Genomic DNA, 114100 nt, shown 5'->3' with positions numbered 1-114100 from the left:
TAAGCATGTCGTCACCCATTCGCGGGTCGTGATTACCGCCGCAGGTTACCTCAACCGGCCGCGTTGGCCGGAGCTGCCGGGTCGGGAGACGTTCGCGGGAACCAGCATTCACTCCGCGCGGTGGGATGCATCCCTAGACCTCGCGGGCAAGCGGGTGGCGATCATCGGCGCCGGCTGCACAGCGGTGCAAATCATCGATGCCTGTGTGGACGAAGTCAAGCACCTCACCGTGTTTCAGCGCCAGCCACACTGGGTGGCGCCGCGCAAGCGGCTGACCGACGACGTCCCCGAGTACCGTCGTTACCTCGGCCGTCACGTCCCGCATTACGCCAACTGGAACAGGCTGAAGTCCTACTGGGGCACGGCGGACAACAACTATCCCGTCATCCTGCGTGACCCGGAGTGGGCGCAAACGCATCTGTCCATCTCGCCCGCGAACGACGTGCTGTTGCGTATGTGTATGGAATACATCGACACCACGTTTGGTGCGGGATCCGAACTGGCGAAGAAGGTGACCCCGGATTTCGCGCCCTACGGCAAGCGGATCATCCGTGATCCGGGCGGCTACTACGCCGCGCTGACCCGTGAGCACGTCGATGTGGAAGCCAGTGAGCCGGCCGCGGTCAACGCCAAAGGCATTGTCACGCAGGACGGTAGGCAAGTCGATCTCGATGTGATCATCTACGCCACCGGATATCACCTTGATTTCCTGTCTACCATCGATATTCGTGGCCGTGGCGGGCGCAAGCTCACCGACGAGTGGGGTGACAGCCCCCGGGCCTACCGCGGCGGCACCGTGCCGGGCTTTCCCAACCTGTTCATCAACTCAGCCCCGAACTACAGTCCCGGTCACGGCGCCGGCGCCAATTTCTCGATGGAAGTGCTGTCGAACTACATCATCGAATGCCTGCAGCTGATGGCGCTGCGCGGCGCGACGACGATCGAGGTCACGCGGCAGGCTTACGACGACTATGTGGCCGCCATCGACGAGGCAATGGCGAACACGGTGTGGTGTCACACCCCGAACGCGCACACCTATTACCGCTCCGGTTCGGGGCGGGTGGTGGTGGCCACTCCGTACCGGCTGGTGGACCTGTGGCACGAACACCGAGCGCCGATCGAAGAGCACTTCGAGCTGCGATGACCCAATTACTCTCCGGTCGAACCGCTTTGGTCACCGGCAGCAGCCGGGGGATCGGCCGGGCGATCGCGCAGCGATTGGCCGCCGAAGGCGCCACGGTGGCGGTGACGGCGCGGGGTCACACACCCTCGCGGTCCACCCGGGCGGGGTTGGATGCGGTGCTGCCGGGCACGATCGATGAGACGATCGCCCTGATCGAGAACGCCGGGGGATCGGCATTCGGGCTGGCCGTCGACCTCGAAGACGAGGGCGCCCGCGCCGGTCTCATCGCCCGGGTGCTCGACCGCACCGGCCGGATCGACATCCTGGTCAACAACGCGGGCTTCGCCGACTACTCGGTGATCGAAAAGATGAGCATGGAGACGTTCGACCGTACCGTGGAGCACTACCTGCGCACGCCTTTTGTGCTGACGAAAGCCGCAGTGCCCCATATGCGCAAGCAAGACGCGGGCTGGATCGTCAACATCGGGTCGGTGACCGGGCTGGCACCGGTAAGGCCGTACCGCGACTACAACAAGACTTCGGGCGACGTGGTCTACGGGTCCGTGAAGGCCGCGCTGCACCGCTTCACCCAGGGTGTCGCGGCCGAACTGCTCGACGCCAACATTGCGGTCAATTGTGTGTGCCCATCGACTGCGGTGCGGACACCCGGTGCGGCCCAGTTGATTCCCGACTCTTTCCCGACCGAATCCGTGGAATACCTGGCCGAAACCGTGCTGGCAATGTGTCACCGTCCCGCGGCTGAGCGCACCGGCTTGGTCGCATTCAGCCTGCACTATCCATGGTCACAGCGGTTGCGAGTTCGCACGCTCGACGGCACAGGCGAGTTACCCGCGCTGGAGCCGCCGACCACGGCCAACCCGAACATCCTGCCTGCCGGGATCTAGCAGGATTCAGCTCAGCACCGGGCCGGTGATCGCACAGAAGCTGTGGCACACCGGATTCCGAACGATGACCTCCGGGCACTCGGGATCGAACCACCGGTCCACAACGGCCCAGTGGATCGGATGCATCAAGTACGGGCCCATCAGCCCTTCGACGTCGGTGAATTCCTGCTCGAACACGTGGGTCCAGTCCTGCATCCCGACCGCTTGCTCGACACGGCTCAGCTGCCAGGCAGTGATCGTCTTGATATACCGCGGCATCAAGCGCAGCTCGTCTTCGAAGCGCGCGATGGTGTCGGCGTCGATGCCGGGCAGCACACACAGCAACAGCGCGCGATAGATGGTGCCGGTTGCGCCGGTGCAGGAAGCCGCGCCTGAATAGGCGGCGCCATTGATGGCGGTGATCGCGGGATCGTCGAGCAGTGCCGCGAAAACGGGCTCGGCGGAATGCCATTGGCTCTCCGCGCCGAAGCGCAGGTGCACCAGGACGTCGCCGCCGTTGCGGGCACCCGGCAGCGTCGGCTCGACGAGTTGGCATTGCGCCCCGGTGTTTGCGGCGACGGCGCGCACAGCGCTCAGCACGCGGTCGCGATGCTGCTCGACGACGTCGAGCAGCCGGGTCACGCTATACATCGCAGAGTCGGTCGACGTCTGTGGCCGCCGCGGCCACACTGCGTCCTCGCGTTTCGACGAGATCGCCGATGCCTTCCCACCATGGCCCGAGGGTGGGGTCCGGCCGGCCCTGCCACGTCATCTCCCACCAGGCCTGCAGGCTGGGCAGTGACCAGGTGACGGTCACGGTATTGGCTTGATCGTCGAACCAGATCGGCGGGCTGATCAGGATGTCGCACAGCGTCATACCGCGATCGCGTGCGGCCGGCGCGTACTCGTTGAGGTAGGTGTCCACAAATTCCCTGGCGCAACCGGGGCGCGTGATGACACGGTCGATGACGAATATCTCACCGTTGGCCATAGGCAAAGGGTATGGCGCTGGGTCGCGTTGGACACGGATAAGTCCCGTCCACTGGGAGGCGCCGTGCACGAGCGGGGTTCACGCGTACTGCAAAGCGGGCCGCGGCGCCGCACGTAGCGGACGCAAGGGCTGTAGGGTCGGGGCGACGCGGTGCGGTCCGCCCTCGGCGTGCCGCCAGATGCCCATCGCGGTCATCCGGACCGGCGCGATCAGTCGCTGGTCGAACATCATTCGATTCATCGGCCCGCACACCGACACCGCCGCGGCGGCTTCACCGGGTCCGCCGATCGGCGCTGCGACACAACCGAATCCGAGCAGCGACTCCTCCCGCTCGAAGGCGACGCCGTGCGCGCGCACCCGGGACAACTCGACCGCCAGCTGCGAGCCGGTGGCGATCGAGTACTTGGTTTTGCGGACCCCGAGGTCTACCGGCGCGTCCTCGTCACGATAGGCCAGGATCGCCTTCCCGACGGCGGTGCAATGCGCGGGTTGACGGCTGCCCACCCGGGTGGGTATCGGCGCCAGCGGCGAGTCGCCGACCTTGTCGAGGTAGACCACGTCCGGCCCGTCCAGCACCGCGAGATGCACGACAAGTCCTGTGGCGCGGTGCAATTCGCCCAGCAGGGGACCGGCGGCGCGCACCAGGCGATCCTGATGCACGGCCAGCGAACCCAGCTCGACCAGCCGCATGCCCAGCTCGTAGTCGCGGCCGCTGCGACGCAGCCAGCGCAGCTGCACCAGACGCTCGAGCATCCGGTGCGCCGACGACCGCGGCAGCCCGGTGCGCCGGACGATCTGGGCCAGCGTCAGCCGGCCGGGGCCGTCGAACGCGTCCAGCACCAGCGAGATGCGGTCGATGACGGCGGTGGGGGTTTCGGCGGGCGCTGACACGGAGCCTCCTGGGCAGACATATCTGGCTGTCATATTCCTAATAGGAATATATTTCTACCACGCCGCTGTGGTCGCTGTCACACCCGACATGCGAAACGCCGCCGGACACGATCGTGTCGGCGGCGTTTCCGGTGGATGAGTGCTGGTCAGCCCCTTGCCGCCGACCGGCCGGCGCGGCGGCCGTAGAAGCTGCCATCGCCCAGCGAGACGCCGCTGGCGTACCCCCATGCGGCCAGGCCGGCGGTGCAGCGCCCGGCGGCGAACAGCCCCGGAATGGGCGCCCCGCTGACGTGCAGCACCTCGGCGTCCAGCGTGGTGGCCAGCCCGCCCAGGGTGAAGCCGCCGGTGTTCTCCCGCAGGTCGATGGCGCCGACGGGGGAGCCGATCGGCTTGATCCACTCCGGCTTCTTGTGCAGCAGCGGATCCTCGCCGCGCGCGGCGCCCTCGTTGTACGCGTCCACCGTCGCCTGCAGCGAGCCGGGCGGCAGCCCCATGTCGCGTTCCAGGTCGGCGACGGTGTCGGTCACCCAGGTCGCCGGGCGCAGCATGAACTTCGGCGACCACGAGGCCCTCGCCTCTTCCTGCGCGTCGCCGTCGATGATCAGGTAGGCGACGTTGTCCTGCTGGTAGAGGGTGAGCTGCCCGATCCGGCCCGGGTAGGTGTCCTCGGCGACGTAGCGCTGGCCGCGGCCGTTGACCAGGATGCCGCGCACCAGCTGCTGCGGGTCGATGAAGATCGCGACCTCGGTGGCGTCCATGTGCGCCAGGTCGGCGCCCAGCGCCTGCGCCATCCGAATCGCCTGCCCGTCGTGCTGCTCGATGGAGGCGGCGGGCCGCCCGGCAATCCGCGGCGCATACCGCTGCACCATCGCGTCGTTGTAGGCGAAGCTTCCCGTGGCCAGCACCACCCCGGACCGCGCCCGGATGTTCATCTCGGTGCCGTACTTTCGGGCTCGCATGCCGACCACCCGGCCGTCGGATTCGGTGATCAGCCGTGACACCCGCACGTCGTACCGCGCTCGGGCGCCGGCCGCGGTCGCGGTTTCCACCAGCGGCTTCATCAGCATGTAGCCGGCGCTTGCTTCACCCTGCTTCTTGTTCTGCATCTGCGGGACGTGCCCGCGCGGCGCGGGGGAGGCAATGGTGTTGAACGGGAACGAGTTTTCGCCGCCGCTGTACATCAGCCCCTGGTCGCCCATCGGTTCCCAGCCGGGCTCGGAGAAGAATTCCGCCTTGAACGGCACGCCGCACCCGACCAGCCAGTCGAAGTGCGCGACGCTGCCGGCGCAGTAATCGGCGATGCGGTTCTCGTCGGCGCCGGGTCCCATCGCGACGTTGAGAAATGCGGCCATGTTGTCGACGGAATCTTCGAAGCCGCAAGCCTTTTGATGGGTGTGCCACCACCGAGGTAGATGAACCCGCCCGCCATCGACGCCGCGCCGCCCCAGGAGCCGGTGCGCTCCAGCACCAGCACGTCGGCGCCCGGGCGGGGGGGCGGGCCCCCCCCCCCCCCCCCCGCGGCCCCCCGAGCCGCGCGGGAGACCGGGGGCCCCGGCGAGCCCCCAAATGTTAAACGCCCCCCCCCCCCCCGGCCCGGCGCCCCCCGAGGCCCCGGTGCGCCCCACCCCCAGCCGGGCGGCGCGGGCGGGGGCCGGTTCCCCCCCCGCGGCCGCGCCGGCGACACCGTAGCCGGCGATGACGACGTCGGCCTCGTCATCCCACGAAGTGATCGACGACGCCGCGACCGGCGTCACGTCCGATTCGGGCGTCACAGCCGCATGGCCGCGGGCATTTCGCCCACCCACTGGTGGCCCCAGTAGCTGTCGGCGGTGATTTCCTCTGCGGTGTAATAGGTTTCGTCGACCCGCATCCCGTCGGTGCCGAATTCGATGTCCCAGTCACCGGGCGCGCGGACGTAGAACGAGACCATCTTGTCGTTGGTGTGCCGCCCGAGGGTGGAGGACAGCTGGAAGCCCTCGGCGTTGACCCGGTCCAGCGCCTGCCCGACGGCGTCCAGGGTGTCGACCTCCACCATGATGTGGACCAGGCGCGGGTCGCGCTGGTGGGCGGCCGGCACGATCGCCAGGCTGTGGTGTCGCTCGTTGATGCCCAGGAACCGAACCCGCACGGGCCCAAACTCTTTGGGCAGCGGTACCCGGAACGCGCCGCGGGCGCGGAAGCCCAGGACCTCGGTGTAGAAGTCGAACAGCCCGCCCGGATCGGTGGCCGGCACCACCACGTGGCCCATGCCCTGGTCGCCGGTGACGAACCTCGCGCCGAACGGCGTGACCACCGGGCTGTGGTCGAGCACCGCGCCGTGAAACACCTCCAACGTGGTGCCGGCGGGATCCTCGAACGTGATCACCTCCTCGACGCGGCGCGCCTCCGCCTCGTCGGGGGACAGCTGTTTGTATGCCACGCCGGCGCCGTCCAGCGTGGCCCGCACGCGCTGCAACGCCGGGTGATCGCGCACCTCCCAGCCGACGGTGAGCACCCGGTCGGTCTCACCGGGCACCACGATCAGCCGGGCCGCCCGCTCATCCATCCGCAGGTACAGCGCCGCCGGATCGGGGCCCGTCCCCTCCGCGAAACCCAGCACCCCGAAGGCGAACCGCCTCCAACGGTCGATGTCGTTGGTCGAAATGGTGATGTAGCCCAGGCTTTTCAGGTCGCTCACGGACGGGCCTCCTGCTCAGATCAGGGCCCGCAGCGGGCCCTCGGGCGGGTCGATGCCGATCGAACTCAGCGCGGACGCGTGATAGGTGGTGCCGGGGACATGGATGGCATGCATCTGTCCGACGTGCACGTCACGCCAATACCGTTGCAGCGGCTTGTCCATTCGCGCCGCGTTGCCACCCGAGCGGGCGAAGATCTCGTCGACCGCGGACACCGCGCGCCACACCGCGCGCACCTGCGTGCGCCGCCCGGCCGCCCGGTCGGCGAACGACACCTCCTTGCCGGCCGCGACCATGTCGTAGATGCGGTCGGCGTTCGCCAGCAGCTCCTGGCGCGCCGCGTTGATGTCGGCGGCCGCCTCGCCGATCGCGTGCATGACGTAGGGGTCGTCCTTGATCGCGGTCCCGGTGGCGCCGACACGCTCGCGCTGATAGTCCAGATGCGCGGCCAGCGCCCCTTCGGCGATGCCGATGGTCGCCGCGGAGATGCCGAGCGGGAACATCGTCGACCACGGCATCAGGTACAGCGGCTCGGTCATGCCGGCCTCCCGCTGCGCGGTCCCGTCCATCACCTTGGTGGCGTCCATGGTCCGGTAGCTCGGCACGAACGCGTCGGAGACGATGACGTCCTTGGAGCCGGTTCCCCGCAGGCCCACCACATTCCACGAGTCGTCGACGATCTCGTAGTCCTTGCGCGGCAGGATCATGTGCAGCATCTGCGGCGGCATCAGCGGGATGCCCTTCTCGTCGCCGAGCATGGCGCCCAGGATGATCCAGTCGCAGTGGTCGGTGCCCGAGCTGAACTGCCAGCGGCCGTTGAAGATGTAGCCGCCGTCGACCGGCTTGGCCACGCCCTGCGGCGCGTACGGCGAGGCCATCCAGGTGTCGACGTCGTCGGCCCAGATCTCGGCGGCGACCCGCGGGTCCGCGTAGGCCAGCTGGTAAGGGTGCACGCCCACCACGCCGACGATCCAGCCGGCCGCCGGGTCCAGCGCCGCGGTGGCCATCGTCGTCTCGGCGAACTCGCGGGGGTGGACCTCGAAGCCCTGGTATTGCTTGGTCTGCAGCAGCCGGATCAGGCCGGCGCCCTTCATCAGCTTGACGGTGTCGTCGGTGAGCCGCCCGATCCGTTCGGCTTCGGCGGCTTGGTCGCGCAACTGGTCGGCCATCGCCACTACCCGGTCGAGTACCCGGTCACTCATATCGTTGTCCTTACGTGTGTGGGCTTACTAATGGTCTACCGCAGAACCGGGCCGTCCCAAAGGAAATCCCGATGAGCGGACACCGGCGATCAGAATTCGACGTGAACATCGACGCCGGCCGCCCTCGCCTGGCAGGCGAGAATCAGGCCGTCGTCGAGGTCCGCGGCGCTCAGGACGTCGCACGGTTCCACCAGGGTTTGTCCCTGCGGCCGGCGCAGACGATGCCTCCGGCCGTCCAGCTCGACGTTGACCTGTGCGACTTCCGGCATCGCCGATAGTCAGCGATCGGGGCGGGGTGGTGAGCGCACCCGCCCGGTGGCCGGGAAAACTCACCCGAACCGTCCGGTGACCGGGAGGGGCGGCGGCCCGCGCCGCGCAAGGCCCTACGGTGACTGCTTGTGAACGATGCCGGCCAACAGTCCGTGGATGTCTCCCTGGATGTCTTAGTGGTCGGCGCGGGGTTCGCCGGCCTGTATGCCCTGCACAAGCTGCGCGGCCAGGGCCTGACGGTGCGGGTACTCGAAGCCGCCCCCGAGCTGGGCGGCACCTGGTACCACAACCGGTATCCGGGTGCCCGCTGCGACGTCGAGAGCGTCGACTACTGCTACTCGTTCTCCGACGAACTGCAGCTGGAGTGGGACTGGACCGAACGGTATGCCACCCAGGCCGAGATCCTGGCGTATCTGAACTGGGTGGCCGACAAGCTCGACCTGCGCCGCGACATCGCGCTGCGCACCCGCGTGGTTTCGGCGACACTCGACGAGGCGACGCTGCGCTGGACGGTTACCGCCGATGCGGGACAACGCCTTTCGGCGCGCTTCTGCCTGATGGCGACCGGCCCGCTGTCGGCCGCGCTGACGCCGGACTTCGCCGGACTGGACACCTTCGCCGGCGAGATCTACCACACCGCGCACTGGCCGCACGAGCCCGTCGACTTCACCGGCAAACGGGTGGCGGTTATCGGCACCGGATCGTCGGGCATTCAATCGATTCCGGTGATCGCCGAGCGCGCCGCCCGGCTCTACGTCTTCCAGCGCAGCGCGAATTACAGTGTCCCGGCCGGCAACAGGCCGCTGTCCGCCGAGGAACTCGACGAGATCAAGGCCAATTACCCGCAGCGGCGGGCGCTGTCGTGGCGCAGCGGTGGCGGCTCGCCGCACATCACCGCCCCGAAGCCGACGATGCAGTTCACCGCCGAGGAGCGCCGGGCGGCGTTCGAAAAGCGTTGGCAGCTCGGCGGCGTGCTGTTCTCCAAGACGTTCCCGGACCAGATCACCGACCTGGAGGCCAACGAAGAGGCCCGCAGGTTCTATGAGGAAAAGGTGCGGGCGGTCATCGACGATCCGGCCGTAGCCGAATTGCTGATTCCCACCGACCACCCGATCGGCACCAAGCGAATCTGCACCGACAGCAACTACTTTCAGACCTTCAACCGCCCTAACGTGTCGCTCATCAGTGTCCGTAACACACCGATCACATCGATCGATGCCGCGGGCATCAACACAGACGAGGCGCACTACGATGTCGATATGATTGTGCTGGCAACGGGTTTCGATGCGATGACCGGGGCGCTGGGCAAGATCGACATCGTCGGGCGTCGGGGCACCCTGCTGCGGGACGACTGGGCGCACGGGCCCCGCACGTATCTTGGCCTGGGTACGGACGGCTTCCCCAACCTGTTCCTGATTTCGGGCCCGGGGGCGCCCGCGGTGCTGGCCAACATGGTGCTGCACGCCGAGGCGCAGGTGAACTGGATCGCCGAGGCCATCGCCTTTCTCGACCAGCACGGCTACGCCGCGCTGGAAGCCACCGTGGACAGCGTGGACGGCTGGGGCGCCGAATGTGCCCGCCGCGCCGAGACGACGCTGTTCACCAAGGCGAACTCCTGGTACATGGGCGCCAACGTGCCGGGCAAGCCGCGCGGCTTCATGCTGTTCACCGGCGGCTTCGCCGCGTACAACGACATCTGCGCCGAGGTGGCCGACGCCGGCTACCGGGGCTTTGATCTCATCGAACGATGACGGGATTGCTGGGCAAGGTCGTCGTGGTCACCGGCGCCGCGAAGGGCACCGGGCGGGTGCACTGCGCGCGCTTCGCCGACGAGGGCGCCGACGTGATCGCGCTCGACGCCGACACCGCGGCCGACGAATTGCGTGTCACCGCAAGGGGAGTCGAGGACCGGGGCCGACGGTGCGTGACCGGCCTGGCCGACGTCAGCGACCTCGAGGCGATGACGGCCGCCATCGATGCCGGGGTCGCCGCGCTGGGCCGCCTCGACGTCGTGGTGGCCAACGCCGGGGTGCACCTGCCGGGCGCGCCGTCCTGGGAACTCGACCCCCGGGTGTGGCAGCGCACGCTCGACATCAACCTCACCGGCGTCTGGCACACGGTCCGCGCGAGCGTGCCGCACATGGTTGATCGGGAGGGCGATCGGGGTGGCTCCGTCGCCATCATCAGTTCCACGAGCGGGCTTCGCGGCCTGCCCGACACCGCGCACTACACCGCCAGCAAGCACGCGGTGGTCGGACTGGCGCGCACCCTGGCCAACGAGCTCGGCCCGCACGGCATCCGGGTCAACACCGTGCATCCCGGCCCGGTGGCCACGCCAATGGTGCTGAACGAGACCACCTTTCGGCGACTGCGGCCGGACCTGGACAACCCGACCGCCGCCGATGCGGCCGAGGTGCTGCAGGCACGCAACCTGCTCCCGGTGCCGTGGGTCGAGCCCGTCGACATCGCCAACGCGGTGCTGTTCCTGGCCTCGGATGCGGCCCGCTACATCACCGGCACCCAGCTCGTCGTCGACGCCGGCCTGACGCAGAAGACGACGTGACCATGACGGCCGACGGGCGCCTGACAGGCAAGGTCGCATTGGTCACCGGCGCGGCGCGGGGGATCGGCCGCGCGCAGGCGGTGCGGTTCGCGCAGGAGGGCGCCGACGTCGTCGCGCTCGACGTGTGTGGCCCGGTCGACACGGTGATCATCCCGCACAGCACGCCGGCCGACCTCGAAAAGACGGCCGCACTGGTTGCCGAGGCCGGTGCGCGGGTGCACACCGAAATCGTCGACGTGCGTGACCTCTCCGGTATGCAGGATGCCGCCGATCGCGGCGCCCAGCGGTTCGGTGGCCTGGATGTGGTCTGCGCGACCGCCGGAATCACCTCGCGCGGCATGGCGGTCGAGCTGGACGAAAACGCCTGGCGCACCATGCTCGACGTCAACCTCACCGGGGTGTGGCACACCTGCCGCGCGACCGCGCCGCACCTGATCGCGCGCGGGGCCGGGTCGATGATCCTGACGAGCTCCATCGCCGGCCTGCGCGGGCTGGTCGGCGTCGCGCACTACACCGCCGCCAAGCACGGCGTTATCGGCATGATGCGCAGCATGGCCAATGAGCTTGCGCCGCATAATGTTCGGGTCAACTGCATCAGCCCGACCAACGTCGACACGCCGATGATTCACAACGACGTGGTCAGCACCGCGTTCCGGCCCGACCTGGACCGCCCGCCCACGCGCGCGGAATTCGCCGAGGCGGCCCGCTCGATGAACATGCTCGCGGTGCCGTGGGTGGACGCGGTGGACGTGGCCAACGCCGCGCTGTTCCTGGCCTCCGACGAGGCGCGCTACATCACCGCGATCGTCCTGCCCGTCGACGCGGGGGCCACCCAGCGATGAGGAGATGAACACCATGACCGCCATCGAGGAGCTGCTGGCCCGCCTGCGCCGGCTCGAGGACGAGCGTGACATCGCCCGGCTGATCGCCTCGTACGGCCCCGCGGTCGACGCCGGCGACGCCGACGCCGCCGCGGCCCTGTGGGCGACCGACGGGGTGTACGACGTCGACGGCTGGCGCATGGAAAGCCGCGCCGACGTCCACGCGATGATCGCCTCGCAGGCCCACCAGAAGCTGGTGGCCAAGGGCTGCTCGCACTTCCTCGGGCCGTGTGTCGTCACGGTCGACGGCGACGAGGCGGTGGCGGTCTGCGAATCCCTGGTGTTGGTCCGCGACGGCGACGGCTATCGCGTATGGCGGGCCACCGCGCACCACTTCGCGCTGCGCCGCATCGACGACCGATGGCAGATCGCCACCCGCTCCAGCCGGGTGCTTGACGGCAACCCCGATGCGCTCGCCCTGTTGACGAAAGGCCTTGCGGGACAGAGCTGATCGGACCCGCTAGCCGCGCGACAGGAACGCCAGCACGGTGCTTTCGAACGCGTCCTTGGCCTCGATCATCGCCCAGTGCCCGGAGTTGGGGAAGATGTGCAGCTCCGCGTTGGGGATGGTGCGCATCGGGATCAGCGCCATGTCCGGTGGGCTCACCCTGTCGTCGCGGCCCCACGTCAGCAGGGTGGGCGCGGTGAGCTTGTGCATGGTCGCCCACGGCAGCGGCCGGTCGGAGGCGCTCAGCGCGGCGTTCATCCCGGCGAACGCCGCCTTGCCGTACATGCGCCGGGCCGCGGCCAGGGTGTCGGGGTCGGTGGCCAGCGCCCAGCGTTCCTCGATCAGCTGTTCGGTGACCAGTGCCTGGTCGTAGACCATCGACTTGAGCCAGTCGACCAGCCGTTGCCGCGTAGGGTCCTCGACGAACTCCTGCAGCAGCCGGATGCCTTCGCTGGGACTGGGACTGAAGATGTTGGTGCCGATGCCGCCGATGGTCACCAACCGGTCGACGCGGTGCGGATTGTGGGTGGCGAAGTTGATGCCGACGCCGCCGCCCATCGAGTTGCCGACGATGTGCACCTTGTCGACGCCCAGCGCGTCCAGGAACGGCGACACCGTGCCGAACGCGGTGACCATCGGATGCCCGCCGAAGTCGTCGCTGACCCCGAACCCGGGGAATTCCAGGATCAGGCACCGGAAGTGGGCGGCGAAGGCGGGCAGCACGCCACGGAAGTTCCGCCATCCGGTGACGCCGGGCCCAGACCCGTGCAGGAACAGCAGCACCGGGGCCGAATCCGGGCCGCCGGTGTCGTAGTAGCGCAACGCGCCCTTTTCCAGGCCGATTTCATGAAGGTCGTCCGCCGCGATGGTCGCCGGTTCAGAGGTGTTCGCCACGGATGTCACCCTGCCATGCCATCGCACACACGGCGGACGGGGTTCCGCTGACCGGGCGGATCAGAGCGGGCCGCCCGCGGGCTCGCCGCAATTCAGCAGCTCTTTGAGCGCGGCCGGGAACGCGTCGGCGAGGTCCCACAGGTCCGGCGCCAGGTCGGGGCAGGAGATGATGCCGACGCCGAGGCGGCCGTTGAGCGACATCACGGTGATGTTGAGCGCGGCGCCGGCGATGATTGGGCCGAGCGGATACATGGCGTCCAGCCGGCACCCCAGGAAGTAGAGCTGGTCCTGCGGGCCGGCCACGTTGGACATGACCAGGTTGTGCGGCGGCTTGTCGGGTAACGGGATGCGTGGCAACAGCTTCCTGGCGGCGCCGAACACGGCCTGCCCGGCCACCTGCGTCCAGTCGTGCAGCAGCGTCGGGCCCAGCGCCGCGGAGTGGTCCTTGGCCGCGGCGTTCCCGGCGGCGATGCGTGCCAGCCGTTCCACCGGGTCGTCGATCTGGGTTTCGAGCCGGCACAGCATCCAGGTCATCTGGTTGCGGCCCGCCCGAGTCGATTTGTCGCGGACGGACACCGGCACGCTGGCGACCAGGGGCAGCTCCGACAGCGCGTCGCGGTCCTGGAAGTACTGTCGCAGCGCCCCCGCGCACAGTGCGGTCACGACATCGTTGACCGTCACCCCGAACCGGCGTTTGACGGTCTTGACGTCCTCGAGGTCCACACTGGTCAGGGCGACGTTGCGGCGCCGGGTGAACGTGCCGTTGAACGGCGTCGGGGGCGCCGCGAACGGCGCGGCCATCGTCTGCCCGCCCCCGCGGGCACGCAGCACCGTCCCCGCCAGGGTCAGCACCGTTGACGGCACCACCTTGGCCAGGCGCCACGGCCGCATTGCCGCGCCGATCAGCCCGCTGGCGGCGATCTGCAGCGGATTCGCCGTGCCGATGCGCTCGGCCGGTTCCGGCGGCGCGGCGTCCGGCACGGCGCTGCACAACTGCGCGAGCAGGTTGGCTCCGCCCACACCGTCGACCACCGCGTGGTGGATCTTGACGACGACGGACAGCGCGTCGGTGCCGTGCAGGCCTTCGATCACCCACATCTCCCACAGCGGGCGATCCCGATCGAGCGCCAGCCCGGCGATGTGGCCGCAAATGTCCGCTAATTCCTTCGGCCCCCCGGGCGAGGGCAGGGCGACGCGGTGCAGGTGGCGTGCCAGATCGAACCGATCGTCGTCCACCCACACCGGATGGTCGAAGTTCAGTTGGTTGTCGGCCAGCTTGAGGCGGAATTCGGGCACGGCGTCCAACCGCACCGACAGCGCCTCACAGAAGCGGTCGAAGGTGTAGCCGCCCGGCATCGTCGTGGGGTCCAGCTCCAGTACGCAGCAAACGTTCAAAGGCTGCGTCGGGGATTCCAGGTATAAGAAGAACGCGTCTAACCCACTGAGTCGTTGCATGCTTGCTCGTCTCTTTTGCGCGGCCATGACCGCTGGTCACGTGACCGGCGGTCATCCCGGAGCTCCCGAGGGGGCGCACGATGGGGGCGGCCGCAACTTATTTAGTGTGACTTTTATCTGTAGCCGTTGCGGGGCTTTCGGCAAACATCTCGGCTGTACATTTAACGAAATCGCCACTCAGCCGACGCCCGGTGCGGCCGGCGGGTCGCCGGTTATGCGCTGGTCGAGCGGCGGCCGGCCAGCAGGCGGTCGACGGAGTAGCGGTTGTGGCCGCGGAAAGCAATCACACCGACGAGAAAGAGCGCGTGCACAAGCTGCTCGCCGATCACGGTGAAGTGCTCGATCGACGTCGCGCCCAGCACGAGGACGATCATCAGCAGAGCGCCGGCGACGGCGGCCCCGCGGGTCAGCGCCCCCGCCAGCAGCAGCGCCCCGGTGATCAGCTCAGCGAAGGGCAGCGCGTAGCTGCACGCCGAGACCGCGATGGTAGGCAGCATCGACGTGCTGAACTCACCCATCATCTGCGCGTGAAACGCGGCCAGCTTCGGCAGCCGGACCAGGCCGTGCCCGAACAGGCTGGCCCCGATGGTCAGCCGAGCCAGCAGATACGCCAGCGCGCGGTCGGTGTCGGACGCGGACATGGGCGGCCCTTTCCCCGGGTGTCCCGGTGCGGCGTGGGAGGCTAACGCGGACAACCGGTTTGGTGTGCTCGTCGGGACACGGTCATTGCGCTCCGGAGGGCTCGCGGGCCATCGCGGAGTCTGGTGCTGCCCAGTCGGTCGAGACCTTGCGGTGCTTGATCAGCCAGGCGTCACCCTCGGGCACCAGGAGGTCGCGGTAGCGGCCGCAGTGGTCGAGCCCGATGTGGGTGACCACGGTGAAGTAGGAGTCGACCCGGGCCTGGCCGGGCGCCAGCTCGGTGAACAGCACGTTCGCGACGTTATGGCGCACAATCGGTTTGACGCCCGCCGAGACGGCCACCTTCCCGGTGACACCGCCCAGGAAGGCCGCGATCTGCGAACGCCCGCGCAGCGGTGCGAAACCGCGGATCTCGAGGATGCCATGGGCGCAGAACGTCTCCGCGAGCCGGTCGAGCCGGCCGGCGTCACCGGACCAGTTGTAGCGCGCCAAGGTATCCCGGATTCGCTCGCGGGCGACCAGCTCCCACATTTCCACCGTCACGACTCCTCGCCGCCGCCGACACTCGGCCCACCAGCGTAGGCGCACCCGGTGAGGCTGCGGAAACCAGGCGGGACAGCGATCGTCAGCGTCATCGGCTTCTGATCGGTGCCGTTGTGCGGCAGGGCAATTGGGCCACGCCGTCGCTGCGTGGTCGGTGACGACCAACCGCCAGGTCACGGCTGTGGCGAAGGCTACTCGCCGGCCCACGTTTCGAGAACGCACCGGTTGGGCAATAAAGGTGGCGAGCGCACGACACGGGCGTTCGTGCGCCAGACGGAGGGAGAACGCATGTCGGACAAGAGTGGTCCTGAAGAAGCCATCGAGGGCATCGTCGAGGGTGTCAAGGGCAAGGTCAAGGAAGTCGCCGGCGCGGTCGCCGGGCGCGACGACCTGATGCGGGAGGGCAAGGCTCAGCAGGACAAGGCCGACGCGCAACGAGAGGCGGCCCAGAAAGAGGCCGAGGCCGAAAGCGCACGTAAGGCCGCCGAAGTCAACGAGGCTCGCCAGAAAGCCGAACAGTAAAGGCAGCCGATGATGGCCCGGTCACAGGCGTGGCCGGGCCATCGCACTGTCGCGGCCCGGGCGGGAATGAAAACCCGCGAGCGGGTGCAGAACAACGCATGAAGCTCAACGACGCCTTAACGGTGGCTGTGCCGTTGTGGTTCAACTCACTTCGGCGGTGATCCGGTGAACCATTTACGGGTCGGCCATCGTCGGCATGGGCATGACTGCAACAACGTATTCCAGCTCCCCGCATCGGGCCGCGGGCCGAGGATGCGGCGCTCCACGGATCGCCGGCACCGCGGTGGCTTTCACGCCGCACCGCTACGACCGGGACGAGGTCGCACGCGAACTCACCGGGTTCACCGATCCGGGATTTCTGCGCTTCGCCCAGACCGCCGGCGTCGACCAGCGCAGCCTCGCGCTGCCGCTGTCGCGTTACCCGAGGCTGAGCGGCTTCACCGAAGCCAACGATGCGTATCTCGAGGTGGCCGTCGATCTGGGTGAGCGGGCGGTCACTTCGGCCCTGGCTGCTGCCGGCGTGGCACCGCACGAGGTCGACACGATCGTGATGGTCTCCAGCACCGGAATCGCCGTGCCCACCATCGACGCGCGGTTGATGACCCGAATCGGCTTGCGGCCCGACGTCAAACGGGTGCCGCTGTTCGGGCTCGGCTGCGTGGCCGGTGCCGCCGGAATGGCGCGCGTCCACGACTACCTGCACGGCTACCCCGGGCACGTCGCCGTGCTGCTGTCGGTCGAATTGTGCTCGCTGACGCTGCAGCGCGACGACACCTCGATCCCCGCGCTCATCGGGGTGTCCCTGTTCGGCGACGGCGCCGCCGCCGTCGTCGCCACCGGGGCGGAACGAATCCCGTTGACCGACAGCGCAACAGGGCCGCGCGTCCTGGCGACGCGCAGCCGCGTCATCCCGGAGACGGTCGACGTGATGGGCTGGAACGTCGGTTCGAGCGGATTTCAGCTCGTCATGTCCCGTGACGTCCCCAAGATGGCCGACGATTACCTGCGCGGCGAGGTCGACGAGTTCCTGGCCGATCACGGGCTGTCCGTCGCCGACATCTCGGCCTGGGTCTGTCATCCCGGCGGTCCAAAAGTCCTCGAGTCGATCGAGAACGCGATCGGCTTACCCGTCGAAGCCCTGGCGCACAGCCGAAACTCCATGCGGGAGAACGGAAACATGTCCTCGGTGTCCGTGCTGGACGTGCTGCGCCGCACGGTTGACGCGCCGCCGGGCGACGACGCCTTCGGGGTGATGCTCGCGATGGGACCGGGTTTCTGCTTCGAGCTGCTATTGCTGCAGTGGTGACGGGGACCACGCCGTGTACTACTACCTGTTCATTCTCGCCGTCGGCGCCGAGCGCATGGTCGAGCTCGCGGTCGCCCAGCGAAACGCCAGATGGTCAATGACGCACGGCGGCAAGGAGTTCGGCCGCGATCACTACCCGGCGATGGTCAGCGTGCACGCCCTGCTGCTGGTCTCGTGCGTCGTCGAGACCTGGAGCCTGGGCCGGCCGTTCATCGGGTGGCTGGGCTGGCCGATGCTGGCCGTGGTCGCGCTCAGCACGGTCGTGCGCTGGCGCTGCGTCAGCGTGCTCGGCAAGCGCTGGAACCCGAGGCTCATCGTGATCCCGGACGCGCCGCTGGTTCAGCGCGGCCCGTATCGCTGGGTGCGCCACCCCAACTACACGGCGGTGGCGGCCGAGGTGGCCGCGCTGCCGCTGGTGCACTCCGCGTGGCTCACCGCGATCGTGTTCAGCCTGGCCAATGCGCTGGTGCTCTTTGTGCGCATCCGCGCGGAGAACGCGGCGCTGGGATACGTCTGATCAGGGGGCGATGGGCCGATTGGTCCATTGGCGGTCGGGCCGGCGCGTCGAGCGGAACCATCCGCCGGCCGCGCCGGTGCCGCCGTCGGTCGGGATGACGTGTCCGGTGACGAAACCCGAGAGGTCGGAGGCCAGGAACAGGATGACCCTGGCCTGGTCATCGGGCAGGCCCATCCGCCCGACCGGAACCCACCGCGGCCACTGCGCCTGTTCCTCCGCCGAAAGCCATTGCGAATAGGGCACTTGCAGGGATTCGGTGACGTCGGGCGCGATGGCGTTCACCCGCACCCCGTCGTTGCCCACCTGGACCGCGAGGCTACGGGTGAACGCGTTGACGGCGGCTTTGAAGGCGGCGTACACCGGATCCTCCGGGTAGCCGCGCAGCGCCTCGATCGACGAGACGTTCACGATCGCACCGGCGTGCCGTTCGACCATGGCCGGCAGGAACGCGTGGGTCAGCAGGAAGACGTGGTGCAGGTTGATCCGGTAGAGCTCATCCCACAGTCGCGGGTCGGTGCCGGCGAAGTTTCCGGGGTGCCGCAGCCAGTGGCCGACGTTGTTGACCAGCACGTCGACCCGGCCGAACCGATCGAGAACCGTCGCGGCCAGGCGCGCGACCTGATCGCGGTCACGCACGTCGGTGACGACCACCAGAGCCGACCCCCCGGCCTCGATGATCGAGGACGCCGTCGCGTCGGCGAGGTCGGCGTCGATGTCGGCGATGATCACGTCGGCGCCGTGTTCGGCGAACAACCGCGCGGTGGCCGCGCCGATTCCTCCCGCGCCGCCGGTAACGACTGCCACCCGGCCGGGTAGCAGGGGGCCAGGTTGCCTAGCGTGTGTCACCGCTCATATCTTCGGGCATTCTTGGGGTTGAGCAACAGCCGGTTCGGTCTGACGACGCCCGCGCGGCAACCGCAAGAGAGATGAATCGGTGATACCCGTCTCTGCCGTCAGCAAACGTGATGTACACGACATTTCCCACGCGTTAATTTCCCGTTAGCCCTCGCCGGCCGCGGGTATTCGCCCTCCACTTAGGAGGTTGAAGCCCAATGGTGAGTACAGCCGAACCGACACATATATTGCCGAGCGTGGCGACGACGAGGCGCGTTCATCATCGCCATAGCCCGCAGTCAGTTGCCGTGGGGCTTGCCAGCCGTTTGATCGTCAAGAACGCCGTCCGCGCGTGGGCCATGACGCCGAATCTGCATTGGCCGCTCGAATACGTCGACACCGTCGCGGGATTGTTCCCGCGTGTGGGGTATGCGGCGAAAACCGAATCGGTGCGGTTGGACAACTGTGCCGCCGAATGGGTGCGCGCGCCCGGCGTATCGGGGGAGCGCGCGATCCTGTATCTACACGGCGGCGCGTTCCTTACCTGCGGGCTCAACACACACCGTTCCATGGTGACCCGCTTGTCGAAGGCGGCCGATGCCGCCATCCTCGCCGTCGCGTACCGGAAGCTGCCCGCACACCAGATCACCGACGCCATCGACGACGGGATCAGTGGCCTGCGCTGGCTGCAGGATCACGGCTACGACGGCGACCGGGTTGTCGTGGCCGGCGACTCCGCCGGGGGATACCTGGCGTTCATGACCACGCTCCTGGCGATCCAGGACGACATCATGGAGCCGGCCGGGGTTGCGGCCGTGTCCCCGTTTACCGATGCGGACCCGGTGCGAAAGCTCAAGCACCGCAACGCCCGCAAGTGCTCGATGTTCACCCGCCGGGCCTTCTCGCGGTTCGCCCAATTCCTCAGCAACGCACAGGTTGTGGAGGGCGAGGGCGACGCCACGGTCGCGTCCCCGGTGGACGCCGATCTGTCGTCGTTGCCGCCGGTCACCATTCACGCCAGCTCGGACGAGTTGCTGCTCGCCGACGCCGAACTGATGGCGAAGCGCTTGGAAGCCAGCGGGATCCACTGCGATCTGCATCTGTGGGACGGGCAGGTCCACGACTTCCCTTTGGCCGCAGACGTTTTGCCCGAGGGCAGGCGCGCAATCAAGTACCTTGGGGACTTCGTCAAGGACGTCACCGCTGTTCGCGCGAAGGTTTCGAGCGTGCGCAGCCTGCGCAATGCCGCGGTGGCCGGTTGAAGGCGCCGAAAGTAACTGCGCTGCAAGCTGGTTCGCTGACCCGCCGCTCCGGCGGCCGTACACCCTGTCCCGGTGCCCGGCCTCGCCCGTGGCCCTGCGACACGGTGGCCGGCGAAGAACCCAGCGCATAAGTTGCGCCGCTGCCGTTACAGTTGGTCCTGATGACCCCACCAGCCCCGCCTGCGCTCACCGTGCGGTACGACGGAGCCGAGCGCACCTTCGCGCCGGGCAACGACGTAGTGATCGGGCGTGACCTGCGCGCCGACCTGCGGGTCGCCCACCCGCTGATCTCCCGTAACCACTTGATCGTTCGATATGACCAGGGCCGATGGGTCGCCATCGACAACGGCAGCCTGAACGGGCTGTATGTGCACAACCGCCGCGTCCCGGTCGCCGACATCCAGGACGGCCTGCGCGTCAACATGGGCAACCCCGACGGCCCCGCGCTCACTTTCGAGGTCGGCCGCCACCAGGGCTCGGCCGGCCGGCCGCCGCTGACGACGTCGATACCGATCGTCAGCAACCCCAGCGAACCGCTGGCGCGCGCGCCGCAGAGCCAGCCGTTCGGCACGCCGTGGCCGGGCCAGCCCCAGCAGCCGGCGTCGGCCTCGTTCCGGCACCCGGTCCATCCGCCCACCGCCGCACAGCCGAGCCAGCCGGCCGGCGGACCCGCGCCGAGCTATCCGTCCGGCCCGCAGCCCCGGCACCCGACCAGCGGTCTGCCGAGCGCCCCGCCCACCGGCTCCCAGCACGCCCCGCAGATCTACCGGTCGCCGTCGGCGCATGCGGCGCCGCCGACCACCGCCGAGCCGGCGGCTCCCCAGACCGGCCGCATCGGCGGCGACTCGTCCGTCATCGCGACCTCGATGATGAAGATCCTGCGGCCGGGCAAGACCGGGCTGGACGTGCCCGGCGCGGTCAAGATCGGCCGGGCCAACGACAACGACATTGTCATCCCCGAGGTGCTGGCATCGCGCCACCACGCCACCCTGGTCCCGACGCCGACCGGAACCGAGATCCACGACAACCGCAGCATCAACGGCACCTTCGTCAACGGCGCCCGGGTCGATTCGGCCGTGCTGCACGACGGCGACGTCGTCACGATCGGCAACATCGACCTGGTCTTCCACGGCGGTCACCTGGCCCGCCGCGACCAAGCCGCCACCGCGACGCGCGGCGGCGGCCTCGACGTGCGCGGGGTCACGTGGACGATCGAGAACAACAAGACGCTGCTGGACAACATCTCGCTGACCGCGCTGCCGGGCACCCTGACCGCCATCATCGGGCCGTCCGGCGCCGGTAAGTCGACCTTCGCCCGGCTGGTCGCCGGCTACACCCACCCGACGACGGGAACCGTGTCGTTCGAGGGCCACAACGTGCACGCCGAGTACGCCTCGCTGCGCAGCAGGATCGGGATGGTGCCCCAGGACGACGTCGTGCACGGGCAGCTGACCGTGCAACAGGCGCTGATGTACGCCGCGGAACTGCGGCTGCCGCCGGACACCACCAAGGACGACCGCGCCCAGGTGGTGGCCCGGGTGCTCGAAGAGCTCGAGATGACCCAGCACCTGCACACCCGGGTCGACAAGCTGTCCGGCGGTCAGCGCAAGCGCGCGTCCGTGGCGCTGGAGCTGCTGACCGGGCCGTCGCTGCTGATCCTCGACGAGCCGACCTCCGGCCTGGATCCCGCGCTGGACCGCCAGGTGATGACCATGCTGCGGCAGCTGGCCGACGCTGGCCGCGTGGTGCTGGTGGTCACGCACTCGCTGACCTACCTGGACGTCTGCGACCAGGTGCTGCTGCTCGCGCCCGGCGGCAAGACGGCGTTCTGCGGTCCGCCCAGCCAGATCGGCCCGGCGATGGGCACCACCAACTGGGCCGACATCTTCAGCACCGTCGCCAACGACCCGGACGGGTCTCGCGCGCGCTACCTGGCCCGCACCGGCCCGCCGCCGGCCCCGCCGCCCGCGGAGAAGCCCGCCGAGCTGGGCGATCCCTCGCACACCAGCCTGTTCCGGCAGTTCTCCACGATCGCCCGGCGCCAGATGCGGCTGATCGTCTCGGACCGCGGCTACTTCGTCTTCCTCGCGCTGCTGCCGTTCATCATGGGGTCGCTGTCGATGTCGGTGCCCGGCGATGTCGGCTTCGGCATCCCGAACCCGATGGGCGCCGCGCCCAACGAGCCCGGCCAGATCCTGGTGCTGCTCAACGTCGGCGCGGTGTTCATGGGCACCGCCCTGACCATCCGCGACCTCATCGGCGAGCGGGCGATCTTCCTGCGTGAACAGGCGGTGGGCTTGTCCACGTCGGCGTACCTGCTGGCCAAGGTCTGCGTGTACACGGTCTTCGCGATCGTCCAGTCGGCGATCGTCACGATCATCGCGGTGTTGGGCAAGGGCGCCCCGACCCAGGGCGCGGTGGCGCTGGGCAAGCCGGCTCTGGAGCTGTTCGCCGATGTCGCGCTCACGTGCGTCGCGTCCGCGATGCTCGGACTGGCGCTGTCGGCCGTCGCCAAGTCCAACGAGCAGATCATGCCGTTGCTGGTGGTGGCGGTCATGTCGCAGTTGGTGTTCTCCGGCGGGATGATCCCGGTCACCGCGCGCGTCGGCCTCGACCAGATGTCATGGGCCACACCGGCGCGGTGGGGATTCGCGGCCTCGGCCTCCACCGCCGACCTGACCAAGCTGGTGCCCGGCCCACTGACGCCCAAGGATTCGCACTGGCGACACACCCCGGCGACGTGGTGGTTCGACGTCGGCATGCTGTTCGTCATCAGCGCCGTCTACCTGGGTTTCGTGCGCTGGAAGATCCGCCTTCGGGGCGGCTGAGCGCTGTACTGTCAGGCGCCCTTGCGCACCAACTGCTCGGCCGCGGCCCGCATACGGTCAGACAGCTGCAGCAAATCGTGCTCACCCACGCCCAGCGGCAGCGTGTATGCCAGTTGCCGCAATTCGACGGCGTAGTTGCGCAAATCTTCGCGAAGGCGCATCTCAACAGTGGGCATGGACTTCTCCCTCGGGCTGGGCAGGAGCCTGGTCCGCGTCGACCAGCCGATCTGAAAATTTTCGCAGGCCTTCCGCGCAACCGCGAGGGCGCCGACGCGTATTAACGGGAGTTTGACAGCGAATTTACAGTTCGGGCGCCGCCGATATCGGCGCTCGCACCTGCCGCGATACCGAAATTCCCTGCGCCGTCTCGCCGTGGCGTTACGCTGACGACGCTCGGTGAAAAGCAATGCGGAAAGGCACAGGCGCCGGAATGGATTTCGAACTCGACGCTGGGCAGCGCGCCTGGCTTACCGAGGTTCGCGAATTTCTGCACCACAACGTCACCCCGGAATTGCGTGCCGAGCTCGCCGAGCACGACCTGGAATTCCCCGACGGTGAGGTCGCCCGATTTCGCCGCAAGATCGGGGCCAAGGGCTGGTTCGGGCTGAACTGGCCGCGCGCATATGGGGGACTGGGGCTCGGCGCCATTCACCTGCATCTGCTGATGAGCGAATTCGAATACTGGGGTGTGCCCGGCCCCGACCTGACGGTGACCTCGGTGGCGCCGATGATCATGCGGCACGGCACCGAGCGCAACAAGACCGATTGGCTGCCCCCGATCGCCCGGGGCGAAATGATCTGCGCGGTCGGCTATTCCGAGCCGGATGCGGGAACCGACCTGGCCAGCCTGCGGACCAGCGCCACGCTGGACGGCGAGGAATGGGTGATCAACGGCACCAAGATCTGGAACAGCGGCGCCCAGCGCGCGACGCACGAATGGCTCTGTGTCCGTACCGATCCCGGCGGCGCCCGGCATCGCGGGATTTCGGTCATCATCGTGCCGATCGGCAGCCCGGGCGTCGACATCCGCCCGCTGTACGCGTGGTCCGGCTATCGGACCAATGAGGTGCACTTCCACGACGTGCGGGTGCCGGTCACCAATCTGATCGGCGAGGTCAACCGCGGTTGGACCTACATCACCGGTGCGCTCGATCTCGAACGCGGTGCGCTGACCAACGCCGGAGACCTGCGCCGCGCCGTGGAGGAGTTGCATGAGCTGGCGCGGCGGCCGCGAAGCGACGGGTCCGTGCCCGCCGACGATGCGTCGCTTCGCCGCCGGCTGGTGCAGGCCGAGGCCGACGTCGCGGTGGCCGTGCTGATGGGCTACGAGGCGGCGTCGATCCTCGACAGCGGCGACAACGGTGCCATCTCCACCGTCGAAGTGAGCGTCGAGAAGGTGTTCACCAGTGAGCTGCGCCAGCGCATCGCCGACCTGGCGCTCGACCTCCTCGGCCCCGATGGCCTGCTGGCGCATCGCAGCGAACGGGCCCCGCTGGCGGGCAAATTCGAGCGGCTCTACCGGGCCGCCCCGCTGATGCGCTTCGGCGGGGGTACCAACGAGGTGCTGCGCGACATCATCGCCCAGCGCGGGCACGCGATGCCCTCCTACGGACGCTGACCCCGAGTTCCGCAATCGATGAAGACGATCCCCACCCCCGAACAGCGCGAGTTCGCCTCGGCGTTGCGCGCCTTGCTGGCCGCGGAGAACCCGATCGCCGCGGTGCGCGCCCTCGGCGAACCCGGCGCGGACCGCGGCACGCCGGCGCTGTGGAAGGCGCTGGCCGAGGCGGGCGTCTTCGGCTTGGCCATCGGCGAGGAGTACGGCGGGGCCGGCGGCTCGCTCGACGACCTCGCAGTCTTCTACACCGAGGCCGGCCGCGCGCTGTGCCCGACGACGGTGCACAGCAGCGTGCAGGCCGCGCTCGCCATCGACCAGCTCGCCTCCCCGGGCGTCAAGGCCCGCTGGCTGCCGCCGCTCGCGTCCGGCAGCGTCCGGGCCACCACCGCGTTGTGGAACCCGCGCGACGCCGCCGTTGTCGCCCCGCCGCTACACGCCGAACAAGTCGGAGAACGGTGGCGGCTCAACGGAACCGCGGACTACGTCCTCGATGCCGACGTCGCCGATCTCATCGTGATCTCGGCCGCCGCGGCCGGGCGCACCCTGCTCTTCGTCGTCGACGCCCGCGGGGTCGGCGCGGAACCGATCGACATGGCCGGTGGGCTCCGGGCCTGCACGGTGCGCTTCGACGGCGTCACCGCCGATGCGGCGCCCGACGAGGTCACCGCGCCGGCACTGCGCCGGTTGGCCAACACCGCCGTGGCGCTGGGATCGCTCGACCTGGTGGGCGTCGGCCAGGCCGTGCTGGACCGCACCGTCGACTACACCAAGCTGCGTCACCAATTCGGCCGGCCCATCGCGTCGTTCCAGGCCGCCCAGCATCTGGTCGCCAACATGCACATCGCGCTCGCGGCGGCGCGACTGGCCGCGCACGCGGCGGTGTTCTGGCTGGGCCGCGGCCGGGTCGCTACCAGGGAGACGGCCGTCGCGCGCATGCACGCGGCCGCCGCCGCGCGGCTGATCACGCTGGACGCCCACCAATTGCACGGCGGCATGGGCTATGTCACCGAGACCGACCTGCACCTGTGGAGCGAACGCGCCCGGCTCGGCTCGACATTCGGCGGTGGGGCCGACGTCGCCGCCTCCTGGCTGGAGCAGAGCATGCACAACGAGACCGACGAAGGGGAGCGCCGTTGAGCGAGGACAGCTTGATCGATGCGGAATCGGCATCGCGCGTGGGCTCGGTCGCCGCGTCGGCGACCGGTGAGGTGAACCGGCGCGATTGGCAACGCTGGGCGGCGGCGGTGGGTGATCACAACCCGTTGTATTTCGACCCGGATTACGCCAGGGCCAATGGATATCGCGACATCATCTGCCCTCCGTTATTTATTCAGTACGCGATCCTCGGCGTCGCGCCGCTCGAGTCGCTGCGCCCCGACGGATCGTCCGGCGCGGTCTCCGGCGGCCTGTCCTTTCCCCGGGCCCCCAAGCGGATGGCCGGCGGCGAGAGCTTCACGTTTCACCTGCCCGCCTATCACCGCGACGAGATCGAGATGGTCCGCATCGTCGAGTCAATCGTCGAAAAGCAGGGCCGCTCCGGCAAATTCGTTCTCGTCACCTGGCGCACGGTGTACCGCAACCAGCATCGCGACCTGCTGGCCGAAGCGTCGACATCGATGATCGCCCGTCCCTAGGAGCGCGACATGACTGCCTCGCAGGTGTTCTACGAAGACGTCACGGTGGGCGAGGACATTCCCACGCTGACCGTCACCGTCGACGAAACCCAGATGTTCTTCTTCAGCGCCGCCACCTACAACGGCCACCGCATCCACTACGACAAGGAGTGGGCCCGCGACACCGAAGGCTACGCCAACGTCCTGGTGCACGGCCCGCTGCAGGCGGCGCTGCTGGCCCGCGCCCTGGGCGACTGGATCGGCGGGCGCGGGCGACTGGTGTCGTTCTCGGTGCAGAACCGGGCCGTCGCGTACCCCGGCGAATCGCTCAGCTTCGGTGCCGAGGTCACCGGTAAACGGCTGAGTGACACGGGAACCGGGCTGGTCGACCTCGTCATCTCCGGGCGCCGCGACGACACGATCCTGATGCCGGGAATGGCCACGGTCGAGCTGCCGATGCGGGGAGCCCAGCCGTGACCGGGCTGCGCGGCGAGGCGGCCATCGTCGGGATCGCGGAGTTGCCCGCCGAACGGCGGCGCACCCGTGCACCGCTGTTCACCCTCGACCAATACGCGGTGCTGGCAAAGATGGCGATCGAGGACGCCGGAGTCGATCCCGCGTGCGTCAACGGCCTGCTGACCCACGGCATCGCCGAGTCGGCGATGTTCGCGCCGGCCACCCTGTGCGAATACCTGGGTCTGGCCCTGGATTTCGGTGAGCGCGTGGATCTCGGCGGAGCCACCGCCGCCGGAATGATCTGGCGCGCCGCGGCCGCGGTCGAACTCGGCATCTGCGAGGCCGCACTCGCCGTCGTACCCGGATCGGCGGCGCTGCCCCAATCCGAGCGCCGGCCCACGCCCGAGCCGAATTGGTATGGGGCGTCGTCGAACAACTACGGCTCGCCGCAGGCCGAATTCGAGATCCCCTACGGCAACGTAGGCCAGAACGCGCCGTACGCGCAGATCGCCCAGCGTTACGCCGCGGAATTCGGTTACGACCCCGCCGCGGTCGCCAAGATCGCCGTCGACCAACGCACCAACGCGTGCGCGCACCCGGGCGCGGTCTTTCACGGCACCCCGATCACGGTGAACGACGTGCTGGACAGCCCGATGATCGCCGACCCGATCCACATGCTGGAGACGGTGATGCGCGTGCACGGGGGAGTGGGCGTGCTCATCGCCAACGCCGACATCGCGCGCCGCGGCCGCCACCGCCCGGTGTGGATCACGGGCTTCGGCGAGCACATCGCCTTCAAGACCCCGACCTATGCCGAGGACCTGCTGTCCACACCCATCGCGCGCGCGGCCGACCGGGCCTTCGCGATGGCCGGGCTGAGCCGGTCCGAGGTGGACGTCGCGTCGATCTACGACTGCTACACCATCACGGTGCTGATGAGCCTGGAGGATGCCGGATTCTGCGCGAAAGGCAAAGGCATGTCCTGGATTACCGAGCACGACCTGACCTTTCGCGGTGACTTCCCGCTCAACACCGCCGGCGGCCAACTGTCCTTCGGCCAGGCCGGCATGGCCGGCGGCATGCATCATGTGGTCGACGGTGCACGCCAGGTCATGGGCCGGGCCGGCGACGCACAGGTCACCGACTGCCACACCGCGTTCGTGACCGGCAACGGCGGCATCATGAGCGAACAGGTCGCGCTGCTGCTGCGGGGCGACTAGCCATGGCCCACCCCATTCCGGAGCCCACACCCGTCTCGCGGCCGTTCTGGGACGGCCTGGCGCAGCACCGGATCCTGGTGCAGTATTCGCCGTCGGCGCAGCGCTACGTGTTCTATCCGCGCACGCTGGCCCCGGGCACCCTGGCCGACGACCTGGAATGGCGCGAGATCGACGGCGCCGGAACGCTGTACACCTTCACCATCGCCCGCCGGCCCACCGGCCCGCCCTGGCAGGACGCGTTGCCGCAGCTGCTCGCGGTGGTGCAGTGGGACGCCGGGCCGAAATTCAGCACGGAGCTGGTCGACGCCGACCCGGGCGACATCCGGATCGGCATGCGGGTGCAGCCGGTGTTCTACGATCTGCCTGAAGAGGGCATCACCCTCCTGAAATATCGGCCCGCATGACCTCGACGACGAGGTCGGAGGTGCACATGGAAGACCCGCTCAACGGCGTAGTGCAAGCGATGCTCGACCAGTTGAACGCCGGATTCCCGCGCGTCGAGCGCCTGACCGGACCGCAGGCGCGCGCCGCGGTGGCGCAGCGGCGCATGCCGGTCGACAACCTCGACGACGTCCGCAGCGCCACCGACCGCATCGTCCCGGGGCCCGGCGGCTCGGTCCCAGTGCGTGTCTACGAGCCGCACGGCGAGCCGTCGGGGGAGCGCGCCGCGATCGTGTTCTACCACGGGGGCGGATTCGTCTTCTGCGACATCGAGTCTCACGACGGGTTCTGCAGGGCCCTGGCTCGCGGCAGCCGGGCCGTCGTGATCTCGGTCGACTACCGGCTGGCCCCCGAGCATCCCGCCCCAGCCGCGGCGCTCGACGCGTTCGCGGTGTTCGGCTGGGCGGTCGAGCACGCCGCCGAACTGGGCATCGACCCCGCGCGCACCGCGGTCGCCGGTGACAGCGCCGGCGGCAACCTGGCCGCGGTCACCGCCATCGCATGCCGCGACCGCGGCGCCACCCCACCCGCCGCGCAGCTGCTGATGTACCCGGCGATCGACCCGAGCTTCGACACCGACAGCTATCACCGCTATGCCACGGGGCACTTCAACACCCGCGCCGCGATGCAGTGGTACTGGCACCAATACCTGGGCGCGCAAACGGTTTTCGACCCTCCCTATCTGGTGGCCCCGGCCCGCGCCGACACCCATGCGGGCCTGCCGCCCGCGGTGATCGTGACGGCCGGGCTCGACCCCCTGCACAGCGAGGGCTGCGACTATGCCCGCCGGTTGCGCGGCGCGGGAGTGCGCGTCGTGCACCGGGACTTTCCCGGGCTGTTCCACGGCTTCATGACCATGCAAACGTTTCCGCCGGCGGCATCGGCGCAACATCTGGTGTGCGCCGACCTGCGCGAGCTGCTGCATCCGGCCGCCCGGGGCGTGGCGTCGTGACCCAGGCCGGCGACGTCATCGTCATCGGCGCGGGGTTCGCCGGGCTCTACGCCGTGCACCGGGCCGCCTCGTCGGGCCTGTCGGTGATCGCCCTCGAGGCCGCGCCCGACGTGGGCGGCACCTGGTATTGGAACCGTTACCCGGGCGCGCGCTGCGACGTCGAAAGTGTGGATTACTCCTACTCTTTCGACGAGGAGCTGCAACGGAGCTGGCAGTGGACCGAACGCTTTGCGGCCCAGCCCGAAATCTTGGCCTACCTGCGGCACGTCGCCGACCGTTTCGATCTGCGCCGCCACTACCGATTCGGCGTCGACGCCATCGGCGCCACCTTCGAGCGGGGACGCTGGCAGGTGGACACCGCGGCGGGGGACACCTACGCCGCACCGTTCCTGCTGTGCGCGACCGGCTGCCTGTCGGCGGTGAACCGGCCCAATATCCCGGGCGCCGAAACCTTCTCGGGCGAGGTGTATTACACGGCCGCGTGGCCACGCGAGGATCCGGAGCTGCGCGGCAAGCGGGTGGGCCTGATCGGCACGGGATCGTCCGGCATCCAGGTGGCGCCGATCCTCGCCGCCAACGCCGATCACCTGGTGGTATTCCAGCGATCCGCGAACTACACCATCCCGATGCCCAACCGGCCGTGGTCGGCCGAGGAGCAGCGGGAAATCCAGGAGCGGTATCCCGAACGCCGACGGGTCTCCGCGTACGCCGCCGCGGGCACCCCGCACGGCACCTACCACAAGAACGCCCTCGACACCGACGCGCACGAGCGGTCGGAGGCGCTGTGGAAGCGCTGGCGCGAAGGCGGCGTCCTGTTCGCCAAGACGTTCCCCGATCAGACCAGCGACCTGGCCGCCAACGACGTCGCCCGGACGTTCGCCGAGGAGCGGATCCGGGAGATCGTCGCCGATCCCGTTGTCGCAACGGATCTCATCCCGGTCGATCACCCGATCGGAACCAAACGGATCTGCACCGACGACGGCTACTACGCCACCTTCAACCGCGACAACGTCCGACTGGTGAACCTGCGCCGCGAGCCGATCGAGGCGATCACCCCCGCCGGCGTGCGAACCGGCGAAGCGACATATCCCTGCGACGTGCTGGTGTTCGCAACCGGTTTCGACGCGATGACCGGGGCGCTGACCCGAATCGACCCGAAAGGCCCTGGCGGACAACGACTGCGCGACATCTGGGCGGACGGCCCGGTGACCTTCCTCGGCCTGATGGTGCCGGGGCTGCCGAACCTGTTCACCATCAGCGGGCCGGGCAGCCCCTCGGTGCTGGCAAACATGGTGCTGCACGCCGAGGTTCAGGTCGACTGGGTCATCGATCTGGTGCGGACGGCGCGGAGCCAAGGGGTGAGCGAGGTCGAGCCGCGCCGCGACGCGGCGCTCGCCTGGACCCGGCACGTGGGCCAGGCGGCCGACCGGACGTTGTTCCCCAAGGCGGCATCCTCGTGGTACCTGGGCGCCAACATCGAGGGCAAGAAGCGGGTCTTCATGCCATACATCGGCGGCTTCGGCACCTACCGGCGCCACTGCGACCAGGTGGCCCACCACGACTACGCGGGGTTGGTGCTGACCACCCGATGACGACGCCAAGGGGGAAGTGAACCCGTGCCGGAGACGGTTCAGCAGCTGCTGCGGCAGCGGCGCGACGACGACACCCCGGCGCTCGCCCACGGCGACCGGACGTGGACCTGGCGCGAGCACCTCGCCGAGGCGGAGGCGGAGGCCGCGGCGCTGATCAAGCTCGCGGACCCGGCGCGGCCGCTGCATGTCGGTGCGGTGCTGGGCAATTCGCCGTCCATGTTGCGTGCCATGGCCGCGGCCGCGCTCGGCGGCTACGTGTTGTGTGGCATCAACACCACGCGGCGCGGAGCCGGATTGCTCGCCGACATCCGGCGATCCGACTGCCAGATGCTGCTCGTCGACCCTGAGCATTGCGAGCTGCTGGATGGGTTGGACCTCAACGGTATTCAGGTGCTCGATGTGACCGGCGCACGCTACGCCCAAGCCGTCGCCACGGCGCCACCGCTGGTCCCCGTCCGCGAGGTCGCGGCCGCCGACACGCTGATGATGATCTTCACCTCGGGCACCAGCGGTGACCCGAAGGTGGTGCGATTCGCCCACGGCATGGCGATCATGTGCGGCGCCAGCCTGATCTATCAATACGACGTCACCGCCGACGACGTCTGCTACCTGGCGATGCCGCTCTTCCATTCGAACGGTGTCGCCGCCGGGTGGGCCGTCGCGGTCGGCTGCGGGGCGACCATGGTGCCGGCCCGGTTCTCGCCATCGCGCTTCCTCGACGATGTCCGCCGCTACCGGGTGACGTACCTGAACTACGTCGGCAAGCCGCTGGCGTTGATCCTGTCCACCCCCGAACGTCCCGACGATGCCGAGAACACCCTGCGAGTGGCGTTCGGCAACGAGGCCACCGATCGCGATATCGCGGAATTCGCAAGGCGTTTCGGGTGCCGGGTCGTCGACAGCTTCGGCTCCAGCGAATTCGCGGTCATCGTGGTGCGAGAAGACGGCACCCCGCCCGGCTCCATCGGCAAGCCGTACCCGGGCGTGAGCATCTACAACTCGACGACACTGCGGGAGTGCGAGGCGGCGCGGTTCGACGCGCACGGGGCGCTGACCAATTTCGATGACGCCGTCGGTGAACTGGTCAACACCCAGGGCGCGGGCCCGTTCGCCGGCTACTACAACGATCCGGGCGCCACCGCCGAGCGGATGCGGCACGGAATGTACTGGTCGGGCGATCTCGCCTACCGCGACGCGGACGGCTGGATCTATCTCGCCGGGCGGACCGCCGATTGGATGCGGGTGGACGGGGAGAATCTGGCGGCCGGCCCGATCGAGCGGATCCTGGCGCGGTTGCCCGAGATCAGCCAGGTCGCCGTCTATGCGGTCCCCGACGACCGGGTGGGCGACCAGGTGATGGCCGCGGTGGTGCTGCGGCCCGGGGCAAGCCTGAACCCGGATGATTTCGAGAAATTCCTTGCCGCCCAGGCCGACCTGTCCCCTAAGGCGTGGCCGCGCCACGTCCGCATCAACGATCAGTTGCCCGCGACCGCGACGAACAAGATCCTCAAGCGGGCGCTCAGCGCCGCGGGCGTCACCGCGCAGGACGGGGTGTTGTGGACGCGGCCCGCGCGCGGCACCAGCTATGCGCCGCGCGTGTGACCGCCACGGGCGGGCGGTCTCAGCCCGCTTCCTCGGGCACGGGGGCTTCGCCGAAGCGGGCGAGCACCAAGGTGCCGGACACGGCCACGACGAATCCCGCGATCACCAGCCAGCCGAGCCCGTCGCGCGCGGTGTCGCCCAGCCACACCACCCCGACGAACGCGGGCGCCAGCGTTTCCCCGACCACCATCCCCGCGACCGCCGTGGTCACCGATCCGCGATGCAGCGCGGAGGTGAGCAACAGAAACCCCGCGGCGCCGCCCGCGGCGGCCGCGTACAGGGCGGGGTTGGTGTAGAAGGAACGTTTGGTGGGATCGATCGCGTCGACCAGGCGCACGCCCACCTCGACCACGCCGAAGCCGGTTCCGGCGCCCAGCCCCAGCGCGAGCGCGCGGGCGCGGTCGGGCAGATGCCCGGCGACGGCGCCACCGACGAAGATCGCGGCCACCACGCCCAGCAGGGCCCAGCCGAGCCCGGCCGGCGCGTGCCGAAAGTGGCCCGGGCCGGCGGCGAGAGCGAGCACGACCAGGCTCGCGCAGACGACAGCGACGGCCGCCCACTCGGCCGTCGACAAGCGCGCCGCCAACACCCACGCGGAGACGACACCGGTGACCGCGATCGAGGCGGCCAGCGCCGCCGCGACCACATAGATCGGGACCAGGCGCAGCGCGGCGACCTGTAGCGCAAACCCGATGACGTCCAGGCCCACACCGACCAGGTAGCGCCACTGCCGCACGGCGCGCAACAGCAATACCGCATCCACGCCCGAACCGCTGCCCGCTTCCACCGAGCGCGTACCCGCCGCTTGCAGCACGGTCGCGGTCCCATAGCAAAGCGAGCAACCCAGCGCGAGGAGGAAGCCGATCAGCACATCCACCGACACTAGGCGCCGCGACGACCGGCTGCGGCGGATGACCGCGCGAAACGCCTGAACAAACGTTTGGGCGCCCGTTGCCAGGGGCACCTCACGGGTATCTATTGCCAGCCCAAAGTCGACCGCGTAGCGGACAGTGAACGGCTGAGATGTAGCAGTGTAAGCATTTTCCATATGGTTATGGTTGTGCGACAACAGGATTCAAAACTATGTTTAGAGTCGGTGTACAACTGTGTACTCTGGCGATATGGCTGAACGTGGCGCCCAGCCCGACGTCCCCTGGGGACGTCGGTTGTTCCTCCGAGCGGTGCGGCGATTGTTCAGCCCGCTACAGCCCGACGATTACCTCGAGATGATCAATCCGCTGTGGACCACCAAGGAACTGCGCGGCAAGGTCGACCGCATCGAGCCGGAGGGTTCCGAAGCGGCGAGCGTTCTCATTCGTCCCGGCTACGAATGGCCAGGTCACAAGCCCGGTCAGTACGTGCGGCTGGGCGTGGTGATCGACGGCGTCTACCACTGGCGCGCGTATTCGCTGACGTCCGATCCGACGCCCGCGGACGGACTGATCAGCGTGACGCCCAAGAAGGTCGACGGCGGCATCGTGTCGCCGTACCTGGTGCAGAAGATCCGGCCGGGCGACCTGGTACGGCTCGGTGAGATCGAGGGCGTGTTCACGCTGCCCGAGCCGCTGCCGCCCAGGCTGCTGTTCATCAGCGCCGGCAGCGGCATCACGCCCATCATCAGCATGCTGCGCAGCCTCGATCATCACGACCAGCTGACCGACGCGGTGGTCATTCACTCGACCCGCACCCGCGAGCAGACCATGTTCCTGTCCGCGCTCGAGGAACTCGACCGCCGCCACCAGGGAATGCGGCTGGACCTGCGCCTCACCTCCGAGCGTGGCCGGCTCGGGCCGGACAACCTCGACGAGGCGTGTCCGGACTGGCGTGAGCGCGAAACGTTCTGCTCGGGCCCCAGCGACATGCTCGACGCGCTGATCGAGCACTGGGAGAACAACGGCGATCGCGACCGCCTGCACTTCGAGCGGTTCCAACCCAAGATCGGCGGCGACGAGAACGCCGGCGAGGGCGGCACAGTGTGCTTCCTGGACAGCGAGAAGTCCGTCGAATGTGACGGCGCCACATCGATTTTGGAGTCGGGGGAGCAGGCCGGGCTCAACCTGGCCCACGGTTGCCGAATCGGAATCTGTCATACCTGCGTGGGGACGCTGAAGTCGGGCAAGCTGCGTGACCTGCGCTCAGGTGAAGTGACCGAGCCCACCGGACAGGACGTCCGGATCTGCATCAACACCGCCGAAGGCGACGTCGAACTCGCATTGTGATCGAAAGGAGCGGCTTGTGACGACTGCCGTCAGAAGCAGCGGGGCGAGCGTCCTCGCGCGCTTGAGCGAACAAGAACTGGAAAAGCTCGGCAAGGAACTGGACGCCATCCACGACGAGGTCTTTGCCGACCTCGGGGAGCGCGACCGCCGCTACATCAAGACCGTCATCTCGGCGCAGCGCCAGATCGTGGTCCTCGGCCGCGTGCTGCTGCTGGCGTCGCGTTCGAAGACGGCCTGGGTCTTGGGTACGGCCTGTCTGGGGATGGCCAAGATCCTGGAGAACATGGAGATCGGCCACAACGTCATGCACGGGCAGTGGGACTGGATGAACGATCCCGACATCCACTCCTCGGTGTGGGACTGGGACACGGCGTCCACCGCCGAGGCCTGGAAGCACTCGCACAACTACATTCACCACACCTTCACCAACATCCTGGGCAAGGACAAAGACCTCGGCTACGAGATCATGCGGATCGACCCCAACCAGAAATGGGAGCGACGCTTCCTGTTCCAGCCGCTCTACAACCTGCTGCTCACGCTGCTGTTCGAGTGGGGCGTGGCCGTCCACGACATGGACATCGAGGCCATCCGCAAGCGCGAGAAGCCGTGGTCGGAGGTGCGCAAGGACCTGAAAGGCATCGGCGGCAAGGCGCGCGCGCAGATCTACAAGGACTACCTCGGCTGGCCGGCGATCAGCGCGGGGGCGTTCGGCCTGGCGCAGTTGGCCCTGCGCGGGCGGCTCGACCAGCCCGCGCGGTCCCGCCTCGGCAAGCGGATCCGTCGCGTGTCGAGCCGGGGGCGGCTGGGCGCCGCGGCGAACTTCCTGGACAGGGTGTTGCCCGGGGTGGAAAGCACCTACCTGCGCACGCTGGGCGCCGACCTGCTGGCCAACCTCATCCGCAACGTGTGGGCCCACGCGATCATCTTCTGCGGGCACTTTCCGGACCAGACGTACACCTTCACCCCCGAGGAGGTCGAGGACGAGACGCGCGGCGGCTGGTACCTGCGCCAGCTGGTCGGCGCCGCGAACATCGAAGGCAGCCCGCTGTTCCACATCATCAGCGGCAACCTGGGTTATCAGGTCGAGCACCATCTCTATCCCGACATGCCCAGCAGCCGATACTCGGAGATCGCGCCGAAGATCAAGGAGATCTGCGAGCGCTACGAACTTCCGTACAACTCCGGCCCATTCGGGAAGCAGTGGTTAGCGGTGCACCGCACCATCTTTCGGCTGTCATTCCCCGGCGGAAAGCCGCGGCCGAAGCCGGGACCCTACCGAAGCCAGGACGCCCGGGTGGAAGCGCAGCGGCCCGGCGAGGGAGCGCGGTTCCGCGACCGGGTTGCCGCCGAGCACCCGGCGGCAGGCCCCGAACACGCATCCGGCGGTGTCGAGGTGCAGCCCCCGCCGCGCGGCCGGGACTGAGGCCCGCAGTCCGTTCGCGCCGGACCGGCGAAACTGAACCCGTCGCCCCGCCCCACCGTGAATGATCGTTGACGGCAGCACGGCAGGCGTGCTCGCGCACGGTGGTTAGGGGCGGATGAAGCCAACGCAGACGACCGACGCGCCCGCCACCGAGGACATCGACGCGGCGGACAAAGCCCGCGGTCACGGCGGCCGGCTGTGGCGCAGCCCGTTGCGGGGACCGTGGCTGACGTCGGTCTTCGGCTCGGTGCTGCTGGTGGCGCTGCCGATCGTCATGCTCACCGGCCTGCTGTCCTACATCGGCTACGGGCCGCGGTTGGGCCAGGCCATCCCCGGCGACGTCGGCTGGCTCACCCTGCCGACGTTCGACTGGCCCACCGATCCGTCGTGGCTGTACCGGCTGACCCAGGGGCTGCACGTCGGGCTCGGTCTCGTCCTGATCCCGGTGGTGCTGGCCAAGCTGTGGTCGGTCATCCCCAGGCTCTTCGTGTTCCCGCCGGTGCGGTCGATCGCCCAACTGCTGGAAAGGGTTTCGCTGCTGATGCTGGTCGGCGGCATCCTCTTCGAGATCGTGACGGGCGTGCTGAACATCCAGTACGACTACATCTTCGGGTTCAGCTTCTACACCGCGCACTACTTCGGCGCCTGGGTGTTCATCACCGGCTTCGTCATGCATGTCGCGATCAAGAGCCGGCGCATGTGGGCCGGCCTGCGGGCACTGTCGCTGCGGGAGGTGCTGCGCACCGCACGCGCCGACACCGAGCCCGAGCCATGGCGGCCCGACGGTCTCGTCGCCGCCGACCCCGCGCCGCCGACGATGAGCCGCCGCGGCGCCCTGGCGCTGGTGGGCGGCGGCGCCCTTTTCCTGGCGGTCATCACCGCCGGCCAGACGCTGGGCGGCTACGCCCGGCCGGCCGCTCTGCTACTGCCGCGCGGGCGTCGCCCCGGCGGCGGCCCCAACGACTTCGAGATCAACCGCACCGCGGCCGCCGCCGGCATCACCACCGCGGACACGACGGAGCGCTGGCGGCTCACCCTGAGCGGCGGCCCCCGCCCGGTGACGCTGGACCGCGCCGCCCTGCTGGCGATGCCACAGCACACCGCCGTCCTGCCGATCGCCTGCGTCGAGGGTTGGTCGACCACGCAGACATGGACCGGTGTGCGACTGGCCGACCTCGCCCGGCTCGCCGGGGTGCCGGCACCGGAATCAGCGCGGGTGTCGTCGCTGGAACGTTCGGGCGCATTCGCCGGCGCGACGCTGCAACGCAACCAGGTGCTGCATCCGGACGCGCTGCTGGCGCTGCGGGTGAACGGCACCGACCTGTCCCCGGATCACGGCTTTCCGGCGCGGATCATCGTGCCCGCGCTCCCCGGCGTGCACAACACGAAATGGGTGGCCTCCATCGCTTTTCGGACGGTCGCACATGCGTAACGCCTTCGCGCGGATCTACGGATCCCACCCCTTGCACCTGCTGACGATGATCGCCGGCTTCGCCCTGCTGGGCTACGTCATCGCCGTCGTGAAACCGGTCACGCTGTGGAATCCGCGCGTCTGGTGGCAATCGATCATCGTTTGGTTCGCCGCCGCCGTCGTCGCCCACGACCTGGTGTTGTTCCCCGCCTACGCCCTCGTCGACCGGATGCTGTCACGCGGCCGCGCCCGGCCCGCGCGCGCCGATGCCGGTGTGCAGGTGCTCAATTACCTCCGGGTGCCCGCGCTGGGGGCGGGCCTGACGCTGCTGGTGTTCCTTCCCGGCATCGTCCGGCAGGGCGCCGCCACCTACCGGGCCGCGACCGGCCAGACTCAGGACCCGTTTCTCGGCCGGTGGCTGTTGCTGACGGCCGCGATGTTCGCGATCAGCGCCGCGGTGTACGCCCTGAAGCTCGCGGCGGCGCGCCGACGGGCGCGGCCGCGCTGACCTTGCCGTGGCTCCGATGGCGCGGGCGGGCGGTCGGTGGATTCCCTGCGCCGCAACGTGTTCGGTCCGGCACCTTGAAGAATCCTTGGAGTGTGCTCGTAGTTCTCCCGCCTGACCTGCGCGTCCGCCGACCGACAACTACGGTGGTGCCTCATGGGGATGCCGAAGGGCACGGCACGTGCCGCGCTGCGCGGGTGCGTGACCGCGGTCGCCCTGGCCGCCGGCCTCTTATCGGGTGGCGGCGCACCGGCGGCCACCGCGACGCCGGCGGTCGTGACGCCCACGCCGCCGGCCCCGGGCGGTGCCGTGCCGGTGCAGCCCGTCGGGGGAGGCGGCTGCATTATCGGCCTCAACTGCGGGTGCATCCGCAACGTCACCTGCCCGTCGCCGCACCCGCGGCGCCCGAGCGTCGACAACAGCCAGCACGCCGCGCCCACCCCGCCGAATCCCTAACGCCGAAACCGCGGGCGGCTTTCCTATCATTTGGTGATGAGCGCCGGTGGGCTGGGAACCGCGGGATCACCGGCGTTCACCTACGAGGACGCGGCCCGCTTTCGTGCCGCCGGCTGGTGGTGCGATACGACGCTGTCGGACGCGGTGCGCCGCAACGCCGAACGGGCGCCCGACCGTCCCGCCTATCTTGACTACGGCGGATCCACCTTCACCTGGCGTGACTTCGACTGCGCCGCAACTATTTTGGCTGAAGCATTGACCGGTGCCGGCGTCGCCCGCGGTGACCGCGTGGCGGTATGGCACGGCGACTCCGCCGCCATTCATGCGTTGTTCGTGGCGATCGAACGCTGCGGCGGGGTGGTCGTCGGCCTCGGCGCGCGCGCCGGCACCCGCGAGGCGTCGGCGATCCTGCGCACCGCCGAGCCGACGACGTTGATCAGCGACCCGCCCCGGGCGGGCGCCGCCGCGGACGTGGCCGACGAACTGCGGGTGCCGCACGTGGTGTTGAACCACGACGGCGGGACACTGCGGCTCGACGTCGACGCCGAGCCCAGGGCGCCGGCGGCCGGCTGCCAACTCGGCCCCGACGACGTCTTCCTGATCAACTCGACGTCCGGCACCACCGGGCTGCCCAAGTGTGTGGTGCACACCCAGAACCGTTGGCACTACTTCCACCAGAAAGCCGTCGCCAACGGGCTGTTGACGAGCGACGAGGTATTCCTGCCGGTCATCCCCACCCCGTTCGGGTTCGGGCTGTGGACCAGTCACACCACCCCGATCTACCTCGGCGCCACCGCGGTGCTCCTGGACCGGTTCACCACCAAGGCCACCTGCGAGGCGATCGAGCGGCATCGGGTCACCGTATTGTGTTGCGTCAGCACGCAATTGACCATGCTGATGGCGGACCCGGCCGGTCGCGACCACGACCTGAGTTCGCTGCGCGTCGTCTACACCGGCGGGGAGGCGTTGCCGTACCGGCCCGCGGCCGAGTTCGAGGAACTCACCGGTGCCAAGATCCTGCAGTTCTACGGCTCCAACGAGACCGGAATGCTCAGCGCCACCACCGTCGACGACTCGCGCGAACGCCGGCTGCGCACCGGCGGCCGGCTCATCCCCGAAATGGAGGTCCGGCTCTTCGACGGGGACCGCGACGTCACCGCGACGGGGCGCGGCCAGCCCGCGTGCCGGGGACCGGCGACCAGCCTCGGCTACCTCGGCGGCACCGACCACGACAAGCTGTTCACCCGCGACGGGTGGATGCGCATGGGCGACATCTGCGAGATCGACGCCGACGGCTACCTGCGCGTCACCGGCCGCACGTCCGATTTCATCGTGCGCGGCGGCAAGAACATCAGCGCCAGCGAGGTCGAGGACGCCGTCATGACCCATCCCGCCATCGCGATCGCGGCGGCCGTCGCCATGCCCGACCCGGTGTTCGGCGAAAAGGTCTGCCTCTACGCCGAACTCACCGACGCCGCCACCGTCGACCTGCCCGGGCTCGTCGAACACCTGCTGGCGCTGGGCGTTTCCAAGGAGCTGCTGCCCGAACGGCTCATCGTGGTCGACGAGTTGCCCCGCTCATCCGGCGGAAAGATAGCCAAAGGCCGGCTGCGCGAGGATATTGGAGCCAGAATGGAGGCCGGTCATGAACGCTCCTGATGCCCGCCGCGGCGGGTTGGAAGTCTGGGCGCCATCGGTGGTTCCGCCCATCGGCGTCGACCTGTCGAACCAGCAGGCGCTGGCCATCGCCTTCCGCCACCTGGCCGGCATCGGGTTCGCCGAGAACATGGCCGGGCACATCACCTGGCAGCTCGACGGCCAGACCGACATGTTCGTCAACCCGTGGGGGCTGTGGTGGCAGGAGATCACCGCGTCCGACATCTGCGTGGTGGACGGCGACGCGCGCGTGGTCAGCGGCCGCTGGGACGTCACCCCGGCCATCCACATCCACACCGAACTGCACCGGGTGCGCGACGACGCCCGGGTGGTGATCCACAATCACCCCTACTACGTCTGCGTGCTCGCCGCGCTGGGCAGACTGCCCGAGCTGGTGCACCAGACCGGTTCGCTGTTCCTCGACGACCTGTGCCTGGTCGACACCTACGACGGCGAGATCGACAGCCCCGCGCGCGCCGCGGAACTCGCCGCGCGGATCGGCGCCGCCAACCTGACGATCCTGGCCAACCACGGCGTCATCGCGACCGGGCGCAACCTGCCCGAAGCCGTCTACCGTGCGGCGTCCGTCGAACGCGTCTGCAAGCTGGCCTACGACGTCCTGCTCACCGGCCGCGATCCGGTGCCGATGAACTGGTCGGACATGGCCGGCATGCAACGGTCGCTGATCGAGCGGGCGGCCGACGTGTATTGGGCGGGGGCCGCGCGGATGACGATCAAAGCCGACCCGGACGTGCTGAGCTGAGCGGACTGCCGACACATGAAATCGATCGACGAGCTCGCCTCCAATTTGAGCTTCACGACGGCCAAGACGGGGGAGGACCGCTCGGTCACCTTCCTGCCGGACCCGCCGCGGGCCGCGCGCCGCTACACGGTGATCTCGGTGGACGACCACATCGTCGAACCGCCGGACACCTTCACCGGCCGCCTGCCCCGCAAGTACGCCGACCGGGCGCCGAAAGTCGTCGAGACCGACGGCGGGGGACAGACGTGGGTCTACGACGGCAAGGAGCTGCCCAACGTCGGCTTCAACGCCGTCGTCGGTCGGCCGGTGGCGGAGTACGGATTCGAGCCGGTTCGATTCGACGAAATGCGCAGGGGCGCATGGGATATCCATGCCCGTGTCAAGGACATGGACCTCAACGGCATCTACGCCTCGTTGAACTTCCCGTCGTTCCTACCGGGCTTCGCCGGGCAACGGCTGCAGCAGGTGACCAGCGACCGCGACCTGGCGCTGGCCTCGGTGCGGGCCTGGAACGACTGGCATTTCGACGTCTGGGCGGGGTCGTATCCCGACCGGATCATTCCCTGCCAATTGCCGTGGCTGCTCGATCCGGAACTCGGCGCGGCGATGATCCGCGCGAACGCCGAGCGTGGCTTTCACGCCGTCACGTTCAGCGAGAACCCGGCGATGCTCGGCTTGCCCAGCATCCACACCGGCCACTGGGACCCACTGATGGCGGCCTGCGCCGAGACCGGCACCGTGGTGAACCTGCACATCGGATCGTCGGGGTCGTCGCCGTCCACCACCGCCGACGCGCCGCCGGATGTGCAGGGTGTGCTGTTCTTCGCCTACGCCATTTCCGCCGCGGTTGACTGGCTGTACTCCGGGCTGCCCAGCCGATTCCCCGACCTCAAGATCTGCCTGTCCGAAGGCGGAATCGGTTGGGTGGCAGGGCTGCTCGATCGCCTCGACCACATGCTGAGTTACCACGCGATGTACGGCACCTGGCAGGCGCTCGGTGAGCCCCTGACTCCAGCGGAGGTGCTGACCCGCAACTTCTGGTTCTGCGCGGTCGAGGACAAGTCCTCATTCGTGCAGCGTGACCGGATCGGCATCGACAACATCATGCTGGAAGCCGACTACCCGCACTGCGACTCGACATGGCCGCACACCCAACAAACCATTCACGAGCAGATCGGCGACCTGCCGGCAGACGTGATCCGAAAATTCAGCTGGGAGAACGCATCTCGGCTGTACCAGCACCCCGTGCCGACCGCGGTGCAAGAGGATCCCGAAGCGTTCTGACCGGGCGCTCGCGCCGAACGCCGTTCCCAGGACCGGGCAACCGATGTAAGCTACGTTTAGTACATACTGAACGAACTGGAGGCACATGTCCCCGGAAGAGGCCGAGTTCGTCGACCGCCTCGGGCTGTTCTTCGAGCTACTGGGCGCAACCCGGACCATGGGCCGGATCTATGGCTGGCTGCTGATCTGTGATCCACCGCAGCAGTCTCTGACCCAGCTGACCGAGGCGTTATCGGTGAGCAAGGCCTCGATCAGCACCGTCGCCCGCCAGCTGCTGGACGGCGGCATGGTCGAGCGGCTGCCCAGCTCGAACCGTCAGCACCTCTACCGCGTCAGGCCGGGCGGGTTCACCAGCGTCCTGGAAACGCAGCTGTCATTGATGCGGCTGGGCATCGAGCCCGCCGACTTCGCGCTGTCCGTGCTGGGTGAGGATCGCGTCGAACAGCGCCAGCGCGTTGAGGACTTCCGCGACTTCTGTGAATTCTGCACCCAGGCCTACGGCGATCAGCTCATGAAAATGTGGACCGAGTATCGGAAAAGGAAAAAACCATGACCGCGACGGACATAGTCGACTTCAGCTCCGTCCCTTGGGGTTCGGTGGAGTGGACCAACCTCGTCACGCTGTACCTTCGCGCGCACGAGAGCCGTACGGAGCGGCCGATTCTGGGGGATCGGGCGGCCGCGGAAGCGGTGGACCGGATCGCTTACGACTTCAAGAGAATCCACCGGATGTCGTGGCCGGCGGCCAACCAATATCTGGTCGCGCTGCGGGCCAGGATGCTCGACGACTGGTGCGCGGATTACCTCGCCCGGCATCCGGATGCCGTTGTGCTGCACCTAGGTTCCGGCCTCGACGGCCGCTTCCTCCGGCTCGCCCCGCCGCCGTCGGTGGCATGGTTCGACGTCGATCAGCCGAGTGTGATCGGGCTGCGCCGCCGGCTCTACGACGACACCGACCGCTACCGGATGATCGGCTCGTCGGTGACCGAACTGCAGTGGCTCGATCAGGTCCCGACCGGCCGCCCGACGCTGATCATCGCCGAGGGTCTGCTGATGTACCTGCACGAGCACGAAGTGCGGCGGCTGCTGCAGCGCCTGACCGACCGATTCGCCGGCGGCGAAATGCATTTCGACACGCTGTCCGCGTTGGCACCACTGATGTCGAAGCTTTTCACCCGGGGAATCATCAAGTGGGGCATCCGGGACGCGCGCGAGATTGCGGCCTGGAATCCCCGGCTGCGGTTTCTCGAGCAGAAGCCGGTGCTGGCCGACTACAACCGGATCCCGTCGGCGGCGGTGCGGTTGATCTACCGGTTGACGTGGATGACGGCCGGTCGCCACTACGACGTGCTCAACCGTTTCGAATACTGACCAATCAGAGGTCGGAGGCCAGCCGGCGCAGAATGTCGGCGGCCGACTCCGCGGTTGCGTGCCGGTAACCGGTGCCCGCCCAGAGGTGGACGTAGTCCGGCCTGCCCGCAGCGGCGGCGGCCTTGCGCAGCGGGCTGGTCAGGTAATGGATGGCGGGATAGCCCGCCGGCGCCTCGGCTTCATGGGCGTCGATGAACGCGTTGCGCAGGCCGCGGGCCGGCCGGCCGGTGAAGGCGCGCGTCAGCACCGTCTCGGTGAAGGCAGGATCGACCAGCGCCGCCTGATGGGTGGCCGAGGCGCCGCTCTCGGTGGCGCGCAACAGCACGGTGCCCACGGCGGCCACGGTCGCACCCGCGCGGATCACCGCGGCCACCGCGGCGGGGGTGGCCAGCCCGCCGGTGGCCATCACCGGCAGCGGGACCTTCGCGACGATTTCCTTGACCAGGTCGACGATCGGGACCGGCGTCAATGGCCGCTGCGGCGAGAGGGTGCCGGAATGGCCGCCCGCGTCGGCGGCCTGCACGGCGAGCATGTCAACGCCGGCGTCGTGCGCCTGCGCCGCCTCATCGGCCGTGGTGACCGTCTGTACCACAACGCTGTTGGCGCGTTGCAGCGCGGCGATCACGTCGCGCGACGGAATGCCGAAGGTGAACGACACCATCGGAACCGGGTCGTCGAGCAGCAGCGCGATCTTCTCGTCGAATCTGTCGTTGTCCTCGATGGGCTCCGGTGGCAGCGTCAGGCCGAACTGGTCGGCCTCGGCCTGGACGATCGCGGCGTAGGCGTGGTAGCGCTGCGGGTCGACGGGTACCGGATTGGGCGCGAAGACGTTGACCCCGAACGGGATCGACTCGGCGCGGACGGCTTTGATCTCGGCCTCGATGCCCTCGACGGTCTTGTATCCGGCCGCGAGCAAGCCCAGCGCTCCCGCGCGGGTGGCGGCCAACACCATGGCCGGGGTGGTTGGGCCGCCCGACATCGGTGCCGCCACCAGCGGAACGGACATTCCAAACTCCGCCAACATGCCAGGCCCTTTCTCTGTGCCGCCGCGGTGAACGTTGCCTGCCTCGACCATATCGACGCGCGGCCGGTGCGGCGGCATTCCGCGGTGGCGGCCGACCTGGCAGGATGCTTGAGCGTGACGCGCCCCAACTTCCTCGTGATCGTTGCAGACGACCTCGGCTTCTCCGACATCGGCGCGTTTGGCGGCGAGATCGAGACGCCCAACCTCGATCGGCTGGCCCACGCGGGGATCCGGCTCACCGACTTCCACTCGGCACCGGCCTGCTCGCCGACTCGGGCGATGTTGTTGACCGGGACCGACCACCACATCGCCGGCATCGGCACCATGCTCGAGGTCGCGTCCCCGGACTTCCGCGGCGCGCCCGGCTACGAGGGCTATCTGAACGACCGGGTGGTCGCGCTGCCCGAACTGTTGCGCGACGCGGGGTATCTGACGCTGATGTCGGGCAAGTGGCACCTGGGCGCGACGATCGAGACGTCGCCATGGGCGCGCGGTTTCGAGCGCTCGTTCGCCTTGCTGCCGGCCGGCGCCAGTCACTACGGCGGCTCGGGAGCGCGCGGATTCTCGCCCGTGCCAACGCTTTACACCGAGGATGACCAGTTCGTCAGCGTCGGCGACGACTTTTATTCGTCGGACTCCTATACCGACACCCTGCTGCGGTACCTGGATGAGCGCGCCCCCGAGGACGACCGGCCCTTCTTCGCCTACCTGCCCTTCCAGGCGCCGCACTGGCCCCTGCAGGCGCCCGACGAATCCATCGCGAAATACCGGGGTCGCTACGACGCCGGGCCGGACGCGCTGCGTGAGGAGCGCCTGGCCGCGCTCAAGCGGCTCGGCCTGTGTCCGCCCGACGTGGTGCCACACCCGGTGGTGGCCGACGGCGCACCGGAGTGGGCCGACATGACCGACGAGCAGCGTGCGCGCTCGGCCCGCAGCATGGAGGTCTACGCCGGAATGGTCGACCGGATGGACTACAACGTCGGCCGGGTCATCGACTACCTGTCGGCCAGCGGCGAACTCGACAACACCGTCGTCATCTTCATGTCCGACAACGGCGCCGAGGGCGCAATCGTGGAGGCGATGCCGCTGCGTGGCCCGCAGATCGCCGCACAGATCGAAAAGCATTGCGACAACAGCCTGGACAACCTCGGCCGGCCCACGTCGTTCATCTGGTACGGCCCCCGCTGGGCGCAGGCCGCCACCGCGCCGTCGCGCCTGCACAAGGCGTTCACCACTCAGGGCGGCATCCGGGTGACCGGCTTCGTCACCTGGCCCGGCTTCGCCCGGCAACAACAGATCGGCACCGCCTTCAGCACCGTGATGGACATCGCGCCGACCCTGCTGGAGCTGGCCGGGGCCGCGCACCCGGGGACGTCGTATCGCGGACGCGAGGTGGCCCCGATGCGCGGCCGGTCATTGGTGGACTACCTGACGGGCGCCGCGCAGACCGTGCACGGCGACGACACCGGCACGGGTTGGGAGCTGTTCGGCCGTCGCGCCATCCGGCAGGGCGACTGGAAGGCGCTCTACCTTCCGCCACCGTACGGGCCGGGCCGCTGGCAACTCTACGATCTGTCCTCCGATCTCGGCGAGATCGACGACCTGGCCGCGGCGCGGCCGGACAAGCTGGCCGAGCTGCTGGCGCTGTGGGATCGCTACGTCGAGGAAACCGGCGTGATCCTGGATCCCATCTCGGTGTACGACGTTCAGCTCTGAACGGCCTCGAAGAGCTCGACCGAACCACTGTGCCGTGCAGTCAAGACTTCGAGTCCCGCATCCGCGAGCCAGCGCTGGACGTCACCGGCCTGCGGCGTGATCCCGAAAAAGCCCGCCGCCTGCAGCGCGGTCACAAAACGATCCTGACGCCAGCCGCGACCACGTACACACGTGCTCCCGCGCAGAATCCCACCCGGCTTGAGCACGCGGGCGAGTTCGACGACCGCCGCTCGCGGGTCGGGAAGACAATGCAGGCCGTTGAACGTCAGTGCCAGGTCAAAGGCGTTGTCCTGGAAGGGCAACTGCGTGATATCGGCGTCGGCGAACTCCATCAGGCCGGCTACTCCCAACTGAGTCGCCCGGCCGCGGGCCCGGCTCAGCATGTCCGGGGAAATGTCAGCGGCGACGTAGCGGCAATTCTGCCCGGGGCGCAGGCCACGAAAGGCAAAGCCACCACCGCACGGGATGTCAAGTATGTGAGCGCCGGCGGGGGCGTCGCCAACACGCTGAACCTCGGCTAGCAGGTCAGGTAACGTCAATCCCCACAACGCTTTAGCGCCCACCGCAGCGGCGCTGTCGTGCATTGCGGCCGTGTTGTACAACGCCGATGCCACCCGAGCGGCACGCCAGCGTTCCGTTACCTGCCCCATCCGCTGACTCTAACGGGAAACCGAGGCCTGGCAAACCTCGGCGGGGCGATAAGCTCAGCGGCGTGTACGGAGAGCAGGGCCGCGATGGCTGACCCCGCGATACGCGTCGGCATCCTCGGGGCGGCAAGCATCGCGCCGGTGGCGTTGATCGAACCCGCCAAGGAGAACGCGGAAGTGGTCGTCGCCGCCGTGGCGGCCCGCGACGTGCCGCGTGCGCGGGCGTTCGCCGCGCGGCACGACATCCCCACGGTGCATGGCGATTACGGGGCGTTGATCGCCGACCCCGCCATCGACGCCATCTACAACCCGCTGCCGAACGGCCTACACGGGCGCTGGACTCGCGCCGCGCTCGCCGCAGGCAAACACGTGCTGTGCGAAAAGCCGTTCACCGCCAACGCGGCCGAGGCACGCGAAATCACCGAGCTGGCAACGGATTCGGGCCGCGTGATGATGGAGGCGTTCCACTACCGCTACCACCCGCTGACGCTGCGCGCCGAGGAGATCATCGCCTCCGGCGAGCTGGGCACGCTGCGGCACGTGGAGGCCGCGCTGTGCTTCCCGCTGCCGAAGTTCTCCGACATCCGCTACGACTACGCGCTTGCCGGCGGCGCGACCATGGACGCGGGCTGCTACGCGGTGCACATGGCCCGCACGTTCGGCGGGCCTGCCCCGGAAGTCGTCTCGGCGCGCGCCACGCTGCGCGACCCACGGGTCGACCGGGCCATGATCGCCGACTTGCGGTTCCCGGCCGGCCACACCGGGCGGGTGCGCTGCTCGATGTGGTCGCCGCGGCTGCTGCAGATCAGCGCCCGGGTGATCGGCGAACACGGGGAGATGCGCATCCTGAATCCCGTGTTGCCACAGGCCTTCCATCGGCTCACGGTGCGGTCGCGGCGGGGCAGACGGGCCGAACGTTTCGGGCGCCGGGCCTCCTATGCGTATCAACTGGACGCCTTCGCCGCGGCGGTGCTGCGCGGCCAACCGGTCAAGACCACCCCGCAGGACGCGGTCGACAACATGACCGTCATCGACGCGATTTATCGCGCCGCGGGTCTTCCGCTGCGCTACCCGAGCTGAACGTCCGCCAGCAGCCGCCGCGCGGCCTCGACACACGGGCGTAGCCGATCGATGGGGCTCACGCCGGCCAGTGCCAGTGACCGCCTGGGCACCTCGATTTCGAGCACGGTGTCACCGGGCAGCGCGGACAGCAGGTCGTGCAGCGGTAGTTCGCCCTCGCCGGGAACCATCCGCTCGAACATGGCCTCCTCCATGTAGTCGTCGCTGCGCGGCCGCAGCGTGGTGTCGTTGAGCTGGGCGTAGCCGATCTGCTCGGCGTCGATGGCCGCCACTTCAGCGGCCCCGGCGCCGGATCGCACCAGGTGCATGGTGTCGATCAACAGCCGGAATTCGCTCCGGCCAACGTATTCCGCGGCCGCCAGCGCGGCGCTCAGGTCACCGATGGTGAGGCCGGGCACCGGTTCGACGACCGTGCCGATGTCGCGCTGGGCGGCGGATTCGGTCAGTGCGGCGAACTGGTCGAGCGTTCGGGGCAGATCGGGGTCCAGGCTGACCACGTTGATCCGCGGTACACCGAGCTCGGCCAGCACGTCGAGGTCTGCGCCCAGCGCACTCACGTCGGCGCCGGGCAGCACGAGGAACCCGTCGCCCAGCGAGATGCTCACGCCCCGGTCGCGCATCGCGGCGAGCAGGTCGTTGCGCAGAACGGCGTCGTCCTTCAACGAGAAGGGGGGATAGCCCAGCGGGACCACCGGCATCCCCTGTACGGCGACCGACACATGGCGGCACCCCAGATCCGCGGCGAGGTTCACCAATTCGATTGGCGGCAACCCGAATACGCTGAGCATGCCGATGCCGAGGCGGTCCGGGCGCCCCGGGGACGTCATGCTTGACGACCCACCAATTGGGCCAATTGCGCCGCGCCCTGGGCTGTTTGGGTGGTCAGTACGATCCGCCCGGACGTGGCCGGTTGTTCGATGATCGGTGCTTCTAAGACCATGTTGTCCCGAATGAAGGCCACGTGGTCCTGCAGATGCGCGCCCGTGAATTCGGTCCATGCAGCCGCCGATGGCGGGTCCAGCACGAGGGTCAGTTCGTAATAGTCCGCGGTCAACGATTTCGGCGGGTCGACGCGGACAAGCCCGAGCTGCATGGTCTCGGGGCCCAACGTGTAGACGGTGGTCCGCCCGATGTCACAGGTGGTAATGACGTCGGTAGCCTTTACCGGAGCGTTCGGATCCATAGCCGGGCACTTCACGGCGGGCGTCGTCGGCTGCGACTTCGTCACCGGCCGGACCGGTAGGGGCGCGATCTTGACGACCGGCGGGGGTGGCGGCGCGGTCGTGCTGGGCGGCGCGGTGGACGACGAGTTGGACGGTGCGGGCTTGTGCGTCTGCTGACAGCCACACAACACCGCGGCGAGCAGGCCGACGGACCCAAGCCAGGCGGCGACACTTTGCGCGCTGAATCGATGCGCGCTGAATCGACGGTGAATCATCCTCGATGGACTCTACCCGCCGGATCATTGATTCCATCCGATGGGAACTGCTGCACCGCAATTTCTTTGGTGGTCGGTGGCGCGCCGCGTCGAGATCGCGTGATTCGACGAAGGCTGCCGGAGCGGGCTTGGCCTGCGCACATGCGGAATTCCGGCGCGTAGGGAAGCGTGCCCTTTACTGACACTACGAATATAGAGTAGGGTCGCCGTCTAGACGATTATGGATCGACGCCGAAAGCCCAACCCCGCCGAGCGCCGCCGCGATCTGTGCGACGCGGCGATCCGGTTGCTGGCCGATGATGGGGCCAAGGGGCTGAGCCATCTCAAGGTCGACCGCGCGGCCGGGGTGCCGGACGGCACCACGTCGTTCTACTTCCGCACCCGGTCGGCGTTGTTGCGCGCGGTCGCCGAGCGTTCGGCCGAGCTCGACCTCGCCGAGCTGCAGGCGATCGCGGACAGCTCCGATGGCGCCGGCGCCGATCGGGCACCGTCGCGGTTGTCACAGGTGGTCATCCAGGCCGGCAGCGATCCGCAGTTGTATCGGACCAGGGCCCGCTACGAGCTGACCATGCAGGCCACCCGCGACCCCGCGCTGGCCGCGATTCTGCAGCAGGCCACCGACGAGTTCACCAAGCTGCACCGGGAGATCCTGGTTCAGCTCATGCCGCACGGTGCCGAGCTGGATCCGGCCGTCGTCGAGGACCTGAGCAACGTCACGCTGACATTCATCAACGGCCTGCTGCAGCGGTTCGCCCATGGCGACCGGATCATCGACAGCGCCGAACAACTCGACGGGATCCTGTCGGCGATCGCCGCCGGCATCCTGAAGAGCCCGGCCAAGGGGCGGCTGACCCAGGCCGGCGGGCTGCGGGTGTTGCGCCACGGGGCGGCCGGCTCCGGATGAGGACCCCGCCGGGACACGGGGCACGGGGCTATGGATCTTGCCCCGGGATCGGCTGTATGGTTCTCTACGAGAATAGAGTAAGCCCACGTTCATGCGTCGTTTTCTCCCGCGCTTGTGCAGAAGTCAGAGCGACGCATTTAAGCGGAGTGTATAAATCGCCCGGACCGAATCCGGCGCTGCGACGCTGGCAGCGCTAGCCCTGGTGCAGGTCATGCGGGCATCTAAAACTGCAGCGGTAGGAGGGTTTTCGTGACGGCGAGCACCGACAGCCATGTTCGGTTCGATCCATACGATGTCGGGTTGATCGCCGACCCGTATCCGATGTTCGCGCGATTGCGCGAAGAGGCACCGCTTTATTACAACGCCGAATACGACTTTTACGCGGTGAGCCGTTACGTCGATGTCAGCAAGGCGCTTGTCGACCACGAGACCTACAGCTCCGCGCGCGGCGCGATCCTGGAACTCATCAAGGCCAACCTTGAAATCCCGCCGGGCATGCTGATCTTCGAGGATCCGCCTATTCACGACGTCCATCGCAAACTGCTGTCGCGGATGTTCACCCCACGCCGGATCGCCGCGCTCGAGCCGATGATTCGCGACTTCTGCGCTCAGCTGCTGGATCCGCTGGTGGGTTCGGGACACTTCGACTTCGTCACCGACCTGGGTGCGCAGATGCCGATGAAGGTCATCAGCATGCTGCTCGGCATCCCCGAGGATGACCAGGAGTACATCCGCGACCGCGGCAACGCCCAGTTGCGCACCGAGGCCGGCAAGCCCATGGACGCCGCCGAGCACGGCCTGTCGGTGGGTGAGCAGTTCGAGGCCTACATCGACTGGCGCGCCGATCATCCCTCCGACGACATCATGACCGAGCTCCTCAACGTCGAATTCGTAGACGAAACCGGCACCACCCGGCGGCTGTCCCGCGAAGAGATCCTGGTGTACCTCAACGTCGTCGCCGGGGCCGGCAACGAGACGACAACGCGGCTGATCGGCTGGTCTGGAAAGGTTCTCGCCGAACATCCCGATCAGCGCCGCGACCTCGTGCAAGACCCGAAACTCATCCCGCAGGCGATCGAGGAATTGCTGCGGTACGAGCCGCCGGCGCCGCACGTGTCGCGCTACGTCACCCGCGACGTCACCGTGCACGACCAGACCGTGCCTGAAGGTAGCGTGATGATGATGCTCATCGGATCGGCGTGCCGCGACGAGGCCCAATTCGGGCCCGACGCAGGCGATTTCAACGTTCATCGCGCCGTCCGCCCACACCTCACCTTCAGCATGGGGACCCACTTCTGTCTGGGGTCGGCGCTGGCCCGCCTGGAAGGACGCATCGCGCTGGAGGAGATCCTGAAGCGGTTCCCCGAGTGGGAGGTCGACCTGACCAAAGCAGTCCTCAGTCCGACCTCCACGGTCCGGGGCTGGGAGTGCATGCCGTCCCTGGTGCCGTGATGACCGGCCGGGTCGAGGGCAAAGTCGCTTTCATCAGCGGCGCCGCGCGCGGTCAGGGCCGCAGTCACGCCGTCCGCCTGGCGCAGGAGGGCGCCGACATCATCGCGATCGACGTCTGCGGGCCGATCGACAACCTGGCCTATCCGCACTCGACGCCGGAAGACCTTGCCGAGACGGCGGATCTGGTCAAGAACCTCGACCGGCGCATCGTGACCGCCCAGGTGGACGTCCGCGACTACGACGCGTGCAAGGCCGCCGTGGACAGCGGGGTCGAGCAGCTCGGTCGTCTCGACATCATCGTCGCCAATGCCGGCGTCGGCACCGATGGCAGGAAGCTGCACAAGATCCGCGAGGACGTGTGGCAGGACATGATCGACATCAACCTCAGCGGCGTGTGGCACACCGTCAAAGCAGGTGTGCCACATATCCTTTCGGGTGGACGCGGCGGCTCCATCGTGCTGACCAGTTCGGTGGGCGGCCACAAGGCCTACCCGAACACCGGACACTACATCGCCGCCAAGCACGGCGTCATCGGCCTGATGCGGGCCTTCGCCGTCGAGTTGGGCCCGCACATGATCAGGGTAAATTCGGTGCTGCCCACCCAGGTCAGCACCACGATGGTGATGAACGACAACACCTATCGGCTGTTTCGCCCGGATCTGGAAAATCCCGGACCGGACGACTTCGCCCCCATCTCGCAGATGATGCACACACTGCCGGTGCCTTGGGTGGAAGCCACCGACATCAGCAATGCTGTCCTGTTCCTCGCCTCTGACGAATCTCGTTATGTCACCGGCGTTTCGCTTCCCGTCGATGCGGGCAGCTTGCTCAAATAGGCGTCAGCCCCAAGTGAAAGAAGAAGCCCATGCCCGAATATGACTACGAAGAGCTGAAGAAGGAAGCCGAGCAGTTCATCAAGTTCGAAAAGGACAAGAAGAACCGGATCGCCTACATCACCTTCGATCGTCCCGACGCGCAGAACGCCACCAGTCTGGGCATGCGGCAGAACTACGCGGACCTGATCCACAAGTGCAACGTGGACGACGACGTCAAGGTGGTCGTGATCCGCGGTGAGGGACAGGATTTCGGCAGCGGCGGCGACTTGCCCGAGCAGCGCCCCATGCTGGAAAACCCCGGCCTCCCGTTGCATCACGAGCTCGCGATCAACGATGACGACGTCAAGTACCCGCCGGGTGGTTCGTACCGCTACCTGTCCACCGTCACCGACTTCTACGCCAAGGCCCGCGCCGGAAACCGTCCGCTGCAGGAGCTTCGGAAGATCAGCATCATCGAGGCCAAGGGCTACTGCTACGGGTGGCATTTCTACCAGGCCGGCGACGCCGACCTGGTGATCTCCTCCGACGACGCCCTGTTCGGTCACCCCGCCTTCCGGTACGTGGGCTGGGGACCGCGGCTGTGGTGGTGGGCGGAGACGATGGGCCTGCGCAAGTTCTCCGAGATGCTGTTCACCGGAAGGCCGTTCAGCGCGAAGGAAATGTACGACTGCGGCTTCGTCAACAGCGTCGTACCACGTGACCAGCTGGAAGCGGAGACGGAGAAGTACGCCATGGCCTGCTCACGGTCCCGCCCGACCGACACGGTGGCGGTGCAGAAGACCTTCCTCGAGCTGTACAAGCAGCACAAGGGCGAGTACTTCGGCAGCCTGCTGACCGGGATGGTCGAGGGCATGCTGCCGATGATCCAGAACGACGCGCAAGAAGTCGACCTCACCGAGGGCACCTTCAATAAGGGCCTCAACAACGTGGTCAAGGACAACGACATGAACTTCCCGCCGGAGTGGCGCCTGAGCCGCTCGGGCCGCGCGAAGCCCTGACCGTTTTGGCGGGGCGTGCATGTCCGCGTTGACGGGTTTCCGGGTCGTCGAGTTAGCCGAGACCGTCGCGGGGGAGTACTGCGGGAAGCTGCTGGCCGACTTCGGCGCCGAGGTCATCAAGATCGAGGCGCCGAAGCGCGGCAGCGCAACCCGCGCCATGGCGCCCCTGCTTGCAGACGGGTGCGAAGGCAGCGCGTTGTTCGCCTACCTCAACACCAACAAGCGCTCCGTCGTCCTCGATCTCGGCTCGGCGGCCGAGGCCGAGCGCCTGCACCGGCTGATCGAGACCGCGGACGCGGTCATCGAGGGCCGACCCACGGACTGGTCCGCGCGCCACCCCTCGGTGGTCTTCTGCTCCATCACCCCGTACGGCCACGGAGTGGCTGCCGAGTTCGATAATGCCCGCAGCATCAACGTGTTCCACGCGAGCGGGTGGGGGTATCACACGCCGAGCCACCCGGACGCCGGCAAGCCTCCGCTGCAGGGGCCGGGACGCTTCCTGGCCGATTACGAGGCCGGGCTGGAGGCGGCGCTGTGTGTCGCGTCGTCGCTGTGGGGACGGCTGCACACCGGCCAGGGCGAGTCCATCGACATCTCCCAGCAGGCCGTGCTGGTCTCCCGCGCCGATTGCATCCTGGGCCGCCTGGTCACCGGCGAGGTCCCGGCCGACGGCGAACGGGAGGATTTCGATCAGGCCGGGCCGGCCTCGTTCTTCGCCTGTGCCGATGGCTTCGTCTACCTGTACATGACCAGCGGCGCGCACTGGGCCGGCGTGAAAACCTTGATGGGCCATCCCGAATGGCTCGATGCGTTCGAGGACGACTGGCTGGAGTTCTCCGTCACCGACGAGAAGGTCGCCGCGTTTCGGCGGGGGTTCGCCGGCTGGGTGGCCGGCCTGGCCAAGGAGGAGGCCTCGGACAGGGCCCAGCGGCTCGGTGTCCCGCTGGTGCCCGTCAACGGCGCCGCGGACCTGCACCACTCGCCCCAGTATCGGCACCGTGGATTCTTCCACCGGGTCCGTCATCCGGTGCTGGGTGAAGCGGCGTATCCGACCGTGCCGTACGCGTTGAGCGCGTCGCCCGCGCGGATCGCCAGTGCCGCACCCAGTCTCGGTGAGCACACCCGGTCGGTGCTGGAAAGCGTCGGCTCCCCGCGCGCCCGGCGGACGGGCACGTCAGCGCAACTGAAGCCACCCCGGGAGGCCCGGGGCGGACCGCTGGAAGGCGTGCGGGTCGTCGAACTCACCAAGGTGTGGGCCGGTCCGTACGCGGGCAAACTGCTGGCGATGCTGGGCGCCGAAGTCATCAAGGTCGAGACGGCCGGCAGCCCCGAGGAGATGCGCGCCTACGGTGGCACCGACATCAACCACGCGCCCTATTTCTTGAGCATCAACCCCGAGATCCTCAGCGTGGACTTCGATATCAAGTCGGCCGTGGGAATGGCGCGGCTGCGCGAGCTGATCGCCCGCAGCGACATCGTCATCAACAACCTGCGCCCCGGCGCGATGGAGCGTCAGGGCCTGGGCTACCAACAGCTCACCGAGATCAAGCCCGACATCATCTCGGTGTCGATCAAGATGTGGGGCAATGACGGGCCGATGGGTCACCAAACCGGTTATGCCCCATGCTTTGCCGCGCTGGCCGGACCGGCCGCACTGGTCGGCTATCCCGATGGTCCGCCGCTCGGGACCAGCATGCGCTACGGCGACTCGACGGTGGGCGCTGCCGCCGCCTATGCCGCCGTGGTGGCGCTGCTGCATCGGGAGCTCAGTGGCGCCGGGCAATTCGTCGACGTGTCGGCCGTGGAGACCCTCTCCTCGATGATCGGTGACTGCCTGGTGGAGCAATCGCTGACCGGGCGACCCCTGGGGCCCAGCGGCAACGCCAACCCGGACATGTGCCCGCACGGTTGCTACCCGTGCGCCGAGGGCGCGTGGCTCACGGTGGCCGTCGCGAACGACGCCGAATGGCGCCGGTTGTGCGAGGCGCTCGACGCCGCGACGCTGGCCGACGATTCCCGCTACGCGACGGGCGATTCGCGACACCGGCACGCCCAGGTGCTCGACGCGAACCTCGCCCGGCTCACCCGGGACCAGGACGCGGAGCGGCTCGCGCACCGACTGCGCGCGGCGGGGGTGCCTGCCGCGAAGAGCGCCACGTCGGTGGATGTGATTGCCGATCAACGCTTGTGGGACCGCGAGCTGTACCGCTTCGTCACGGATCACCGCGAGGGCCAGCGACCGGTGCTGGGACCGTCCTGGCGGATGGCGCGCCATCCGGCCCGGATCGCGCGCGGCGCGCCGGACCTGGGCGAGGACACCGACTACGTTCTTCACGAGATACTCGGCAAGCAACCGACGGGCGGAACATGACGACACTAGCGCGCACAGCCGCCCTGGTCACCGGCGCCAGCAGCGGTATCGGCGCGGCGACGGCACGAGCGCTGGCGGACCAGGGAGCGGCGGTGGCCCTGCTCGCGCGCCGGGCCGAGCGGCTGGATGAGTTGAAAGCCAAGATCGAATCCGCCGGTGGCACAGCGCTGGTCGTGGCCGCCGACGTCACCGACGCCGAGCAGGTGGCGTCGGCCGTGGGGCGCGCCGTCGCGGAGTTCGGCCGCCTCGACATCCTGGTGAACAATGCCGGCCTGATGCAGTCGGCGCCCGCGACCGAGGCGTCGCTGCGGGACTGGGACCAGATGGTGTCGGTCAACGTGCAGGGCGTCCTTTACGCGACGCGTGCGGCGCTTCCGCACCTGATCGAGGCGGCCGCCGACGCACCGCGCGGGGTGGCCGACCTGGTCACCATCAGTTCCACCGCCGGCTGGGTGGCGCGGCCGAACACCGCGGTGTATTCGCTGACCAAGTTCGGGGTGAACGCCTTCAGCGAGGGCCTTCGCCAAGAGGTGCTGGGCAAGCGGGTCCGGGTCGGGGTGGTGGGCCCCGGAACCGTGGACACCGAGATCTTCAGTCACCTCGCCGAATCGTCGCGGGAGGCGTTCGAACGGCAGACGGCCGGCATGGTCATGCTGCGGCCCGAGGACATCGCGGATGCCGTGTTGTTCATGGTGACGCGCGACCGCCGGGTGGCGGTCAACCACATGTTGGTGCGCTCGGCCGAGCAGACCTGGTAGCGGCGTGGCTTCGGACTGGGTGATCGGTGATCACCACGGATTGCCGTTCCCGGCCGACCCCGCCGGGTTGCTCGGCGGGGGAGTGTCGTTCCTGACCAACGCGTTTCGTGCCTCCGGGGTGCTCACCGAGAACAGCGTCGCACGGATCACCGAATTCCGGGAGATCGCCGGTGGCAGCACCGGACGCAAGGCGGCGCTGTCGATCGAATACGACCGGCCCGCACCGGGTCTGCACACCGAGCTGTTCGTCAAGTTCTCCCGGGATCTCGACGACCCGGTGCGCGACCGCGGAAAAACTCAGATGCAGGCCGAGGTTCGGTTCGCCTCCTTGGCACGAGCGCCCGGATTCCCCATCGCGGTGCCCAGCCCGCAGTTCGCCGATTATCATGCCCCGACCGGCACCGGAATATTGATCGCCGAACGAATCAACTTCGGCGCGAACGGGATCGAACCGCAATACCACAAGTGCCTCGACTACGAGCTGCCCGAGCCGGTGGAGCATTACCGCGCGCTGCTGACCGCGCTGGCGCGGCTTGCCGGCACGCACCGGTCCGGTCGGCTGCCCGCGGAACAGGCCGAGCACTTTCCGCTGGACGTGCAGGCCGCGACGGTGGGAGAGCGGGCACCGCTGTCGATGGAAAAATTGCAGCGACGGGTCACACAGCTGGGTGAATTCGCCGACGCCCATCGCGGCCTGGTGCCGGCCGGCGTGGGGTCCCCGGAGTTCTTGGCGCGGTTGGCCGATGAGGCGCCGCGGGTGGCCCTGTTCGAGGACGCGGTCGCGGGTCACCTGGCCGCCGACGGCGATTACATCGCGCTGTGTCACTGGAACGCCAATATCGACAACGCGTGGTTCTGGCGGGACGGCACCGACAGCCTGCGCTGCGGCCTGATGGACTGGGGATGCGTCAGCCAGATGAACCTGGGGATGGCGCTGTGGGGGGCGATGTCGGGCGCCGAGAACGAGATGTGGGACACCCATCTCAACGACCTGCTGGCGCTGTTCGTCGCCGAATTCGAGCGCTGCGGCGGTCCGCGCCTGGAGCCGGACCGGCTGCGCCGGCACACGCTGCTGTACGCGGCGGTGATGGGTGTGGCCTGGCTGCTGGACGTACCGGCGTTGATACGTAAGCGATTCGACGTCGCGCCGAGCAGCCGGACCGACCCGCGGATCAGGGATGACGAGGGCGTGCGCGCGCCCCTGCAGATGCTGTCGAACCTGCTGTTGCTGTGGCAGCGCCACCCGCTGGGCGACTTGCTCGACGAGGCACTGGCCGAGGAAGGGCGCGTCGCCTAGGGCACGTCGTCGTCGCTGTCGCGTAGCAGCTTCTCGGGATGGTGAAACACGTTGATGCGGGGCCGTCCCCGGTCCAGATGCGGAGGCGGCAGCCATTCGGTATCACCTCGGGCGTTCTTGCGGGTGGTCCAGCCGCCGGGTCGCAGGAGGCGGTGCTGCGGTCCACAGGCGAAGGTGAGGTCGTTGACGTCGGTGGTGTGGCATATGGCGTAGTCGGTGACGTGGTGGACTTGGCAGTGGTAGCCGGGCGTGGTGCACCCAGGCGCCGAGCAGCCGCGATCCTTGGCGTACAGGACGATTCGCTGTCCCGGTGAGGCGAGGCGTTTGGTGTGATACAGCGCCAGGGCCTTACCCTTGTCGAAGATCGCCAAGTAGTGATGTGCGTGGCGGGCCAGGCGGATCACGTCGCTCATCGGCAGCATAGTGCCCCCGCCGGTCAAGCCGCGCCCGGTGACGGATTCGAGCTCTTGGAGCGTGGTTGTCACGATAATGGAGGCCGGTAAGCCGTTGTGCTGCCCCAGCTCTCCCGACGCGAGTACTCCTCGGAGAGCCGCGTTGAGTCCGTCGTGGTTGCGTTGTGCGGCGGATCGCGGGTCGCGCTCGATCGCCTCTTGGGTGGGCGCGCCGTCCACGCACGGGGTGTCGTCCAGGGGATTGCACATGCCCGGCGCGGCTAGTTTGGCCAAGACGGCTTCGAACGTGGCGCGCGCCTCGGGGGTGAGCCAGCCACGCAGCTGCGACATGCCGTCGGCTTGCTGGTTGCCCAGCGTCAGGCCGCGCTGCCGAGCCCGGTCTTCGTCGGTATAGGTGCCGTCGGGGTTCAGGCAATCGGCCAGGGTGCTGGCCAGCTTGCCGAGTTGCTCGGGCCGATACCGGGTTCCCTCCGTGGCGAGTTTGGCCTCGGCCTGCTCGCGGGTGGCCGCGTCGATCCAGCCGGGCAGCTGGTGATAGAACTTTCGGATCGCCGAGACCTGGCCGGTGCCGAGCGCGCCGTCGCGTTGCGCGGCCGCGGTGGCGGCCAGGGCCGGTGCCACGGGTTCACCGGTGAGGCCATGGCGCGGGCCCAGATCCCGCGCCTCCTTAATGCGTCGGGATGCTTCAGCGCGGCTGATCAGCGTCGTCTCCGCGATCGCGTGCGAGAGCGTGCCGCTGAGCTCCTCCGACGACGCTTGGCGGGCAAGGGAATTGATCAGCGGATGCTCGACTGCCGGCAACCTGCGACGCACCTTCTCGCAGCGCTCCAACAGCGCCAATTGCTCGGGCGCAGTCAGTGCGTCAAACGACAACTCGCAGGCGCGATCCAAGTCGGCATCAAGCGCGTCGAAGACCTCGACGACGTCTTCGCGACTGCTCGCACCCATGCCCCGATTTTATGAAGGGGTACCGACAAACACTGGCGCTTTGTGACTGGTGAAACCAAAGTGGTGCAAGGGAATTCGAAATCAGATGATCCAAGAATTGGCGTTACGCCTAACCGGACTAGCTCCACGACGGGCTCGCGGTCAGCACGTCGACGCCATCAGCGATGATGTGCACGGTGTCTCGACGGAACACCGCGCCGACGCCCCGTTGCCACACATACCCGGTGATCGCCAACACCATCCCGGCCTCGAGCACATCGTGCTCGCCTGCGGCTACGAGCGTTTCGGACACCACCGGCGGGTCGAAACCCAGCCCCAACCCATGCGCGACCGGCATCGGCGGGATCGGCTCACCCGCTCCCTCGTAGGCGGCCAGCAGATCGCGGGTGGACGCGCCGGGCCGACATGCGGCAAGCATGCTGTCGTACAACCCATCCGAGCGCCCGAAGAGCGCGCGGACCTCTTCGGTGACGGTATCGCCGGCCGGCCAGGTGCGGCCCACCTCGGCGACGTAGCCATTCGCCAGCGCGCCCGCGGCGAACGCCACGAGGTCGCCTGACGCGACCTCGTGCGTAGCAGAGCGCCGCCACGGCTGCTCCCGCGAGGTGACCCACGCGGCATCCTGGGTGGCCGGCGTGCTGACCCCGCCCGCGGCCATCGCCTCCATCATCACCCCGGCCAGCGTCCGCTCCGAAACGCCCGGCGCCAATTCGCCTAGGGCGGTGGTCAATCCGTGTTCGGCGACGCGCAAGGCGTGATCCATCGCCGCGATCTCACCGGGCGTCTTGATGCGTCGCGCAGCCCGCATCGCCGGCTCGGCGTCGACGAGCTCGGCATTGGGGAACGCGTCGGGCAGCAGCGCCGCGAAAGTTGGTGTGATGGCGTCGGTTCCGACTCGCCGCGCAGCCTCGGCGCCGTCGACCTTCTTCAGGACATCGATGAGCGTCATCGGGTTCCAGGCCAGCCCGTACAGGTGATCGTGGCCGATCTCCTCCGGAACGCCCTCGTCGTCGGTGCTGTTGAGGTAGATGTCCCCGGTGGCACGCACCAGCACACACATCGGACCGAACGGCCGCGTCCCGGCAATCCACAGCTGCGGCGCGCCGGTGACGTAACGGATGTTGGCCTGCCGACCCAACACCAGGATGTCCAGGCCGTGCTTGTCCATCGCGGCCAGCGCCCGTTCCCTGCGGCCCGACCGCAGCGCGCGTGCGTCGGGCAGAACTTCAGTCGCCATAGGGGGTGTACGGGTAGTCGGTGATCGGCGCGTAGCCGTCTTCGGTGATTACCACGATCTCCTCACTGCGGTAGCCGCCGGTTCCGTCCTCCCACACCACGGGTTCCAGCACGAGAACCATGCCGGGCGGGAAGACGAAGTTGTCGTCGAACTCCTTGCCGAGATCCGTCCCGATCATCGGCGCCTCGGCGGGATAGGTGCCGATGCCGTGGCCCAGATAGAAATGCGGCAGCCACGGCTTGCGACCGCCGTTGGCCGTGATCGCCGCGCGCGCCAGCTCGCCTGAGGTCACGCCGGCTTTGGTGACCGCGAGCACGGCGTCCACAATGGTGCGCCACTGCCGGAATTGGTCTTGCTGTCGTGGCGTCGGCGCCTCGCCGACCACCCACGTGCGGCCGAAGTCCGAGCAGTATCCGTGGTAGGTGATGCTGATGTCGGTCCACAGCACGTCGCCGGCGGCCAGTTCCCGATCGGTGGGCAGCAGCGGCAACGCGAGGTCGCCGTGCGTCGTCCACACTCCGGCTTCCCGCGAGCTCGGCATCACCTGCCAGATGGCCTCCAGCATGTTGGTGGTGGCGCCCAGCTCGAACGCGCGACGCACGAAGGTCGCCGAGAGATCGATCTGACGTACACCGGGCTTCAGCGCCTGCTGCACGTCGACGATCGCCCGCTCGGTGATCCGGGCGGCCCGGCGCAGGCAGGACAACTCGTCGCGGGTCTTCACCAATTGCGCGGCGCCGACCACGCTCGCCGCATCCATCGGCGGGCCGGCGGGGAACAGCGTGGACGCCGCGCGGCGCATCGCTCCGGTGAGTTCGTCGACGGCGACGTTCGCGTCCGGCGGGATGAGCCCGGCCAGCTTCCGGGCGAAATCCTGTACGCCATGGTCGAATTCGAGGTAGGCGGGCCCGTGCAGGTGGTCGTCGGGCACGGGATACTCCGCGGATGCCCCGCTGCGGAACGGCATGAACAGGTGCGGATGCACGTCGTCGGCGAGCACGACGGCGACCGGACGCTCCACGTGTGACAGGCCGGCGTCCAGAAGCGGCCAGCTGGCGCCGGTCGCGTAGCCGACGTAGCCGTTCATCAGCAGGATCAGCGCGTCGACACCGTGTTCGGCCATGGCGGATCGCAGTCGAGCGCCGATCTCGGTGCGCATCCGCGCCCAGTCCGGTTCATCGGGGACGTCGAGTACCGAGGCCTGGGCGGTAACCGAATTCGTCATGCGGGTACTCCCAGAAATCTCCTGATGTTGCCGCCGACAACCCGAACGGCATCCTGGGGGCCGACCGCGTCGACGACGACGGCCAGCGACCTTTCCGAGTAGCCGAAAGTGCTTTCGTTGTGCGGGTAATCGGACGACCACATCACCTTGTCGATACCGATCTCGTCGATCTGCCGCAGCCCCAGCGGATCGACCATGAACGAGGCGCACATATGCGTGTCCCAGTATTGGCGGATGTCCCGAGCCGGCTGGTGGGCCAGCATGTGCCGGTAGGAGGCGAGAACGTGCTCGGCGTCCTGCAGGGCCGTCGGCACCCAGGCGATGCCGCCCTCGAACCAGCCGATCCGCAGTCGCGGATGCCGGTCCAGGATGCCGCCGAAGATGTACTTGGAGAACATCTCCCGGAACGAGTCGATGTTGACCATCATGGCCACCGCGACGCTGTTGACCTCGCTGGGGAACTTGGGTTGGCTCTCGCCGATGTGGTGGGTGACGGGCAGCTCGGCCTCCTCGATCTCGTCCCACACCGCGCTCATCGCCGTGCTCGAATAGTCGATGAGCTGCCCGTCGCGATCATTGCCGGGGCTGATCGGCATCAGAAACGTCTTGAGCCCCAAGGCCTTCAGCTCGGTGAGCGTGCGCCGCGCCCCGGCCGGGTCCCACCAGTTGATCAGCCCGACCCCGTAGCAATGCCCGTCGGAGCGCTCCTGAACGCCGGCGATGTGCTCGTTGTAGACGCGAAAGACCCGCTCGCGAATCTCGTGATCGGGGTGGTGGAACAGGGCAAGCACCGCGTTGGGAAAGGCCAGTTCCTTGTCGACGCCGTCCTCGGCGAGCTCGCGAACCCGGGCATCGACATTGTTGGAGGCCGCCCCGGCCAGATCGTCGTATTGCATGAGCACCGCACTGAAATCGCCCACCACCATCGATTGCCCGGGTGGGCCGAGCAAATACGCGCCGTCCTCATACCAGATCCGGGGCGCCTGATCCTTCAGCTCGGCGGGAAAGCCCTCGTAGAAGATGTCGTCGGCCACCGAGATGTGGTTGTCGGCGGAGAACACCTCGGTACCCGCCGGCAGGCCGGTGCGGAACTCCGCCGCGTGACCGCGCCGGTCCTTGGGTGCACCGATCACGCCCTCGGGGTAAAGTGTTGAGGCTGGGCTGGACATCATCGTCCCTTCGTTTCCAGATCGGTTGGCGTTCAGCGGGTCAGCACGCCTATCCGCTGGAGATCGGCCAGGTATTTGTCGATCAGCTCCCTCGACAGGTGGGGAATCGCGCGCCCGGCGGCGTGGACGGCTTCCCGGAATCGCGCTCCGGGCACTGGCGATCCCGCCACCGCGGCCATGGGTTCACGGTAGACGTCGAGCACCGCCAGCACCGAGTGGCCACGCTGATTCTCCGGAAGCGCGCGCATGGCCGTCTCGAACCGGGCGAGCCAGGTCGCATAATCGTCGATCTTCTCCATGGGAAATCCCGCAGCGATGATCCAGTCGACGAACGTGTCCAGCGAGATCGCGTCGTCGTGCGGATTGGTCGTGTTGTAGGTGTCGAAGCTGCTGCCGTGCTGTGGCCCGATCGCGGCGATCGCGTCGGCCAGGAAGTCGACGGGCAGGCCCTCGTAATGCGGCCGCTCGCCGCCACCCCGATAAAACGAGCGCGGGGCGACTCCGGTGGCGACCAGGCTGAACAGCAACCGGGTGAAGATGTCGGGCACGTTGAGCTGTCCCGCGTAGCGGGTGTCGGCCAGGATCATGCCGGGCCGGTACACCGCAATGGGCAGGCCGCACAGGTCGTGTGCCTCGCGCATCAGGACCTCGCCGGCCCACTTGCTGATCCCGTAGCCATTGGCGTAGCCGCCGTCGACCGTGCAGCTGGGCACCGAACGGCGGATGTCGGTGTCCTCGTCCACGAGCTGATGCGCGACGGCGCTGACCCCCATCGTGGAGACATAGTGAATCGGCTTGAGCCGGCGCGTGATTGCCAGCCGGATGATTTCGGCGGTGCCCACCACGTTGGGCGCGAACAACTGGCGGTAGGGCAGCACGTGGTTGACATGCGCCGCCGGATGCACGACGAGATCGACCGTGTCGGTCAGGCGCCGCCACGTCGCCTCGTCCAGCCCGCACCTCGGCTCGCCGAGGTCACCGGCGACGACTTCGAGGTGCTCGGCGGCCAGGGCGCGGAAGCGTTCCAGCAGCGCGGTGTCCGAACCCAGCACCGCTTCGATGCGCTGACGGGCCTGCGCGGGGTCGGCGCCGCGGGTCAGGCAGATCAGGGTGCCGCCCGATTCGGCGAGGGCCTCGAGCCATTCCATGGCGAGGAACCGGCCCAGGAATCCGGTTGCGCCGGTGAGCAAGACGGTGCGAACCTCGGCTGTCGGCTGCGACAGCAGCATCGCCGACTTCAGGATGTCGTCGTCGATGAACCTGTCCAGGGTCAGGTCCTCGGCGTGCACCTCGGTGGTGGCGGCGCCATGCACGGACGCGTACGTGGGCCGGGCGGCGCCCGGGGCGCGAAGGCGTTCGATGTGGCCGGCGATGGTGAGCAGGTCGCCGGTCGGGTCGATGACCACGCCGACCGGGACCTCGATGCCGTAGATGTCGGCGAGCAGGGTCGAAAAGGTCAGCGCCGAAAGGGAATCGCCGCCCAGGTCGATGAACCTCGCCTCCGGGGACACGTCGGCCGCGGACACCCCGAGGGTGGCCTGCACCGCTTTGGTGACGGTCGCCAGCACCGGCTGATCGGCGCCGCCGGTGCGCAGGGCGCGCAGCTGCCCGAGTTGGTCGTCGGCCATCCGCGCGTAGAGCTGCTCCAGCCGATCGCCGTAGCGGGCTTTGAGCTTGGGCCGCAAGAACTTTCCGACCCCGGACAGCAAGCCGTTGGCCAGGCTGAACGGCTCCGTCTCGATCAGGAAGTCGCGGGGGAGTTCGTAACCGTTGAGGTGGTTGTCGCGGGCGACCTGGCGCAGTGACTGGGCGATCGCGGACGCGTCGGCGTCGCCGTCGGTCGGCACCACCACGGCGAGCAGGAACGACCGGGCGCTGTTGCCGTAGATGTAGATCTGATGGACCAGCGGGCTGGTCGAGTACAGCGCCTCGAGGCGGGAGACCGCGACGAACTCACCCTGGGCGAGCTTGATCACGTTGTTGCGGCGGTCGACGTAGCGCAGCCGGTCCGGGCCGACCTCGGCCATGATGTCGCCGGTCTTGTAGTAGCCGTCCTCGTCGAACATGGTGGCGGTCAGGTCGGGCCGGTTGTAGTAGCCGGCCATGAAGCGCGCCGATTTGACCGCCAATTCCCCTCGCGGATAAGGCTTGTCGGTGTTGAAGTAGCCGAGCTCGGGCACGTCGAGAAGCTTGTAGTCGATCACCGGCGGCCGCAGCACGTGCTCGTCGGCCACGATCATTCCGCCGGCGATCTCGGTGGACGAATAGCCGATCAGCAGGTGCTGATCTAGCACCTCTTCCATGAACTCCTTGATCTCCGGCGACAACGCGGCCGAGCCGCAGCCGACCGCCAGCACGCGTCCGCCCAGGATCTCCTCCCGGATGGCCGTGGTGATCTGCGCGCCCGCGGCATCGGGGTCGGCGCCGGCCATCAGGGCGCGGTCCAGTTCGCGCTGGTAGTGGTGGAAGAACATCTCGCACACCCGCGGCACCAGGCTCAGGGAGGTGGGCCGCACCAGCGCCAGGTCCTCGAACAGGGTCGAGAGATCGCTCTTGGCGGCGAAATAACTGATGCCCCCGTTGGCCAGGGTCAGGATGACATACCCGTAACCGATCAAATGACTCATCGGCATGTAGCTCAAGGTGATGACGGGCTGGTCGGACTGCGCCAACCAGATACCGATGCACAGACTTTCGGTGAACATCGCGCCCTTGGGCGTGCCGGTGCTGCCCGACGTGTAGAACACCCATGCCAACGGGTCTTCGCCCTCCGCGGCGACGTGCAGGGGCGCGGGCGGCAGGACCGCGAGATGGGTGGCGGCGGCGTCGACCGTCTCGACGGCCAGCGCACTGCCCGCCTCGGACAGCCGCGCGACCGCGGCCTCGAAACCGGCCCGCTGGTCGTCGTCGCGCGGCTCGTAATCGAAGACGATCAGGCGGTCCGGCGCGGCGCCCGCCAGCGTCGCCTCGACGGCGCTGGGGAGATTGTCGATGCCCACCGCCAGGATTCGCGGCCGGGTCTCGGCGAGGATCGGCGCGTGCTGTGCGGCCGGCGCGCTGGTCTGCAGGGGCACGACCACGGCACCGAGGTGGATGCACGCGCACTCGATGGCGGTGTAGTCGATGCTGGCGAATCCCAGCACGCAGACGAAGTCGCCGGCGCGCACCGGGTGGCGTTCGTGGTGATGCCAATCGGCGGCGGTGGCCCGCACGCGCGCCCACAGGTCGGCGTACGTGATGGTCTCGAAGCGCGGCAAGAAGTGCAGCGCCGATCGGCCGGTGGCGGGATCGGTGATGACTTCCCGGGCGCGTTGACCGAGCGCCGGACGCCCCGCGTAGCCCTGCAGGACCGTCGCCATCACCTCGGCGATCCGCAATCCGGGTGCGCGTGCGGCGGCGGCGATTTCGTCGTCGGGCTTGGTGTTGCGGAACTGTTCGTCGTCGGCGTACAACCGCTCGCGCCGGCGCGCCACCCGTTCCCACTGGTCCTGCTGCGCGCCAGGGTCTTTGACGTCACTGCGACCGACGAACGCCATCTATCACCACTTTCTGATGTCAACCCGGATAGCTGACACCGGTGAGCTGTTCGGAGAGCTGCCACAGCCGTCGCATATCGGGCTCGCTGCGCGCCAGCGGGGGGACATTCGCGAAAGTGACGCCACCCCTGACCGTTTCGTAGAAGCCGCGCGGTCCGTAGTAGGCGGCGCCCTGCGCGTCCGGCGACACCGCGGCGTAGAGGGTCGGCTTGATGCCCTCGTCGACTTCGAGCCACATGAACGGCAGCAGCCGCCACGTCAGCCGCGTCAGCCGGGCCTGCAACGTCGGTGTGGCGCGGCCGTACGACGCGCCGCTGAGCAGATTGGTCTTGGTCAGGCCGGGATGGGCGGCGTTGGACATCAATCCCCACCCGCCCGCGCGGCTGCGCCGGTCCAACTCGACGGCGAACATCAGCTGCGCCAATTTGGCCACCCCGTAGGAGTGCATGGGCTTGTAGCCGCGTTGGGCGTTGACGTCGCCGAAGTCGAGATTGCCCTGGGTGGCGGCGATGCTGCTGACCGTCACCACCCGTGCGGACCCCGCCGCCCGCAGCGGACCCAGCAACCGTCGGGTCAACGCGAAATGTCCCAAATGGTTTGCCCCGAACTGTAATTCGAACCCGTCGCTGGTCTGCTGCCGTTGCGGGGGTGTCATGACGCCCGCGTTGTTGATCAGGATGTCGATCGGGCGACCGGCGGCGGTCAGCTCCTCACCCAGGGCGGCGACGCTGGACAGCGACGACAGGTCGAGTTGCCTGATGCTGAGCTTGGCCTGCGGCACCTCCCGGCGGATCTCGGCGATCGCCCGTTCGCCCTTGACCCGGTCGCGGATCGCCATCACGACGTCGGCACCTACGGCCGACAGCCGCTTCGCCAGCCCGAACCCCAAACCGCTGTTGGCTCCGGTCACGACGGCCGATCTGCCCCGCAGATCTGGAATGTCGAGCGACAGATCGGGCTTCACCATGTCACGGGTAGTTCGTAGAGTCCGTAGGCCAGTGCGTCGTGTTTGAACGGCAGATCGTTCAGGGGCACGGCAAGCCGCAGTGTCGGAATGCGGCGCAGCAGCGCGGGCAGGACGATCTGCAACTCCATCCGGGCCAGCTGTTGACCGACACACTGATGGCGACCGTAGCCGAACCCGACGTGGGGCCCGTCCTCGCGGAGCAGGTCGAGCCGGTCGGGGTTGGGGAATTGGCGGTCATCCCAGTTGGCCGGGGCGACGTCCAGGATGATGCCGTCGCCGGCGTGGATGGTCTCGCCGCCAATCTCGATGTCCTCGACGGCGATTCGCCGCTGACCGGTCTGGATGATGCTCAGGTAGCGCATCAGCTCTTCGACCGCGGTGGCCACGACCTTGGGGTCATCGGTGTCGCGCAGCAGCGCTCCTTGATCCGGATGTTCGAGCAACGCCGCGATGCTCAGGCTGATCATGTTCGCGGTGGTCTCGTGGCCCGCGATCAGCACGCCGGTGGCCAACTGTGCGGCCTCGCGCACGCTGATCTCTTCGGCGTTGACCCGCTCGGCCAAATCGGACACCAAATCCTCTGAGGGGCTTTGCATCTTGGTCCGAACCAGATTGGCCAGATACTTCGCCAACGAGGCGGCGCCCTGGGCGGTGTCCTCCTCTGTGGCGTAGCGGCCCATGCCCCGCTGGGCCTGGGTCTGGAAGAATTCTGCGTCCTCGTAGGGCACGCCCAGCAGTTCACTGATGACAAGAGAGGGGACCGGCAGCGACAGGGTGCTGACGATGTCGCCCGGCTTCGGGCCAGCCAGCAGGGCGTCGATGTGGTCGTCGGTGATCTTTTGTACCGCCGGCCGCAGCGCTTCAACTCGCTTGAAGGTGAACGGTTTAGACAGCATCCTGCGGAATCGGGTGTGCTCTTCGGCGTCCGAGGTGAATACCGAGCGCGGGCGCTTGTGCACCGTGGCCAGCATGCCCGCGTTCCAGTGCGGATAGCCGGGCAGCCGGTCGTCGACGCTGGTGCGGGAGTCGGTGAACAGCGCACGTATCGCGTCGTAGCCGTGGATGAGCCACGGGGTGCTGCCGTCCCAGATGCGGACCCTGCTCAACTGCTTGCCGGCGTTGAGCTCCAATACCTTCGGAGGCGGGGCGAACGGGCAGCCGGGTGCCCGTGTCATCGGAAACTCCGGGATATCGGTGGCGGTGGATCCTTCGGTCATCGTGCTCCTCGGTTGTCGGCCGCCGTCTGGGCCGTCTGGGTCGTCTGTGTCGGCTGGCCGCCGGCCGCGCCCACGTGCACCGGCGCGCGCCACAGACCGACAATCGCGTCGATCAGCCCTTCGCCGGCCACCGGCCACGCCGAACGCGACCGCGGTCCGTGTTCGGCCAGCGCGCCTTCGTGTTCGGCGCAGGTGTGCATGAGCAGGTTGCGCACCATCACCATCCGTTCCGAACGCACCCGCTTGGGCAGCTCCGGCAGGCAGCGGTTGATGCCGTCGAGGGTCTGCACCAGCAGCGGCGATGCCAAAGCGTCTTTGGTGACCACATGGCGGTAGGTCGGATCGGCCATGGCCTGCGCGGCGAAGCGGGCGTACCAGGTCGGGGTGCCCAGCGCGGACAGGTGATCGGTCAACGGGCGCACCAGGGCGCCGACCCAGTCGCGTAGCTCGGTCGAATCGCCGATGGCGGCCAGCATCCGGGAGCGCAGCTCCTCGATCGGCTCGCGATGCTTGCTTTCGATCGCGCGGAGCAGGTCGACCCTGGTGCCGAAGTGGTAGCACGCCGCGGCGTTGTTGCCCTGGCCGGCGGCCTCGCTGATCTGCCGGTTCGAGACGGCGTACATGCCGCGTTCGGCGAAAAGCACCTCGGCGGCCGACAGGATCGCCTCCCGGGTGCCCGTCGACCTGTCGGAGCGAGTGGCCCGCTCGGCAGTCATCGCCCCAGTGAACACCGCCCGTCGTGTTAAATCAAGCAATTTATTTATCCCGGCGGTTCGCGCACGCTGCCCACCGAAACCTTGTTTCGTCAGCCGCATTTCATCGTCGTGCCGCCCCCGTGCCGCGTCCGGCGAATACAGTCATGGCCATGAACCCGCTGCAGCGGCTGGCCCGGCACCCGACGGCCTACCGCGTGCTGGTCCTGAACGGTCACCGGATCGTGGAGGGCCTCGAATCCGTGCTCCGGTTCCTGACCAGCGGACGCCTCGGCGCGCTGGATCTGGCCGGCCTGCCCAACGTGCGGATCACCATCTCGGGCCGCAAGACCGGCCTCGCCCGCAGCGCGACCGTGCAGTACGTCCCCTTCCGCGACGGCCTGCTGTTGGTCGGATCGAACTGGGGGCGCGTGCGCCACCCGTCCTGGTCGGCGAATCTGAAAGCGGCACAACGGGTCACCGTGCGCCGTCGTGGCCACCGTTTCGTGGCGGCGGTGCGGCTGCTCGGTGGCGCGGAGCGCGACGAAGCGTGGGCCGAGGCGCTGGCGTCCTGGCCGAATTATCGCCTCGCCCAGCAACGCGCCGGCGCGCGTCGGTTTCGGCTGTTTTTGCTCACGCCGGCTCGGTGAGTTTCCGGGCCGGCACACCCGTTGTTAGCCGCCGAGCCCGGCCGGCGCCGACGTGTTTTGCCACGCCCGGCGGCGTCAGCCCGGGTGATTCTTCGTCAGGCGCGCGATCTCGGTGCCCCACACCGACTGCGCACCGGCGTCGCCCACGCGGTAGAGCTGAACCATCGACGCGATCCCCACCGCCAGCACCAAAATGGCGACGAGCGTCCTGGTGGCGACGCGGCTCGTGTCGGATTGCTGCTCGATCATCCGGACGATGACCAGTACGACGGCGGCCACCAGCAGCGCGGCGGAGAAGTAGGCCATCAGGCCGCCCCGTTGGGCGTGTTCGCGCAGGATCGGGCTCGGATTCGTTCTCAGGTCGTAGAGCCATCCGCCGGCGTTGATGGTGATGGGCGTCAACACCATGGTGACCACGGCCAACACCAGCGTCAGCCACATCAGCTGCCCGCGCCGCGCCGCCGGCCACAACGCGCACACGATCTCCAGCAGGGCGGTGAGCGGCACCAGCACCAACACGAAATGCAGCAGCAGTGCGTGCGCCGGCATGCCGTTGATGACGTTCATTGGCGATCCTCGATGGTGCTGGCGCAGCGGCTAACTGCCGAGCCCCTTCTTGATGGCCGCGTCCTGCTTCTGTCCGACGTCGTTGACGAATTCCGGCGGGGCCAGCGTGTCGGTCGGCCCGTCGAATTCCAGCGTGGCAAACGCCTTGCCCTCGGTGAAGAGCAGTATCACCACACCCTTGCTGCGGTCCGGGGCGTTGCCCATGAACATCGTTCCGCCGCTGCCGATGTTCGACGGTTGCGTGGACGGATCCTTGATCACGCCGCCCTGTTGCCCCTTCGCGGCGTTCAAGGCGTTGGCGGCGGAGTCGGGATCGTCGTAGACCTGGATGGTCACCTTGATCGCGTGGCTACCGTCGTCGTCCTTGAAGGTGGTCGCCACGCCCGGCTGGCCGTTGGGGTTGTCGGTCGGGGGCGCGGCGGTGAAGGGGACCGGGGCGCTGATGTCACTGGGCTGGATGAGCAGCTTCGCGTACTGGTTGGGCGCGGCCGGCGCCGATGACGCCGGTCCCGAGCTGGGGCTGCTGGGGGCCGAGGTTGCCGAGGTGGCCGATCCGGACTTCGACGGCGACGGCGACGGCTGTGGCTTGTTTCTGCCCCACCCCGCCACCCAAAACCCCACCGCCCTCGTCACCGCGCAACCCCCGAAAACCGGTAGTGACATCCTCATGCATCCAGCTCCCTTCCAGGTCTTCCTGGCGACAAAGTCGGATTGACCTCCGGGTCGCACAGTACAGGGCTGCGCGGCAGGGTATGCCGCGCAGCGTCCTGGGGAACCGGCCTGCTATTCGAGTTGATCGCGCAGGCTACTCAGCGTGTTTGCCAGGATGCGGGATACCTGCATCTGCGACACGCCGATTCGTTCCGCGATCTGGCTTTGCGTCATGGATTCGAAGAAACGCATGCGCAGCACCTCGCGTTCGCGCTGCGGCAGGGTGGCAACCAGCACCCGCAACGCTTCCCGATTGGTGATGTGCTCGATCTGTGGATCGATGTCGCCGACCGAGTCGGCCACCGACCGAGGCGTGCCCGAACTGTCGGCGCCCAGCGGCGCGTCCAGGGAGTCGAGCCGATACGCGTCGCCCGCGACGAGGCATTCGACGATTTCCTCGCGCGGCACCTCGAGCACCTGAGACAGCTCACCCGCGGTGGGCGCGCGCCCGAGCTGCTGGGACAAATCCGCGGTGGTCCTGCTGATCTGCACATGCAGCTCGCGCAGCCGCCGCGGGACGCGCATTCCCCAGCTGTAGTCGCGGAAGTAACGCCGGACCTCGCCCATCATGGTGGGCACGGCGAACCCGATGAAGCTGGGCCCCTTCGCGGGGTCGAACCGGTTGACGGCGTTCATCAGCCCTAGCCGCGCGACCTGAATCAGGTCTTCGAGGCCTTCGCCACGGCGGGCGAAGTGACTGGCCACGTGGTCCGCCAGCGGCAGGCATCGCGAAACGATGCGTTCGCGCTGGTGGGCGAACTCGTGTGATTCGGCGGGTAATTGCTGCAACACCAAGAACATTTCGACTACGTCGTCGTATGAATCGTCGGTCTTGGTGGTGGGTGGCGGAGCGGGACGAGTTGCAGAAATGACATTCGTCATCGGCCGGCGCACCCTGCGCTCACTCGAAAAATCGTGTAAAGGGTTGCGCGAGAATAAGTTTGCATGCTGACTCTCTCCTTGAGTCGTGTGCAATGGGAGGTGGCAGCTCTGCGCACGTCTCGCCCCCACTGCATCTCAATCCGCCGGACGGTCGTTACCCAACGCACGGAGGAGCGGGGAGGTGACTGGGGCTAATTCGCCGGAGCCATACCAAGCTCAGTAGCCGTGCGGCTGACTGGACCGCTTTTAGCTAAACGGCGACGCGTCCATAACGGACTTCATTGGAGACTATACGCCCCTTCGCCCAACCCGGCGCGGGGTTGGGGTAGTGGATTCAGATGAAATCTGAACAATTTCCACGGTGTACCACCGGGGAATCCGCAAGCCGCCGGCGCGGGCCTGGTGGCCTCGATGAAAGCGGATGCACCCGCAGCGAGCTGCGGTGTTGTCGCCTTGGCACCTTGCCGACGAGGTTCCCCGGCGGGGCCGGCAAACAAATTTGGCTCACCTCGGGGTACTTCTGAGTGGTCGTGATTTATTCACCGTTGCCGCCAGGGCGACCGTCGGGGCGGTGGCCGCTGACACACTCGAGCGCGCCAAGGGGCCGCGAAATGTCGGCTTCCGTTCTCGTCTCTGAGTCGGCTGGGTACTGTTCGCCTAATGTTTGCGACACCGATCGGCCGACCGCGTTCCATTCGACTAAGAAAGCACTTCGCGCGCAACACATTACGCGATAGCCGATGGGGCACCTGCCGGAGCGGGCGATGAGCGGCGCCGGGCCTGGGCTGGATGGCCGCGGTGTGGTGGTATCGGGCGGCACTCGCGGCATCGGACGAGCGGTCGCTGAGCTGCTGGGCAGCCTGGGCGCCGGCGTGGTCGTCAACGGGCGTGACGCGAAAGCCGTGGAAGACACGGTCGCGGCGATCACGGCGTCGGGCGGGCGTGCCACCGCGGTGGTCGGAGCCGCCGACGACGAGCGCATCGCGCGCTCGCTCATCGACGAATGCCTCAGCGCGTTCGGGCGGCTGGATACCCTGATCAATTGCGCCGGCATCGCCGAACCCCCCGGCTCGTCGATCCTGACGATCACCCCGAACCAGTTCGACCTGCTGATCAAGGGCCACCTCGGCACCGCCTTCCACACCTGCCGGCTGGCCGCCCCCGTGCTGGCCGAGCAGGGCCACGGGGCCATCGTCAACACCAGCTCCGTGGCATACCTGGGTGACTACGGCGGGACGGGATATCCGGCCGGCAAGGGCGCCGTCAACGGCCTGACGATGGCCATCGCCGCCGAACTGAAGCCCTACGGCGTGCGGGCCAACGTGGTGTGCCCCGGCGCCAGGACACGGCTGTCCACCGGGGCCGAATACGAGCAGCACATCGAAGATCTGCACCGCCGCGGGCTGCTCGACGAGATGACCATGCGGGCGTCGCTCGACAGCGCTCCGCCCGAGTTCGTCGCACCGGTCTACGCCTATTTGGCCGGCGACCTGTCGCGTGAGGTGACGGGCCAAATCCTGGTTGCGGCAGGCGGTTTCGTCGGCAGCCTCGACCGGCAGACCCCGCGGTTGTTGGGCTACCGTGACCACCATGAGGCCGGGCCGTGGTCGGTGCTCGACGTGCACAACATGATCGGCGGCGCAGCCCGGTGACGGACGGGCCCAGCGACTGAGGACCGCGACCCTTACGAGAGCCGGTTGGCGGCGAAATCCGCTGCCTGGTCGACCATCCCGGCTTCGACGTATTGACGGTGCGCGGCGGGGTTGCCCGCGCCGGAGCAGACCGGGTCGCCGGGTACACACAACTCGAGCGTCTTCGCCGAATACAGCGGCCCGATGTTGACCGGCGGCTGGTTGATGATGCTCATGAACTGACTCGACGGCTTGCCGAACAGCGCCACAGCGGCCACGTGGTTGGCCACCTCGGCCGGCATCGGCTGGAGCGCCCGCACCAGGTGCACGCCGTCCGGGACCACGCTTTCGGTGACGAAGCCCATCACCGCGGCGCCCTGCGAGTAGCCGCCCAGCACCATCTTGGTGCGGGGGCAATTCGCCGCCATCTGCTCGACGTGACTGCCGGCGTCGCTGATGCCGTCGGCGGCGGTGGGAAAGTCGGTGGTGGCCGGATAGTCGACCGGATACACGCCCACCGACTTACCGCCGACGTGTGAACGCAACGTGTCCACGAAGTTCTGTCCGACGCGACCGACACCGGGCGGCTCGGTGGTGCCGCGGGCGAACACCACCTCGACGTCCGGGCATGGATCCGCGGACGCCGCCGTGACCGGGCCGATGAGCGAAGCCCAAATCGGCGACAGCACAGCACAAGTCAACACACCGAGGGGACGTGCCTGCACAGCGTGATCCTGCCACAGGACGCCCGGGAGCGCGCGCTGAGCGATCGGCCGCCGCCGCGGATGTGACGAAGACCTCCAAGTCGGCGGAGTCGACGAGCGGCCGCTACTCGGCGCGACCCGCCGCTTCGCGTGGAACGCGGAACTGCCCGGCGGCAACCGCGAGCAGCGCCCCACCGAAGATGGGCGCGCTGTTCAGCGCGACCTGTGTCAAACCCACCACGTCGAGGCCTCCTTCGATCGGTGGACAACGTCATCGGCCGCACAACCGCGCGACGCGCAGACATCCCGGCGAATATGTATGGTCATGATCGCCGTTCCCGCCGGGCCGGTCAGGAAGCTTTCGACGAGCGCCGCCGCGTTCGCGGCGGCTCCGCGGCGCCCAGTGCGTCCATGGCGCGGACCATCTGCGGGTAGGCGATCGCCGGCCCGATCCAGCGGGTGAGATAGCGCCGGAGATCGGCACCGCTGCGCGGCGGCCGTCCGGGGTCGGTCAGGAAGGAATGGAGAACCCGCAGCGAGAATTCGTTCAGCTCATCCAGGCCGGCTTCATCGAAACCGTAATGTTCCCAATCGATGTCGTAGCGATGAAGCATCGAACGACCGAAGGCCAGGGCCGTGTCGGAGATGATCGATACCTTCTGCGCGCCGCGGTGGCGCTGGCTGAGCACGAACTCGACCTGGTTGTCCGCGGCCAGCTCTTCGACGGCGAAAGCCATTCCCTCGGTGATGGCCACCACCGGATCGGTGACGCCCTCCAGGTGGGCCGCCATGCGATCGAGGAAGCCGTCGGCCGACCGCATCGCGGACGCCACCAACAAGGCCTGCGTCCCGGGAAAGTATCGGTAGACGGTCTGCCGAGTCACCCCCAGTGCCCGCGCCACATCCGCGATCCGCAGCGCCGACCCACGTTCGTCGATGATCTTGTCGGCGGCGTCGAGGATGCGCTCGATCGCCTCCGCATCGGACGCCGGCGTGTTTCCGGCCCAACCGTGACTGCGCATGATTAACGGGCGGCAAACCCGCGGCCGGTGAACCCCACAGCTGGATCATAACGTCTGCCGCGACGGCATCGTTGCTGGCTAACCGCCGAGTCGTACATCGATAGCACGGCAGGACAATATGCGCATTATGTATGATCACTGCGGATCCGGAGGGCTCCGGCGCGACAGAGAGGCCGACCGATGCAGTACGACACCGTGATCACCAACGGCCGCTGGTTCGACGGGACGGGCGGGCCGTCGGCTCTGCGGGACATCGGCGTGCGCGACGGCCGCGTCGTCACCATCGCCAAAGGGCCGCTCGACACGACCGGGGCCCGGGTCATCGATGCGACGGGTCAGTGGGTGATGCCCGGCATCATCGACATTCACACCCATTATGACATCGAAACACTCTGTGAGCCAGCGCTTTCCGAATCTCTGCGGCATGGCGTGACGACGGTGATGCTGGGCTCCTGCTCGCTGTCCACCGTGTACCTGGACAACGTCGACGCGGGCGATATCTTCGGCCGCGTCGAGGCCATTCCGCGGCGCTATGTCATCGAGCACCTCAACGACAAACGGTCATGGACCAGCCCCAAGGAATATGTGGCCGCGCTCGAGCAGCTCAACCTCGGCCCCAACATCGCGGCGTTCATCGGGCACTCCGACATGCGCGCCGCGACGATGGGCCTGGACCGGGCGACCCGCAAGGACACCCGTCCGTCGGCGGCCGAACTCGCGCGGATGGAGTCGATGCTCGAAGAGGCTCTCGACGAAGGCTTCGTCGGGCTCTCCTCGCAGCAACTGCTGTTCGACAAACTCGACGGAGAGGTCTGCCGGTCGCGAACCCTGCCGTCGACCTATGCGAAGCCCCGCGAGCTCCGGCGCTTGAACGCGATCCTGCGGCGGCGCAACAAGATCCTGCAGTCGGGCCCCGACATCAAGAACCCGCTGTCGATCGTTTCCCAGCTGGCCACGTCGCTCGGGGTGGGCCGGCGCCGGTTGAAGACCAGCCTGCTCTCGGCCGCCGACGTCAAGTCCCTGCCGCCGGTCATCTACCTGATGGACGCGCTCGGGCGAGCGGTCAACCGCCTCGGCGCGGATTTCCGCTGGCAGCATCTGCCGGTGCCGTTCGAGGTGTACGCCGACGGGATCTCGCTGGTGATCTTTGAAGAGTTCGGCTCCGGCGCCGCGGCGCTGCACCTGCAGGACGAGATCTCCCGCAACGAGCTGATGCGCGACGAGGACTACCGGCGTCAGTTCCGCAAGGACTACGACCAGAAGTATGGGCCCCGGGTGTGGCACCGCGACTTCTTCGACGCCGACATCGTGGCGTGCCCCGACGAATCGGTGGTCGGCAAGTCCTTCGGGCAGGTGGGCCTGGACCGCGGCGGCCTGCATCCGGTCGACGCGTTCCTCGACCTGGTGCTCGAGCACGGCGAAAAGCTGCGCTGGCGCACCACGATCTCCAACCACCGGCCCGAATTGCTCAAGAAGCTCGCGCAAAGCACATGCGTTCAGATGGGGTTCTCGGACGCGGGCGCGCACCTGCGCAACATGGCGTTCTACAACTCGGGCCTGCGCCTGCTGCGCCACGTGCGGGAGGCCGAGAAGCAGGGCAGGCCGTTCATGTCGATCGAGCACGCCGTGCACCGGCTGACCGGTGAACTCGGTGCGTGGTACGAGATCGACGCCGGCACGCTGCGTGCGGGTGACCGCGCCGACATCGTGATCCTCAATCCGGACAAGCTCGACGAGTCGCTCGAGCGGTACGCCGAGCATCCTGTTGAGTCCTACGGCGGCCTGTCGCGGATGGTGAACCGCAACGACGACACGGTCACGGCCGTCCTGGTATCCGGGAAACTCGCCTTCGCCGCGGGCGAGGCGTCGCCGGAGCTGGGCGAGCAGCGTTTCGGTGAATTCCTTCGGGCCGGCAGCTCGGCGCGAAAGCTGGCCTACACCGGCTAGACGCGCCTATTGCCCTGGGCCACCGTCACTCTCATGCGACCGATGCGCCCAGGATGAGGTTGACGGCCTCGTCGAGCTGTCCCGAGATTTCGGCGAAGCTGACGAACCGGGCGGTCATCAGCGCGCCGGAAAAGGTCATCTGCAGCGTGGATTTCACGGATCGGGGCCAGCCCGGTCCGAGCGCGGCGCCAATCCGCTTGGACACTTCTTCGCCGATCTGTTCCCGAAGCGGCGCGACCGCCGGATCGTCGGCCATCAACGCGGCGCCGCAGGCGGCGGTCAGCTCCGGCTCGTCGGCGACCACGACCGCCATGTCCCGCAGGGTCGCGCTGACCCGGGTCTTCGTCGTGTCGTTGACGTCGGTATGCAGCGGCAGGTCGCGCAGGAAGCGCAGGTACACCGCCGCTATCAGGGCGCTTTTGGACGGAAAGTAGGTGTAGGCGCTGGCCGGCGACACCCCGGCTCGGGTCGCCACCGCGCGCATCGTCAGGTTCGCGTACGAGGATTCCCGCAGCTCCGCCAGCCCGGCGTCGAGGACCTTGCGAATGGTCTGCCCGGGCCGACGATCCGACCGGCGGGCCGCGCCGGCACCCGCCGCCTTCCCGGCGACGACCGGGAACGACGCTTCTCTAGACACTCGTCCAGTGTAGAAACGGGACTCGTCGCCAACAACGGGATCCATCGTGGGCCGGCTGGCCCGACTGGTGCGGACGCGCGTGCCCTTTTACAGACAGCTGTCTAAAACGGGGCTCACTGTCAGCGGCGCACGTCGTTCTATTGTGGCGCCTATGGGCGAAGCGGACCGGCATCGCTGGGACGAAAGGTACGCGGCGATGGGGCCGCCGCCGCTGAGTTCGGTTGCGCCGCCCGCCGTTTTCGCGGGGCATGCGGATCTGTTTCCCACCGCCGGCAGGGCCCTCGACCTCGCCTGCGGCCAGGGGACCGGCTCGGTCTGGCTGGCCGCCCGGGGTCTGCAGGTGGTGGGGATGGATGTCTCCCCGGTGGCGATCAGCCAGGCGCGCGAGCTGGCCCAGCGCGCCGCGCTGGGCAACCGCTGTCGCTTCGACGTCGTCGATTTCGACGGCGGCCTGCCGGCGGGGACCCCGGTCGACGTCATCTTGTGTTGCAAGTTCCGCGACCCCCGCCTCGACCGGGCGATCGTCGAACGACTCGCGCCGGGCGGCCTGCTCGCGATCGCCGCGCTCAGCGAGGTCGGGGCGAGCCCCGGCCCGTTCCGCGCCGCGGCCGGCGAACTGCCCGCCGCCTTCGCCGGCCTGGACCTGCTCGGCGCCGACGAAGGCGACGGCCAGGCGTGGCTACTGGCCCGCCGCTGAACTACCGTGACCGGCCGGCCGGCCGGCGCTCCCTTGCGCACGGCTCGCGCGGCGACGATCCGGCCCCCGCTTCGGCGCACCTGAACGATGGGTCATTGCCGATTCGATGGGGGTGGCATTGGTCCTCGGCGACCTGCCGGTCCGGCGGCGCCGCTGCCCGCCGGAGTTGGCCCGAGGCTGCTGCGGCGCGTGCGAGGGCGCCCGGACGGGTGCGGGCGCCTTATACGGCGCGACCTCGCCCACCAGCGCTTGCACCGCATCCGAGGCCGCGGTCACCTGTTGCGGGGCGACCTTGATGCCGGCCTTGCGCATCAGCATCTGCGTGTCGCGGCGCTGTTCGGGTAGCACCACGGTGACGACGTCACCGGCGCTTCCCGCCCGCGCCGTGCGCCCCGACCGGTGCAGATAGGACTTGTGCTCGGCGGGCGGGTCGATGTGCACCACGAGCTCGACCTCATCGACGTGCACACCCCGCGCCGCGATGTCGGTCGCCACCAGCACCCGGGCGCCGCCCGAGGCGAACAGTGCCAGGTTGCGCTCGCGTGCGGGCTGAGACAGGTTGCCGTGCAAGTCAACTGACGGAACACCGGCCTCGGTGAGCTGCCTGGCGAGCTTGCGCGCCTGGTGCTTGGTGCGCATGAACAGGATCCGGCGCCCGGTACCGGATGCGAGCCGGTGCACAACCTCTTTCTTGGCTTCGGCATTGGCGACGTGGAAAACGTGGTGGGTCATCTCGGACACCGGCGAGTTGGCCTCGTCGACCGAATGCAGCACCTCGTTCCGGAGGAATCGGGTGACGAGCTTGTCGACGCCGTTGTCCAGGGTCGCCGAAAACAGCAGCCGCTGGCCACCATTCGGAGTAGCGGCCAGGATCCGGGTGACGCCGGGCAGGAAGCCGAGGTCGGCCATGTGATCGGCCTCATCGATGACGGTGATCTCGACCGCCTCGAGGCTGATCAACCGCTGCTTCATCAGGTCCTCGAGCCGGCCGGGGCAGGCGACCACGATGTCGACCCCGGACTTGAGCGCGGCGACCTGACGGCTTTGCGATACGCCGCCGAAGATCGTGGTGATCCGCAGGCCGCAGGCCGTCGCCAACGGCTCGAGCGTCGCTGTGATCTGCGTCGCCAACTCTCGGGTCGGCGCGAGCACCAACCCCGACGGTCGTGAGCGTTGGGTTCCCTGCGTCAGCCTGCTGACCAGCGGGATGGAGAAGGCCAGCGTCTTGCCGCTGCCGGTCTTTCCGCGGCCTAGTACGTCGCGTCCGGCGAGCGTGTCGGGCAGGGTCTCGACCTGAATCGGAAACGGGTGGGTGATGCCGCGCTTGGCGAGCGCGTCGACCAGCTGAGTGCGCACGCCGAGGTCGGCGAATGTCTTGTCGGTAGTCACTTTTCGGTGCCTTTCAGGCATCGGTGGTGGCGTGCCGCAGGCGAGAACGCCGCGCGGCATCGGCACGAGGTGGCGAGATTGCCGGATGGCAAAATCGATCGCCGCGAGACAAGCTAGTGCGGGATGCACGGATCATCTAGGTGACAAGCGCGAGCTTTGGGCCGGCACCAATGGGATGAGGAAGCGTTCCACGACGGTGTTGGCATGCAATGTCATGAAGCCAACGTTGCTGCCAGCCTAGCGTATCGAACGGCAATCCTCTAACCAGCCCGGAAACCGCGGTTCGCCGCCGCAACCTTTCGACTTCGCTCAGCCTTGCAGCCGGGCGCGCACCGTGGCCAGCCTGTCTTCGAGTTCCGACTCGTCGATGACGCCGCGCACCACCAGCGAGTGGGCCAACGCCACCAGCCGGTTCTCCGGATAGGGCAGGTTCGCGTAGATCGTCGCCGACAGGGCATCCTCGTCGCCGCGCCGGTCGGCGAAACCGAGCACCTGCGCGCCGCGGGCGCTGTGGTCGAGCGCGTCACAGATCCCGTCCAGGCTCGTCTTCCACGGAGGCACCGGGTTGCCGACGCCGTACTTGGCCGCCATGCGACTCCAGACCTGGTTGCGCTCAACGATTTTCGTCAGCGGCGCGACGACCGTGTCTTCGGCGGGCCGCGGGGTGTGCGCGGTGCTCATCTCTTCGCTCGCATCAATCGTCGACGGGGTGCACGGCCGGACGCGTCTGGGTGACGACGTTGGTCGTCACCCCCGGCTTGGGCAGCGCAACGCCGATCAGGCAATCGCGCGTGATGATTTCGACGAGTTGGTCCTCGGTCCAGCCCTGCGTTCCGTCCGGCCGGACGGGCATCACCATGAACCGATGCTTCTGGTTGGAGTCTTCCACCCGGATCTCGACGTCCTCCGGAAGGATCAGGCCGAATTCCGCGAGCACCTGACGCGGCCAGCGCACGATGCGACGGCGGTAGTTGGGTGTGCGGTACCACTCCGGCGAATTGCCCAGGATCGGGCGCGGATAGCACGAGCACAGCGTGCAGACGATCACGTGATGCAGCGTCGGGGTGTCCTCCAGCACGTGCAGGGCGGTGAAGTCGCTCGGCGTTCCGAATCCGGTCGGTTCCAACCAGTCGACGCCGACCTCCTTGCTGGCCGCGAGCGCGTCCGAGCGCACCAGCTCCTTGAAACCGGGATCGAGCCAGGCCCGCGCCACCAGGCGCGCCGCGGGCGTGGGGCCGATCTGTTCGGCGAACTCGGTGAAGCGGCGATGGTCCTCGGCGGTGAAGATGCCCTTCTCGATGCATAATTCGCGAAGCGCGATCTCGAGGACCTCGAAGTCGGTGATCTCGTCCACCATCGGCGCGGCGGTGCGATCGTGGTCGTGGTCGTGGGCGGTCATGCTGAGGTCCTTTCCGGCGCTATCCGGCGGGTTCGAGCCACCGCTCGGGGAGCTCGGTCTGCAGCGTGTCGTTGGCCGGTCCGGTGTAGCCATGCCACAACTCGGAGAGGTTGAACCGGACGATGTAGAACCATTCGGGTTGTTGGTCTGGCCCGTCCCAGGTTTCGTCCTCGGCGGCGGGGCTCTCGTAGGACACGACGGCGACCTCGCCCGTGGCGCCGCGCACGTACTCCTGGGTGCGGGTGTAGAGCAGCACCGGCAGGTCCCGGACCACGACCGTGTCCCCAACGTTGAACTTCGGCGTGCCGGCCTGTCCGGCGAACACCTGTGGGTCGCCCTTGCCGACCGCGTGGCGGTGGTGCCGGTTGCGGGTGACCGCGGCGGGGTCGCCTTCGGACTTCGGGTTGGCCTCCAAGGGTTTACCGTCCAGGCCGCCCGCATAGCGGGCCTTCACCTCGGCCATGCGTTCGGCCAATTCGCTCAGGCCGATGTGGTGCTTTTCGGCGAGGACGCGGGCGACCGCCAGCAGCCACCGCCCGTAGTAGGGCAGGCCGAGATAGATGGTGCGGCCCAGGTCGACGTTGCCCATTCGGCGTCGCTCCTCGGAGAGCCAGATCCCACGCCAGCCGAGCACCTCGCACATCACGTAGGTGTTGTGCTCCCAGATCTCGTATTGCTTGTTCTCGAATTCGATGGGGGCGTCCGGCTCGCCGCCGACGTCGTGGGGAGTCTTGACGTAGGCGCTGAAGCGTTCGTGGTCAATGAGATCCGGCGTGGGGGCATCGGGGAGTTCGGGGTAGGAGGACTGTAGCCGGGCTATCAGGTCGAGCTGTGCGGCTCGGTCCGACGGAGTCGTCATCGCAGCTCCATTCCTCACGCACTATCCAGCGCCTCCATACACTTCACTCCTCCCGCGAACATTGCGCAACCACAAAGCGAATTCGCCCTACTGCGGTCTCCGGTAATGTCACCGGGATGGAGCGGCGCGTCCTGGAGGCGGTCATCTACGAGCGCGAACCGCCGATCGCACGGATCATTCTGAACCGGGTGGACAAAGCCAACACCAAAGACGCGGTCCTGGTCGGCGAGGTGGACAACTGCCTGCACGAGGCCGACCGCGACTACGACATCAAGGTCGTGATCCTCAAGGCGAACGGCAAGGGATTCTGTGGCGGCCATGTGGCGCGGTGGGGCCCGGACGAAAACCCTTATCCGGATTTCGGGGACACCTTCGAGGACCTGTACAAGGGCACCGCGGATCTGTTTCTGTGGCCGACGCTGTATCTGTGGGAATTCCCGAAGCCGACCATTTCGCAAATCCACGGTTATTGCATGGGCGGCGGGATCTATCTCGGCTTGCTGACCGACTTCTGCGTCGCCTCCGACGACGCGTATTTCCAGATGCCACTTGCCCAGAGCCTCGGCGAACCCGGTGGGCACACGATGATCGAGCCGTGGTTGTTGATGAACTGGCACCGCACCATGGACTGGCTGCTGCTGGCGCCGACCCTGTCCGCGCAGCAGGCCCTCGAGTGGGGCCTGCTCAACAGGGTGGTGGCGCGCGACGAGCTCGAGGACACCGTGGAGGAGATGGCGCGCAAGATCGCCCAAATCCCGTTGACCACACTGATGGCGGTCAAAAACAACGTCAAGCGCGCGTGGGAGCTGATGGGGATGCGGGTGCATCTGCAGGTCAGTCACATCTTGACGAACATGGTCGGCGCCGCGACCGATGTGCAGGCGCGACGGGCCGAGCTGATGCAGTCGGGCATGAAGCCGCGCGAATTCGTCGACAAACCCGACTCGCCGCCAACGTGACGGTGTCCGGTCAGCGGCTCATCTCGCCGGCGAGCCTGCGTCCCGCCGCGTGGCGGGCGGCGACGTAGCCGAACACCATCGAGCTGGCGATGCTCGCGCCGGCGCCCGGATACGTCCGGCCCATCACCGTCGCGGTGGTGTTGCCCGTCGCGTACAAGCCGTCGATCACCCGATCGTGTTCGTCGAGAACCTGGGCGTGCTCGTTGGTGATCACGCCGCCGCACGTTCCGACGTCGGCGGGGAGCACCCGAGTCGCGTAGTACGGGGCGGTGTCCAGCGGCCCGATCGCGGCGTTCGGCCGGTACCCCGGGTCGCCGAGGCAGTCGTTGTAGGCCGACTGGCCCCGGCCGAAGTCGGGATCCAGCCCTCTGGCCGCGAATTGGTTGAACCGCTGGATCGTAGTCGCCAATTCGCCTGCGGGAAGGTCGATCTCGCGGGCTAAGTCAGAAATCGTGGCGGCGCGCTTGACCGCACCGGACTCGATCAGTTCGGATGGCAGCGGCTGATTCCGCTTCAGGGGATTCGCGCTGGTGACGTAGCGGCGCACGTATCCCTCGTCGAAAATCATCCAGCACGGGACGGCCTTGTTCGCATACATCGCCTTGCCGACCTCGACGTAGGAGTTGGACTCGTTGCAGAACCGCCTGCCGGCCGAGTCGACGTAGATGGCGCCGGGGCGCTGACGTCCGGAGCCCAGCGACGCGGCGACGGTACCACCGTTGGCGATGAAAACCGAGGGCAGCCACCATGCCTCGTCCAACAGGTCGGTCTTGGCGCCCAGCCGCATCGCCGCCTCGAGCACCTCACCGGTGTCGCCGGCGTTGGCGATCGACCACTTCCCCTCATTGGGCTGGTCGCCGCTGTATCGGCGGCGCATCTCCTTGTTGTGGCCGAAACCGCCGGCGGCCAACAGGACTCCCTTGCGGGCCTCGACGTTGAGCGGCCTGCCGTCGCGCACGACACGCACGCCAACCACCCGGCCGTCGTCGACGATCAGGTCGGCCATCGCGGCATCGGTCCATAGCGGGGGATTCCCGTCGCTGAGATCGATCAGCGCCTTGAGCAATTGCGCGATCAGCGACGCGCCGTTGGTGAGGAGCCGGCGCCGCCGGGCGCGCGCCAGCGCGGTGCGCAGCAATACCCGCGATGCGACGGCGAAGGCGCGTGGCGCGCGGTTGAAGTACTGGACGGACCGCAATTCGTTGGTCAGCACCACATATCCGTAGTTATTGGCCAGCGGCGGCTGCACCTTGTCGCGCCACGCGCCGAGCCGCGCGGCATCGAACGGGATGCCCTCGACGGCGCGGCCGGACGCGTTGCCGCCCTTGTGGTTCGGGTAGTAGTCGCTCCAGCCCGCGCACCGGATCAGTCGGACACCCTTGCGGGTGAGGAAGTTGATCATCTCGAAGCCGGCGGTGAGGAACATCTCGCGTCGCTCGGGGGAGGAGGGCGCGCCGATGTCGCCGACCACGTCGGCCAGATAGGCCAGGCCGTCCTCGTGCGAGTCCGCGATGCCGTCGGCCCGCATCAACGGGTTGTTCGGCAGCCAGACGATGCCGCCCGACAGCCCCGTCGAGCCGCCGACCAGCGGCTGCTTTTCGACGATCAGCGGTTGCAGCCCGCAGTCCAGCGCGGCCAGGGCGGCGACCATGCCGCCCCCGCCGCTGCCCGCGATGACCAGGTCCGCGGAGTGGTCCCACCGGGTGGTCATGGCGCCTCCGAGCCGAAGCCGAGATCGGCGATGGGTACATCGATGGTGGTGTTGGTCTTCTGGATGGCGGGTAGCAGGGTGGCGTACGGCAGGCCCGCCAGGAAACCGTCGATGACCCGTTCGAAATTCGAGATCAGTCCTTCGATTTGATCGGACAGGCGCATGAACTCAAAGCCTCGTGCGTGCAACCCCTTCTGCTGCCTGGGCAGGTTCGAGAAATCCTGGGCGGGGATGGGCGGCCAGCGCGGATCGTCGGGCGCCATCGGTTTTGGGGGCGTGGGTTTGCCGGCCGACGCGTCCGCCGGAAACCGGGTGAGAGACCAGATCTCGAACAGTGTCTCCTCGGGTCCCAGCGGGCGGATGCGGTACGAGGATGCGCTGCTGTAGGTGGGCAGGATGAAGTGGTGCGGGAAGGCGAATCCGATTGCGTCGGTGATCCCGCGGCGGACCAGGTCGTTGAGATCGGGCATGCCGCTGCCGCGGGCGCGGTGCCACTTGACGACGGCATCGTTGAGCGCGTTGCGCCACGCCTGCATCGCCGCGGCGGGGTCGGCCGGTAATTCGATGTTCTGCAGGCCCTCGGCGATGCGGATATCGTTCTCGTGCGTCATGCCGCCCATGCCCTCGCCGAGCGTGCGCATGAAATACAGGCTGCTCGCGACGACGGGATGCACCGCGGCGGACGGCTTGCCGGTCTGCGCGGACGGCAGCAGCTGCGGGTGGGTCTGCGGGACGTGGTAGCCCTCCATGAACGCCGCGGTCGCCAGTTTCCAGTTCACCGGCAGCAGGCAGGATTGCCACCACTCCACGCGCAGCGAGTCCACCTGCCACGCGTCGTAGATCGTCGCGAACGGCTCCATCCAGTCACGCAGAGCCGGGGCGCCGTCGTCCAGGTTGATCCACGCGCAGCCGCCCCAGAGCTCGCAGCGCACGGACACCAGCTGCAGGTCGTCGTCGGCCATGTTGTCTGCGGCGAACGCCTCGGGCCGCAGGACGAACGTGTTGCGGCCGTCGATGCCCCAGCACCAGCCATGGAACGGGCACACGAAGGTGCGCCGATTCCCGTTGCCCTCCACCAGCTTGACGCCGCGATGGCGGCAGGCGTTGTGGTAGGCGCGCACGGTCTCGCCGTCCACCCGGACCACGATGAGCGACTCGTCGAGGATCTCGTATTCGACGAAATCGCCGGGCTTGGGGATCTCCTCGAGCCGGCACGCCATCTGCCAAACCCGCGGCCAGAACAGCTCCGCTTCCAGCGCGTAGAAGTCCGGGTCGTAGTAGCGCTGCTTCGGAATTCGATCGGCGGTCTGGACCGCCCAGGGCACCGGCAGCGGCGTCCAATTCGCCCCCGGCCGGCGCGGGGTTTGTGCGCTGGGGATCTCGTTACCCATTCCTACAGCCATCTCGTCATCCCTTGTGTCACATCACAAGACCCGCGATACCCGTCCCTGCCAGTAACGGTCGCGGATGCGTCTCTTGTACAGCTTTCCGTTCGGGTCGCGGGGCAGAGTGTCGAATTCGACGGTGCGCGGGCACTTGTAGCCGGCCAGGTGGGCCCGGCAGTATTCGATGAGCTCGGCCGCGAGCTCGGGTCCGGGCAGCACCCCGTCGGCCGGCTGCACGACGGCCTTGACCTCTTCGCCGAATTCGTGGTTGGGAACCCCGAATACCGCCGCGTCGACCAGTTTTGGATGCATGACCAGAAGATTCTCCGCCTCTTGCGGGTAGATGTTGACCCCGCCGGAGACGATCATGAACGTGGAGCGGTCGGTGAGATACAGGAACCCGTCGGAGTCGACGTAGCCCACGTCGCCCAGCGATCGCCACCCCCGGTCGTTGTACACCGATGCGGTCTTCGCGGGATCCTTGAAGTATTCGAAGTCGGGGCCGCCTTCGAAATACAGCTCGCCGGACTCGCCGACGGGCAGTTCTCGGCCGTCCTCGCCGACCACATGCACCGGGGACATCGGAATGCCCACCGAGCCGGGATGCGCGATCCATTCCTGCGGCCCGATCGTGGTCCCTGCGAATCCCTCGGTGCCACCGTAGTATTCGTGAATGATGGGTCCGAACCACTCCATCATCCGGTGCTTGACGTCGACCGGGCACGGCGCCGCCGCGTGGATGACGCACCGCAGGCTCGACACGTCATAACGCTCCCGGACCGACGCGGGCAACTTCAACATGCGGACGAACATCGTCGGCACGAACTGCGCGTGGGTCACCCGGTGGGTTTCGATCAGACGCAACACCGTTTCGGCGTCGAACTTGCGCATGAGGATCGACGCGGCACCCACCCGGTTGGCCGCCATGGTGTAGTTCACCCCGGCCGCGTGATAGAGCGGCGCGGGGGACAGGTACACACTCGACGGGCCCATGCCGTGCTTTTGGATCAGCGCCATCTCGAGCACCGACTGCGCCCAGGATCCGTTGCCGTCGACGGGAAGCGGTCGCCGCACCGCCTTGGGCCGTCCGGTGGTGCCGGACGAATAGAGCATCTCCGACCCATCCGATGCCGGTGGGGCCTCGCCCGCAGTCGCCAATGCGTCCTCGTAGCATCGCCAGCCGGGCGGGGCGCCGCCCACCGCGAGGTGGGCGATCACCGCGTGGTTGGTCTCGCGGATGTGCGCGGCCAGGTCCGGCATCGAGGCATCGACGAAGACCGCCTTGGCGTCCGAATCGTCGATGACGTAGCTGACCTCGTCGGGCAGGAAATGGGTGTTGACCGGGGTGTAGTAGAGGCCGGAAAGCTGGGCGCCCCAGGTGATTTCGATGAACTCGGGCCGGTTCGGCAGGACCAGGGCCACCCCGTCGCCGCGGCGCAGCCCCGCCACATGCAGCGCCGCGGCCACCCGCCGGCTGCGGGCATACAGGTCGCCGAACGAGATCGCGCCGCCGTCGGTCACCAGCGCCGGTGACTGTGCGGCTGCGATCGCGTGGTCGGCGATGTTCACCGGTGGGCCTATGTTGTTGCGGCGCCGTCGGTCTGGGCGGCGGCCGCGGCCTGACGTCGGGCGTGTTCGGACGGCAGCACCTTGTCCTTGAACACGGTCTGGATCAGCTGCTGCACGTCCTTGCTGATCGAGGCGAGCGCGACGAGATCGTTGGAGCTCTGCCAGTGCACCCGCATGCCCATCAGCTCCCAGGCGCGTTTGAGGTTGGCCTTGGTGAGCATCAGTGTCGTCAACGGTGCCTGGGCGATGTGGCGGGCGATCGCGTCCGCCCGGTCGTCAAGATCCTCGCGCTTGACCACCTCGTTGACCAGTCCGACCTCCAGCGCCCTCTTGGCGTCGATCACCTCGGCGGTGAACAGGTAGTAGGCCGCACGGCGCCAGTTCATGAACACCCAAGGCTCGATGGAACATTCGCCCGACGGCATGCCGAACCCCTGCAGCGGCGGGTAGGAGAAGTAAGCGTCGTCGGCGGCGATGACGATATCGGTGGTCAGGCCCATGTGCGTGCCGCCGCCCACGCAGTAGCCGTGCACCTGCGCGATGGTGGGCTTGGAGAACTCCCACAGGTTCAGGGTGGGCTTGACGAACAGGTCCGACTGCGCCTTCCACGGGTGGCCCGTCACCATGGCGTTCTCCACGAACGACGGGTAGTCAACGGCGTTGTTGCCGATCGCGTGCCCGGAGCAGAAGCCCTTGCCGTTGGCCTTGAGTACCAGCACCTTGATGTCGTAGTCGCGGTCGGCGTCCAGCAGCGCGGCGTCGACCTCCTCGGCCAGCTTCTGGTCCTGGGCGTTGGCCTTCTCCGGCCAGTTCAGGGTGATGCGGGCGATCGGGCCCTCTTTTTCGTAGATGATTCTCTCGCGGGTCTCGTTGAGATCCATTGGGGCTTACCCTTCCTTAGTCGTGATGACGCCGATTTCGGCGCCGATGTCGTAGGTGGTCCCGACCTGGCCCGTCCAGCGCACGGTGCCGGACGCTCCCGCTTCGATCTCCTGTTCCACTTTTTCGGTGGCGATCACGTAGATGGGCGTGCCCGCCTCGACATGCTCACCGGCGCCGACCAGCAGGCCGGTGAGTTCGGCCTCGGATACCGCCACGGATACTCTGGGGATGCGAATGATGAAGTCAGCCATGTACATTCGCCCCGTGCAGGGTGCCCCTCAGCGTGGCGAGCGCCGCCTCGACGATGCGTGCCGGCGACGGATACACCTGCGCCTCGAGGGCCGCGGCGGCCGGGTTGGGCACGAACCGCGCGGCGACCCGCTCGACGGGTGCGTCGAGTTCGCCGAACAATTCGGCCGACAGGGTCGCGGCGATTTCGGCTCCCGGACCGGCGAATTGGACCGCGTCGTGCACGATGACGGCCCGGCGGGTGCGCCGGACGGATTCGACGATGGTCTCGACATCGAGAGGCACCAGGGTGCGCAGGTCGACGACCTCGGCGCTGACCCCCTGCTCGGCCAGCGTGACCGCGGCGGTCAGCGCGTCGTGCACGCAGCGCCCGTAGGCGATCAGGCTCACATCGGCGCCGGACCGCTTGATCTCGGCCTGGCCCAGCGGAATCGAGAAACCGGGGTCGACGGGGACCGGCCCCTTCTTGCCCTGCAGCCGGATGGTCTCGATGAACAGGCAGGGGTCGGGGTCGAAGATCGCCGACGTCAGCAGGCCCTTGCCGTCGCGCGGGGTGGACGGGACGATCACCTTCATCCCGGGGATGTGCATGAACCACGCCTCCAGGCCCTGCGAATGCGTCGCCCCGGTGGCAAGGCCCGCGTAGACCTGGGTGCGAACGGTGATCGGTGCCGACGTCCGGCCGGCGGTCATGAACCGCAGTTTGGCGGCGTTGTTGATCAGTTGATCGGCGGCGATGCCGATGAAATCCATGATCATGATCTCGGCCACGGGCAGCAGACCGTCGATGGCGGCACCGACGGCCGCACCAAGGATCGCGGCCTCCGAAATCGGGGTGTCCAGGACGCGTTCGTGGCCGTATTTCGTCGACAGCCCGGCGGTCGGACCGGATGCGCCGGGATCGGCGATGTCCTCACCGAGCAGGAACACCCGACCGTCGGCCGCGAGTGCCTGATCCAGTGCGAGGTTCAGCGCCTCGCGCATCGTCATCTCTTTGTCGTCCATGCCCCTACACCGGGAACCTGATCGGCGTTGCGTACACGTCACGATCGAGCTCATCGGCCGACGGGGAATCCGCGTTCAGCACGGCCCGCAGCGCGGATTCCACCGTCGCCAAAGCGTCGTCATCGAGCCGTGCGAGTTCCTCTTCGCCGCACACGCCAGCATCGGCGAGATGGCGTCGGAAGCGCGGCACCGGGTCGGCGGCCATCGCCGCCTCGAGTTGTTCGGTGGGGATGTAGGGCATCCGGTCGCCGAAGTAGTGGCCGCGGAATCGGAACGTCACGCACTCGATGAAGGTGGGGCCGGCGCCGTCGCGGGCTCGCCGCAGCGCCACCTCTAGCGCATCCTTCACTGCCAGCGGGTCATTGCCGTCGACGCGCACACCGGGCATCCCGTATCCGGCGGCCCGATCGGCCACCCGGTCGAGCTTCATGGTGTCGGTGGTCGGCGTCATCTCGGCGTATTGGTTGTTCTGGCAGACGAACACCATCGGCAGCTCCCAGAGCGCGGCCATGTTGGCCGCCTCGTGAAACGACCCGGTGTTGGTGGCGCCGTCACCGAAGCTGACCACGGTGACCCGATCGAGCCCCTTGCGCTTGCCGGCCATCGCCAGCCCCACGGCCACCGGTGGCCCGGCGCCGACGATGCCAGTCGAAAGCATCACGCCCACCTCGGGTTTGGCGATGTGCATGGTGCCGCCCTTGCCCCGGCCGGCGCCGACGGTGCGGCCCATCATCTCGCCGTAGATCTCCTCGAGCGGCACCCCCTTGCCGATGAGGTCGTGCAGCCCGCGATAGGTGGTCACCAGCTGATCGTCGGGCCGCAGCGCCACACCCATCGCGGCGGCGATCGCCTCCTGACCGCGCGACGGCCAGTACACGCACATGAACTCCCCGGTGCCGATCCCCTTGGACAGCCGGTCGTCGGCCGCCTTCATCAGCACCATGAGCGCGTAGAGGCGCCGCTGGACGGAGCGGTCGTCGGTCATCGTGGGGTCCCGTTGCGGTGCAATCCGTTTGGTGCCGTCGCGGTCATGCGCCCGACCATGGCTTGACCTTGAGGAAACCACCGCCGTCCACGCGAAGCTGCTGGCCGGTGATGTAGCGGGTGGCGTCGGAGGCGAGGAACAGCACCGCCTCGCTGATGTCCTCGGGCTCGACGTAGGGGATCGGCATCGCCTGCACGAACGGGAAGATGGGTTCGGCGTCCTCGCGGGTCGGTTCCTTCAGGTCGGGCCGGAAGGCGCGGTACATCGGCGGGCTGTGCAGCATGTCGGTGTTGACGTTCGTGGGATGCACCGCGTTCATCCGGATGGAGAACGGGGCGAGCGCCAGGGCGAAGTCGTTGACATAGTGTGCGGCAGCCAGTTTCGCGAACGCATAGCCGGCCCCGCCGGGGCCGCCGTCGATGCCGGTGGTGTTCATCGAGGACATGAAGGCCGCGTTGGAACCGATGACGACGATCGACGCGCCGGCCTGAAGGTGTTTGAGGCTGGCGTGCACGAGGTTGAGCACGCCCACCAGGTCCACGTCCACCGCGTCGGCGAAAGCCTTCGGCGGCAGGCCCGCCGTCAGTGGGCAGATGCCGGCGTTGGCCACCACGACATCGAGGTGCCCGAATTCGGCGACGCCCTCGTCGATGGCCGCGGACAGGGCGACGCGGTCGCGGACGTCGGCGACCGCGGTGTGGGCGCGCTGGCCCTCCTTCTCCACCAGCCGGGCCGTTTCGTCCAGGTCCTCGGGGCGGGCCAGGGGATACTCATTGGTGTCGATGTCCGCGCAGAGGTCCACGGCAATGATGTCGGCACCCTCGGCGGCCAGCATCCGCGCATGTGAACGGCCCTGACCGCGCGCGGCGCCACTGATCACGGCAACCTTGCCAGTCACTCTGCCCATCGCCCGTCCTTCGCCCGTGTGTCTACATCACGACCCACATTGGGGCCCAACGCCATTCGTTGTCACGACTGATATTGCGGCGGGACCGAATCGGTGCGTCGCCCGTGCGCGCCGCATCGCGGCACGCGCTCATCGCGGCGGGCGTCGGAATGCGACCTTCGGTCGGCTCCATCGCATCTCTTCCCCGAAAAACTGCGCTGACCTGCAGATGGGCTATCACTACGCCCAAGACTAACTAGAATATCTAAAATAGCAAGGAATGGTCTCGACGAGGGGGTTGGCGATGTCGGACATGCACGGCGGAGTCCTTCAGGGTGTGCGGGTTGTCGAGTTGGCGTCGTGGACCTACGTGCCCTCCGCCGGTGCCGCCCTGTCGGACTGGGGCGCCGACGTCATCAAGGTGGAAGGCGTCGTCACGGGCGATCCCGGCCGCGCGCTGGTGGTCGGCGGGTTTACCCGGCAGGCGGCCCGCCCGGACGCCGACTTCATCCTCGAGCTGGGCAACCGGGGCAAGCGCAGCATCGCCATCGACATCAAGTCGGAAACGGGCCGCGAGCTGTTCGGCCGGCTGCTGGCCAGTGCCGATGTGTTCTTGACCAATTGGCTGCCCGGTGCGCTCGAGCGCGCCCGGCTGACCGTCGACGACATCTACGCGTTCAACCCGAATATCATCATCGCGCGTGGCACCGGGCTGGGGGTCCGCGGTCCCGACCGCGATCGCGGCGGATTCGATGCGGCGACGTATCTGGCGCGCGGCGGGGTCGCCTACACGCTCACCCCCTTCGGCAGCGAGACGCCCGCGGTTCAGGGGCCCGGCTTCGGTGACCTGCAGGGCGGGGTGACGCTGGCCGGCGGGGTGTGCGCCGCACTGTTTCACAGGGAACGCACCGGCGAACCGACGATCGTCGACTCTTCGCTGCTGGCCCAGGCGATGTGGTCGATAGCGCCGTCGATCTGTGCGGCCGACTTCTTCGATATCGATGGCATCCCGGGCGCACCGCCTGGCCTGGCCATCAATCCGCTCGTCAACCGCTACAAGACGAAAGACGACAGGTGGATCCAGCTGGTGTTCCTGCAGCCGGACAAATTCTGGGCGGGCTTCTGCACGCGCCTGGGCCTGCCGGAACTGGCCGACGACGAGCGATTCGTGCCGTCCAGCAACCTGATTGCCAATGCGGCGGCGGCGACCGAGCTGTTAGCGAACACCTTCGCGAGTCACGACCTCGCGCACTGGCAGGCGGTGCTCGAGGACGAGCCGGGCGTGTGGGGCGCGCTCGCGACGCCACGCGAAACCCTCAACGACCCGCAAGTCGAACCGAACGGATACGTGATCACCAACGTCGACGATCATGGTGAGAAGTACCGAATCGTCGCCGCGCCGGTTCAATTCGATGAGACGCCACCGTCTCCCGCGCGCGCTCCGGAGCACGGGCAGCACACCGAAGAGATCCTGCTGGAACTGGGCGTCGACTGGGACGAGATCGCCAAGGCGAAGGAGGCCAAGGCGATTCTGTAGTCGAACCGGCGGACACGGTCAGCAATCGATCACGCTGATTCACAGCCTGTTTCGCTACCACGAGTCGCGAATTTTGTTGATGAGCGGCCGATTCCGAAACGATCACAGCCGCATATCAATGTCAATGACGGACTGGCACATCGCGACGGATCCGCAAATCATTGCACAGGGCGCCTTTTGGGGATTGCGGCCGCGACGAAGCGCACGGATTCCTGCCGCTACGCGAGTAGTGGGTTTCGTTGGGGCGCAGCAGGATGTATCAACAGCATGACGACGAATTGGGTCCCCGCCCAAACTTCGTGCGGCCCGAACTCCGGTCGCATTCTCGACACCGCGCGGGGGATTCTCATCGGTCTTCGCCGGTGTCCTTCCGACGCCGCTTTGGACGAATTACACAGCGCGGCAATCCGGCACAAGGTACCGGTATTCGCGATGGCGTGGGCGCTGGTCCACCTGGCGGGCGACGGCGAGAAGACTCCCAGCTTCGTCGACGCGCAGTCCGCGGCTCGCCACGAGTGGGGGCCGCTGTTCAAATCCGCCGCTCTGACCGGTTGAGCGCGCGCCAAGACGTTGGGGCGGCCGAGCTTTCGAGGGGTAACCCGGCCGCCTCCAACTACAACAACATCGACGGCAATACCGACCCGAAAGCACGCTCTGGGGGCGGCGCTTTCGGGTTCGGCGGCGGGCCGGGTATGACCCGGACGCTTAGGCGGGCGGGAGTTGACGAGGGCCGTCATACGAGTCCAGCGCGGCCGGCCCGTCACGTTTGACCAATTCCGGTCGGCCTTCGCGCTGTGTCGAGCTCAACGACAGCCCCTCGTGCTCCCCTCCACTCAGCTGTCCCTGGGTCACCGCGGCGCCGTCCGCGCGAGACGAATCGATGAATTCTGTTGCAGGAGCGGAGGAGTGGGCCCGCGCGGAGCGCGGTGCGGACAGCTCGGTGTCCGAGGCCTCCGAGTTGACGGTCACCTTGCGGCTTCGCTTGAGCGTGAACGTGATCTCTTCGGTCTCTTCGAGGACGCCTTCGAACACCTGGCGCGCGGAACGCAGTGGCTGGGTGGTGGTGTCGATCACCTTCGCCACGAACGGCGGCACCAGCGGGCGGATCCAGCGTGCCGCGGCCTTGGTGGCGTCCGGAATCGACGGGATCAGCGGGGCATGTCGTTCCTCGTGGGCCTCGACCTCGCCGCCCGGCGACACGGGAGCGGGCAGGTTAACCTCGGGCGTCTGGGCATCACCGATCCCGGCGGCCGGCTCCGGCGCGGGCAGTTGGGTGAGCGCCCGGCTGGCCGCCTCGGCCTCGGCGGCGATCGGCAGGTACACGTCGTCGTCGGCCGGCTCGAAGGCCCGCCGCGACGGTGCGTGCGCGGGAGCGTCCAGGGCCTCGGAAACCCGACGACGTTGCTGCTCACGGTCGATCTCGGTCTGCGCCTCGATGGCGAGCCGGGCCTGCGTGAGTTGGTGTTCGGCCCAGAGGATTTCGGCCTCGCGACGCACCTCGGCCCGCTTGACCGCGATGGCGGTGTCCGCCTCCAATTCGGCGCGTTCGCGCTCGGCGCGCGAGGTGGCCCTGCGGTCGTGGGTTGTCTCGCCGCGCCACAGTCCCAGGATCAGGGGCGTCAGGTAGAGCAGCACGCACAGCGCGTCCGTCAGCACCCGCAGGCTCATCGGGCCCGCCTCGGCCAAGCTGAGGTCATTCATCGCGACCCAGCGTGGGCCCAGGCCCCGGCCGGCATCCGCCACGACGGCGTCCCGCGCGTCGCGCAGCGCCGCCTCCTGCCGCGAAATCGTGGCGTCCAGGTCCGGTGCGCGGCTGTCGCGGGCCGCCAGCGCGGTGTCCAATTCGCGCTGGGCATCGGCGAGAAGGTCGTTGGCCGTGCGGGTTTCGGGCCCGGCCCCGGGTACCCCGGTGATCCGGGTCTGCGGGCAGCCGGGCGTCGGGTGGTATTCGCAGCGCGCCACGATCAGGGCCTTGTCCTGGCGGTCCCGGGCCTGCGCGACGGCGGCGTCGAGCCCGGAGCGGGCATCCCTGGCCTGCTGGAGCGACGCCGATACCTGCGCGACGGCGGGGGTGGATTCGGCGTTGCGCAACGCCCGTTCGTCGAGCCGATGGTCGATGGAGCTGGACAGGATGACCAGTGCGGCGAGCTCGCCGACCACAACGCCCGCCGCGCCCGCCACCGCGGCTCGGCCGACCACGCCGGGACGGCTGCGGCCCGGCCCCGGGATCGCGCCGCGGGTGATGGCGCCGACCAGCAGGCCGAAGACGAGGGTGCACGGAACGGCTGCCGGCAGCGGCCAGCGGGCCGACCCGCAGATCGCCAGGGTCGCGACAAGCCAGGCCAGCACCGCGCCCAACACCGCGACCGCGCCGGCGACGGCGTGGGTGGACCGTTCGTGACGCTCACCCAGCTCATTGCGATGTCCGCCGCCAAGCCAGATGAGCATCCCCGACACCCGGTCCGTGCGCTGCTCGGTTATTTCCTGGGGCATGAGACTCCAAACACCTCCACCATCAAGCCTTGCAGGCCACCGCCCGACACATCGAATCGAGGCGCTCCGCCTGTGGCGCGCTTCACAAAACCGCCCGATCGACGCAGATCGCCCACCGGGTACCGATCGGGTTTGCTGGTTCGACTGAGGGGATCTGGCGCGGAAATCCTGCGACGCGAGCAGATCAGCGACCGTTCCGGCAGGTGACATGAGACGGTATAAGCCTATGACGAATCACGATTATGTCACCTACGAAGAGTTCGGCCGCAGGTTCTTCGAGGTCGCCGTCACCCCCGAGCGGGTCGCCGCCGCTTTCGCCGACATCGCCGGCAGCGAGTTCGCCATGGAGCCGATAGCGCAGGGGCCGGGCGGGATCGCCAAAGTCAGCGCCAACGTCAAGATTCAGGATCCGCGGGTCACTCGCCGGCTGGGCGACAGCATCACCTTCGTCATCCACATTCCGCTCTCGATCGACCTGCTCGTCGACCTGTGGCTGGATAAGCAGCGTTTTGTCGTCTCGGGGGACATCCAGTTGCGTGCGACCGCGCGCGCGGCCGAACCGCTGTTGCTGATCGTCGACGTCGCCAAGCCGCGGCCCTCCGACATCACCGTCAACGTCTCGTCGAAGTCGATCCGCGGCGAGGTGTTGCGGATCCTGGCCGGTGTCGACGGTGAGATCCGCCGGTTCATCGCGCAGTATGTCGCCACCGAGATCGACGCGCCCCAGTCGCAGGCGGCGCAGATCATCGACGTGGCTCAGCAGTTGGAGCAGGCCTGGCCCTAGCGGCGAGCCGGGCGAAGCGGGTCGCCACCATTCCGGCCCGTGGCGATCGCGAGCGCGGCGAGCCGGGCGAAGCGGGTCGCCACCATCCCGGCTCGTGGCGATCGGGCCCACGAATACGCGCGACGGTGTCGGGGTACTCAGCCACGGTTGTGTGTTTGTCGCCGACAGGGACGGCGACGGCGTCCCGATCCGCCAGGGGAGGAAGACTTTGGCTCGCGTGAATGTCTCGGTGAAATCGCAGGTAGCGCCGGAGGCGGCTTGGAAGTTGGCGTCCGACCTGGATCGATTCGACGAGTGGATGACGATTTTCGCCGGATGGCGGGGGCCGGTGCCCGACACGATCGAGAAGGGCACCTGCGTCTCGTCGTGCGTCAAGGTCAAGGGCTTCCGCAACGTCATCCATTGGGAGGTCACCCGGTACGACGAGCCGAAAGCGATTGAGCTGCAGGGCCGCGGACGCGGCGGCATCCGCCTCACGGTGGCGATGACCGTCACCGACGATCACCCCGGGTCGACGTTCCACCTCACCGCCGACCTCGGCGGCGGCCTGCTCAGCGGGCCGGTCGGGGGATTGGTCGCCAGGGTGCTGCGTTCCGACGTGCAAAAGTCCGTGAACAACCTCGCGGCCCTGCAATAGTCGGTCTAGCGCGGGGCCGGGTGCCTGATCACCCACTGCCGTTCGGCGTCGCGAATCCGCCTGCGGTCCATCGCAAGCCAGGACAGGCCGGCCCCGAAGGCGAGCATCGAGACGATGGCGGCGGCGACGCCGGCGCCGGCCTGACCCAGCGCGAAATTCGTCACGCACACGGCGAACGCCAACGCGGCCGCCGCGACGACGAGGAGCCCGGGCGTCTGCGCCGCGGCCGGCACCGATCCGTGCGCGCGCCGGTGACTGGTCCGATCGTGGTCGACAGGGTTGTGCCTCATTGGCGTCTCCTCTGCTGTCACATCCGTTTCGGCCGATGTGTTGGTGCTACCCGAATGGCCGTTCGGACAAACGACTTGGCGGAGGTGACGCGCCGCCCCGGCTCAGAGCGTCTGGTGACGCCCGAAGTACTTGTGGTCTTCGCTGTAGCCGCCGTATCCACTGCCGATGTCGTGATAGTCGGCGACGAACTCGATGCCTTTGATCCACTTGACCAGTTTGAATCCGTGTTGCAATTCGTTGCGCAGCCGCAGCGGTCTGCCGTGCATGTAGGGGAGCTGCTGGTCGTTCATGTTGTAGGCCAGCATCGTCATATGGTGATCCATCTGGCCGATGTGGTGGGCGTTGTAGTAGATGCCGCCCGTAGCGCCCAGGCCCATCGAATAGAAGACCGCCCATTTCGCTTCGGGCAGCGGTTTGACGATGTCCATGATCGTCTTCATTTGCACGCCACCCCATTTGGCGACGCCCGACCACGCCTGGATGCAGAAGTGCTGGCTGATCTGCTCGTGGTAGGGCAGTGCCATCAGATCCTCGAGCGAGAACTCCATCGGGTGCTCGACCAGGCCGTAGACCTTCAGCCGCCAGTCCTTGAAGTCGTCGCGCTCGAGCTCCTTGTACTCGACGGTCTCCGGCAGGCGACCGTTGCGCCAGTGGTGCGGCGAGATGTCCTTCTCGGTGAACGCGCCGGGCTTGGGGTCCAGCTGCTCGAGCATCCGCTGGAACGGACCCACCAGCGCATAGCCGACCCGCTGCACCACGCGGGGGTGACGAATGGTGAAGGGAGTGGCCCACACCCATGCGACCGCGGTCAGCACCATGGCCGCGGCGAAGATGCCGAAACCGATCCAGCTGTTGTCATCGCGGGAGGCGAACATGTGGTTGAGATTGCGCAGGGCCTCGGTCGTCAAAACCATGGTCACGTGCACCAGGATGAAGAACAGGAAGTAGACCAGCACCACGAAGTGCAGCGACCGCGCGTGCTGGATGCTGAGCCGCTTGCTGAGCCAGTGCACCCGCTGAGACAGCGCGGGCGACATGCCCAGGCCGGTGATCAGCGCGGCCGGGGCGGCGATGAAGACGGTGGTGAAGTAGGACAGCAGCTGCAGGCCGTTGTAGGCGACCCAGCCGTTGTCGGTCGGCCAGTCCAGCGAAAGGTACTGAATGGCCACCGACGCTGCGTTCGGGAAGACGTCCCAGCTCGTCGGCACGATGTGGCGCCACTGGCCGGTGGCGAACAACAGCACGTAGAAGACGGCCCCGTTGACGAGCCACAGCACGTCGATGCCCAGGTGCCACCAACGGGCCAGGCCGATGGAGTGCCGGAAGCCGGGCAGCCCCAGCTGCGGTGGCAGGGCGACGGTGTCGGCATTGGCGGTCCAGAGCTCGTCGTCCGGAACCGGCGGACCCACTCGCAGCCACTCGTCCTTACCCGGGGTGGCGTTGCGGCTGAAGTAGAGCCGGGGGTGGTCGCAGAGGATCTGGATCCCGGTCCTGATGATGAACATCATCATGAAGAGGTTGAAGAAGTGCGTCCAGCCGATCCACGCCGGCAGGCCGGGGGGCACGCCGGCGCTGTCCGATCCGGGATAGTGCTGGATGAACGACTGCACCGCCGGCATGTGGTGCAGGCCTTTGCCAACCGCGATCCCGGCGATCAGCACGGCAAACCCGATCGGGATCAGCCACAGCAGGTTGAACCATCGGTCGCGGCCGATCCGCAGTTTCGGGGCGGTGGCCCGCCTCGTGAGATCGAAGCCGCCACCGTAATGCTCCACATCGACGACGTCTTCGGCGGTGTGTATCTCGTTGCGGTAATCCGGATTAACCGTCAGCGGCGTGCCCACTGCCAGCGTCGATACCGAGCCGCGCTGCGCCGCTCGCCCTCCACCGGTCCCCGCGGAATCAACGGTGTTCGTCACGCGCCCGAAATTACACGAATAGGCCTGGATTAATTAGGGTCAGCCAGGGAACTAAAGCCCCGGTCGCAGCGCCCGCACGAAGAGGAACACCCGCCGTGCGTGCAGATCGCGCAAAATCCGGCCGATGCCGGACGGTGTTAGCCGCACCTACCCAACGAAAGCATTCATTTGTTCCGCAGATACGAACTGATGAGTTTTGCTGTGAGTGTCCGCATAATCTGCTGCCAACACGCCTAAGCGGGGTCATGCGGCAGCAGTCGCCGCACCGGGCGGGCCTCGATGGCGTGAATTGTCAGTGCCCGCCGGCCGATCCGCCAGCCCGCATCGGTCAGCACGTACTCGTCGTCGTAGCGCAGGTGCCAGGCCACGTCCATCAACTCGGCGTCACGCTCGTTCCAGTGGTGCGCCACGCACGCGATCCGTCCGCGGGCGGTGCCGGGTTGCGCGGCCGTGTCGTATACCTCGCCGATGATCGCGTGTTCGGTGCGGGCGACCGCGGCGACGGCCGCGACCGCGGCGGTGATGGCGTCGGAGCCGCGATGCGAATGGATCGGCAACAGGTCGGCCGGTGGCGCGGGCACCACCAATTCCGCGTCGACAGTGAAAAGGTCTGCAACAGCGTGGAATTGGCGGTCATCGACGTTGGCGGCGTACCGGTGAACCAGATCGCTCAGCGCGGCCCGCTGGTCGGCCGACAGCGTCATGGCTTCAGGGACAGCCGTTGCGCACACGCCGACAACAGGTCTTTGGCCTGCTCGATATCGGTGGTCGGCGGCATAGCCAGCACCAGACGGTCGGCGCCCTGATCGGCGACGGTGGCCGCGCGCTCGGCATCGATTTTGGTGACGGCGTGGCCCAGCGACACCTCCAGCGCCGCCGGATCACGGCCCGCGGCCGCCGCCTCGTCGCGCATGAGCGCGATCAGCGACGCCAGGCGGGGTCCGGTCACCCCCAGCGGCTGGAAGCCGTCGCCGAGGCGGCCGGCGCGGCGCGCGGCGGCTCGGCTGTGCCCGCCGATGTGAATTGGAAGGCGTTCCGCCGCAACAGGTTTCGGAAAGCACATGACGTTCTCGAACTTGAAGAATTCGCCGGCGAAAGATGCCCCGCCGGACCGCTGAGCCCACAGTTCCCGCATGACGGCCAGCTGCTCGTCGGCCCGTCGGCCCCGGCTATCGAAATCCACGTCGCAGGCGGCCAGTTCCTCCTTCAGCCAGCCCACACCTACGCACAGGCGCAGCCTGCCCCCGGACAGGGCATCGACGGTCGCGGCCCGCTTGGCCAGCACCACGGGGTGGTGGTTGGGCAGCACCAGCACGCCGGTGGCCAAGCCCAGGCGGCTGGTCTGGCCGCCCAGAAAAGCAAGTAGGTCAAGCGGATCCGGGATAGGGCAGTCCGGCGTCAGCCCGACGCGGCCCGAATCGTCGTAGGGGTAGACGCTGTCGTAGCGGGTGAGCAACACGGTGTGCTCGACGACGACGATCGATTCGAACCCGCAGGCTTCGAGGTGGCGCGCGAAGGCCACCATCCAGGCGGGGTCCGCAGTGACACCGTCGGCGACCGGGGCCATGACTGAGACCTTCATGGCTTTCGAAGCTAACAAGGCTCCGGACGGGGCGACTAGCGGGTCGCGCTTTCGGTGGCGACGGGCGCGATCGCGGCGCGCACGGCTTCGGCGAGCGTGGCGGCGCGCGGGTCGGTGAACACGTCCTCGAGCATCACCGCGCTCCCGTCGGGGCCCGTCAGCGGCACCCGCCAGTTGGGGTATTCGTCGGTGGTGCCGGGCTGATTCTGGGTCCGGCGGTCGCCGACGGCGTCGGTGAGCGCGACGCCCAGCAGCCGCGACGGCGTCCTGCCCAGGTAGCGGTACAACGCCACGACGACCTGCTCGGGGTCCTCCTCGCCGTCCTCGAGCAACCCGACGCGACGCAGCTCGGCCATCCACGCGGCCAACTCCGTCCGGTCGGACTCCAGCTCCTCTTCGACGGGGCGGGTCAGCAGCCTCAGCGAATCACGCAGCCGCACATGATCACCCGCCAGATAGCCGGCGGTCGGAGGCAGGTCGTGCGTGGTGACCGAGGACAGGCAGTACTCGCGCCAGCGCTCGGCGGCCAACGGACCGCCGTTACCGTCGCGGTCCAGCTCGAACCAGAGGATCGACGTGCCCAGCAGGCCCCGCAACAGGAGGTAGTCGCGCACCCACGGCTCGACCGTGCCGAGGTCCTCCCCGACGACGACCGCGCCCGCCCGGTGCGCTTCCAGCGCGACGATGCCGATCATGGCCTCGTGGTCGTACCGCACGTAGGTGCCTTCGGTGGGTGAGGCGCCGCGCGGGATCCACCAGAGCCGAAACAAGCCGATGATGTGGTCGATGCGCACCCCGCCGGCATGCCGCAGCACCGCGCGGATCAGCGCGCGAAACGGCCGATATTCGTGCTCGTCCAATCGGTCTGGCCGCCATGGCGGTTGGGACCAGTCCTGGCCGAGCTGATTGAACTCGTCCGGCGGCGCGCCCGCGGTGACGCCCAGTGCCATCACGTCCTGCAGCGCCCAGGCGTCGGCGCCGTTGGGGTGCACGCCGACGGCCAGGTCGTGCATGACCCCCAGCGACATGCCGGCCCGGATCGCCTGGGACTGCGCTGCGGCCAGCTGCTCGTCGAGCTGCCACTGCAGCCACCGGTGGAAATCGACTGTGTCCGAATGCTTTTTGACGAAGTCCGCAACTCCGGCCGCGTCGGGGTGTTGCAGCGCCTCGGGCCAGCGGTGCCAGTCCGCGCCGTACTTCTCGGCCAGCGCGCACCAGGTGGCGAAGTCGTCCAGCGCGCGGCCCTCCCGATCGCGGAACGCGGTGTAGGACAGCTCGCGACCCGCCGAGCGCGGTTCGTCGTGCAGCAGCTTGAGCGCCGCCCGCTTGGCCGCCCACGAGCTGTCGCGGTCGATGGCGTCGACGCGGGCGGCGCGCTGCTGCACCTCGGAGCGCAGCCGGCGGACCCGGCTGCGCTTGGTCAGGTCGGCGAATTCGGGGATCGCCTCGACGTGAAGATAAATCGGGTTGACGAAGCGGCGCGATGTCGGCAGGTACGGCGACGGCTCCATCGGCTTGGTCGGGGCCGCCGCGTGCAGGGGATTGACCAGGAGATAGTCGGCGCCGTGGCGCGACGCCGACCACACAGCGAGGTCGGTCAGGTCGGTCAGGTCGCCGATGCCCCACGACTGACGCGACCGCACGCTGTAGAGCTGGGCGGCCAGGCCCCACGCGCGACGGGCGCCGAGCCGCTCCGGCAGCCCGAGCCAGTCCGGCGTGACGATCAGGGCGGTGCTGGTCTCGGAGTCACCGGAGCGCAGGTGCACCCGGTGATAGCCCAGCGGCAGATGGGCGGGCAGCAAAAAGCTGGCCTCACCCACCCAGCGCCCGTCCAGGTCGAACGGCGGGGTGAAGTTGTCGACCTGCTCGACACCGTCGCGCACTGTGCCGTCTTCGAGCTGCAACCACACCTCGGCGGGATCGCCGTGGGTGACGTGCGCCCAGAACCGGATCGGCTCGCCGGTGCGCCCCACAACGGTCGCCGGCAGCCGGCGCGCCCAGTGCGCCCGCAGCTTCGCGGTCAGCGCGACGTTGCGCTCCTGCTCGTTGTCGGCCGCCACGCCGAGGGCACCCAGCACGGCCTTCAGCGTGGCCTCGGACACCCGCACCCGCCGGCCGGTCCAGTCCTCGTAGTCCGTCGCGATGCCGTACCTCCGGGCGAGTTCGATCAGCGACGGCGCGAGTTCAGTCATACGGCCATCTTGCTGCCAGGATTCGCCGCCCTGCGACTCGGACCCGGAGCCAGTTGGCGCATTCTTTGCTGTGCGGTGGCCCGCCATTCATTTTCGACTTCTCCGGAGAAGGGCTTGGCGCGCTCGACAGGACGAAAGGCCGCGTGGCCACTACGATGCTCCGAGGAGACGAAATGGATCCGGTCGGCTCATCCGCGGGGGAAACGAAACTGCCAGCTCAACGGGGCGTGTCGGCGCCGTCCTCGGCGGCGGTCCCGGCGCGGGGAACGCGGCCGGCTTCGGGTGCATAAAGAGATGTAGAAGTGAATGGCATTGGCGCCGCGTGGCGAGGTCCGCGCAGGTGCCTTACGGTTGTCTTGTAATTCGCGCTGGATCAGTTCAGCGGGACAATATCCAGGCGCATCAGTAGACCGGATGGTGAATTAAGTGGCGGAAGAGAGTCGCGGGCAGCGCGGGTCGGGGTACGGCCTCGGGTTGTCGACCCGGACCCAGGTGACCGGCTACCAGTTCCTTGCGCGCCGGACCGCGATGGCGCTGACCCGGTGGCGCGTCCGTATGGAGGTCGAGCCCGGACGGCGTCAGAACCTGGCCGTGGTGGCGTCGATCTCCGCCGCGCTGGTGATCTGCCTCGGCGCGCTGCTCTACTCGTTCATCAGCCCGGCCGGCCAGATCAACGAGTCGCCGATCATCGCCGACCGCGACTCGGGCGCCCTGTACGTCCGCGTCGGCGAGAAGCTGTACCCGGCGTTGAACCTGGCCTCGGCCCGCCTCATCACCGGCCGCCCGGACAACCCGCACCTGGTCAAGTCCAACCAGATCGCCAGCCTGCCGCGCGGTCCGATGGTGGGCATCCCGGGTGCCCCGTCCAGCTTCCACCCGACCAGCCCGGCCGCCTCGTCCTGGTTGGTCTGCGACACCGTGGCGAACTCGACCGGCGCCGGGGCGCCGTCCGGTGTGACGGTGACGGTGATCGACGGCAACCCCGATCTGAGCAACCACCGGCGGGTGCTGACCGGGTCGGACGCGGTGGTGCTGAACTACGGCGGGGACGCCTGGGTGATCCGGGACGGACGTCGCTCACGCATCGACGGGTCGAACCGGTCGGTGCTGCTGCCGCTGGGCCTCACCCCGGAGCAGGTCAGCATGGCCAAGCCGATGAGCCGCGCCCTGTATGACGCGTTGCCGGTGGGGCCGGAACTGACCGTGCCGCAGATCCAGAACGCCGGTGCCGGGGCGTCGTTCCCGAACGCGCCGGGCCCGATCGGCACGGTGATCGTCACCCCGCAAATCAGTGGGCCGCAACAATATTCCTTGGTGCTGGCCGACGGTGTGCAGACGCTGCCGCCGTTGGTGGCCCAGATCCTGCAGAACGCCGGGCCCGGCAACACCAAGCCGGTGACCGTGGAGCCGTCCGCGCTGGCGAAGATGCCGGTGGTCAACAAGCTGGATCTGTCGTCTTACCCGGACGCGCCGCTGAACGTGATGGACATCCGGGAGAACCCGGCGACCTGCTGGTGGTGGCAGAAGACCTCCGGTGAGAACCGGGCCCGCGTCCAGGTCATCTCCGGCGCCACCATCCCGGTCGAGCAGAAGGACGCCAACCGGGTGGTGTCGCTGGTCAAGGCCGACACCACCGGCCGCGAAGCCGACCAGGTCTTCTTCGGGCCCGACTACGCGAACTTCGTGGCCGTCACCGGGAACGACCCCGGAGCCAAGACGACCGAATCGTTGTGGTGGCTCACGGACGCGGGCGCCCGATTCGGCGTCGACGACACCCGCGAGGTACGAGAAGCGTTGGGTCTCAAGACGAAACCGGGCCTGGCGCCGTGGGTGGCGCTGCGGCTGCTGCCGCAGGGGCCGACATTGTCGCGGGCGGATGCGCTGGTGGAGCACGACACGCTACCGATGGATATGTCACCAGGAGAGTTGGCGGTACCGAAGTGAAACGTGGATTTGCGCGGCCGACGCCGGAGAAGCCTCCGGTAATCAAGCCGGAGAACATCGTCCTTCCGACGCCGTTGAGCATCCCGCCGCCGGAAGGCAAGCCCTGGTGGCTGATCGTGGTCGGCGTCGTGGTGGTCGGCCTGCTGATCGGTATGGTCGCCATGACCTTCGCCAGCGGTTCGCACGTGTTCGGCGGCGCCGGATCGATCTTCCCGATCTTCATGATCGGTGGTGTCGCGATGATGATGTTCGGCGGCCGGTTCGGCGGCCAGCAGCAGATGAGCCGGCCCAAGCTGGACTCGATGCGCGCCCAGTTCATGCTCATGCTGGACATGCTGCGCGAGACCGCCCACGAGTCGGCCGACAGCATGGACGCCAACTACCGATGGTTCCACCCGGCTCCCACCACGCTGGCCGCCGCGGTCGGGTCGTCGCGGATGTGGGAACGCAAGCCAGACGGCAAGGACCTGAACTTCGGCGTGGTCCGCGTCGGCGTCGGCATGACGCGTCCCGAGGTGACCTGGGGTGAGCCCCAGAACATGCCGACCGACATCGAGCTGGAGCCGGTGACCGGTAAGGCGCTTCAGGAATTCGGCCGCTACCAAAGCGTCGTGTACAACCTGCCCAAGATGATCTCGGTGCTGGTCGAGCCCTGGTACTCGCTGGCCGGCGAGCGCGAGCAGGCGGTGGGGCTGATGCGGGCGATCATCTGCCAGCTGGCGTTCTCGCACGGGCCCGACCACATGCGCATGATCGTGGTGAGTTCGAACCTGGACGAATGGGATTGGGTGAAGTGGCTGCCGCACTTCGGTGACCCGCGCCGCCAGGACGCCGCCGGCAACGCGCGGATGGTCTACAGCTCGGTGCGCGAGTTCGCCGCCGAGCAGGCCGAATTGTTCGCCGGCCGTGGCTCTTTCACGCCCCGGCACGCCAGTTCGTCGGCCCAGACGCCGACCCCGCACACCGTGATCATCGCCGACGTGATCGACCCGCAATGGGAATACGTGATCAGCGGCGAGGGCGTCGACGGGGTGACGTTCTTCGACCTGACCGGTTCCGCGATGTGGAGCACGGTTCCGGAGCGCACGCTGCGGTTCGACGAGAAGGGTGTGATCGAGGCGCTGCCCCGCGACCGCGACACCTGGATGGTGATCGACGAGAAGCCCTGGTTCTTCGCCCTTACCGACCACATCAGCACCGCCGAGGCCGAGGAGTTCGCGCAGAAGCTGGCGCGCTGGCGGCTCGCCGAGGCATACGAGGAGATCGGCCAGCGGGTGGCGCACATCGGCGCCCGAGACATCATGTCCTACTACGGAATCGACGATCCGGGCCGCATCGACTTCGAGGCGCTGTGGGGTAGCCGCAACGACTCGATGGGCAGGTCCCGGCTGCGCGCGCCGTTCGGTGTCCGCTCCGACAACGGCGAGCTGCTGTTCCTGGACATGAAGTCGCTGGACGAAGGCGGCGACGGCCCGCACGGCGTCATGTCCGGTACGACCGGTTCGGGTAAATCGACCCTGGTGCGAACCGTGATCGAGTCGCTGATGCTCAGCCACCCGCCGGAGGAGCTGCAATTCGTGCTGGCCGACCTCAAGGGTGGGTCGGCGGTCAAGCCGTTCGCCGGGGTGCCGCACGTGTCCCGGATCATCACCGACCTGGAAGAAGACCAGGCGTTGATGGAGCGCTTCCTGGACGCCCTGTGGGGCGAGATCGCGCGCCGCAAGGCGATCTGCGACAGCGCCGGTGTCGACGACGCCAAGGAATACAACTCGGTGCGCAGCCGGATGCGGGCTCGCGGCCAGGATATGGCGCCGCTGCCGATGCTGGTGGTCGTCATCGACGAGTTCTACGAGTGGTTCCGCATCATGCCGACCGCGGTCGACGTCCTCGACTCCATCGGCCGTCAGGGTCGCGCGTACTGGATTCACCTGATGATGGCCTCGCAGACCATCGAGAGCCGCGCCGAAAAGCTCATGGAGAACATGGGTTACCGCTTGGTGCTCAAGGCGCGCACCGCCGGTGCGGCGCAGGCCGCCGGTGTGCCGAACGCGGTCAACCTGCCCGCGCAGGCCGGTCTCGGTTACTTCCGGCGCAGCCTGGAAGACATCACCCGGTTCCAGGCCGAATTCCTGTGGCGGGACTACTTCCCGCGCGGCCTCACCGACGACGGAGACGAAGCGCCGGCGCTGGTGCACAGCATCGACTACGTCCGCCCGCAACTGTTCACCAACGCGTTCACCCCGCTGGAGGTCAGCGTCGGGGGACCGGACGTCACCGCCCCCGCGATCCCCGCCGACGGCGACCCGCTTCCGATCGAGGCGGCCGAGGACGATGACGCCGAAGGGATCCGGACACCCAAGGTCGGCACGGTCATCATCGACCAGCTGCGCAAGATCGACTTCCAGCCGTACCGGCTGTGGCAGCCGCCGCTCAACCAGCCCGTCGCCATCGACGAATTGGTCAACCGGTTCCTCGGCCACCCCTGGCAGCAGGACTACGGCAGCGCCCAGGATCTGGTCTTCCCGATCGGCATCATCGACCGTCCCTTCAAGCACGACCAGCCGCCATGGACGGTCGACACGTCGGGGCCCGGTGCCAACGTCCTGATCCTGGGTGCCGGTGGTTCGGGTAAGACGACCGCGCTGCAGACCCTGATCTGCTCGGCGGCGCTGACCCACACGCCCGAACAGATCCAGTTCTACTGCCTGGCCTACAGCAGCACCGCGTTGACCACCGTCGCGCGGCTGCCGCACGTCGGCGAGGTGGCCGGTCCGACCGACCCCTACGGCGTCCGCCGCACGGTGGCCGAGCTGCTGGCGCTGGTGAGGGAGCGCAAGCGCAGCTTCCTCGAGTACGGGATCGCCTCGATGGAGGTGTTCCGGAGGCGCAAGTTCGGCAACGAGCCCGGTCCGGTACCCAACGACGGCTTCGGCGACGTGTACCTGGTGGTGGACAACTACCGGGCGCTGGCCGAAGAGAACGAGGTGTTGATCGAGCAGGTCAACGTGATCATCAACCAGGGCCCTTCGTTCGGGGTGCACGTGGTGGTCACCGCCGACCGCGAATCGGAGCTGCGGCCGCCGGTGCGCAGCGGTTTCGGCTCCCGGGTCGAGCTGCGGCTGGCCGCCGTGGAGGACGCGAAGCTGGTACGTTCGCGCTTCGCCAAGGACGTGCCCGTCAAGCCGGGCCGCGGCATGGTCGCGGTCAACTACGTTCGCCTCGACGCCGACCCGCAGTCCGGTCTGCACACGTTGGTGGCGCGTCCCGCGCTGGCCAGCACGCCCGACAACCGATTCGAGTCCGACAGCATCGTCGAGGCCGTCAGCCGCATCACGAGCGCTCAGGCTCCGCCGGTGCGCAGGCTGCCGGCGACCTTCGGGGTGGAACAGCTCCGCGAGCTCGCCGCGCAGGACACCCGCCAGGGCGTCGGTGCGGGCGGAATCGCTTGGGCCATCTCGGAATTGGACCTTTCCCCGGTGTATCTCAACTTCGCCGAGAACGCGCACCTGATGGTGACCGGCCGTCGCGAATGTGGGCGTACCACCACGCTGGCCACGATCATGTCCGAGATCGGCCGGTTGTACGCGCCGGGAGCGAGCAGCGCGCCGCCGCCGCCGGCGGGGCGGCCCTCGGCCCAGGTGTGGCTGGTGGACCCGCGTCGTCAGCTGCTGACCACGCTCGGCTCCGACTACGTGGAGAAGTTCGCCTACAACCTCGACGGCGTCCAGGCGATGATGGGCGAACTGGCCGCGGTCCTGGCCGGCCGCGAGCCGCCGCCGGGACTGTCCGCCGAAGAGCTGCTGTCGCGAAACTGGTGGAGTGGTCCGGAGATCTTCCTCATCGTCGACGACATCCAGCAGCTGCCGGCCGGCTTCGACTCGCCGTTGCACAAGGCCGCACCGTGGGTGACCCGGGCCGCCGACGTCGGCCTGCACGTGATCGTCACGCGGACGTTCGGTGGTTGGTCCTCGGCCGGCAGCGACCCGATGTTGCGGGCACTGGCCCAGGCGAACGCGCCGCTGCTGGTGATGGACGCCGACCCCGACGAGGGCTTCATCCGCGGCAAGATGAAGGGCGGCCCGCTGCCCCGTGGCCGAGGCCTGTTGATGGCCGAGGACACCGGCGTGTTCGTTCAGGTCGCAGCGACCGAGTTCCGCAAGTAACACGGGCACGCTGCGCTGGGGCCGATCGGGTCAGGGTCAGCCCCAGCGCAGCGGTAATGCCTTGAGTGCGAAACTCTTTGAGGGGTAATTGATCTCAGGAGAGTAATCCTCGGGCAGTTCGAAATCCGGAATCTGGGACAGCCATTCCGCGACGATCACCGTGAGTTCGATGCGGGCCAGATGAGAGCCCAGGCAGCGGTGCGGCCCACCGCCAAACCCCCAGTGCCGGTGGACTTTTCCGTCCATGTTGAGCTCGTTGGTGGACATCGCGTCGCTGTCGTCGCGATTGACCGCGGCCATGCACAGCCGCACCGACGTGCCCGGCGGCAGGGTCATGCCGCCGACTTCGACGAATTCGGTGGTGATCCGCGGCGCCACCGGGGCCGACGGTTCGAGCCGGACGATCTCCTCGATGAAAACCCGGATCTGCTTGGGGTTGTCGCGCAGTTCCTTGCGCAGCTGCGGCCTGCGTGCCAACTCGTACAGCGAGAACCCGATGGCCGCGGTCACCGTGTCCAGACCGGCCAGGATCAGCAGGTGACTCATGCCCAGCAGCTCGAGGTCGGTGAAGTTGCCCTTGCCGGTCATCACCTTCGACAGCATGTCCGACCCCGGGTTCTGCCGGCGCTGCGCGATGGCGTCGGCCAGATACTGCAGCAGCTGCTCGGACTTCTCGATGTCGCTCTGGGTAATAAAGGGCTTTTCGCCGACGACCGCGTCTTTCCAATCGATGAGGCGGTCACGGTCCTCGACCGGCAGGCCGTAGAGATCCAGGAAAACCTGAAACGGGTACAGGTTGGCGAAGTCCGCCATCACCTCACACTCGCCCCGGCCGGCCAGGGCGCCGATCATCTCGCTGGCGTGGCGCTGAAGCACCGGGCGCGACTTGCTCAACGCATGCGGACTGAAATACGGCTGCAGAATTTGGCGGTAGCGGGTGTGCTGCGGCGGATCAAAAGCCAGCGGCAGCACCGGCAATGGGTGGCCCGGCGGCTGCAGCACCGTCGATGAGAAGACCTTGGTGTTGCGCAGTGCGGCCAGCACATCTTCGCGCCGGGTTATGTAGTAGTGGCCGTTCATGAAGACGACGGGTCCGGCGTCGCGCAGCGTCTTCCACCCGACGCCCCGGTCCGCCTTCATCGGCAGCGTGGCGAAATCAAGTCGGGGCAAATAGAACGAGCCCTGCTGGCCTTCGCTCATGCGCTTCGATCTCCGGTTGTCTGTGGCTGTACATCAATAGTGCATGCGCGGCAAAGGAACACGGACACGCTTAGTCGGGCCGATCCGGAGCTTCCGGCGCACGGAATCGGCTGGCGAACATCTTCGACACTTTACCGACCGACTAACCTGGGTATCGAATCGATGAAGTGCCAGCCCGGCCATTTCGTGGAGCCGTTTACGGCCGACCGGGCCGCCTAGGGAGGAAACCTCGTGAGGGTTCGCCTGGACCAGTCGAAATGCGTGGGCCACGCCCAGTGTTACGCCGTCGACCCGGATTTGTTTCCCATCGACGAGTCCGGCTATTCGATTCTCGAGGAGCACGACGTCGCACCCGAAGACGAGCAATTGACCCGCGACGGCGTCGCATCCTGCCCCGAAATGGCACTGATTCTCGAAGAGGACTGACCGCGCAAATCTGTCCCGGTGCCGCGGCGAAAAGCAAACGGATGATGAACAATCCGTTGCCTTCAGTGAACTCCCACCGACCGGGAATGAACAGTGGCTGGCCATTGATGAACAGGTGGCTTTGTGGTGTCGGTGTTTGCCTCGTAACGAACTAATCTCAGTGCCGGGCGGCAGTTCGGGCACACGCGAGCTGTCGCTCGGTTGCTGATAGCGGGAGATTAGCCGAGGCAGAAGGTGCATGACGTTTCTGACCAGACGTCCGAGAAGTGCGGTGGCAGACCAACTTTGCGGGCGCAGTCAACTGGTCGACGTGTACCGGGCCGCCGGGCTGATGGGGTTGGGGGGCGAACAGGCTCCTGCAGCGACTTCCGCGGGCGCAGTGACCGACCGGTGGCGTCGTTTACAGAGCCGTGACCGCGGCCACCACTGATTCCTATGTGACAGCCGAGATCGCATGCGTTCGCGGCCGACTGAGGAGGACACGGTGTTTGACTTCGCGGCGTTACCGCCCGAAATCAATTCCGGTCGCATGTACGCGGGTCCGGGGTCGGGGCCAATGATGGCCGCGGCCGCCGCCTGGGATGAGATTGCGGCGGAATTGGGTGTAGCGGCCAGCGGCTACAACTCGGTGGTTACCGAGCTCACCAGCGGGCCATGGGTGGGGCCGGCATCGATGTCGATGCTGTCGGCGGTCACCCCGTACGTGAGCTGGCTCAGCACGATGGCCGCGCAGGCCGAGGAGACAGCAGGGCAGGGCCGGGCCGCCGCGGCGGCCTTTGAGGCGGCGTTTGCGATGACGGTGCCGCCGCCGGTGATCGCCGCCAACCGAGTGTTGTTGGCGACGCTGGTGGCGACGAATTTCTTCGGGCAGAACACGCCGGCGATCGCGGCCACCGAGGCCCAGTACATGGAGATGTGGGCGCAGGACGCCGCTGCTATGGCGGGGTACACCGCGTCTTCGGCGGCCGCCTCGACGTTGAGCCCGTTCGTCACGCCGCCGAATACGACCACCCCGGAGGCGGACTCCGACCAGGCCGCCGCGGTCGCCAAGGCCGTCGCCGAGCCGGCGGGCAACACCGCCCAGACCACGTCGCAGCTGGCGAGCCCACAAGTGTTGTCGGCCAGCACAACTCAGGCGGCGACACAAACGACCGCGGCCACCTCGAACCCTGGACTGATATCGACCACGCTTCAGGACTTGTTGAATTCCGGGCTGCCGACGCCGACCAACAACTACCTGGGGCTGAACCCCACGCTCTACACGGTTCTGCTCAAGCAGACCACGGGTCTTGGTTATTTCTCCAACGGCATCGTGGCCTTCTGGTCGCAGCTGGCCCAGCAGTTGGTCTTCGGTCCCGGTGGTAGCACGGCGGGTGCCGGTGGTGCCTGGTACCCCACGCCGCAGTTCGCGGCCCTGGGGCTGGGCAACCTGGGCGGTGTCGGCCACGTGGGCGCGGTCTCCGCGGGGGTCGGCCAAGCCGGCCGGGTGGGGCTGCTCTCGGTGCCCCAGCACTGGGGGACATTGACGTCGTCGGTGACCCCGGCGGCATTGTCCGAGGAGGCCACTCCGATCGAGGCAGCGGCGAGCGGCGGAGCCAACTCTCCGGCCAATGGTCTGCTGCGCGGCATGCCGGTCGGGTCGGTCGGGCGGCGCGGCGCGGCCGCCGGCTACGTCAACAAGTACGGGTTCCGCTACAGCGTGCTCACCCGCCCACCCTCCGCCGGATGACGAAGAGTCCAGATGAACGGTCGACACAACGCAATGCTCGCCGGGCCCCACCGAAGGGAAGGAAACTAGATGTCCTTTGTGACCACGCAGCCCGAGGCGCTTGCCGCCGCAGCGGGCAATCTGCAGACCATCGGCTCAACGCTGAGCGCACAGAACGCCGCCGCGGCGGCCCCGACGACGGGGGTGGTGCCGGCGGCTGCCGACGAGGTCTCGGCTCTCACGGCGGCGCAGTTCGCCGCGCACGGGCAGCTGTACCAGGCCGTCAGCGCCCAGGCTGCGGCGATTCACGAAATGTTTGTCAACACCCTGAGCACCAGCTCTGGGTCGTATGCGGTGACTGAGGCGGCCAACGCGGCCGCGACTGGTTAAGGAGTCAATGATGTTGGATTACGGAGCGTTTCCGCCGGAGTTCAATTCGGCGCGAATTTATTCTGGTCCGGGGTCGGGGTCCTTGATGGCCGCGGCTTCGGCGTGGAGCGCGCTGGCGGCCGAGCTGAACTCCGCCGCGCTCAGCTACGAGAACGTGATCACCTCGCTGAGCAGCGAGGAGTGGACCGGCACGGCCTCGGCGGCGATGGCGCAGGCGGCGGCCCCCTACGCCGCATGGATGACCGCCACGGCCGCGCAGGCCGAGGAGGCGGCCACCCAGGCGCGTTCGGCCGCGGCGGCGTATGAGACCGCGCTGGCCTCCTCGGTGCCGCCCCCGCTGATCGCAGCCAACCGGATGCAATCGCAGCAGCTGCAGGCGACCAACGTGCTGGGGCAGAACACCCCGCTGATCGCGCAGCTGGAGGCCCAGTACGGCGAGTACTGGGCCCAGGATGCGGGCGCGATGTACAGCTACGCGGGCCAGTCGTCCTCTGCGACGAAGGTGACGCAGTTCCAGAAGGCGCCCGAGGTCACCAACCCGTCGGGCCAGGCCAATCAGGCCGCGGCGGTCACCAACGCGTCGGCGAACTCGACGGCGACCAACACGTCGAAGACCCTGCAGTCGCTGGCCACGCCCGCGGCGAGCACCACGACCAACGCGACGACGCAGGCGACGACGGCGGCGACGACCACCACCGACCCGCTGTCGGAGCTCTGGTTCCTGCTGACCGGGCAGACCAGCCTGCCCACCAGCCTGGGGTCGGCGGTGAACGGCTACAGCCCGTTCGCCAGCCTCTTCTACAACACCGAGGGTCTGCCGTACTTCAGTACCGGTATGGCCAACACCTTCACCCAGATCGCCAAGTCGGTCGG

Annotated in this window: 103 protein-coding genes and 2 pseudogenes (1 of these 105 cut by a window edge); 54 read left to right on the top strand and 51 right to left on the bottom strand. The window is 68.0% G+C overall.

The window, feature by feature from the left end; genetic code table 11:
* Both ACYQ8K_RS00525 and ACYQ8K_RS00520 read left to right on the top strand, forming a co-directional pair.
* Positions 1-1144, top strand: a pseudogene (locus ACYQ8K_RS00525) (flavin-containing monooxygenase) (it extends 781 nt beyond the left edge of the window).
* The gene (locus ACYQ8K_RS00520) at positions 1141-2028 is read left to right on the top strand and encodes an SDR family NAD(P)-dependent oxidoreductase (RefSeq protein WP_459966385.1); all 888 of its coding nucleotides are present in this window, start codon (positions 1141-1143) and stop codon (positions 2026-2028) included. The pseudogene ACYQ8K_RS00525 and the gene ACYQ8K_RS00520 overlap by 4 nt, the downstream one beginning before the upstream one ends.
* A 6-nt stretch (positions 2029-2034) precedes the next feature.
* On the opposite strand, the gene ACYQ8K_RS00515 is transcribed toward ACYQ8K_RS00520, so the two are convergent.
* The 7 genes and pseudogenes from ACYQ8K_RS00515 to ACYQ8K_RS00485 all read right to left on the bottom strand — a co-directional run bounded on the left by ACYQ8K_RS00515 (position 2035) and on the right by ACYQ8K_RS00485 (position 8035).
* A complete protein-coding gene (locus ACYQ8K_RS00515; protein WP_459966384.1) occupies positions 2035-2658 on the bottom strand; it encodes a Dabb family protein in 624 nt (207 codons plus the stop codon).
* Positions 2651-2998 carry a hypothetical protein gene (locus ACYQ8K_RS00510; protein WP_459966383.1) on the bottom strand — a complete coding sequence of 116 codons (348 nt, stop codon included), beginning with the start codon at positions 2996-2998 and terminating at the stop codon, positions 2651-2653. The genes ACYQ8K_RS00515 and ACYQ8K_RS00510 overlap by 8 nt, the downstream gene beginning before the upstream one ends.
* Before the next feature lie 78 nt (positions 2999-3076).
* Positions 3077-3889 (bottom strand): IclR family transcriptional regulator, encoded by an 813-nt coding sequence (locus tag ACYQ8K_RS00505; protein ID WP_459966382.1) that lies wholly within the window; start codon positions 3887-3889, stop codon positions 3077-3079.
* A gap of 146 nt (positions 3890-4035) precedes the next feature.
* Positions 4036-5381 (bottom strand): annotated as a pseudogene (locus ACYQ8K_RS00500) (FAD-dependent oxidoreductase); the annotation flags it as partial.
* Positions 5382-5657: 276 nt separating this feature from the next.
* Positions 5658-6566: a biphenyl-2,3-diol 1,2-dioxygenase gene (gene bphC, locus ACYQ8K_RS00495; RefSeq protein ID WP_459966380.1), complete on the bottom strand. Its 909-nt coding sequence runs from the start codon at positions 6564-6566 to the stop codon at positions 5658-5660.
* 15 nt (positions 6567-6581) lie between these two features.
* Entirely contained in the window at positions 6582-7766 is a 1185-nt protein-coding gene (locus ACYQ8K_RS00490; RefSeq protein ID WP_459966379.1) for an acyl-CoA dehydrogenase family protein, read from the bottom strand.
* A gap of 89 nt (positions 7767-7855) precedes the next feature.
* Positions 7856-8035: a hypothetical protein gene (locus ACYQ8K_RS00485; RefSeq protein ID WP_459966378.1), complete on the bottom strand. Its 180-nt coding sequence runs from the start codon at positions 8033-8035 to the stop codon at positions 7856-7858.
* Positions 8036-8164: 129 nt separating this feature from the next.
* Here ACYQ8K_RS00485 and ACYQ8K_RS00480 point away from each other — a divergent pair, with 129 nt between their 5' ends.
* Genes ACYQ8K_RS00480 through ACYQ8K_RS00465 form a run of 4 tightly spaced genes read left to right on the top strand, consistent with a single transcriptional unit; the run spans position 8165 to position 11931 of the window.
* Positions 8165-9787, top strand: a complete 1623-nt coding sequence (locus tag ACYQ8K_RS00480; protein WP_459966376.1) for a flavin-containing monooxygenase — start codon at positions 8165-8167, stop codon at positions 9785-9787.
* A complete protein-coding gene (locus tag ACYQ8K_RS00475; protein WP_459966375.1) occupies positions 9784-10599 on the top strand; it encodes a mycofactocin-coupled SDR family oxidoreductase in 816 nt (271 codons plus the stop codon). The genes ACYQ8K_RS00480 and ACYQ8K_RS00475 overlap by 4 nt, the downstream gene beginning before the upstream one ends.
* A 2-nt stretch (positions 10600-10601) precedes the next feature.
* The gene (locus ACYQ8K_RS00470; protein ID WP_459966601.1) at positions 10602-11441 is read left to right on the top strand and encodes a mycofactocin-coupled SDR family oxidoreductase; all 840 of its coding nucleotides are present in this window, start codon (positions 10602-10604) and stop codon (positions 11439-11441) included.
* Positions 11442-11454: 13 nt separating this feature from the next.
* Positions 11455-11931, top strand: a complete 477-nt coding sequence (locus ACYQ8K_RS00465) for a nuclear transport factor 2 family protein (protein ID WP_459966374.1) — start codon at positions 11455-11457, stop codon at positions 11929-11931.
* Between the two features lie 9 nt (positions 11932-11940).
* Here the strand turns inward: ACYQ8K_RS00465 and ACYQ8K_RS00460 are convergent, their stop codons facing one another.
* The 4 genes from ACYQ8K_RS00460 to ACYQ8K_RS00445 form a co-directional block, all read right to left on the bottom strand.
* A complete protein-coding gene (locus ACYQ8K_RS00460; protein WP_459966599.1) occupies positions 11941-12795 on the bottom strand; it encodes an alpha/beta fold hydrolase in 855 nt (284 codons plus the stop codon).
* A gap of 87 nt (positions 12796-12882) precedes the next feature.
* A complete protein-coding gene (locus ACYQ8K_RS00455; RefSeq protein WP_459966372.1) occupies positions 12883-14277 on the bottom strand; it encodes a WS/DGAT/MGAT family O-acyltransferase in 1395 nt (464 codons plus the stop codon).
* A gap of 212 nt (positions 14278-14489) precedes the next feature.
* On the bottom strand, positions 14490-14918 hold the full coding sequence (locus ACYQ8K_RS00450; protein ID WP_459966371.1) for a DoxX family protein: 429 nt from the start codon (positions 14916-14918) through the stop codon (positions 14490-14492).
* A gap of 82 nt (positions 14919-15000) precedes the next feature.
* Entirely contained in the window at positions 15001-15453 is a 453-nt protein-coding gene (locus ACYQ8K_RS00445; protein ID WP_459966598.1) for a nuclear transport factor 2 family protein, read from the bottom strand.
* A 294-nt stretch (positions 15454-15747) separates the two neighbouring features.
* Here ACYQ8K_RS00445 and mbp1 point away from each other — a divergent pair, with 294 nt between their 5' ends.
* From mbp1 to ACYQ8K_RS00430, 3 genes are all read left to right on the top strand, one after another.
* Positions 15748-15981 carry a microaggregate-binding protein 1 gene (gene mbp1 / locus ACYQ8K_RS00440; RefSeq protein WP_044485471.1) on the top strand — a complete coding sequence of 78 codons (234 nt, stop codon included), beginning with the start codon at positions 15748-15750 and terminating at the stop codon, positions 15979-15981.
* Between the two features lie 202 nt (positions 15982-16183).
* Complete coding sequence (locus ACYQ8K_RS00435; RefSeq protein ID WP_459966369.1) at positions 16184-17287, top strand: type III polyketide synthase; 1104 nt, start codon at positions 16184-16186, stop codon at positions 17285-17287.
* A gap of 55 nt (positions 17288-17342) precedes the next feature.
* On the top strand, positions 17343-17804 hold the full coding sequence (locus ACYQ8K_RS00430; protein ID WP_459966597.1) for an isoprenylcysteine carboxyl methyltransferase family protein: 462 nt from the start codon (positions 17343-17345) through the stop codon (positions 17802-17804).
* On the opposite strand, the gene ACYQ8K_RS00425 is transcribed toward ACYQ8K_RS00430, so the two are convergent.
* Positions 17805-18650, bottom strand: a complete 846-nt coding sequence (locus ACYQ8K_RS00425; protein WP_459966368.1) for an SDR family NAD(P)-dependent oxidoreductase — start codon at positions 18648-18650, stop codon at positions 17805-17807.
* Between the two features lie 206 nt (positions 18651-18856).
* Between ACYQ8K_RS00425 and ACYQ8K_RS00420 the strand changes: the two genes are divergently transcribed.
* Positions 18857-19900 carry an alpha/beta hydrolase gene (locus ACYQ8K_RS00420; RefSeq protein WP_459966366.1) on the top strand — a complete coding sequence of 348 codons (1044 nt, stop codon included), beginning with the start codon at positions 18857-18859 and terminating at the stop codon, positions 19898-19900.
* Between the two features lie 161 nt (positions 19901-20061).
* On the top strand, positions 20062-22728 hold the full coding sequence (locus tag ACYQ8K_RS00415) for an FHA domain-containing protein (RefSeq protein WP_459966365.1): 2667 nt from the start codon (positions 20062-20064) through the stop codon (positions 22726-22728).
* An 11-nt stretch (positions 22729-22739) separates the two neighbouring features.
* Here the strand turns inward: ACYQ8K_RS00415 and ACYQ8K_RS00410 are convergent, their stop codons facing one another.
* Entirely contained in the window at positions 22740-22904 is a 165-nt protein-coding gene (locus ACYQ8K_RS00410) for a hypothetical protein (protein WP_167540309.1), read from the bottom strand.
* 254 nt (positions 22905-23158) lie between these two features.
* Between ACYQ8K_RS00410 and ACYQ8K_RS00405 the strand changes: the two genes are divergently transcribed.
* The 9 genes from ACYQ8K_RS00405 to fadD1 are packed head-to-tail and all read left to right on the top strand — an operon-like array spanning position 23159 to position 32222.
* A complete protein-coding gene (locus ACYQ8K_RS00405; RefSeq protein WP_459966595.1) occupies positions 23159-24346 on the top strand; it encodes an acyl-CoA dehydrogenase family protein in 1188 nt (395 codons plus the stop codon).
* An 18-nt stretch (positions 24347-24364) separates the two neighbouring features.
* Complete coding sequence (locus tag ACYQ8K_RS00400) at positions 24365-25483, top strand: acyl-CoA dehydrogenase family protein (RefSeq protein WP_459966364.1); 1119 nt, start codon at positions 24365-24367, stop codon at positions 25481-25483.
* Positions 25480-25980: a MaoC family dehydratase gene (locus tag ACYQ8K_RS00395; protein WP_459966362.1), complete on the top strand. Its 501-nt coding sequence runs from the start codon at positions 25480-25482 to the stop codon at positions 25978-25980. Before ACYQ8K_RS00400 ends, ACYQ8K_RS00395 begins: the two co-directional genes overlap by 4 nt.
* 9 nt (positions 25981-25989) lie before the next feature.
* On the top strand, positions 25990-26436 hold the full coding sequence (locus ACYQ8K_RS00390) for a MaoC/PaaZ C-terminal domain-containing protein (protein WP_459966360.1): 447 nt from the start codon (positions 25990-25992) through the stop codon (positions 26434-26436).
* Positions 26433-27635 (top strand): thiolase family protein, encoded by a 1203-nt coding sequence (locus tag ACYQ8K_RS00385; RefSeq protein ID WP_459966359.1) that lies wholly within the window; start codon positions 26433-26435, stop codon positions 27633-27635. Before ACYQ8K_RS00390 ends, ACYQ8K_RS00385 begins: the two co-directional genes overlap by 4 nt.
* 2 nt (positions 27636-27637) lie before the next feature.
* On the top strand, positions 27638-28039 hold the full coding sequence (locus ACYQ8K_RS00380) for a Zn-ribbon domain-containing OB-fold protein (RefSeq protein ID WP_459966358.1): 402 nt from the start codon (positions 27638-27640) through the stop codon (positions 28037-28039).
* Entirely contained in the window at positions 28036-29028 is a 993-nt protein-coding gene (locus ACYQ8K_RS00375) for an alpha/beta hydrolase (protein ID WP_459966357.1), read from the top strand. The genes ACYQ8K_RS00380 and ACYQ8K_RS00375 overlap by 4 nt, the downstream gene beginning before the upstream one ends.
* Entirely contained in the window at positions 29025-30620 is a 1596-nt protein-coding gene (locus ACYQ8K_RS00370) for a flavin-containing monooxygenase (protein ID WP_459966355.1), read from the top strand. Before ACYQ8K_RS00375 ends, ACYQ8K_RS00370 begins: the two co-directional genes overlap by 4 nt.
* A gap of 24 nt (positions 30621-30644) precedes the next feature.
* Positions 30645-32222: a fatty-acid--CoA ligase FadD1 gene (gene fadD1, locus ACYQ8K_RS00365; RefSeq protein WP_459966354.1), complete on the top strand. Its 1578-nt coding sequence runs from the start codon at positions 30645-30647 to the stop codon at positions 32220-32222.
* Positions 32223-32241: 19 nt separating this feature from the next.
* Here fadD1 and ACYQ8K_RS00360 read toward each other — a convergent pair whose 3' ends face one another.
* Positions 32242-33105, bottom strand: coding sequence for a DMT family transporter (locus ACYQ8K_RS00360; protein WP_459966593.1), 864 nt, complete (start codon positions 33103-33105; stop codon positions 32242-32244).
* Between the two features lie 238 nt (positions 33106-33343).
* Here ACYQ8K_RS00360 and ACYQ8K_RS00355 point away from each other — a divergent pair, with 238 nt between their 5' ends.
* From ACYQ8K_RS00355 to ACYQ8K_RS00310, 10 genes are all read left to right on the top strand, one after another.
* A complete protein-coding gene (locus ACYQ8K_RS00355) occupies positions 33344-34441 on the top strand; it encodes a ferredoxin reductase (RefSeq protein WP_459966353.1) in 1098 nt (365 codons plus the stop codon).
* A 16-nt stretch (positions 34442-34457) separates the two neighbouring features.
* A complete protein-coding gene (locus ACYQ8K_RS00350; protein WP_459966351.1) occupies positions 34458-35864 on the top strand; it encodes a fatty acid desaturase family protein in 1407 nt (468 codons plus the stop codon).
* A 115-nt stretch (positions 35865-35979) separates the two neighbouring features.
* Positions 35980-37296: a molybdopterin-dependent oxidoreductase gene (locus ACYQ8K_RS00345; RefSeq protein ID WP_459966350.1), complete on the top strand. Its 1317-nt coding sequence runs from the start codon at positions 35980-35982 to the stop codon at positions 37294-37296.
* Complete coding sequence (locus tag ACYQ8K_RS00340; RefSeq protein ID WP_459966349.1) at positions 37289-37783, top strand: hypothetical protein; 495 nt, start codon at positions 37289-37291, stop codon at positions 37781-37783. The genes ACYQ8K_RS00345 and ACYQ8K_RS00340 overlap by 8 nt, the downstream gene beginning before the upstream one ends.
* Positions 37784-37936: 153 nt before the next feature.
* Positions 37937-38236, top strand: coding sequence for a hypothetical protein (locus ACYQ8K_RS00335; RefSeq protein ID WP_459966348.1), 300 nt, complete (start codon positions 37937-37939; stop codon positions 38234-38236).
* A 36-nt stretch (positions 38237-38272) separates the two neighbouring features.
* Positions 38273-39895, top strand: coding sequence for a class I adenylate-forming enzyme family protein (locus ACYQ8K_RS00330; protein WP_459966347.1), 1623 nt, complete (start codon positions 38273-38275; stop codon positions 39893-39895).
* On the top strand, positions 39882-40655 hold the full coding sequence (locus tag ACYQ8K_RS00325; protein ID WP_459966345.1) for a class II aldolase/adducin family protein: 774 nt from the start codon (positions 39882-39884) through the stop codon (positions 40653-40655). The genes ACYQ8K_RS00330 and ACYQ8K_RS00325 overlap by 14 nt, the downstream gene beginning before the upstream one ends.
* A 15-nt stretch (positions 40656-40670) precedes the next feature.
* The gene (locus ACYQ8K_RS00320; RefSeq protein ID WP_459966344.1) at positions 40671-41939 is read left to right on the top strand and encodes an amidohydrolase family protein; all 1269 of its coding nucleotides are present in this window, start codon (positions 40671-40673) and stop codon (positions 41937-41939) included.
* 85 nt (positions 41940-42024) lie between these two features.
* Positions 42025-42492 carry a GbsR/MarR family transcriptional regulator gene (locus tag ACYQ8K_RS00315; RefSeq protein ID WP_459966343.1) on the top strand — a complete coding sequence of 156 codons (468 nt, stop codon included), beginning with the start codon at positions 42025-42027 and terminating at the stop codon, positions 42490-42492.
* Positions 42489-43310: a class I SAM-dependent methyltransferase gene (locus ACYQ8K_RS00310; RefSeq protein ID WP_459966341.1), complete on the top strand. Its 822-nt coding sequence runs from the start codon at positions 42489-42491 to the stop codon at positions 43308-43310. Before ACYQ8K_RS00315 ends, ACYQ8K_RS00310 begins: the two co-directional genes overlap by 4 nt.
* Positions 43311-43314: 4 nt before the next feature.
* Here the strand turns inward: ACYQ8K_RS00310 and ACYQ8K_RS00305 are convergent, their stop codons facing one another.
* Positions 43315-44334, bottom strand: coding sequence for an NAD(P)H-dependent flavin oxidoreductase (locus ACYQ8K_RS00305; protein ID WP_459966340.1), 1020 nt, complete (start codon positions 44332-44334; stop codon positions 43315-43317).
* A 114-nt stretch (positions 44335-44448) separates the two neighbouring features.
* Here ACYQ8K_RS00305 and ACYQ8K_RS00300 point away from each other — a divergent pair, with 114 nt between their 5' ends.
* Positions 44449-46050, top strand: coding sequence for an arylsulfatase (locus tag ACYQ8K_RS00300; protein WP_459966339.1), 1602 nt, complete (start codon positions 44449-44451; stop codon positions 46048-46050).
* Here ACYQ8K_RS00300 and ACYQ8K_RS00295 read toward each other — a convergent pair.
* A complete protein-coding gene (locus tag ACYQ8K_RS00295; RefSeq protein WP_459966338.1) occupies positions 46041-46634 on the bottom strand; it encodes a class I SAM-dependent methyltransferase in 594 nt (197 codons plus the stop codon). The genes ACYQ8K_RS00300 and ACYQ8K_RS00295 overlap by 10 nt on opposite strands.
* A 150-nt stretch (positions 46635-46784) precedes the next feature.
* On the opposite strand from ACYQ8K_RS00295, the gene ACYQ8K_RS00290 reads away from it, so the two are divergent.
* Entirely contained in the window at positions 46785-47777 is a 993-nt protein-coding gene (locus ACYQ8K_RS00290; protein WP_459966337.1) for a Gfo/Idh/MocA family protein, read from the top strand.
* Here the strand turns inward: ACYQ8K_RS00290 and ACYQ8K_RS00285 are convergent.
* Both ACYQ8K_RS00285 and ACYQ8K_RS00280 read right to left on the bottom strand, forming a co-directional pair.
* Entirely contained in the window at positions 47765-48604 is an 840-nt protein-coding gene (locus ACYQ8K_RS00285; protein ID WP_459966336.1) for a sugar phosphate isomerase/epimerase family protein, read from the bottom strand. The genes ACYQ8K_RS00290 and ACYQ8K_RS00285 overlap by 13 nt on opposite strands.
* The gene (locus tag ACYQ8K_RS00280; protein ID WP_459966334.1) at positions 48601-49215 is read right to left on the bottom strand and encodes a preprotein translocase subunit SecD; all 615 of its coding nucleotides are present in this window, start codon (positions 49213-49215) and stop codon (positions 48601-48603) included. The genes ACYQ8K_RS00285 and ACYQ8K_RS00280 overlap by 4 nt, the downstream gene beginning before the upstream one ends.
* A 220-nt stretch (positions 49216-49435) precedes the next feature.
* On the opposite strand from ACYQ8K_RS00280, the gene ACYQ8K_RS00275 reads away from it, so the two are divergent.
* The 7 genes from ACYQ8K_RS00275 (at position 49436) to ACYQ8K_RS00245 (ending at position 57831) form a co-directional block, all read left to right on the top strand.
* Positions 49436-50119, top strand: a complete 684-nt coding sequence (locus ACYQ8K_RS00275; RefSeq protein ID WP_459966333.1) for a TetR/AcrR family transcriptional regulator — start codon at positions 49436-49438, stop codon at positions 50117-50119.
* Positions 50120-50368: 249 nt separating this feature from the next.
* A complete protein-coding gene (locus ACYQ8K_RS00270; protein WP_459966331.1) occupies positions 50369-51571 on the top strand; it encodes a cytochrome P450 in 1203 nt (400 codons plus the stop codon).
* Complete coding sequence (locus tag ACYQ8K_RS00265) at positions 51571-52407, top strand: mycofactocin-coupled SDR family oxidoreductase (RefSeq protein ID WP_459966330.1); 837 nt, start codon at positions 51571-51573, stop codon at positions 52405-52407. The genes ACYQ8K_RS00270 and ACYQ8K_RS00265 overlap by 1 nt, the downstream gene beginning before the upstream one ends.
* 29 nt (positions 52408-52436) lie before the next feature.
* Entirely contained in the window at positions 52437-53405 is a 969-nt protein-coding gene (locus ACYQ8K_RS00260; RefSeq protein WP_459966329.1) for an enoyl-CoA hydratase/isomerase family protein, read from the top strand.
* A gap of 19 nt (positions 53406-53424) precedes the next feature.
* Positions 53425-55776, top strand: coding sequence for a CaiB/BaiF CoA transferase family protein (locus ACYQ8K_RS00255; protein ID WP_459966328.1), 2352 nt, complete (start codon positions 53425-53427; stop codon positions 55774-55776).
* Positions 55773-56534: an SDR family NAD(P)-dependent oxidoreductase gene (locus ACYQ8K_RS00250; RefSeq protein ID WP_459966327.1), complete on the top strand. Its 762-nt coding sequence runs from the start codon at positions 55773-55775 to the stop codon at positions 56532-56534. The genes ACYQ8K_RS00255 and ACYQ8K_RS00250 overlap by 4 nt, the downstream gene beginning before the upstream one ends.
* A gap of 19 nt (positions 56535-56553) precedes the next feature.
* Positions 56554-57831: a hypothetical protein gene (locus ACYQ8K_RS00245; protein ID WP_459966592.1), complete on the top strand. Its 1278-nt coding sequence runs from the start codon at positions 56554-56556 to the stop codon at positions 57829-57831.
* Here ACYQ8K_RS00245 and ACYQ8K_RS00240 read toward each other — a convergent pair.
* The 8 genes from ACYQ8K_RS00240 to ACYQ8K_RS00205 all read right to left on the bottom strand — a co-directional run bounded on the left by ACYQ8K_RS00240 (position 57828) and on the right by ACYQ8K_RS00205 (position 69274).
* Entirely contained in the window at positions 57828-59192 is a 1365-nt protein-coding gene (locus ACYQ8K_RS00240) for an HNH endonuclease signature motif containing protein (protein ID WP_459966326.1), read from the bottom strand. The two genes, ACYQ8K_RS00245 and ACYQ8K_RS00240, sit on opposite strands and share 4 nt — an antisense overlap.
* A 118-nt stretch (positions 59193-59310) precedes the next feature.
* Positions 59311-60429, bottom strand: a complete 1119-nt coding sequence (locus ACYQ8K_RS00235) for a M24 family metallopeptidase (RefSeq protein WP_459966325.1) — start codon at positions 60427-60429, stop codon at positions 59311-59313.
* On the bottom strand, positions 60419-61654 hold the full coding sequence (locus ACYQ8K_RS00230; RefSeq protein ID WP_459966324.1) for a M24 family metallopeptidase: 1236 nt from the start codon (positions 61652-61654) through the stop codon (positions 60419-60421). The genes ACYQ8K_RS00235 and ACYQ8K_RS00230 overlap by 11 nt, the downstream gene beginning before the upstream one ends.
* Entirely contained in the window at positions 61651-62823 is a 1173-nt protein-coding gene (locus tag ACYQ8K_RS00225) for an amidohydrolase family protein (protein ID WP_459966591.1), read from the bottom strand. The genes ACYQ8K_RS00230 and ACYQ8K_RS00225 overlap by 4 nt, the downstream gene beginning before the upstream one ends.
* 32 nt (positions 62824-62855) lie before the next feature.
* Complete coding sequence (gene car, locus ACYQ8K_RS00220) at positions 62856-66359, bottom strand: carboxylic acid reductase (protein WP_459966323.1); 3504 nt, start codon at positions 66357-66359, stop codon at positions 62856-62858.
* A gap of 19 nt (positions 66360-66378) precedes the next feature.
* Positions 66379-67326, bottom strand: a complete 948-nt coding sequence (locus tag ACYQ8K_RS00215; RefSeq protein WP_459966322.1) for an SDR family oxidoreductase — start codon at positions 67324-67326, stop codon at positions 66379-66381.
* Positions 67320-68543: a cytochrome P450 gene (locus ACYQ8K_RS00210; protein WP_459966321.1), complete on the bottom strand. Its 1224-nt coding sequence runs from the start codon at positions 68541-68543 to the stop codon at positions 67320-67322. Before ACYQ8K_RS00210 ends, ACYQ8K_RS00215 begins: the two co-directional genes overlap by 7 nt.
* Positions 68540-69274, bottom strand: a complete 735-nt coding sequence (locus tag ACYQ8K_RS00205) for a TetR family transcriptional regulator (RefSeq protein ID WP_459966320.1) — start codon at positions 69272-69274, stop codon at positions 68540-68542. Before ACYQ8K_RS00205 ends, ACYQ8K_RS00210 begins: the two co-directional genes overlap by 4 nt.
* Before the next feature lie 134 nt (positions 69275-69408).
* Here ACYQ8K_RS00205 and ACYQ8K_RS00200 point away from each other — a divergent pair, with 134 nt between their 5' ends.
* Positions 69409-69885: a nitroreductase family deazaflavin-dependent oxidoreductase gene (locus ACYQ8K_RS00200; RefSeq protein ID WP_459966319.1), complete on the top strand. Its 477-nt coding sequence runs from the start codon at positions 69409-69411 to the stop codon at positions 69883-69885.
* A 75-nt stretch (positions 69886-69960) separates the two neighbouring features.
* Here ACYQ8K_RS00200 and ACYQ8K_RS00195 read toward each other — a convergent pair whose 3' ends face one another.
* From ACYQ8K_RS00195 to ACYQ8K_RS00185, 3 genes are all read right to left on the bottom strand, one after another.
* Positions 69961-70452: a DUF2231 domain-containing protein gene (locus ACYQ8K_RS00195; RefSeq protein ID WP_459966318.1), complete on the bottom strand. Its 492-nt coding sequence runs from the start codon at positions 70450-70452 to the stop codon at positions 69961-69963.
* Between the two features lie 30 nt (positions 70453-70482).
* Positions 70483-71121, bottom strand: coding sequence for a hypothetical protein (locus tag ACYQ8K_RS00190; RefSeq protein ID WP_459966317.1), 639 nt, complete (start codon positions 71119-71121; stop codon positions 70483-70485).
* A 114-nt stretch (positions 71122-71235) separates the two neighbouring features.
* Complete coding sequence (locus ACYQ8K_RS00185) at positions 71236-72045, bottom strand: SigB/SigF/SigG family RNA polymerase sigma factor (RefSeq protein ID WP_459966316.1); 810 nt, start codon at positions 72043-72045, stop codon at positions 71236-71238.
* A gap of 740 nt (positions 72046-72785) precedes the next feature.
* Here ACYQ8K_RS00185 and ACYQ8K_RS00180 point away from each other — a divergent pair.
* Positions 72786-73697: an SDR family NAD(P)-dependent oxidoreductase gene (locus tag ACYQ8K_RS00180; RefSeq protein ID WP_459966315.1), complete on the top strand. Its 912-nt coding sequence runs from the start codon at positions 72786-72788 to the stop codon at positions 73695-73697.
* A 32-nt stretch (positions 73698-73729) separates the two neighbouring features.
* On the opposite strand, the gene ACYQ8K_RS00175 is transcribed toward ACYQ8K_RS00180, so the two are convergent.
* Together ACYQ8K_RS00175 and ACYQ8K_RS00170 are read right to left on the bottom strand one after the other, a co-directional pair.
* Positions 73730-74365, bottom strand: coding sequence for a cutinase family protein (locus tag ACYQ8K_RS00175; protein WP_459966314.1), 636 nt, complete (start codon positions 74363-74365; stop codon positions 73730-73732).
* Positions 74366-74730: 365 nt separating this feature from the next.
* Positions 74731-75402, bottom strand: coding sequence for a TetR/AcrR family transcriptional regulator (locus ACYQ8K_RS00170; protein ID WP_459966313.1), 672 nt, complete (start codon positions 75400-75402; stop codon positions 74731-74733).
* Between the two features lie 180 nt (positions 75403-75582).
* On the opposite strand from ACYQ8K_RS00170, the gene ACYQ8K_RS00165 reads away from it, so the two are divergent.
* Complete coding sequence (locus ACYQ8K_RS00165; RefSeq protein ID WP_459966312.1) at positions 75583-77349, top strand: N-acyl-D-amino-acid deacylase family protein; 1767 nt, start codon at positions 75583-75585, stop codon at positions 77347-77349.
* A 31-nt stretch (positions 77350-77380) separates the two neighbouring features.
* Here the strand turns inward: ACYQ8K_RS00165 and ACYQ8K_RS00160 are convergent, their stop codons facing one another.
* On the bottom strand, positions 77381-77986 hold the full coding sequence (locus tag ACYQ8K_RS00160; RefSeq protein WP_459966311.1) for a TetR/AcrR family transcriptional regulator: 606 nt from the start codon (positions 77984-77986) through the stop codon (positions 77381-77383).
* A 151-nt stretch (positions 77987-78137) separates the two neighbouring features.
* Between ACYQ8K_RS00160 and ACYQ8K_RS00155 the strand changes: the two genes are divergently transcribed.
* Positions 78138-78683: a class I SAM-dependent methyltransferase gene (locus ACYQ8K_RS00155; RefSeq protein WP_459966310.1), complete on the top strand. Its 546-nt coding sequence runs from the start codon at positions 78138-78140 to the stop codon at positions 78681-78683.
* Here ACYQ8K_RS00155 and ACYQ8K_RS00150 read toward each other — a convergent pair.
* The 4 genes from ACYQ8K_RS00150 to ACYQ8K_RS00135 form a co-directional block, all read right to left on the bottom strand.
* Entirely contained in the window at positions 78666-80072 is a 1407-nt protein-coding gene (locus ACYQ8K_RS00150) for a DEAD/DEAH box helicase (RefSeq protein ID WP_459966309.1), read from the bottom strand. The genes ACYQ8K_RS00155 and ACYQ8K_RS00150 overlap by 18 nt on opposite strands.
* Before the next feature lie 309 nt (positions 80073-80381).
* The gene (locus ACYQ8K_RS00145; RefSeq protein WP_459966308.1) at positions 80382-80753 is read right to left on the bottom strand and encodes a thiocyanate hydrolase; all 372 of its coding nucleotides are present in this window, start codon (positions 80751-80753) and stop codon (positions 80382-80384) included.
* A 13-nt stretch (positions 80754-80766) separates the two neighbouring features.
* Positions 80767-81471, bottom strand: coding sequence for a thiocyanate hydrolase subunit gamma (scnC, locus tag ACYQ8K_RS00140; protein WP_459966306.1), 705 nt, complete (start codon positions 81469-81471; stop codon positions 80767-80769).
* A 19-nt stretch (positions 81472-81490) separates the two neighbouring features.
* On the bottom strand, positions 81491-82330 hold the full coding sequence (locus ACYQ8K_RS00135; RefSeq protein WP_459966305.1) for a nitrile hydratase subunit beta: 840 nt from the start codon (positions 82328-82330) through the stop codon (positions 81491-81493).
* A 116-nt stretch (positions 82331-82446) separates the two neighbouring features.
* Here ACYQ8K_RS00135 and ACYQ8K_RS00130 point away from each other — a divergent pair, with 116 nt between their 5' ends.
* Entirely contained in the window at positions 82447-83289 is an 843-nt protein-coding gene (locus ACYQ8K_RS00130) for an enoyl-CoA hydratase-related protein (protein WP_459966304.1), read from the top strand.
* Positions 83290-83299: 10 nt separating this feature from the next.
* Here ACYQ8K_RS00130 and ACYQ8K_RS00125 read toward each other — a convergent pair whose 3' ends face one another.
* From ACYQ8K_RS00125 to ACYQ8K_RS00090, 8 genes are read right to left on the bottom strand one after another with little or no spacing between them, the layout of a single operon-like run.
* Positions 83300-85000: an FAD-binding protein gene (locus ACYQ8K_RS00125; RefSeq protein WP_459966303.1), complete on the bottom strand. Its 1701-nt coding sequence runs from the start codon at positions 84998-85000 to the stop codon at positions 83300-83302.
* Positions 84997-86391: an aromatic ring-hydroxylating oxygenase subunit alpha gene (locus tag ACYQ8K_RS00120; protein ID WP_459966590.1), complete on the bottom strand. Its 1395-nt coding sequence runs from the start codon at positions 86389-86391 to the stop codon at positions 84997-84999. The genes ACYQ8K_RS00125 and ACYQ8K_RS00120 overlap by 4 nt, the downstream gene beginning before the upstream one ends.
* 33 nt (positions 86392-86424) lie before the next feature.
* Positions 86425-87954 carry an acyl-CoA synthetase gene (locus ACYQ8K_RS00115; protein WP_459966301.1) on the bottom strand — a complete coding sequence of 510 codons (1530 nt, stop codon included), beginning with the start codon at positions 87952-87954 and terminating at the stop codon, positions 86425-86427.
* Positions 87955-87962: 8 nt separating this feature from the next.
* Complete coding sequence (locus ACYQ8K_RS00110) at positions 87963-88835, bottom strand: enoyl-CoA hydratase-related protein (protein ID WP_459966300.1); 873 nt, start codon at positions 88833-88835, stop codon at positions 87963-87965.
* A gap of 6 nt (positions 88836-88841) precedes the next feature.
* Entirely contained in the window at positions 88842-89087 is a 246-nt protein-coding gene (locus ACYQ8K_RS00105; protein WP_459966299.1) for a biotin/lipoyl-containing protein, read from the bottom strand.
* The gene (locus tag ACYQ8K_RS00100) at positions 89080-90090 is read right to left on the bottom strand and encodes an alpha-ketoacid dehydrogenase subunit beta (protein WP_459966297.1); all 1011 of its coding nucleotides are present in this window, start codon (positions 90088-90090) and stop codon (positions 89080-89082) included. The genes ACYQ8K_RS00105 and ACYQ8K_RS00100 overlap by 8 nt, the downstream gene beginning before the upstream one ends.
* Positions 90091-90094: 4 nt before the next feature.
* The gene (locus tag ACYQ8K_RS00095; RefSeq protein ID WP_459966296.1) at positions 90095-91075 is read right to left on the bottom strand and encodes a thiamine pyrophosphate-dependent dehydrogenase E1 component subunit alpha; all 981 of its coding nucleotides are present in this window, start codon (positions 91073-91075) and stop codon (positions 90095-90097) included.
* A gap of 43 nt (positions 91076-91118) precedes the next feature.
* Positions 91119-91982: a mycofactocin-coupled SDR family oxidoreductase gene (locus tag ACYQ8K_RS00090; RefSeq protein WP_459966295.1), complete on the bottom strand. Its 864-nt coding sequence runs from the start codon at positions 91980-91982 to the stop codon at positions 91119-91121.
* 292 nt (positions 91983-92274) lie between these two features.
* Between ACYQ8K_RS00090 and ACYQ8K_RS00085 the strand changes: the two genes are divergently transcribed.
* Positions 92275-93498, top strand: coding sequence for a CaiB/BaiF CoA transferase family protein (locus tag ACYQ8K_RS00085; RefSeq protein ID WP_459966588.1), 1224 nt, complete (start codon positions 92275-92277; stop codon positions 93496-93498).
* Positions 93499-93765: 267 nt separating this feature from the next.
* Positions 93766-94053, top strand: a complete 288-nt coding sequence (locus ACYQ8K_RS00080) for an ANTAR domain-containing protein (RefSeq protein ID WP_064950012.1) — start codon at positions 93766-93768, stop codon at positions 94051-94053.
* Between the two features lie 150 nt (positions 94054-94203).
* On the opposite strand, the gene ACYQ8K_RS00075 is transcribed toward ACYQ8K_RS00080, so the two are convergent.
* Positions 94204-95991, bottom strand: coding sequence for a DUF4407 domain-containing protein (locus ACYQ8K_RS00075; protein ID WP_459966294.1), 1788 nt, complete (start codon positions 95989-95991; stop codon positions 94204-94206).
* A 226-nt stretch (positions 95992-96217) separates the two neighbouring features.
* Between ACYQ8K_RS00075 and ACYQ8K_RS00070 the strand changes: the two genes are divergently transcribed.
* Positions 96218-96775, top strand: a complete 558-nt coding sequence (locus ACYQ8K_RS00070) for a hypothetical protein (protein ID WP_076055436.1) — start codon at positions 96218-96220, stop codon at positions 96773-96775.
* A 208-nt stretch (positions 96776-96983) separates the two neighbouring features.
* The gene (locus tag ACYQ8K_RS00065) at positions 96984-97412 is read left to right on the top strand and encodes a type II toxin-antitoxin system Rv0910 family toxin (protein ID WP_459966587.1); all 429 of its coding nucleotides are present in this window, start codon (positions 96984-96986) and stop codon (positions 97410-97412) included.
* 5 nt (positions 97413-97417) lie between these two features.
* On the opposite strand, the gene ACYQ8K_RS00060 is transcribed toward ACYQ8K_RS00065, so the two are convergent.
* The 5 genes from ACYQ8K_RS00060 to malQ form a co-directional block, all read right to left on the bottom strand.
* Positions 97418-97702: a LapA family protein gene (locus tag ACYQ8K_RS00060; RefSeq protein WP_459966292.1), complete on the bottom strand. Its 285-nt coding sequence runs from the start codon at positions 97700-97702 to the stop codon at positions 97418-97420.
* A 102-nt stretch (positions 97703-97804) separates the two neighbouring features.
* Positions 97805-99547, bottom strand: a complete 1743-nt coding sequence (locus tag ACYQ8K_RS00055) for a molybdopterin-dependent oxidoreductase (RefSeq protein WP_459966585.1) — start codon at positions 99545-99547, stop codon at positions 97805-97807.
* A 308-nt stretch (positions 99548-99855) separates the two neighbouring features.
* Positions 99856-100326: a nuclear transport factor 2 family protein gene (locus tag ACYQ8K_RS00050; protein WP_459966290.1), complete on the bottom strand. Its 471-nt coding sequence runs from the start codon at positions 100324-100326 to the stop codon at positions 99856-99858.
* Positions 100323-101204 carry an LLM class F420-dependent oxidoreductase gene (locus ACYQ8K_RS00045; protein WP_459966289.1) on the bottom strand — a complete coding sequence of 294 codons (882 nt, stop codon included), beginning with the start codon at positions 101202-101204 and terminating at the stop codon, positions 100323-100325. The genes ACYQ8K_RS00050 and ACYQ8K_RS00045 overlap by 4 nt, the downstream gene beginning before the upstream one ends.
* 35 nt (positions 101205-101239) lie before the next feature.
* A complete protein-coding gene (gene malQ / locus ACYQ8K_RS00040; RefSeq protein WP_459966288.1) occupies positions 101240-103396 on the bottom strand; it encodes a 4-alpha-glucanotransferase in 2157 nt (718 codons plus the stop codon).
* Between the two features lie 426 nt (positions 103397-103822).
* Here malQ and eccB point away from each other — a divergent pair, with 426 nt between their 5' ends.
* Together eccB and eccCa are read left to right on the top strand one after the other, a co-directional pair.
* The gene (gene eccB / locus ACYQ8K_RS00035) at positions 103823-105340 is read left to right on the top strand and encodes a type VII secretion protein EccB (RefSeq protein ID WP_459966287.1); all 1518 of its coding nucleotides are present in this window, start codon (positions 103823-103825) and stop codon (positions 105338-105340) included.
* Complete coding sequence (gene eccCa / locus ACYQ8K_RS00030) at positions 105337-109503, top strand: type VII secretion protein EccCa (RefSeq protein ID WP_459966286.1); 4167 nt, start codon at positions 105337-105339, stop codon at positions 109501-109503. Before eccB ends, eccCa begins: the two co-directional genes overlap by 4 nt.
* 36 nt (positions 109504-109539) lie before the next feature.
* Here the strand turns inward: eccCa and ACYQ8K_RS00025 are convergent, their stop codons facing one another.
* Positions 109540-110703 (bottom strand): cytochrome P450, encoded by a 1164-nt coding sequence (locus ACYQ8K_RS00025; RefSeq protein ID WP_459966285.1) that lies wholly within the window; start codon positions 110701-110703, stop codon positions 109540-109542.
* A 231-nt stretch (positions 110704-110934) separates the two neighbouring features.
* On the opposite strand from ACYQ8K_RS00025, the gene ACYQ8K_RS00020 reads away from it, so the two are divergent.
* The 4 genes from ACYQ8K_RS00020 to ACYQ8K_RS00005 form a co-directional block, all read left to right on the top strand.
* The gene (locus ACYQ8K_RS00020; RefSeq protein ID WP_459966284.1) at positions 110935-111129 is read left to right on the top strand and encodes a ferredoxin; all 195 of its coding nucleotides are present in this window, start codon (positions 110935-110937) and stop codon (positions 111127-111129) included.
* Positions 111130-111613: 484 nt separating this feature from the next.
* Positions 111614-112858, top strand: a complete 1245-nt coding sequence (locus ACYQ8K_RS00015; protein WP_459966283.1) for a PPE family protein — start codon at positions 111614-111616, stop codon at positions 112856-112858.
* 69 nt (positions 112859-112927) lie between these two features.
* Positions 112928-113227 carry a PE family protein gene (locus ACYQ8K_RS00010; protein WP_459966282.1) on the top strand — a complete coding sequence of 100 codons (300 nt, stop codon included), beginning with the start codon at positions 112928-112930 and terminating at the stop codon, positions 113225-113227.
* Between the two features lie 7 nt (positions 113228-113234).
* Positions 113235-114100: PPE family protein (locus ACYQ8K_RS00005; RefSeq protein ID WP_459966281.1), on the top strand; the 866-nt coding region annotated here is incomplete at its 3' end.

It is taken from the genome of Mycobacterium sp. MUNTM1, assembly GCF_054660795.1.
This window is presented reverse-complemented; position numbering and strand designations above follow the sequence as displayed.

Excerpts from the sequence above, each read along its gene's own strand:
- ACYQ8K_RS00380 (WP_459966358.1), top strand. The coding sequence starts at position 27,638 with ATGGCCCACCCCATTCCGGAGCCCACACCCGTCTCGCGGCCGTTCTGG.
- ACYQ8K_RS00010 (WP_459966282.1), top strand. The coding sequence starts at position 112,928 with ATGTCCTTTGTGACCACGCAGCCCGAGGCGCTTGCCGCCGCAGCGGGC.
- ACYQ8K_RS00145 (WP_459966308.1), bottom strand. The coding sequence starts at position 80,753 with ATGAGCACCGCGCACACCCCGCGGCCCGCCGAAGACACGGTCGTCGCG.
- ACYQ8K_RS00180 (WP_459966315.1), top strand. The coding sequence starts at position 72,786 with ATGGGGCACCTGCCGGAGCGGGCGATGAGCGGCGCCGGGCCTGGGCTG.
- ACYQ8K_RS00415 (WP_459966365.1), top strand. The coding sequence starts at position 20,062 with ATGACCCCACCAGCCCCGCCTGCGCTCACCGTGCGGTACGACGGAGCC.
- ACYQ8K_RS00105 (WP_459966299.1), bottom strand. The coding sequence starts at position 89,087 with ATGGCTGACTTCATCATTCGCATCCCCAGAGTATCCGTGGCGGTATCC.
- ACYQ8K_RS00320 (WP_459966344.1), top strand. The coding sequence starts at position 40,671 with ATGAAATCGATCGACGAGCTCGCCTCCAATTTGAGCTTCACGACGGCC.
- ACYQ8K_RS00280 (WP_459966334.1), bottom strand. The coding sequence starts at position 49,215 with ATGATTCACCGTCGATTCAGCGCGCATCGATTCAGCGCGCAAAGTGTC.
- ACYQ8K_RS00475 (WP_459966375.1), top strand. The coding sequence starts at position 9,784 with ATGACGGGATTGCTGGGCAAGGTCGTCGTGGTCACCGGCGCCGCGAAG.
- ACYQ8K_RS00335 (WP_459966348.1), top strand. The coding sequence starts at position 37,937 with ATGGGGATGCCGAAGGGCACGGCACGTGCCGCGCTGCGCGGGTGCGTG.
- ACYQ8K_RS00325 (WP_459966345.1), top strand. The coding sequence starts at position 39,882 with ATGAACGCTCCTGATGCCCGCCGCGGCGGGTTGGAAGTCTGGGCGCCA.
- ACYQ8K_RS00165 (WP_459966312.1), top strand. The coding sequence starts at position 75,583 with ATGCAGTACGACACCGTGATCACCAACGGCCGCTGGTTCGACGGGACG.
- ACYQ8K_RS00060 (WP_459966292.1), bottom strand. The coding sequence starts at position 97,702 with ATGAGGCACAACCCTGTCGACCACGATCGGACCAGTCACCGGCGCGCG.
- ACYQ8K_RS00455 (WP_459966372.1), bottom strand. The coding sequence starts at position 14,277 with ATGCAACGACTCAGTGGGTTAGACGCGTTCTTCTTATACCTGGAATCC.
- ACYQ8K_RS00510 (WP_459966383.1), bottom strand. The coding sequence starts at position 2,998 with ATGGCCAACGGTGAGATATTCGTCATCGACCGTGTCATCACGCGCCCC.
- ACYQ8K_RS00130 (WP_459966304.1), top strand. The coding sequence starts at position 82,447 with ATGGAGCGGCGCGTCCTGGAGGCGGTCATCTACGAGCGCGAACCGCCG.
- ACYQ8K_RS00085 (WP_459966588.1), top strand. The coding sequence starts at position 92,275 with ATGCACGGCGGAGTCCTTCAGGGTGTGCGGGTTGTCGAGTTGGCGTCG.
- ACYQ8K_RS00430 (WP_459966597.1), top strand. The coding sequence starts at position 17,343 with ATGGTCGAGCTCGCGGTCGCCCAGCGAAACGCCAGATGGTCAATGACG.
- ACYQ8K_RS00110 (WP_459966300.1), bottom strand. The coding sequence starts at position 88,835 with ATGGATCTCAACGAGACCCGCGAGAGAATCATCTACGAAAAAGAGGGC.
- ACYQ8K_RS00215 (WP_459966322.1), bottom strand. The coding sequence starts at position 67,326 with ATGGTGAAGCCCGATCTGTCGCTCGACATTCCAGATCTGCGGGGCAGA.
- ACYQ8K_RS00235 (WP_459966325.1), bottom strand. The coding sequence starts at position 60,429 with ATGGCGACTGAAGTTCTGCCCGACGCACGCGCGCTGCGGTCGGGCCGC.
- ACYQ8K_RS00255 (WP_459966328.1), top strand. The coding sequence starts at position 53,425 with ATGTCCGCGTTGACGGGTTTCCGGGTCGTCGAGTTAGCCGAGACCGTC.
- scnC (WP_459966306.1), bottom strand. The coding sequence starts at position 81,471 with ATGACCGCCCACGACCACGACCACGATCGCACCGCCGCGCCGATGGTG.
- ACYQ8K_RS00135 (WP_459966305.1), bottom strand. The coding sequence starts at position 82,330 with ATGACGACTCCGTCGGACCGAGCCGCACAGCTCGACCTGATAGCCCGG.
- ACYQ8K_RS00190 (WP_459966317.1), bottom strand. The coding sequence starts at position 71,121 with ATGAGGATGTCACTACCGGTTTTCGGGGGTTGCGCGGTGACGAGGGCG.
- ACYQ8K_RS00345 (WP_459966350.1), top strand. The coding sequence starts at position 35,980 with ATGAAGCCAACGCAGACGACCGACGCGCCCGCCACCGAGGACATCGAC.
- ACYQ8K_RS00170 (WP_459966313.1), bottom strand. The coding sequence starts at position 75,402 with ATGCGCAGTCACGGTTGGGCCGGAAACACGCCGGCGTCCGATGCGGAG.
- ACYQ8K_RS00295 (WP_459966338.1), bottom strand. The coding sequence starts at position 46,634 with ATGCACGACAGCGCCGCTGCGGTGGGCGCTAAAGCGTTGTGGGGATTG.
- ACYQ8K_RS00465 (WP_459966374.1), top strand. The coding sequence starts at position 11,455 with ATGACCGCCATCGAGGAGCTGCTGGCCCGCCTGCGCCGGCTCGAGGAC.
- ACYQ8K_RS00390 (WP_459966360.1), top strand. The coding sequence starts at position 25,990 with ATGACTGCCTCGCAGGTGTTCTACGAAGACGTCACGGTGGGCGAGGAC.
- ACYQ8K_RS00435 (WP_459966369.1), top strand. The coding sequence starts at position 16,184 with ATGACTGCAACAACGTATTCCAGCTCCCCGCATCGGGCCGCGGGCCGA.
- ACYQ8K_RS00305 (WP_459966340.1), bottom strand. The coding sequence starts at position 44,334 with ATGTTGGCGGAGTTTGGAATGTCCGTTCCGCTGGTGGCGGCACCGATG.
- ACYQ8K_RS00100 (WP_459966297.1), bottom strand. The coding sequence starts at position 90,090 with ATGGACGACAAAGAGATGACGATGCGCGAGGCGCTGAACCTCGCACTG.
- ACYQ8K_RS00330 (WP_459966347.1), top strand. The coding sequence starts at position 38,273 with ATGAGCGCCGGTGGGCTGGGAACCGCGGGATCACCGGCGTTCACCTAC.
- ACYQ8K_RS00355 (WP_459966353.1), top strand. The coding sequence starts at position 33,344 with ATGGCTGAACGTGGCGCCCAGCCCGACGTCCCCTGGGGACGTCGGTTG.
- ACYQ8K_RS00240 (WP_459966326.1), bottom strand. The coding sequence starts at position 59,192 with ATGGGTGCGAGCAGTCGCGAAGACGTCGTCGAGGTCTTCGACGCGCTT.
- ACYQ8K_RS00260 (WP_459966329.1), top strand. The coding sequence starts at position 52,437 with ATGCCCGAATATGACTACGAAGAGCTGAAGAAGGAAGCCGAGCAGTTC.
- ACYQ8K_RS00290 (WP_459966337.1), top strand. The coding sequence starts at position 46,785 with ATGGCTGACCCCGCGATACGCGTCGGCATCCTCGGGGCGGCAAGCATC.
- mbp1 (WP_044485471.1), top strand. The coding sequence starts at position 15,748 with ATGTCGGACAAGAGTGGTCCTGAAGAAGCCATCGAGGGCATCGTCGAG.
- ACYQ8K_RS00210 (WP_459966321.1), bottom strand. The coding sequence starts at position 68,543 with ATGACCGAAGGATCCACCGCCACCGATATCCCGGAGTTTCCGATGACA.
- ACYQ8K_RS00185 (WP_459966316.1), bottom strand. The coding sequence starts at position 72,045 with ATGACGAATGTCATTTCTGCAACTCGTCCCGCTCCGCCACCCACCACC.
- ACYQ8K_RS00050 (WP_459966290.1), bottom strand. The coding sequence starts at position 100,326 with ATGACGCTGTCGGCCGACCAGCGGGCCGCGCTGAGCGATCTGGTTCAC.
- ACYQ8K_RS00120 (WP_459966590.1), bottom strand. The coding sequence starts at position 86,391 with ATGGGTAACGAGATCCCCAGCGCACAAACCCCGCGCCGGCCGGGGGCG.
- ACYQ8K_RS00485 (WP_459966378.1), bottom strand. The coding sequence starts at position 8,035 with ATGCCGGAAGTCGCACAGGTCAACGTCGAGCTGGACGGCCGGAGGCAT.
- car (WP_459966323.1), bottom strand. The coding sequence starts at position 66,359 with ATGGCGTTCGTCGGTCGCAGTGACGTCAAAGACCCTGGCGCGCAGCAG.
- ACYQ8K_RS00515 (WP_459966384.1), bottom strand. The coding sequence starts at position 2,658 with ATGTATAGCGTGACCCGGCTGCTCGACGTCGTCGAGCAGCATCGCGAC.
- ACYQ8K_RS00025 (WP_459966285.1), bottom strand. The coding sequence starts at position 110,703 with ATGAGCGAAGGCCAGCAGGGCTCGTTCTATTTGCCCCGACTTGATTTC.
- ACYQ8K_RS00315 (WP_459966343.1), top strand. The coding sequence starts at position 42,025 with ATGTCCCCGGAAGAGGCCGAGTTCGTCGACCGCCTCGGGCTGTTCTTC.
- ACYQ8K_RS00420 (WP_459966366.1), top strand. The coding sequence starts at position 18,857 with ATGGTGAGTACAGCCGAACCGACACATATATTGCCGAGCGTGGCGACG.
- ACYQ8K_RS00310 (WP_459966341.1), top strand. The coding sequence starts at position 42,489 with ATGACCGCGACGGACATAGTCGACTTCAGCTCCGTCCCTTGGGGTTCG.
- ACYQ8K_RS00405 (WP_459966595.1), top strand. The coding sequence starts at position 23,159 with ATGGATTTCGAACTCGACGCTGGGCAGCGCGCCTGGCTTACCGAGGTT.
- ACYQ8K_RS00450 (WP_459966371.1), bottom strand. The coding sequence starts at position 14,918 with ATGTCCGCGTCCGACACCGACCGCGCGCTGGCGTATCTGCTGGCTCGG.
- malQ (WP_459966288.1), bottom strand. The coding sequence starts at position 103,396 with ATGACTGAACTCGCGCCGTCGCTGATCGAACTCGCCCGGAGGTACGGC.
- ACYQ8K_RS00520 (WP_459966385.1), top strand. The coding sequence starts at position 1,141 with ATGACCCAATTACTCTCCGGTCGAACCGCTTTGGTCACCGGCAGCAGC.
- ACYQ8K_RS00080 (WP_064950012.1), top strand. The coding sequence starts at position 93,766 with ATGACGACGAATTGGGTCCCCGCCCAAACTTCGTGCGGCCCGAACTCC.
- ACYQ8K_RS00490 (WP_459966379.1), bottom strand. The coding sequence starts at position 7,766 with ATGAGTGACCGGGTACTCGACCGGGTAGTGGCGATGGCCGACCAGTTG.
- ACYQ8K_RS00070 (WP_076055436.1), top strand. The coding sequence starts at position 96,218 with ATGACGAATCACGATTATGTCACCTACGAAGAGTTCGGCCGCAGGTTC.
- ACYQ8K_RS00410 (WP_167540309.1), bottom strand. The coding sequence starts at position 22,904 with ATGCCCACTGTTGAGATGCGCCTTCGCGAAGATTTGCGCAACTACGCC.
- ACYQ8K_RS00200 (WP_459966319.1), top strand. The coding sequence starts at position 69,409 with ATGAACCCGCTGCAGCGGCTGGCCCGGCACCCGACGGCCTACCGCGTG.
- ACYQ8K_RS00285 (WP_459966336.1), bottom strand. The coding sequence starts at position 48,604 with ATGACGTCCCCGGGGCGCCCGGACCGCCTCGGCATCGGCATGCTCAGC.
- ACYQ8K_RS00075 (WP_459966294.1), bottom strand. The coding sequence starts at position 95,991 with ATGCCCCAGGAAATAACCGAGCAGCGCACGGACCGGGTGTCGGGGATG.
- ACYQ8K_RS00045 (WP_459966289.1), bottom strand. The coding sequence starts at position 101,204 with ATGAAGGTCTCAGTCATGGCCCCGGTCGCCGACGGTGTCACTGCGGAC.
- ACYQ8K_RS00275 (WP_459966333.1), top strand. The coding sequence starts at position 49,436 with ATGGATCGACGCCGAAAGCCCAACCCCGCCGAGCGCCGCCGCGATCTG.
- ACYQ8K_RS00250 (WP_459966327.1), top strand. The coding sequence starts at position 55,773 with ATGACGACACTAGCGCGCACAGCCGCCCTGGTCACCGGCGCCAGCAGC.
- ACYQ8K_RS00155 (WP_459966310.1), top strand. The coding sequence starts at position 78,138 with ATGGGCGAAGCGGACCGGCATCGCTGGGACGAAAGGTACGCGGCGATG.
- ACYQ8K_RS00230 (WP_459966324.1), bottom strand. The coding sequence starts at position 61,654 with ATGACGAATTCGGTTACCGCCCAGGCCTCGGTACTCGACGTCCCCGAT.
- ACYQ8K_RS00090 (WP_459966295.1), bottom strand. The coding sequence starts at position 91,982 with ATGGGCAGAGTGACTGGCAAGGTTGCCGTGATCAGTGGCGCCGCGCGC.
- ACYQ8K_RS00470 (WP_459966601.1), top strand. The coding sequence starts at position 10,602 with ATGACGGCCGACGGGCGCCTGACAGGCAAGGTCGCATTGGTCACCGGC.
- ACYQ8K_RS00095 (WP_459966296.1), bottom strand. The coding sequence starts at position 91,075 with ATGACCGACGACCGCTCCGTCCAGCGGCGCCTCTACGCGCTCATGGTG.
- ACYQ8K_RS00195 (WP_459966318.1), bottom strand. The coding sequence starts at position 70,452 with ATGAACGTCATCAACGGCATGCCGGCGCACGCACTGCTGCTGCATTTC.
- ACYQ8K_RS00225 (WP_459966591.1), bottom strand. The coding sequence starts at position 62,823 with ATGTCCAGCCCAGCCTCAACACTTTACCCCGAGGGCGTGATCGGTGCA.
- ACYQ8K_RS00265 (WP_459966330.1), top strand. The coding sequence starts at position 51,571 with ATGACCGGCCGGGTCGAGGGCAAAGTCGCTTTCATCAGCGGCGCCGCG.
- ACYQ8K_RS00125 (WP_459966303.1), bottom strand. The coding sequence starts at position 85,000 with ATGACCACCCGGTGGGACCACTCCGCGGACCTGGTCATCGCGGGCAGC.
- ACYQ8K_RS00375 (WP_459966357.1), top strand. The coding sequence starts at position 28,036 with ATGACCTCGACGACGAGGTCGGAGGTGCACATGGAAGACCCGCTCAAC.
- ACYQ8K_RS00400 (WP_459966364.1), top strand. The coding sequence starts at position 24,365 with ATGAAGACGATCCCCACCCCCGAACAGCGCGAGTTCGCCTCGGCGTTG.
- ACYQ8K_RS00340 (WP_459966349.1), top strand. The coding sequence starts at position 37,289 with ATGCGTAACGCCTTCGCGCGGATCTACGGATCCCACCCCTTGCACCTG.